The sequence below is a fragment of the Bacillus sp. CCNWLW194 genome (genome assembly GCF_037120585.1).
Lineage (GTDB): Bacteria > Bacillota > Bacilli > Bacillales > Bacillaceae_G > Bacillus_A > Bacillus_A basilensis.
The window spans coordinates 115,344-230,686 of the sequence record NZ_JBBBBL010000006.1; the positions used below are offsets into that span (position 1 = coordinate 115,344).

Genomic DNA, 115,343 nt, shown 5'->3' on the forward strand with positions numbered 1-115,343 from the left:
CCCTATGCATTGGCAACAAAAGCTACCGTACTTAATTGGACGCCCTATAGGCATTTCCTTTATCAATGGGCAAGGAACTTCTGGTGTATTATGTTCAGCACATGATGGTCAATTATATGTTTATGAATACCTTTACCAAGCTCAGTTCGCAATGAAGCATTATGATTTTAGACAAATTCAAGATATACATGCATTCCCGAATTGTCCACATCAAAATCCTCTGTACTAAAAAAGGAACAGCTTATAGCCGTTCCTTTTTCTCTTAACTTATTTCTCATTATAAAAGTTTTGCACTGCTTCATCAAAGTAAATCCAGCCTTTCCAACCTAAATGAATTGTATCCTTTAAGAAATACTTATCATATTCATGGCCAGAGAAATCGACTACTGGATATCCTGCTTTCTCAACTTGTTCCCGAACTTTTTTATAATACACTTCTCGGCGTTCTTTAGGGAAACCAGCGTAATCATACCATGGTCCATTTACAGGTACAGAAATAAAGAGCGGCTTAACATTTTTCTCTTTAAAAATATTTAAAACAATTTGCAAGTCATCATATTCTGGTGATTCTTCATATGATTCATTCGCTCTAAAGTTTTTTAATCCTTTTAATTTTTTCTTTAAATTATGTTTATAGTAGTATGGATTTTCAATTCCAAATGTATTTGTAGTAGACTCCGCTTCCCCTTCTTGTTCCGCATGTTTACGTGCATCTACCCAAGAAATTGAACGTAGTCCCACATTTGTCTTTTCTTTCATCGGCTCAATCTTAAATAAAGAGTTAAATAAATCTCTATGATCTAAAATATTTCGATGCATATAAGCAAGTGGTTTTACTAAACCTGCTTTTATGTTATGTTTTGTATCATTATACACAATACCTTCTAATGAATTTTTTAATATATCATCTTCTTGAACAACTTTATAATCTAATAGTCGTTTCGCAATTTGCTTCTGCATTTCTACCTTTATTTTATCATTAAAAATAAAATGATATGCCTGTTGCTTTGAGAAATTGTTAGTAAAATCCCCTTGTGATACCCCTGTCTTTGTAAACCACTGTGGTGATAGAACAAAGACTACCTTTTTACCTTCTAATTCATCCATTGTAGACGTCATATTTAATATGTGAGCTAAACTTTGTGTACCGCCAATCCCGATTAAATATGGTGTAAAACCCGCGGGATTTACTTTAAAGTAATTAGACGGATGGTATGCATCCATTCGTAAAAATTCAGATGAACCGTACATCGGTAAATACTGCGAATTCTCTAACATTTTCCGCTGCAAGAAAACACCTTGTAACTTTTCTTTTTGTAAGGAAGTTGCCGCATCTTCTACTTTCTTATCACTAATAATTGATACTAAACTTTTTGATGGGATTAGTACGATAATGAAAAAAAGCACAAATGCTAAAATTATGGGACCAAAAGCATGCTTCATTTTCATTTTTTGTTCCTCTTTCTATCGCGATTAAATTGTAACCCTTGTTTTTGACACGTCATTTTTTTCTCCTTTTTCTCTATACATGTTCCATTCTATTTATCTATTATATACATGTATGTATTTCTTTCCTTGTTCTATAAAGCTCTATATAAATAGCGCAAGAAAATGTTTCCATAGAAACACGTTAATTATACAAGATTCTACATATATTTCACACTGGAATTTTACTAATAATTTTATTTTTAAGACATGAAAAAAATATATAATGTCTACAATCCATCAGGTGATATATTAAATTTAAAATGAGATAATATACGTCCACTATACTCAACATCATGCTTATATGCAAAACCTCGCTTTCTGTTCTAACTCCCCATATTCACCAAATCTTGTTACTCCTTCGACCATCGGAGCTTGCTTATGTATAGATTTAGCTGCTTTATCTACTGATTTAGCAAATTTATTTACACTTTACAGTTTTTTATAACAAATAAACCACTTAGACAAGTGTCCAAGTAGTTGGGTATATTAATTATTATTATATTCAGCTTTCTTATGATACTCTCTTTGATATTCGTTATCTACTAAATACTAAGAAATTTAAACAGGCGTGTATTAGCAAAGATCTCAATCATTTTGACCACAGTAGAAAGGAGACGCTATAGTATCTCCTCTGTATTTCTACTCTTTTCAATTCAGTATCATATAGTAGTAGATAAGTCGAATTTAGAAAAAACTATCTGATATACATAGAACCAGGTACAGACATTAAATAATAGAAAAAGACTCCGATTATTCCACTAGTAAAAATAATAAACCCCATATTGCGTATGCCTTTAATTTTTGACTGTAAACCTATAAACCCTGATAGTAGCCCAGTTAAAGAAAATAGGATCCAGTATAGCTCGGTTGGGATATCAAGATATTGACTACCCTCAACGCCCAGCCCCCAAAAAATATAAGGCAGTACGACAAAGGAAACACTGAGTAATCCCATAATACTCACGAGTAGTTTATGATATTTGACCCCTGTTATTATTAAATAAATCCCACCCGCAAATCCGCATAATACGAGATAGGGTGTGTATAGTATCCAAAGAAGACTTAAGATGAGCATATGTAAGTTCCTCCTATTTATTTTGGGTCATTGTAGTCTATTGATTTTCTGAATCTGCTGCTAATTTTTCAAGGTGACCGAGTGCGTCTTCTAAATCAAACGAGTTAAACCAACGATAATCTTGTTTATCTAAAATACGGTAATGCTGACTAATTAGATTTTGTTGTAAACGATAGTTACCTTTTTCTTGAATTTGTTTCCACCAGACTTTTCCTCCCAGTGTTTTCTGTTTGGCGTTGTTCATGCTTTTATGTGCTAAAGTTGTAATGACTACTAATGGATCATCTCCTAAACTAGACTGTAAAACCTCGCTATCCCTAAACAATGCACAAATTGCTACGGTATTCGTCCATCCTGCATTTGTTCGTCCCTTCTCAATTTGAACAAGCGTTTTTTTTGAAATACCAAGAACTTCAGCCATTTTATCCTGTGTGTATCCTTTTTCCGTACGAATTAACTTTATTTTTGTTGATATGAGTTCGATTGTAAGCTCTTTATTCAATTCCTCTACCTCCGAAAGTAACCTATGTGTTATTTAGTGTAATTTTACACTATTTCTAATTTGTTATCAACCCATTCTCTTTACGTTCCCTTTTGTCATTTCAATGTAATGAAATCAATTCCCATTTACTATCTTCACCCTAGAAATTATTCTTTTTACACTCATAGCCTCTATTGCATATTGAATGGAAGCCCTTGCTGCTTCTGATGCGTATCAATTCCCCCGATATTCTGGATTAAATAAATACATAATTTCTATTTCACACGCTTCATTTACCTTTCTTAAACAAAAACACCCTAAAATTTTTCCAATTTTACTATTAAATAACAACCATACCCCGAGGTTATAGTTGTCCGATATAATCATTTTCTTCTTCTTTTGACATTCCTCTTGATTAAGCAAGTCATTTGCCAACAGCTTCTTTCTTTAATATGTTATAAAATTGATCAACATTTTCTATAATTGATTTCCTCATGAACAATCTTTTTGTACCTATTACTTTCTTTTCTACCAACATAAACATCATGTCCCTCCAATCTCTGTTTACAGACTAGTAATTTATAACACGAGCTATTTATTTAACTTTAAATAAGAAAAACAGACTACCACACACGTGGAGTCTGTTTACTCATCCTTTATTTTTGTACATCTGCCCACTTTAAACTTGTTGCTGGACCGAATTGATGTACATATAAATCTTTCACATACGGCTTTTGTAAGTATGATAATCCACGCTGGAATACAGGTGCAATTACTGCATCATCCAGTAGCATTTTTTCAGCATCTTGCAGTGCTTTCCAGCGAGCTTTTTCATCATTACCTAATTCTGTTTTAATCTTCTTAATTAACGCATCATATTCCGGGTTTGCATATTCTGTATTATTCACACTACTTCCAGAAAGGAATACTTCTAAGTAAGTCATTGGATCTGGATAATCCGGTAACCAGCGTGATAACGACATTTCATATTCTTTCTTCTTCTCAAGTGCTAATTTTTGCGTATGTGGTTGTAATTTCACATTCACTTTTAATCCTGGTAAGTTTTTCTCAAGCTGCTCTTTAATGTACTCTCCAACTTTTTTAAAGTTTTCTAAGTCATAATTTAATAGTTCTAACGTCACTTCATTTGTACCTGTCTCTTGTTTTGCTTTCTCCCAATATTCCTTCGCCTGTTTTACATTTGTCTTATTAAACTCACCAGCCGTACTTCTAAAATCTTTCTTATCTGGGCCTTTTAAAAATCCTTTTGGTACGTAATAGTTCGCTGCAACCGATCCATCATTTAAAAATGAATCTGCGAGTCCCTTCTTATCAAAAACTGTACTTAGCGCAAGACGTGCATTTTTATTTTTAAGAATCGGTACATTTTCATTAAATCGAAAGAAGTACATAACTGGATCTGTATATTGTTTTAACTCTGTATTATTTTTATATTTATCTACAAATTCTGTAGAAATAACAGCTCTATCAACTTTATCTGTTTCATATAAATTTACCGCCGTTGAAATTTCTTTTACAATTTGATAGTTTACTTCATCTAACTTTACTTCTTTTTTATCCCAATACTTATCGTTTTTCTTCATTGTAAAGCTAGCTTCATGCTTCCAATCAGATAATGTAAATGGTCCATTGTATACTGCTTTATTTGCTTCTAAACCGTATTTATCGCCTTGCTCTTTCGCATATTTTTCGTTAATTGGATAGAAGGACGGTAAAATAAGTAGTTTCGTAAAATACGGTACAGGATGTTCTAACTCTACAACGAACGTTTTATCATCCGTCGCTTTCACTCCTAATTCCTCTAACCCTAGTTGTTTCTTATTTATTTTCTCCGCATTTTTCACATCGTATGCAATGTATGCATATTGAGAAGCCGTATCTGGATTAATAAGTTGTTTCCAAGCATATACGTAATCTTGCGCTGTTACTGGATCTCCGTTAGACCATTTCGCATCACGTAAGTGGAATGTATATGTTTTTCCATCTTTACTAACTTCATATTTTTGTGCTCCAGCCTCAATCACTTCATCATTCTTCGATAAGCGAAATAATCCTTCCATTACGTTATTTAAAACGTTAAATGATACTGCATCTGTTACTTTCCCTGAATTTAACGACGGAATTTCACCCGTTTCTAGTAACTGTAATACTTTCTTCTCATCTTTCGGCTTTGTCGTTGTTTTTTCTTTTGCGCAGCCAACTAAAATTGAAGAAACTAATAGAGTACTAACTAATGAGTAACGCACAACTTTTTTCATTTGAAAACCCCCTCTATTTTTTAAGGTAAGTAACGACGAGCACCAGCGTATTCTTCTATATATCCAGGTGTATTTAGCGGTATAATCTCTACTGATCTTTCAGCTCTTGGTGAGTGAATCATATTTCCATCACCAATATACATCCCCACATGATGAACACTTCCTTTTCCTTGATCATGTGCAAAAAAGATTAAATCTCCTTTTTGTAAATGTTCTTTATCAACTGCAACTCCATTTCTCGATTGCGGACCAGAATCTCGTGGAATTGTAATACCATGCGATTTATAAATTGTATGTGTAAATCCAGAGCAATCAAATCCAAAACCACTTGTACCAGCCCATATATACGGTAATCCTAAAAACATTTTCCCTGTGTTTATTAAATCATCAGCCGCCGGAGTTGGAATATCATTTTGAGAACGGTAAACCGCTCCGTCATTTTTTCGTAACCATGCCTTTTGACCATTTGGCAACAACACGCGGTATGAAATTGAATCTTCACTTAATAGTGGTAAACGCGTATTGTAGCTGACTTCAAGCGATTTATGTTTTTCAGAAGGATTAATGTATAAAATCGCTGTCGGTTTCGTTACTAATACGAAAGGTTCATTTGTTTTATCTGCAAATTCTTGATTATATGTTAATTGTTTTTCAGGCATCCATCCTGGGTAACCTTCTTCATTTCGCGGTGTTGGTTGACCATGTACTAACACTTTCACCCAATCACCTTTTTTATCAACAACCGTTACTTCTTGACCGAGTAGCGCTTGCGTTTCTAATTTATTTGCATTTGTTAACCAAAGTTTCTCGTCAAGTGTCATCGATTTCGTCCACTTCCACAAATCAACTGGATTTGTAGCGCTCGGCACATCAATTGGCCGTAATGAATCAGGTGCAGTCCAAAGTGTTGCGGCAGATACATCGATAAACGCTTTACTATCTTTCTTCTCTTCAGCATTTGCTGATGTAAACGATGAAAATATAAATAAAGTTGTTAAAAATGCAGTTCCTACTTTTTTCATAAATATCCCCCTTAAAAGGTAGTTTACTAGTCTCTTCTCCTAAGATTTACTATTCACTGTCGATTGAAGGTTTACCTTTGAGCCCGAATAAGTCATTCCTTCCGGCTCTTCCATTAACCAAAGTGGCGCATCAAGATCGAAATAATGAATATTAGGATGAGCTGCTGCCAAATGTGCAACAGCGCTAACAGAAAGAGAAGATTCCATCATGCTCCCCACCATACATTTCACACCAGCTGCTTCTGCTATATCTGCAATACGCCACGCTTCCCGAATGCCACCACATTTCATTAATTTAATATTGATTAAGTCTGCATATCTTCCTTGCACGATTTTCAATGCATCACTGGCTGAAAATATGCTTTCATCTGCCATAATAGGCGTTTGCACATTGTCTTTGACGTACTTTAACCCATCCCAATCTTTCGCATGAACAGGTTGTTCAATAAATTCGATATTTAAATTACGATTCTCCATTTCTTTAATGATAGAAACCGCTTCTTTTGGATTCCATCCTTGATTTGCATCTAATCGTAACGTCGTATTTTTTGGTACACTATTTCGAATCGCTTCAATACGTTCTAAATCTAAATGAACAGATTTCCCCACTTTAATTTTCAAAGTTTGAAACCCTTTTTCTACATGTTTCTTTGCCTCTTTTGCCATAACGAAAGGCTCATCTACACTCACCGTAATATCTGTATGAATTTCTTTCTTCCCGCCTAATAGTGCGTAAAGTGGAACGTTTTGAAATTGACAATACACATCATATAAAGCGATATCTACCGCCGCTTTCGCACTTGGATTTCCAATACAACTCATTTGTATGTGCTGTAGTAACTGCTGAAACTGAATGATATCTTGACCAATTAAACTTGAACGCATCGGCCCTAAAATTGCTTCTTCAATCCCGTTAGCAAAATCTCCCGTAATAACTGGTGTTGCGGCTGCAGCACCCTTGCCAACAATCCCTTCATCTGTATGAATATATACATCTATACTTTCTATTTCGGTTACAGTACGAAGCGCTGTTTTAAACGGTGTATGGAGATTTACACGTCTACGATTTACTTTTACATCGGTAATTTTCATTTTGTTCATCCTTTCGTTGTCTGGTAAAATGGAACCTTAATTCTCAATTATTTTGGAGCAATCCATCTCCTCTTTCACTTACTTTTCATGTAGAAGGTTAATGGAAAATAAAAAAATCCAGCCATAAGAAGATTCTTACGGCTGGATTTTGTCTATGAATGGGTAGACAAAGCAGCGATTTGATTATATTTTTTCTGTGCATCTTTTAATGCTACAAGTAATGCCTTTTGAGATGAACCGAAATAACGATCTTTTATTTCCATTACTAACGCTGGGTCATTAATATTTTTATGTAGAAATAAATATTTAACGAATTGAGATGTTAATGCAATTGTCGCTGAGCAATCTGCATCTACAATTTCCCCAGTCTCCTTAACAAGTACAAACGCTACAAAATAGCTTTTAAACTTTTCGGTAATGGGATTATTTTGAGGTGCTTTCGCATCCCCTACGACATAAATTGTATTTGAAGCGTACACAGCTCTCTTCCTTTCTAATACGGGATAACGGTTTTCTTAATAGTCGTATGAGTGATAAACTCAACATTGATTAAAAAATGTATCCGCTTACCTTATATTATAATATAATTGACAGAATTTTAACAACATTTATTTCGGTATATATTCCATAATTATAAAAACAGCTCAAACTCTTCATTTTTACAATATGTGATTGTTTCTTGTACCATGCCATTCATACATGAAAAAACAGCTAGCTATCACTAACTGTTTTATTACACTACTTCGGCAATACAAATATAGTTTCATTGGACTTAGAAAATTGATATTCTTTTCTCGCAAACTTCAAAATTTCTTCCTCATCGTCTGTTAAATTTTCTATGTTAGTCTTTAAAGAAGCCTGATCTTTTTCTAAAGAAACCAATTGTTTTTTTTGATTCGTTATTGTATCTTGTTTTTCAACAATTATTTCTTGTTGTTTCGTTAAAATAAATTGAACGTACAAAGTAGCCGCCGCAATAAATATAAACATGAGTATAAATCGCCTTAGTTTTTTCTTATTAATTGCTCGATTCTCATTAGACTGTGATAGTTGTTCTTGCATATTAGGAACATTTATTCGCTTGAGTTTCCTCATTATGAAATCCCCCTAACACATATATTTTCACTACCATCGGCATGATCTCTTACTATCTATAATTCTATTCTTATAAAATAAGCTCCTTCACAAAAATATCTCACAAATTAACCAATTAAAGATAGCATTCGACGACATTTCCATATTTATATTGCATTTTTTTATGTATGCTGACATAAAATAGTAGTTTCTGTTAATCTTTTTCTATTATTGTAGAAGAGTTTTTTTACATACAAAATTTCTCCTTGTAACATGCTTACAAGGAGAAATTTTGTAATATCAACTGGTGGTAAATCTTCAATATGTATTATTGATTACTTTATATTCCTGTTAAAATATCAGTTTACATAATAATATTATCAATCTACTTTCTATCTTTTGTTTTAGATATTTAAATTTTCTTTTAAAATAACAATAATCACGTTTAATATGGAGGAGAAATTATGTTACAAGTAATGCCTTTAAATAGTGAAGACTATGATTTAATTAAAGCTGCTGAAAAAGTAATCGAAAAAAACTATAAATATGGCCGTCATCATATCGGTTCAGCTGTAAGAACTAAAACAGGTAATATTTATGCAGCAGTACATGTTGAAGCCAATGTTGGAAGAATAACAGTATGTGGCGAAGCTATGGCAATCGGAAAATCTATTCCAGAAGGTGATCATGAATTTGATACCATTGTAGCAGTCGCTCGCCCACATCCTCATGAAGATATTGAAAAATGTTGGGTTGTTGCTCCATGTGGTATGTGTCGAGAATTAATAAGTGATTACGGAAAAAATACGAACGTTATACTTTCTTATAATGATGAACTTGTAAAATGTAACGTAATGGAATTATTACCTGAAAAGTATACAAGTGAAGTAGAATAATCATTCCAGTTTTCCATTCATCAAATAATATTATTCCAATAAAAAAACAATCCGTTTTAAAAACGGATTGTTTTTTTATTTCTGTTTTATGCAGTTTATTTTATTTTTCTATTTTTAAAAATGACTAAATTATAATTAACAAAAACAAAATTAAAATATTTAAGTTTACCTCGTTTCGCATTTTTCATTTGAAAACAAAAATATAATTTATCCTTACATTCGATAAATGTTAATATAAACCCTCTAAAATCAGTAGTCTTATCATACCAATCTATAACAATTCTGTCTTCTGCCCTTACCTGTTTCCTTTAACACATATGATTTTAATACAAGCGCCGTTAATGAATCCGTTAATGTTTTATATGATAAATTAGATAATGCCAATAGATCGTTCGTATATAACATTCTATGCTTCTCTAATAATAATAGTACTAATCGTTCAGACGGTTTTAATGCCTCATCACTTTCTAGTATAAAGTCTATATTTTTCATTTCTCTAATTATTACTCCTTATATAAAAAAATACTTACACAACTAATTTAATATAAAAATAATACACAACAAAATTTGAAATATATTAAAATATCATTGTTTTAAAACACTATTATACTATAACATAGAAAAAGCATTTCCCGAAATAGGAAATGCTTTTTTATATTGCTTATAGGATTCTTCAAACCCTACATTATATTTCAAATACTGATCCGTACAATCCCCTTCATACTTCTCTGATTATCCAAAAGTATTTGTAATAAATCAAATTCTACTAAAATGATTTAAACAAATAAAAGCGGTTAGTCATTCATGTTTAGAGCATGAATAACTAACCGCTTTCCAGCTTCTTCCCCAATAGCATATTCTACCTTAAATATTTCTCGCAATATGCGGCTTACTGTAATGACTTGTTCCACCGCCACCTACTACTACTTTACCGCCTTTTTCGAAAATTAATAATTTACTTGAACCATCTGCAAGAAGTACTATTACTTCAGCATTATTACTTGTTGCTACATAAATTACATAGCCACTTTTTGAAATACACGTTTCCCAATTCGCATCAAATTCTGATCTTACTACACGATTTGAATACACTTGATTTTCAATTCTATCTTGTTCTACGTTTTCCAAATTGATTCCTCCCACTTCACTAAAATAACATTTTCAAGAAACTATCAGCCCTATATAAAATAGTAGCTGACTTTAACATAAATAGTATATGTAGTTAGTAGCAGAATGCTTGGACAATAAAAACGTAACAACATGTAAGGATTTCACAATTAAAACAAGACAGTCGATAGTGTACCGACTGCCTTGTTTTAATAGATCGTTCTTTATTTTTCGTTACGCACAGCTTCAAAAGTAAACATTTGATCTGCATTTGACGGTTCTTTTTCATAAACATAGTCAGCAAAGCACGTAATGTTTGAGAAACCTATACTTTCTAAAAGAAGTCTAAACTCTTCTACTCCATACCAACGTATCGCAAAGCGTTGCAATTCTGTTTGTACTAATTGTCCTCTACTCCATTTTTCATATTTTAAATATGATAAAGTAACTTGGTTCAGCCAATCTATTTCAATTGATTTATTTTCTAAAGTAATTCCATCTCCGTTCGGCAAAGAAAAAGTCGATGTATGAATTCCCCCCGTCTTCCAGTCATGCGGAAGCATAATATCTACGATTAATCGTCCGCCTGGCTTAAGGTGTTCATAAAAACATTTCAATGCGTTTATAGCATCCTCACGATTTTCAATTAAACAAAAAGATCCAGTAGGAATGATAATTGCCTCATATTTATGCGGTAGTGAAAATTGTTGTAAGCTTCCTTCATATAAATTAGGTTGCAAGCCTCTCTCTTTACATCGTATACGGCACGATTCTAGCATTTCAGGTGAATAGTCAATCCCATCAACTGTAAAACCAGCTTCAAGAAGTGGGATGATGACTCGCCCTGATCCTACTGCTGCTTCGAGAATTCTTCCTCTACAATTTTTTAAACGTTCTTGGTAATACTCAATATCACCATTTAAAGAATAACCGACAGGCTTTGTGTAATCATAAAGTTCCGTGCAAAGTGTACTATAAAAACTAAACATTTATTTTCTCCTCCGTTTTTTACGTACGGAAGATTTTAATTCAATTAATCTTCCTGTACCTTTATTTTTAATGAAAATTCAAAAGAGCTGACTGTCATAATATATCACTCGCTTTCCATAGAATATAATCATATTGTATAATATTTCCTTTAAAATAAAAATGTAAATAATGAAAATTCATACTTTTTTCTAAAAGGGGGATACGATGAATTCATTAATTATATTTTTTTACTTCTTATTACTTTTAATACTCTAATTTTCTTTATAGCAAAGAAGTATAAGCGAATATGGAAAATAGCCAGTTGCATTTTCATTCTTTCTTCCCCCATTGTTTTCTTCACCACTTTGCACGTAATTGGTGAAAAAGTAGGAGATGGATTCGCTGGAGGTTTTGCTGGGCTTACTTTTAGTGGCCTATTGATCATGAATGCAATTTTTTTATTTGTTGTAAGCATTTTTGTATCTACCAATAAAAATTCCTAATAAACTCCCCTTTCAAAATGTAAAGAGCTTACTATGCGGTAAGCTCTTTATTCATAACTATTTATTTTACAATGGGCAATGTCACTTCACTTAATTTCACTGTCAGCTTCGTGCCCGCTTTCGGTCTAATTGTATAATCATAATCACTAGCAATTAAAACGACCCCAATTTGATGCCCCGCTTTAAATACATAATCATCTGGCTGCATGTCCCATGTAAATGTATAATCTTTGCCTGGTTGAATCGCTGTTGAATTTTCTATACTCTTTAAGTTTTGTGGATCTATCCACCCTCTCGTTACAACCTCTGGCTTCGCTCCTCCATAATCAACAAGTAGAGCAGTTAAATTTGATACAGACCGATCAATATTTCCTGTAATTGAAATCTTTGGTGTTCCGCTTATACGCGTATCTTTTTGCAGTACAGGCATTGTATACACTAATCGATTTGCTACATCTAATTCTGGGTTTGCTACTAATTGGTTTGATTTCATTTTTGCATCATCTATGAATGAAAACACCTTATTAACAGAACCTATACTTAATGGTAAATTAACTGCTTTATTACTTAAATACATACGAACTTTTGACGGCACAGCTGATGGATCCGGCCAATTTTTTATTTTATCCCAAGTTTTATTTTCACGTTGTACATCGATCATCGGTTCATTCATAATGCCATTTTCAATTCCATACAACCAATAATCGAACCATTTATTTTGTGTTCTTTGCCAGTCATTCGTTGATGTTCCACCATGTCCCCCTTGATGTAACCACATTTTACGAGGGACATCATTCTCTCCAAGCGCATCCCACCATTGCGCAAACTGCTTCGTCTTTACATTCCAATCATTTAAACCATGAACAACAAATACACTCGCTTTTACGTTTTTAGCATCTTTTACATAATTACGTTTATCCCAAAAAGCATTATAATTACCAGTTTTTCGGTCCTGTCCAGTTGTTAGCTCTTTTATTACTTGTCCACAAACTTCAGGATTTTCCCTTGTTAATACTGCTTCTGCCATATTATCTGTATCTTCTCCTTGGTATCCACCTGGCGCAATGACTGCACCGTTTGCACGATAATAATCATACCAACTACTAATCGCTGCAATTGGAATAATCGTTTTTAACCCTTCAACGCCTGTCGTCGCAACTGCATTTGGTAACGTACCATTATAAGAAACTCCTGTCATACCTACATTTCCAGTAGACCAGTTAGCATTTACTTCTTTCCCATCTTCTGTATATGCCTTCGCACGCCCGTTCACCCAATCAACAACAGATTTCGTCCCTAGTATTTCTTGCTCATCCCCAGTCGTCGGACATCCATCCGATTTCCCAGTTCCAATACTTTCACCTAAAATGACTGCATAGCCTCTTGGCACATAATAATTTCCGTATGAACCAAGATTAACAGCTCCATACGGTTTCCCTTCATACGCATACAATTCTTCATCTACATTATATACAGGAACATCTTTTAAGCCTGATCGATATGGACTCATTTCATAAATAACGGGAACTTTCACATTCGAATCTGTTTTTGGACGCATAACTTTTACCGATACTCGATCCTTTTTTCCATCTCGATCACTATCAACTTCTGTTTCTACAAATAAATTTTCAATAATTGCTTCATCAAGCGAATAAATCGGTTTTGTCATCCCATTTTCTAATTCAATTTTTGTGTTTGATTGTAACACTTCTGAAACTTTTCCATTTAACTTCACGTCATTCTCATTTATGTAGTTTGTTTCTTTATTGTCTGCATACGCAGTCATGCTAGAAACTCCTGACGTAATTGATAAAGATAATATTGCTGATAATGTTGCTATTTTCTTTTTCCCCATACTCTTTCCTCCCCATATATTTCTCCTTTTACTATACAATAAAATTACAGAAAATTCAGTTTATATTTTATGCAACAACTTGAGAAATTTGTAGAACACTCTTTCAAGGTTATATATTCTGACTTACTACTATCATATAATCAATAAAAAAACATCGCCTATTAATAGACGATGTTTCTAATAGTATTGAATTAGTCATTTTTCATATGAATATAAAACCGTATTTCGCCCTCTATAGTAGATATGCCATAGTCAAAACCATGTCTTTCTAAAATACTTTTCACAATTGCTAAGCCTAATCCTGTGCCTGAATGGTCTTTACTACGAGAAGATTCTAAGACGTAAAAAGGTTCCCAAATTTTATCGATATCTTTCATATGTTCAGCATTCATACCATTTTGAATTTGAAAATATACACTTTCATTTTGATCTTCTAAAGTAATTTTTATATTTTGATTTGCTGTATATTTTATCGCATTAGAAATTAAATTTTGAAACACCATTCTCATTTTATTTACATCAGCATAAACAACTACATCGTCAACATTATAGTTCACTTGCAAATCGATTTCCTTCGACTCCAGTTCAATTTTATGCTTATCTAATATACTTTGAACTAGTGATTTAATAGAGAATTCTTCTTTTTGTAACACATCTCTTTCTAGTTTAGAAAATCGTAATAACTCTTCAATTAAGTTTGATATGTGATCAGTCTGTTTAATGATTGTATTTAAGTACGTACCATCATCTAAACCATCTTTTATTCCCATAGAATATGCTTTCACTAACGCGATTGGAGTTTTTAATTCATGTGTCACATCACCTATAAATCGTTTTAAATGTTCGTTTCGATCTGTTAAATCTTCATGCGCTTCATGTAGTTTCTCACTCATGATATTAATACTAGTGGCCAGGTCCCCTATTTCATCATTTGTCTTCACTTTCGCTCGTTCAAATTTCAAACGTGAAATATCTTCTGCAACATTACTTAATTCTTTCAATGGTCTGGTGATTGTTGTTGATAGTATCCATACAAGTAAGATAATGAGAAAAATCGTAATGCCAAAAATGTAAAAATAAAATGAGTTTAGCGTTTTTATCACTTCATTAGAATGTGCGATTGAAACTCCTACTAAAATTAACATATCGTCTTTCGCAATGTATTTCACAAAAAAACTAGATTTAATCTTTTCTTGATCATATATTTTATTCGCTTGTCCGAAGTTCTTTACTTTCATTACTTCTTCTTTTGTAATCCAAAGTTTATTAAGGGCAACTCTTTTCCTTGTAAGTTGCATGCGTAACTCATCATTAATATGATCTTCCGAATTGTTAATTGATGTATACGCAATCGTAACATTCCCTTTATTTTCAATGCTCGTAATTGCTTCATCCAATTGGTCTCTCGGTATGGACTGTATTTGTGCTGTAATACCTTCTAAGCTTTCTCGTGTTTTGTAAATATTATATTTCGGTAAAAGATAGTTAATTAATAATAAAGAAATTGTAAAAATAAGAATAACAGTTAACGAAATACTAAGAAATAGCTTTTTTCCAAGTTTATTCACTCTGCTCCTCCAAACTATATCCTAGCCCGCGGTGCGTCTTTATAATATTTTCTCCTACTTTTTTACGTAATCTTCTTACATGTGTATCAACAGTTCGCTCTTCTCCAAAATAGTCAAATCCCCATACGATATCTAACAATTTTTTACGAGTTAAAATCATCCCTTTATGATTTAAAAAACACTTTATTAATTCTAGCTCTGTTTTTGTAATATCTAATTCTTTGTCATTTTTATAAACTTTATTTTTAGTAAAATCTATTTTCAAATCTTGAACTTGAATGACATCATCGTGCTGTATAAGCTTTTTCGCTCGAGCAATGAGTACACCTGGATGAAATGGTTTTTTTACGTACTCATCTGCCCCGCCTTGAAGCGCTGCTAATTCATCTTCGCTTTCACTTTTCGCCGTAAGCATTAATACTTTTACACTTGAGTTCTTCTTTATTTCCTGACAGACAGTAATACCACTATGATTCGGCATCATCCAATCTAAAATAGCTAAATCAATTTTTTCATCATAAAATATTTGAAGTGCTTCCTCTCCATCTTTCGCTAAGAAAACTTCGAAGCCTTCTTTCTCAAAATAAGCTTTTAAAATCCTTAACATATCCTGTTCATCATCTGCGATTAATACTCTCATGCATTATCCTCCATTGCTTTTAAACAAAAATCAATTGTATTATACAACTTCTTTGTTACATAAATGTGACAGAAAAATATTTGAACTTTTTAAGGGTATAGTAAAAACGAGGTGTTGTATTATGATTAAAAAAATCGGGGTCATTACTCTTCTTTGTTTCTTATTATCAACAAATGTGTTCGCAAATACAAATCAACAAATTGAAGTTTTTGATTGTCAAAAAGAAATGGTCGTTCAAAAACAATCTTTAGATCCAGCTATTCAAAAAGAAGCTGTTCAATACGCTGAATCCATTACTGGCCCATTTAAAAACTTAAACGTCGTCCCAAAAGATGGTCACATGATAAAAATCCCTTTATCTAAACCAGTTTCTATTACAAATCAATGGCTACAAACTACAATTGATGAAGTACTTATTCTTCTACCACTTAACGAAAAACCTTATATTATGCTTTACGACGATGAAAATAATCCACATTTCTATTATGTAAAAGGTGATCCTAAGGGACTATTGAAAGAAATGAATGTTAAATTATAATGTAAGAAAGATCCCATAAATATCATTTGTGGGATCTTTCTTTATCAGTTAGCAACTGCATTTTCATTTAAAAAATGAATAACCTGTCTTTTATGATGGTTATCATGATCTACAAATTCTTTAATAATATATATAAGAGAATACGGCGTTCCAGTATGAGGACAATGTGATACTCCATTGGCAGTTAAAGGTTTCTTTAGATTTTCAGCAGACAGTAATCTAAGTTCTTTTACGAGTAACTCTCTTTTAGCTTTTGCTTCTTCAAGAAGTTTCATCTTAGATATACCGGATTTGGCATAACTAGATGCTAGTTTATTATATGTATCAAAATCAGGGAACTCCATTCCCTTTCCATCTCTCACTGATGATAATGTCTCACGTAATAGATAGTCATCCCAGTTCATAATATGAGATATGATTTCGCCAATAGTCCATTTCCCCTCTGATATTGGTGCCACCCACAATTCCTCTTTCATACCTTTCAATGTATTTATCCAAATTGAATATTCATTGAAATCATTAATAATTTTATTTTCTCCCATCATCCAATTCCCCATTCTAATATCATATTCATATAAATTATAACATCAATCTACACAAAATAGAACAAAAGTTCTGTCGGAGAGATAAATAATAATTCACTACATCCTTTTATATAAGTTCAAATAATGGCTCGCTCCCATATATTTTGTCCCTTTCACAAATCCAATCGAAGTATAAAATTTGTCCCCCTGTACTGTATCTGTATTTAAAACAACAATATTAAAATATTTTTTCGCATCGCTTATAACTCTCACTAATAATAACCTCCCTAATCCTTTCCGGCGGTATTCTTTTGCAATATAAAACCTCCTTAATCAGCTAATCTTATTGTTTTCTGTATATGGACCCTCATTCAGCCCTCCTATTCCAATCAACTTTTTCCCTTGAAAAATGCCATATAAACATTCACCAGTTTTGTTAAATGTGTTTATTTTATTTTCATACTCACTTATTAGTCTTATTAAGAAATTAAATCCTTCTTCTTTACTTTCTTCAACAAGATAATCGTGTTCGTATATCATTAAATCTTCAATTTGTTGAATATGTATGTCTTTCAAGTAAATTCCCCCCTTAATATGAAAATACATAAAAATGCTCAAGAATTATTTATTCTGAGCATTTTTATGATTGTTATCTTATTCAATTCGTAGTATGTGTATTCTTCACTTCAGATGTAAATCGATAATATAGTTGTTTAAGTCTTATTGAACTAAAGCAGCTGTTTGTTTAAATGAATACATTTATAGTGCCTCTCAAATATAATATCAGTTTTTAAATTCACCATTCTTCTCTAACAGGTTCAGGTTCAAGTTAAGTTATAATTTGTTAATCTAAATGTTTATGTAACCACTGTTCAAATATCTTTAACTGTTCTGCAGTATGAAAGTAATGTTCCCCCGTCTCCATGACTTCTAATTCACAACGATGTTTTTTTGTAAAATCGTTAATAGTTTCAAATTCGCACAGTTCATCCTTGGCTCCGTACATAATATATGTATCTATATTCCATGTATTAATAGGATGTTCTTTTACATAGCATAAATAATCCCAATATAACTTTTGACCAATAGGTGTCTCTATAGTCATTTCTTTTTGCAAAAGTTCTGGTGTTACATTAAACCATTTCATCATATTTTCGATAATTCGTTCCATATTAACTACTGGTGATAAAAATACTGCCTTTTCAATCACATCATTTTGATAGGCTAAAAGGCTAAAATAAGCTCCGATACTACATGCAAACACACTTACTTGTTTCCTATGTTCTTTTGCGTAATTCATAATTATAGATAATTCACTAACACAAACCTGTACTTTGCAAGGTGTATTATCATTTGTTCTTTCTCCATGCTCAGGTAAATCAAAACTTAATACTTGATAACCTTTTTGATTAGCTTCTTCAGCTAATTTTTGAATAACTGCATCTTCCTTATTTGACATATTTCCATGTACTGCAATAAAAACTTTTTCACTTTTATCTCCCCATAAAACCGTAGGAATATTACTAATTTTAACATTATCTTTAAGCATATTTTACTCCGTGAAATAAGACATATAGGAATTGGCAAAACTGCACACTTTATAATCCTCTACTCAGTTTTTAAACAAATCAAACTATTACTAATTCATCACAAATGAATTATAATCTCTATACCTCTATATAACAGAGGCTATTTTGAATTTATAATCTTTCTTTTATCACAATTCTTCAGAAGCTACAAGTTCTTTTTTTGATACTGTATTGAACTAATCTGCTCCATTAATAGGAGAAAGATTTTTAAACAATTATATTATTTTTTCAAATGATTTTATTATAAATTAAATACCTTTATTATTTCTGCAAAACAGGTAATATCCCCTTCAACTCCAGTAAATCATCTATCACTATATCTGCCTGGACAAGCTCATCTTCTTGTGCAAAATCAAAATTGCAACCAACTGCAATCAAGCCATTATCTTTAGCTGCGTTTATATCAGATAAACGATCCCCGACTACCGCTGCTTCGTTTATATCATATTTGTTCAAAATACTTTTAACTAAGTCGCTTTTATTAAGTGAGTTTATTTGTTCAATACTGAACGTTTCAGTAATCCATTGATCTAAAGCATAATAAGATACGATTGCTCGTAAATATTCAGTTAAACCATTACTAGCAATATATATTGAACAATTCTTTTCTTTTATATATGTAAAAACATCTTTTACGTTCGGATATAAAGCACCTTTTCCGCTCTTTATGTTTTCAATAAGTCTATCTAAAAAATATGCATCTGTTTGTTCTCTTACTTCAAGAGAATGATTCGGTAATAAAGCTTCCCAAACTTTCGGTAAAGGCACACCCATGATTTCACGATACTTATCAATAGGTGTTACCATATCCCATAATTGTAATGATCTTAAATAATCAAATGTATCATCTAACGATAATTCTAAAATTTTATCTGTTTGAAATAGCGTTCCGTCCATATCAAAAATTAATGCTTGCAACATTTCATTCTCCCCTTTTGTATTACAATACAGTTTTACTTGATATATTTTTAAGCATCTCAACGATAATTTCTGAACAATAATTTGCGGCAGTTTTGGCGAAGTCATCATAGGAAACTTGAGCTTCATCGTCTGCACTGTCAGAAATACATCTTATAACGAGAAATGGTACTTTATTTATATAAGCAACATGTCCAATTGCTGCACCTTCCATCTCTGTACAATGCGGTGCATATTCGTCTATTAATTTCGATTTTTGTTTGGAATCTTCAACAAAACATTCACCGCTGACAATTCTTCCTTCATGAATCTCCATATGTAAACTACTACTATTACATGCAATATGTGCTAACCCTATTAATTCCTTACTTGCGATAAACTCCTCTTGGAACGGGAATAAGTTTTTCATTTGAGTTTTACTTACATCATGATGGGTAACATTCGTTGAAATAACTACATCACCAACTTTTACTTCCGGGTGTAACCCGCCAGCAACACCCGTATTGATGATAGCATCTACACCAAATTTATGAATTAACGTTTGCGTACATGCGGCTGCATTCACTTTGCCTACACCAGAACGTGTAATAATTACTTCTGTTCCCATGAATTCTCCAGCGTAAAAAGGCATTCCCGCGATTGTTTGTTCTTCTTGTACAACTAATTTTTCTAAAAGTAAGTCTATTTCAATTTGCATTGCTCCGATAATACCGATTCTGTTCATGAATGTACTCTCCTTTATTAATTAACTCCTTTAATTCTTTCAGACATAACCGACAATAAAAATTTCGGAAGTACAAGTTGCCTCTTAAATCTTTTCGGCTGTGAAAGTAATCTATACAGCCATTCAGTTCCAGTATCCCTCATTATTTTCGGTGCTCTTTTTACAGTACCAGATATTATATCAATCATGCCTCCGATACCTATAGATAGCGGAATGTTTAATGTTTGTATGTTTTCATAGATAAATTCTTCTTGTTTTGGTGAACCTAGTCCTACTAACAATAAATGCGGTTTGAATTGCTTAATTTTCATTATTACTTCCTCTATTTCTTCACCATTTACAAATCCATGCTGTCCTTTAAACTTTGCTCCTGGGAACTGCTCATTTAATTTTTCTAATGCTTTTTTATTACTTTCTGGCGCAGCTCCAAAAAGAAAGACACGATATTCATTGTCGTTACAATAATTTATTAAATCGTGAGTGATATCTGCCCCAGTAACACGTTCTTTCAAATTTCCTTTTAATATTTTCGAGCCAATTATAACGCCAATCCCATCTGCTGTTATTAAATCCGCAGATAGTAACATCTTTTTAAACTGTTTTGATTTATCCGTATTTTCCTTTGCAGACATAACAATTTCAGGATTTGCAGTTACTACAAACCTTGGTTTCTCTTGTTGTTCATGTAGCCAACCTTTTAATAAGCTTATAGCTTTTGCATATTCTAAAGTTGAAAAAGGTATTCCCTTTATAAGTTGGTGATTCACTATACTCTCCCCTTACATAAGTTGCAAATATACATCAATATCTTTAGAAATTTGTCTAAAAGCTTTATCCCAAAATTCATAGCTCAATATATCTATTTCAAAATGTTTTTTCATAAGTTCTTCCACTGGAAATTTTCCTGTTTCTCGTAAAAACTCTTTATATTTCAAGTGAAAAGTACTTTTACTTTCTTGAGCTATTTTTAATAAACTAAAACTAACTAAATAGCCAAATGTGTATGGATAATTATAAAAAGGAACATCTGCTATATAAAACTGAACATATTTCATCCAAACAAACGGCTGATATTCTGATAATGCATTCCCGTATGCTTTTTCTTGCGCTGCTATAGATAATTTCTCGATTTCATCAGCACTTAAAGGACTTTCTTTACATTTTTCATAAAAGTTCTTCTCAAATTCAAACGATGCTCGAATTGCCATTACATAATTAAAACAGTTTCTTATTTTCCAACTTAACAATGACTTTTTCATATCTATACTATCTGTAGTTTGAATTAGATAATTTATAAGCGTAGTTTCAAAGAAAATAGACGCTGATTCTGCTGTACTCATTGGCAAATAATCATCTAAAAAAGAAGAGGATTGTTCAAAACTCATATTATAAAAATGCCAAGCGTGTCCTAGTTCATGAGCAAGTACTCTTACACTATCGATACTGCCGTCATAACGCATAGAGATTCGTGATTCTTTCTCACTAAAAAAAGGAGCACAAAATCCACCTGGTGGTTTATCCTCTCGCGGTTCCGCATCTACCCAACCACTTTCTATCGCATTACGTGCAAATTCTGCTAATTCTTTATCTATATTTTTTAATGCATCGTATATGTTTTGTACTGCTACTGAAAAAGGAATAATAACCTCATTATTTTCCTGTACTGTCATAAGTTCATGCCATGTGATCGAAGCTCTGCCATTCTTATACACATTTAAAGCACTAACTAATTTATCTAGATTTTCTTCTGTCGCATTCCACATTTGTAATATTACAGTTACTGAAATACCATTCGCATGAAGCGACCCTGCTAAAATCTCTCTATCTTCTAATTCATTACTCTTTGTATTACGCAATCTTCCTATTTGATTTAATACAGTAGCAAAAATTTCTTTTTCCTTATGTAAAGCACATGTTAATGACTCGAATACTTCTAGTCTTTCCTTTTCATTATCACTATTCATTGCAATATGATTTGCTTGTCCAAATGATAATTGCTTATTATTGTGCTCTATTTCTATCCTATTCCTTAATTGTATGTACATGTTTTCCCACGCATGAAGTTCATCTTTTATTAACCTAGTATTATCGGTAATTTCCACTTCACTTTGTAGTATTACTTGCTGCACTTCACTTTTTAATTCCTTTACTTTCACAGTCAATCTAGTAATATCCGATACAACACTTTCTTTAGCCGATCGACAGTACAAATAGTATTCTGCTTTTTCAATAGCTTGTATAAGTTTTGAAAGAATCCCTATATCTTTTGTTACAAAAAATTGTTCTTTCAACTCCAATATTGGAGATAGGATATCCTCATTCGAATACAATGAATTTAACTCCCACCTAGCAATTTTATACATTTTTATAGCCACCTCCTATTTTTACAAATAGTTACAGATATCTCCCGTAAAACAATTATATATGAGATAACTAAATTTTAACATCTTGAAATATTTAGATTTTCACAAACAAAAGACTTCAACACACAAAAAAGATGATTCTGTTCAAGACAGAATCACCTTTTTAACATCTTATATTTAGCATTTTCATGCTAATTTATATATTTAGTAACTGCTTTTTCTTCGCATTAAATTCATCTTCTATAATAACGCCCATATCTAATAATTCCTTAAATTATTTTAGCTCATCTGCTACAGAAGTAGTAGCATTACCTTGAAGAAAAAAAGGATTGATCAAAAGATCAATCCTTTACTCTACTTCATTTAAGAAAAATAGCGTTATAACGCCAGGTCCTGTATGTGCTCCGATTGCTGCACCAATTGTATTTACGATAAATACTTCACAGCCAAATCTTTCCGTAATTAATGCTTTTAACGCTTCAGCTGTTTCTAAGTCGTCGCCATGAGTCAGTGCGATTGTTTGAGCTTTAAGGTCTTTACCACGCTCTTCCATAATATCTACAATTCGGCCAAGTAATTTCTTTCTCCCTCTTACCTTTTCAAGTGGTACAAGTTTTCCATCTTCTACGTTTAAGATTGGCTTAATGTTTAGTAAACCACCGATAAAACCTGCTACTTTACCTAAGCGCCCGCCCCTAACAAGGTACTGCAAGTCAGCTACAGTGAAGATATGTTCCATGTGATTCATTAGAAAATCAACACGCTTTAAAATATCTTCTTTCGATGCACCGTCTTTCGCCATTTTAGCAGCTTCTAAAACAACAAGCCCTTGACCAAGCGAAGCACATTTTGTATCGATAATTTCTAAATCTAAATCAGCATATGTTTCTTTTACTTCCTCTTTAATGACAACTGACGATTGATATGTACCAGACAGTTCAGATGAAAAAGCTAAATATATACAAGGATTACCTTCTTTTGCATAAGAAACAAATTTTTCTTGGAAAGTTTCAAGTGAAGGCAATGACGTTCTATAAACTGCGCCTTCTCTCATTTTTTGCAATAATGTAACTGACTCTAATGTAACTCCATCTAAATACTCTGTTTCTGCTTCATCATAAACACGGAGTGGAATTAAATCAATATCATATGCTTGCAGCAATTCTACCGGTAAATCCGCCGCACTATCCGTAATGATTTTAACACCCATTTTTAAACCTCTATTCTGTTATAAATATAAAATAATAAAATATAAAATAGTACTTTTAAATTATATACGCAAAACATAAATGAAGAAAGGAAAACACTTTATATTATATGCACTATTCTTCAAAACTTGAACTGTTAATAAAAATCACGCCATTTTAACCACTTTTTCCTGAAATTATATTATGTATAATGGAAATAGTAAAAGTTTTCTGAAGGAGGATGCATATGAGTATTCAACTGGCTACATATAATGATTTAGAATGGATTAATAATCAATATGAATCGATAGGGTTTGTACGAAGTGATTTAAAGCGGGATACAGTTGTGATCATTACATACAACAATGAGTACGCAGGTGTTGGACGACTAGTCCAAATAGATGAAGATACTATTGAAATGGGTGGGATTTTTGTTCTTCCTAAATTTAGAGGGCTACAATTAGCTGGGGAACTTGTTTCATTTTTAGTGCAAACTGCGAAAAAATTACAAGTTCAAAATGTATATTGTCTTCCTTTTGAGGAACTAGAAAACTTTTATAAGAAATATGGCTATACTGAGGTTGATACTACGAAAGAAGTTGTCCATCCGATTATTCTAAAAAAATATAATTGGTGTTTAAAACATTATGATAAACATGTATTACTGTTTAAAATGTAAGTTATTCTATAATGGGGGTGGATACACTTTGTGTTACACCTCATGTTTTAACAAAGATTTATCCATTTCATCTATTAAAGGAATTGGTTTTTTAAAGCGATCCATCAGTTGTATTTCATATCTTTCCCAAACGCTTATCAGCAAGCTCATTTACAAACTTGCTAGCATTATTTTTAAGTTTCTCTAATACATTTTCCTGAAGAAATTTTTAACTAATTGATGTAGAGATGATTAATTATCTAATCCGCACCCAAACTTCCTGTTCTTGTAATAATTGCACAGTTAATTCCAATACAAGGTTTTGTATTAACTGATACACGTTATCATGCGGTGTACTTCGTTCCGATATAAATTCAATACATTGAAAAATATAACCTTCTACGAGTAAGCTCCCTTTTTCAATTTTAGATGGATTATTTCCTTTCCTTATTATTTTTGGTAATAAAAATTCTTTTTTTGTTAAAATAATTTCCTGTGACACCTCTTTTATTTCTATAACTTTTTCTTTAAATACCACTTTTTCTCGTAAATTAATTTCACCTTTATATTTCCCTATTTCTATTGGTAATTTCGCAGGTATATAATTATTTACTCCTCCTTCATCTTCCTTATCTAAAATTATTCCGTGTATAGGGATCCACGAAGATGTTCCTACCCAATTCTCTTCCATATTACTTTTTATTTTTTCATTAGAAAGTTCTAAAAGCACTCTCTTTTCATAAAGGTTTGAAGAAACTAAATTACAATTAACATCTCCATGATAATGTTGCACTGTAGTTAATAACTTAGTATCCAATTCATGACCCCTTTCATCTTTTTGATTCCGAAATACAAATACTTCTTGATTTTTCACATTCATATTAGGGAATTTTATAAAACTAGTCACATCTGAAATAATAGAAAATGGGGTTTTTACTACTATTGAACGTACTAATGTCTCTATTTTTGACACTGAATCTTGACGTTTTTTCTTCGACTCTGTTTCTTTACTCTTTTTCTCGGATTTATCTGCTTCTTCTTTTTTTGACTTTGTTTCTTTGCTTTCTTTCTCTGATCCAATTGTTTCTTCTTTTTTTGATTCTGTTTCTTTACTTTTTTTCTCTAATTCAATTACTTCTTCTTTTTTTGATTCTGTTTCTTTATTTTCTTTCTCTAATTCAATTACTTCTTCTTTTTTTGATTCTGTTTCTTTACTTTCTTTCTTTAATTCAATTGCTTTATCTTCTTTCTCTGATTCTGTTTCTTTACTTTCTTTCTTTAATTCAATTGCTTTATCTTCTTTCTCTGATTCTGTTTCTTCAATTTTTCCCTTTTTTCTTATTTCGCGTGAATCATCTTGAACATTCAGCTTTTTCCCTTTATAAACTTTGTTCCATATTTCCTGACCAACCCATGGATTCTTCATCACCATCCCCCCGTCTAATGAAATTCATAAAAATATGTTTTTTGTACGCGACCATTTCATCATTATATATGTTTTATAATAATAAAAAAGACATTGTCTTTTTATCAAAGACAATGCTTTTTTAGTTTTATACTTGTACTTGTTGTACTTGTAAAACTTTTAAAGTAAGATCTAGTACAATTTTTTCACGAAGAGTATCAAATGGTTCGTTTAGGTCTGTTGGACAAGGTGAAAAGTCTAATTCAAAAAATTGAGCGCTAACTAATTCGCAATACGGTTGTTCATTATAAAAAACTGTATTTTCGAAGAAGTATTTGTCTAAACGTGGTAGATCACCATTTTTAGGATTAATAAAGTGAGAAGTAGTATCTGAGGAAGCAGCCACTATAGCTAGTGATAGAAAATCACCAGCTGTTAAATCAGCAAAACCAGAAAATGGAACATTAGCAATGCGGTCATATAGCACTCCATTACACTCGTCATTTGCATATTCAATATTTTTACGAATATATCCTTGTACAAATAACTTTGCTCTTGTAACTCGGCGGTAAGGTGTTCCTGGTACTGGTTCGAATGCTACAGGAACTAACTTACATTGTGTTAAAAATGCATTTTTTAAGATACGTTTAATTTCAACCGCTGGAGGATCTAATGAAATATCAGATTCTACAACAATTTGAATTGTTCTTTCTGCTAATACAACCGGTATTTTTACAATTGGTGCTCCCGGAGTAGTAATTGGCGTTGCAGGTGCATCACTTAATGGTGTTTGGGTTTGTCCTACTACCTGACATGGTACATTAATTGGACATTGTTCACTCATATTTTATAATCTCCTTTATAAAAAATTTAGAGTTTTTCAACTCTCTATACTGTATATGTACTTTTTCTATTAATGCGTGGGTTTGTATCATAGTCACTTTTATCATTTGCAAAATAAGAGATTCATTGCTTCTAGATAGTTAAAAACACATACATTAATATACGTAGCCTATACTGATATCTACCTATATAAAATAGAATTTCTCGACTTTTTTATGATAGAGCTAATTGGTGTTCCAATATTAATTTTTCAAGACTCTTTTATTCTATCTAACAAAGGATACATTTAATAAGAACCATTTACCAACTTAATACTATCCACAAAACAGAACATCACGACTATTGTCCCCTTTTATAAAAAAATAAAAACCGGCTAAAAAAGCCGGTTTTTGTACTCAATAGATTATAAAATCTCCTTATTATTGAACTAATCATTTTATTCTCTAATATTTCCATAGGAGTTTTTAACAATGGTATCGAAACATTCTAGTCATTTGTCTTTCCCTTTTTAAATTCTTTATTTTGTACAACTCTTACAATCTCTGCTCATTCATCTATTATCCACAAAATAAGTATCATACGCCTTATCAAAAACATACCCTAGCTTTTCTGCTAGTTTGGCAGATGTCGTATTCGCTGCATCCCAGTTTGGGTATTTCCCCTTTTCTAAACAATCCAATATTAACGCTGCACTCACTACGGTCGCCAAACCTTTTCTTCTATGGTTCAGATCCGTCGCAACTTCAATTTCTATCCCCTTATCGTAAATACTATACGAGGATGCACCACATATAACTTCTTCGTTATACAAAATGCTATAACCTATACCTCGATTTAAATAATCTTCTACCGATTGAAATTGACTTGTAAAGTCTTTAGAAAGCTTATGTAGTGTAGAATCATTTGCAATATGCTCATCTATTCTTCTTACCTCATATCCTTTCGGAAGTGTTGATATAAAAGATTGTAATTTTGAACGATCAAAAACTTCCGAATTACGTTTGAATTTATAACGTAAAAACTTATCTATTTTTCTTTCAAAAAATGTTTCTAAACGCTTTTTCCACTCTTCACTATTTACGATTACTAACATTCTATCAGAAATGTTATGTAGTAATTCTTCTGTTTCTTTCACATTTGGATCCCCAGCGTAAAATGTGAAAATCCCTACCGTAACTTGCGCTACCGTTGGATTTTCGAGATTATTTACCCAAGCGTTACCCATATGACCTTGTAAATAAGAAAGTAAAACAACGTTATTGAAATCTTCGAACATAGTAACTAATTTTTCTCTTGTCTGTATATTCGCTTCATATATCATTCACATTCCTGCTTTCATTAGAATCAATGTACCTCTACTTTTTTTCATAAGTCCTTTTATTCTACATATAAGCAATCGTCTACTAAATTCCATATAATTATATATTATTCATAAATATAAAATTATTATAACATCTAATCAAAAAAGTAAAATTCACTTTTGCAATTTCAAAATGCACATCTTTATATCTAAATAAAGCCAATTTATTGAAAAACTTTTACACGTATACCAAACCTATCTAAATAACTGTAAGATTAAATGGAGGAGTTCAATTAATGAATTGGTTTAGCGTTGCAGCTGAATTACAGCGTGACTAGCGAAATGATGTTGAAGGCTTTGGAGCTTTACTTGCTAAACATCTTCCAAGTTATCAAAATATCATCGGAAGCTACGTGGGAGCTCAAAAAGAATTTAGTAAATAACACAATCATTAATTAATCTTAATAAAAGTTACTAACAACTATTTACATAGTTAAAAAAGGGCTACTTCAATAGCCCTTTTCTTATTTGCTTTACTAACATTTATATTAACAAAGCAATTTTTTCGTTAATACCATCCAATTCGCATATTGATTAACCCTCATTATCTTGTAAGAGGGTTAATCAATATGAATACGTTATATCTCCTTCTTAGAAGTAAAGGATTCTGTAGCGCCATTTTTATATATTTTAGTCAGGTTAATAATTGACTTGTACGTATTATTGTCATTCTTTATCATCTTTTTCATTTCTTCTATTTCAGCATTACCAGTTCCACTCTCTATTCTCAAACAGTTCGAAATGTTGAGGTATCCACTCGATGCGAAAAGAATAATAAACGTAAGATCTGGGAAATTAATGAACAGTATTCCAAACTTTAAAGGATTCCCAGCCGTATCGGATAAAACTAATTGAAAGTTTAATAGTTCAGGCACTTGAACAAAGTCTTTAGAAACAATCGCTTCCCCAACTATTGTAACCTGCTTCACTGCATTGCCATTTTCATCTGTAAATTCAGTACAACTAGGTGCATCAATTGTTTTTGCTTGCAGTGATAAATTCAATTCTGGATTGTGAAAGTCAAAAAAGAGTGTACTTCCCTCGGTTAAACATTGCGGACAAACATTTCCAAGTAGACTAAAATCCTCTTCAATAAATTTAACTTTCGTTTTACAACTACAAACTTTTCCTATTCGAATTGCATCAATCTTAGAGCAATCTACAAAAATAACCTCATTGTCCTCTTGTACGAAGGATACGATACCATTCCTCTTATTAAATGAAAGAAAATAAGATACAACAATTCCATTTCCTGCTATTACAATACTCTCAACTTTAGTATACGGTTCAAGACTTTGTAAAAATTCACATATACTATTTTGGCAACATCCACAATCACGTTTCGGCTCACAATCCACTTACACTCCATCCCTTCCCTATATGTTTTTATCTAATACATATAATATGAGCGGAGTATAAAAAAGCTTGGACAATATAACTTTAACGTAAGAATTCACACTAAGAACAAGAAATAACACATAATTTTTACTATAAATACATATAACAATTTCATCTTTCATGAAAAAAACGTTATAATGAGGTGTAGCCTCTACGATTACGTTATAAAGGAGATTAAAACAATGGCTAAAATTAAAGTATACCAAGCAAAAGAAGAAAATATGGAAGCAGTAAAAAACATCATTGATGTTGAGGAACAAAATCCAACTGCTGAAAACTTACAAAATCTATATGCATGTGTATTAGAAACTGAAGATATGGCATTGCCTGAATCATACATTGAAGAAGATATCTTAATCGATTCTATGGAAGTTATGGTTAACGCTTCTCAAAGCAAAGTAAGAGACTTAGGTGCATACGATGTAATCGAAGTTCAAAACAAAGGTAAGAAAACACAAATTTTATTACTTGCAGACGAAGAATACGAAATTATCGAAGGCTAATCTAAATCTGTACATACGAAAAAACTCCTTTCCAATTGGAAAGGAGTTTTTTCATTACGCTTTTGATGTTTCGTTCTTATTATTCTTTTGTTGTTTCTTAATTACCATGCGCTCATTTCCCATAAAGAAAATAAATATGAATGCTAAACCAGCTGGCACCAATGCCCACATAAATGTTTGAACAATTGAATTAGAAAGAGCGCTAATAATTTTATCTAATATTTGCGGCGGAATTTGAGATCTCGCCGATTCTGATAAAATAGCTCTTGAATCTCCTAAAGCGTTTGTATTCATTCCTCCGCTCATACCTTTAAATGCTTCTTCTAATTGATCTTGGAAACCTGTTCTTTGGATCATTCCGAAGATTGTAATACCAAGCGTCATTCCTAATGAACGAATGAAATTACTCGTTGAAGTCGCAGATCCGCGCTGTTCCATACCAAAGTTGTGAATAGCTGCCATACTTAGTACAGAGAATGAGAATCCAACTCCAAATCCGATAATAATCATATACACTGTTAATAATGCACGACTTGTTTCTGGCGTTAATGTGCTTAATAAAAATAGTCCAATTAGCATAATAACCGCAGAAATAATCATAATATTTCGGTAGCTAAGTTTTGTCGTTAAAAATCCGCCTAATTGCGCTGTTACGACTGATCCTAACATCATCGGTAAAAGTAATAACCCTGAGTTTGTTGCGCTACCACCGTATACCCCTTGAATGAATAACGGAATATATACAGTTGCTGACATAAACGCAGCACCGTAACATAATGCAATAATGGTACTCATTCCGAATAAACGTTGTTTAAACATTTCAAACGAAATGATTGGTTCTTCTACTTTACGTTCAATAAAAGTAAATGCAATAATTAAAATAGCGAATCCGCCAAATAAACTTAAAATAAAGCTAGAATCCCAGTCATACTTTTGTCCACCAAGTTCAAGCGCAAACATTAACGAAACTACTGCACCAACTAAAGTAATTGCCCCAAACCAATCAATCTTTTGCTTTCTATGAACTCGTGACTCTTTATAAAAGAATGTAATAAAAATAAGTGCTAAAACGCCAAGCGGTAAGTTAATATAAAATACCCAGTGCCAGCTAATATAATCTGTAATATACGCGCCAAGCAACGGTCCAAAAATACTTGATAAACCAAATACTGCTCCGAATAAACCACCCATTTTCCCGCGCTTTTCAGGAGGGAAAATATCAAAAACGATAGTAAATGCTATTGGTACTAATGCCCCGCCGCCGATACCTTGAATCGCACGATAAATACCTAACTGTGTAATGTTTTCAGCTGTACCACAAAGTGCCGAACCAATCATAAAGACGATTAAACCGAAAATAAAGAACCTTTTTCTACCATACATATCTGATAGTTTACCGAATATCGGCATACCTGCCATTTCTGCGACCATATAGGCAGAAACGACCCATACAAAGTTTTCAAGGCCTCCTAAGTCACCAACAATCGTTCCCATCGCTGTTACGACAATGGTATTATCCATTGATGCCATTAAAATACCTAGCAATAAGCCCGCCACAACAAAGCCGAGCTTATTATTCTTCTCAACCATAACCTTGCTCTCCCTCGTACTACTTATATTTGTTTATGTTCTTTTACGACTGCATTACCCTTTTGATTAAAACTAGTATGATATTCTACAACACTAATTTCACAACCAGGGCCAATTGTAACATTGTTTCCTCTCACTACTTCAGCAATCGTATGTTCTAAATATATATCATCTCCTTCAACAATTGAAGTTTGGAGGTTTCCAACATGACTAGTAAAAGGAAGAAATCTCGCTTTTTTACGAATAGTAATTTTTTTACCACCAATTTCTCTTACCTTACTTCCTTCATAACGAAGTGAGATTTGAATATTTTCAGCATTTAGTAATCCATCACTTTCAAGACCACCAGTTAATGATAAATCTTCTACTTCAATATCTCCCTTCACATTTAAAGCACCTTTTACATCGACAAGATCACCTGAAAACTTTCCTGCAATATCTATCATACCTCTAACTTTTGTTTTTTTAATATGTGCATCACCATGAATTTGTGTATTACCATATACTTTTACATATTCCGCATCTACATTTCCTTGTACTTCGCTATCTCCATACACAACATAATTTTTCACTTTCATATCACCGCGTACATCACTCGTACCATACGTTTTAAATTCATTACAACTCATAGCATTCGTAATCGTTCCTTCACCGCGAATCTTCACTTCATTATAATCTCCACCTGCTGAATTACCGGAACCATTTACTGTGAGACTATGTGGATGTTCCATATTACTTACTCCCTCCCATTAAACCTGCTTAATTTCTTTTACATTTGCGCTTTTATCAACAGTAAGCTCACCGGTATATTCAATCAGTTCAATCTCACAGTTCGGTCCTACTGTAACATTACCTCCTCTTACCGTTCTTATGTGAGCATAATCAATATCAATATTGTCACCTTCAAGCAGCTCAGCTTCTAACTGCAAGCCAAATACTGTTTTAAATAGCCTACTAAATGTACCTGATCTATGTCTTACTTTAATCGTTTGACCACCAATTTCTTTCGCTCGACATGTACCGTGAATATTAATATTTATTTCATCGGCGCTTAATAATCCACCAATTGTAAATTGTCCTTCTGAAGAAAAAGTATCCACTTCACAATTACCATCAATTGTCGCTTGACCATTGACTTTAAATTCTTCACCAGTGACATTTCCACCTATCGTACCTTTTCCTGCAATTTTCAAACTGTTTGCTTTCACATCTTGCGTAATTGTTGCTTTCCCATCAATTCGCATCTTTTCTGCAAGTACTGTACCATCGACTTTACCTGATCCACTAATTCTTGCATTGCTGCTTTTCAAGTTTCCAGTAACGGCACCGTAACCATTACATTCAAATTGCTCACATTCAACATTTCCATTCACAGTTCCTTTTCCGTTTAATTGCACTTTATGAAACTCGCCGCCATTCGATGAACCGTAACCATTTATAATCAAATTATCTGTACGCATACTTTCTCCTCCACTACAACAATTTAGTTTTTAATGCTTCGGTATATTTCATAATCGCTTCGCGTAAAACGATTTTGGTTCCTTTTTCAAAAATTAAATCATCCACGTTTGAAACTAAGAAACATGTAGAAATCCCTAACTTTCGGACAATGATTAAGTCACAAGTTTTATGTTTAATTGCTTCATAATTTTCACGTAAAACTTGCAAGACCATTTTGCCTTCTTCTAAACTAATCTCTCCCGATTGTAGTAATTCTTCTAACATGTACACATAAAGAATATTTACAAATTGAAACTCTGTTGTTTTATTCGTTTGTTCTATGAAGAATTGTAAAACTGGCTCTGATGCAATCCCCTTACGTAAAATGTCTTCCTTTGTTAAAAGAATTTCTCTCACACTCGGTGAAAACATATTCGCTAGTTCATCAAGTGATAGGTCCTCTTTCATCGTTTGGATTTTATCAATTCGCTCTAAAATCTTTTCTTTCGGAAAAAATGTCTCCTGACCCGTGAAAGTAGACTTTCGTACAAACCAATCTTCCGGTATTAAATTTTTTCTTTTCCACCTATATAACTGTCCGTATGAAATACCAGTAAGTTCTAATAAATCTTTTTTTGAAATTAATTCTGTACTCAACTGTATAACACTCCTTCCTGATAACAATGTAACATAACACTGTTACGTTGTAAATGGACTTTTATCACAAGTAGCGTAACAACGTGTAAAACAACCCTATTTTACATACAAAAAAGGCCCTTACACATCTCATAAAAAATGCATAAGAACCTTTATCTATCAAGGTTTAAACCATATTTTATAAAAATCAATCCACCCTTGTGAATTAATCATTATATTTTGTACTTTTTCGTGAGAAGTTACTTGTTGTTTGTTACGGTATAAAGGGATAACTTGAATTTGACGTAACAAAGTCTCCTCAATATCGCGTAACAGTGTAACTCTTTTCTCTACTTGTTCTTGTTTAAAATAAGGGGACAACGTTTTATGAAAATCCATGTTGCTTTGCCCATGAATAAAACTGTTTTTTGTAAGAAACATATATAGCAAACTATCTTCTATTCGTTCGCTAATTGTTGCGCTATCATGCATCATATCAGCCTTTTGTATCGTACTTATTTCTAACAGATCTTCTATTTCAAGAAAATTATTTTCTACACGAATTCCGTACTTCGCACACTCTTTTTGTATCCATCGCGCATCTTCAACATGATCTTGTCCTGTAAATGTGTAAAGTTGTAGCACTTCATAATGATACATACTCTCTTTAATTAAACTTTCTACCTCCTCCTCAATCTCTACTATGCTGTCACTAGCTAATAGTAGTTCCTTTGCCACTTCTCCACGTTCCCCACCAAGTTCTTTAATGATTGCATGGCCATGAATGATTTTATATAACGCTTTTCGGAACAGCTCATCTTGCATTGGTCCTTCTTTTGCAAGATTACATGTTATATATGTCACATTCGACTCAAGTCGAGACAACTCTTTATTAAGATTTTCTTTATCTTTATACTGCGCCTTTACTAACACGTCATATGTATTTACATTTTGCTCCACATTCAATAGTTCAATTCGGTCAAGAAAAGATCTTTCTCGATAATATAAATCATGTACTTCTAATACAAATAAATGTTCATTCTTTTCGCGTAATTTAAAAGGGCCTGTTCCAATGAGGTTTTCCGCTTCATCTTCATTTACGATAGAACACTGTTCTGAACTTAGCATATGTAAAAATATGCCATTTTCTGTATGTAATTGAATTTCAATAATATATTCATCTACTGCGCGGACGCTTTCAATATGTTGTAACATCCACGCGTGTGGATTATTTTCAGCTTTTATAAATCGATTTAGTGAATGTATAACATCATGTGCAGTAAGTTGTTTTCTATTATGAAAGTGTACTCCTTTTCGTAAATAAAACGTCCATATCTTTTCAGCATCATTATATTCCCAGTGAAAAGCAAGTCTTGGTTCTATATAGTTTGATTGCTCATTTACATATACGAGCGTATCAAAAATATGTTTTACCATATGACATTCTGAACGCATTGTAGCGTAGACCGGATCTAATGCAATATCTAAATTCATTTGAACCTGCAAACGAAGGACATCTCTTCTCCCTTCGGATGTCCTTTCTATTTTATGACCAAATATTGAATCTACCCAAACTTCATACTCTTTCTTTACTGACGGAAATTGTGAGCTGTAGCGCTCCACAAATGAAATTCCGCTTTTCACATCCCCTTTTCTCGTTATCTCTTTTCCTTTAGCTAAAATCAATGGTATCGGTTGCTTTTGAAATATTAGTTTAGAACGATTCCCTCTCCCGCGACCTGGAAACCAAACGATCCAATTTAACTCATGTAATTTTTTTATAATTAATTTACTATTACGCTCTGTACAAAATAATGTTTCGGATATATTTTGCACTGTTATTTCTAATTGTTCTCCTTCTTTTTTCCCTTTCCCATAGGCAATCCATAGCTCAATGTATTGATCTAAAATAAACATCATATTCCCCCTAAAAGGTGAAAAATACTCCCTATTCTTTCTACCCTTTTTCCAATTCTCCTTTCATCTTATCATTTCAATATAGAAAGGAGGAAATAATATTGAATCATCTTTTATTACGTTACAATAAACCAATTATCATTAGACTGTGCGGTGAATTATTAACTCGAACAACAGAATCAATGTTAGCTATTATTATGATTATTTACGTTAATAAGATGCTAAACGGCAATATTATGATGACTATGCTTATTTTCGGGTTACAACCGCTTTCGGACATTATATTTACACTTATTGCTGGAAGAGTCACTGATAAATATGGACGAAAGAAAATTATGTTACTCGGCTTATTGCTACAAAGCGTTGCAATCGGTAGCTTCATCTTTGCTCAATCCGTTTTTATATTTGCTTTGTTATATGTCATAAATGGGATTGGCCGCTCCTTATATATTCCTGCTCAACGTGCACAAATAGCTGATTTAACAAAACATGGGCAGCAAGCAGAAATCTTCTCCCTTCTGCAAACGATGGGAGCAATAGGTACCCTAATCGGCCCTTTAATTGGTACTATTTTTTATAAGACTCATCCTGAATATGTATTTACGGTGCAAAGCATTGCACTTATAGTATATGCACTCGTTGTTTGGACGCAGCTTCCAGAGACCGCTCCGGCAATGACAACACCAACGCAAAAGCTTGAAGGATCATCTCAAAAACATTTTGTACGCAAACATTACGCCGTATTTGGACTTATGGTTTCTACACTTCCTATTAGCTTTTTTTATGCACAAACTGAGACGAATTATCTTATCTTCGTGAAACATACTTTTCCGGATTTCGAACTCATACTCGTTTTTATTTCAACATGCAAAGCTATTATGGAAATCTTTCTGCAAGTTTTCCTCGTGAAATGGTCTGAACGATTTTCCATGGCGAAAATCATTATTATTTCTTATGCCTGCTATACAGTAGCTGCACTTGGCTACGGGCTTTCAGCAACAATCACGTCACTATTTTTCACATTACTCTTTTTAGTCATCGGTGGAAGTATTGCTTTAAATCATTTACTTCAATTCGTTTCAGAAATCGCTCCTTCAGATAAACGTGGATTGTATTTTTCAATTTACGGCTTACATTGGGATGTATCTCGAACGTGCGGTCCTGTTATTGGTGCGGTTTTATTAAGCAAACTAAACGGCAGTATGCTATTTTATATTTGTGCTTGTTTCTTAATAATTGGGGGCATTATTCAAGCTCTTTTTGTTCACAATTTAGAGCGTAATAAAATAAAAAAAGACATTTCAGAGCATACTCCTCATGTTTTATAGGCTGCTTTCCTCATCCTTTTAACAGTAAAAAGAAGGCTATCACAAAAGTCTTGATGACCTTTGGTGATAGCCTTCTTTATTACCCTGCCATCTTATTTATACTATCCTCGGGCGAAAATACCGAAATATGATTTACCTTACCAGTCGATTTTGGAATGATAAATTTTAACTCAAACTGATTGTTTACTTTATATACATATATTTTATCTTCACCATTTACTTTAACTGATTTTGGTTTTCCTAATGCCTTTTCAATTTCTTGTAATGTAATTAACTTTAGCTCTGCATGATAGGAGCGTACATCAAAAACTTGTGATCCTTTATTAAAACCGAAGGAAACATTTTTACTTGTAAAGGTTGCGTACATTCCGTTTCCTGCTTGCTCCGTTTTATCAGCTTTCCCCCACGCTTTTTCTATTTCTTCGATATCTCCTGTATGAGCTGCGAACGGAACATTAGGCACTTTTCCTTCTTTCGCTAGTTCAAACAAATTTTTAACGTGGTTAATTGATTTTTGATTTATTATTGTATCTTTCGAATTTGAATCGTTATTTGATTTAACCTCAGGCTCTTTCTTTTGTTCAGAAGAATTATTCTGTTCGTTTTTACTATTTTCCGAAGTTGGGTTTTTTTCCTTTTTTTCATCTGTTCCTTTACATGCCGCTAAGGCAAATATGCATGTAAAAGTAAGAAATAATAAAGCTATCTTTACATACACTTTCATACATTTCAGCTCCCTATTAAATGCTATTCATTTCGATAACCAATCCAATACACTACTTTTTAAATTGTGTTTATTCCAAAAAGTAAATACTTCACTCTCTCCCCATGCTTGTACAACATATTCTACAAAAGCAGTTCCTAAAAAATAACCGAGTCGATTGTATCCAAAATACTGTCCGCCAGATAACCGAAACCACTCTTTCTCTTTTTCAAACGTCCATCCTTCTATATAATCTTCCAAAAAACGTTTCTTTATATGTTTTTCATTTTCTATATAGCATTGTAACCAACGTTCACCATCATTATCATATGAGTAATATACTGATTCATTTAAACCTTTCATAATTTGCTTTGATAAATATGTTGCAACACCTTCACGATACAAATTAACTGTCGCATCGGCCCACTCTGCTTTCCTCCAGTCCATTCCATCATTTTGTAACATAACATTATGATATATATGTCCTATTTCGTGAGCGACAATAACACGAAGGTGATTTAAATCAGGAGATAATTTTTCTGCCGCAAAAAACATGTCTCCAATAATTTCTCTTTCTACAAATGCATTAGAGCCAAATCCTCCAACAAATAAGTGGAATTTCATTTTTACATCACATTTAAATTTATTATGATATTCATTCGTTACCTCTTGAATAATGATTGGTAATGATTCTGCAATGATACGAATATCTTCTATTTTTGCGGGATATAGGTTAATAGCATTAGAAAGACGTTCTTTCGTTTTAGGACAATGATACTTAAAGTATTCTTCAAATATCTCTGGATGCGAAGTGAAGTATTGATTGAGGACAGCTAATTCTACGTCGTTACTTTCCCATAATTTTAAAAAACTTGGAATTGTATTGTTTATCATTTTTTCCATCTCCTTATATATCCCTTCTCGCCATTTACACTGCAATCCTTCCTTAAACAGAAAAAGCAACAAAGAAAGATGAGCCTTCTTTGTTGCTTTTTCTGTTTAATCAAACCATCTATCACCATCAGAAATCCATTTACCATTTTGCAAATCATAACATTCATCATCGTCATGAAAAATAACGTAAGAGGGTAATTTCACATTCATACCACCAGCTTTATTCCAGCATGTCGCAAACCATTCTATTATAGCTTTCGTTCCAATTTCAGATAACTTCTCATCATTTTTTTTGTAAAAATCCCAAAATTCATCAGATTCTTCATCACTAAACGTATAATATGTAACGTCATCCATTACATCATAGCTACCAGAAAAAATCTCTTCGTCAGTGCCCTCATAAAAGACTTCATTAGCATCTCCATCCATTGAAAACATAACGATAGACAATTCAAATGACTGAACAAAAACAGTAAAATCTAATAAATCTATTTCTTTATAATAATTAAGCTGTGTTGTTGTTTTTAACCTTTCAATCAAATCAGAGGATTTTGCTTCTAGTCCTTTTATTAAAGAATTTTTATAGTTCTCAATTGTAAACAAATACTTCACTTCCTATTCATATTATATATTTATCAAGATATATAAAAATTATAGCAAAGGTTTTGTATATTTTGCTTGAGAAAATGAAAAAAGCTGTCCAAATAGGACAGCTTTACATATGTATTTTTACACTTCGATTGACTTACCATCTTCAACAATATGATAAAGTAAGTGAGCTAAATGATGAATTGGACCATATTCTTCCTCTTCCTCATCCGTTTCGCCTTGGAATTCAAGATCGTTTAAGTATAGTGCTAAAAATTGATAGTATAGTTTTAAATCAAATCCGTAGCACGCAGTTGGCTCTTCATGATCTCCTTCGTATTGTAACATTAAGTATTGATCATTTCCTTCTGCATCTTCTGCGTCAAAGAATACGAAGAATCCAACGTTTGTATCTAAATCAAATAGATGACGAGTACCTTTTTCTGTTGCTTTATTGAAGTCCTCTTCACTTAATTTATGTACTGTTGTCGCTTTAGCATTATCTTCTTGATGGAAATTTACTGTAAATGTTTTCAATGCTGACACCTCCTGAATGTATAATACTAGCATAACATATAAAAAGGACTGCTTACAAATGTAAACAGTCCTTTCATTCATTTTCGCATTGCTCGTAATAAGAAACTTACAATGAAGATTAAAATAATCGCACCGATTAAAGCTGGAATAATTGCAAATCCGCCAATTACCGGGCCGAAACTACCAAGTAATTTCGTACCAATCCAAGACCCGATAATACCAGCAATAATATTACCAATTACACCACCTGGTACATCCCTGCCAGTAATTAAGCTAGCAAGCCATCCTAATATACCACCAACGATTAATGACCAAATCATACGATACCCTCCTTTATATTTCACCAATCAAAATATAATTAGAAACAATTGCTTACCATTAGTTATGTTACATTTTTCATAAGTTATTCACACAGCCCAACTATTAGATTATTTCAAAATAATGAACAAGCATTTTTTCAATTTATGGTGGAAATCCTTCATAATTCACAGATTATGGACAATCAGGCTTCAATATTGTCCGCATAAACTCTTCTTTAAATGCAGGATAGTTAAAACCAACCGCAATTCTTTGTATTGGTCGATCATCGAATCGTGTCGGCTTAGCTATTTTTCTAAAGTCTGCCACACTTTGTCCTCTTGTTACGTCATTTGTCGTACTGATCCAAACTGCTGATTTTTTATATTCAAAAATATCATCATTTATAAACGAAATAAACGGAAGTAAATCATGAATTGGACTTCCAGCAATACCAGGGTATTCTTTTTTATAAAAGTTCTCATAATAAAAATCAATCATTGGCTTAATAAGTTTCGCCTGCCCTGTTCCTTCTTTATTGATAATATCCACCATTTCAGGAGTAATTAGGGCTTCTTGCGTTACATTTAACGGATAAATAGTCGCATTCTTTGCGTACTTCATCACAATATTTGCGGCGATTGGATCTCCATAAAAATTTGCTTCTGATACAGGAGTAACATTACCAGGAAATAAAAAAGCACCGCCCATAATATAATACGAACATACTTTATCCATGACATTTGGATATAATAAAAATAAAGTTGCCAATGTTGTTAATCGCCCAGTCGCTACAATAATAATATCTTCTGGACAAGGTTCAATTAACTTAATTAATTCACAAAAATTTTCCCGTTTACAAATCCTCATATCAGGTGAAATAATTGGACCTAAACCGTGATCTCCATGAATTTCTGGAAAGAACAAAGGTTCTTCAGCCGTCATCGGTCTTGCTGCACCCTCAATGATTTTTACTTCTGTAGCATAGTATCTTTCTAAAAAATACACATTTTCTGTTACAATTTCTCGCGATACATTCCCATATTCAGCAACAATACCTATAATATCTAATTTACATGTTTTATTTGCATAAATTAATGCCACAGCATCATCAATACCAAAGTCTCCAAAAAAGATGATTTTCTTATTAACTATACTCACCCCTCTTCAGCATTATCTACTACTATTATTATGTAAAAAAGACAAGGCTGTGAAACGGTGCAAACTAAAAAAGCCGCCTATTTATTGGCGACTTCAATCTTTTTATAAGATAAATATGCTAGTACATTTTTACTTGAATCGTATTTTGGATTATTTCCTTTTCGCGGTTCTCTCATATGCGTTTTTTCAAATCCAGGAATATCCGGCATTTTCTCCATAAATTCAAGCATTTCTTCTTTAGTTCCTTCAATACGTACGCGAATCATTATTACATTTCCTCAATTCTCATTTTCTCTGTACTAAGTATAACGTACTTTGAAAAGACTGCAAGAAGTTTATCTTTTTAATGTCGCACTTTTTTTACATATAAACAATGCCATTTCAGTATAAAACGACTTGATTTTATTATTTTCATATTGAATGTTAAAGAATTCTTGCATTTCAACTGATGTTTTCATCATACATTCTGTTAACTTCACCCGCTTCTGCAAAGGTACATTCATCATATCGCACCACCAGTCAAATTCAAATTTCTTGTCAAAAGTAAGACATGACTGCATTTGCAAAGCATTTTTCTCTAATAAAGTAATCCACTCTGTTTTTTTCAGTGCTCGTTCATGACTCGGATCTCGCTTTTTTTCTATAAAATTATAAAATGTATCAAATTCATTATTTTCCGGTGAAACATTATCTATTAAAATAAACAATCCATTATCTTCTAACGTACGATTTACTTCATAAATAAACTGAGCTGGATTCGTAAAATGATGTGCTGCGATTCGGCACGTAATCGTATCAAAAGAACTATCGGCAAACGGTAAACTTTCAGCGTTTCCAGCGACAAAAGTTACATTTTCATGTCCATTATTTATAATAAAATTTTTCGCATTCTCTAACATTTTTTCTGTTAAGTCTAAAGCAATTACTTCTTTAAACAATGGAGCTAAAACATTTGCAACATGTCCACCGCCAGTAGCAATATCAAGAAGACGATTATTATGACGAGACTCAACTTGTTGAACTACATATTGTAAATCCGGTCCTTTTGCATGAATTTTACTTTTCACATACTTTTCCGCATTATTACCAAATTGTTGTTTTACAAGCTCTTCTTTATTCATTTTATCATCTTCTTTCTATTGTTATTTACACGATTCAGATAACTAATAAGTTCTATTTCATATTTTCAATTCCTCTTTTAGACAGATTACATATAGTGCTTTGAAAAAATAAAAAACTGTAAGAATGTATCTCACAGTTTTTTAAGTATGCTAAAATCTGTTTTTTAATCTTCTATATAGTTTCATCTTCCCTTTTTTCATTTCCTGAAGCTAGGCTACCAATAGCATCTGCCGTTACTTCAACTACAAATTCACAAATACCTGCTACAACTTCTCCAATTACTTCATCCATCTTTTTACCCCCTAATTTTATGTAACTTATTTGTAGTATAGAGGAGATTGGTTATTTTTAACTATCGGAAAACGTGACAACAACATTACAGTTTTGTAAGCTTTTTCAATGCGCTTAACTTCTTTCCTTCCATCCTTTGAAACTCCAAGTATGGTTCATGTACATCTAGGCCATCATATTATTAGGTAAGTTCCAATTCTGCTAGAGGAGGCGTGTAAAATATACTACGTAAAATTAATTAAAGGTCAATCATTCTATGCTTTTGATCATCGTTTCTTAATGTCTGAAGAAGAAGAGGTTTCTGAGAAAGTATATAATTACTTACGTCGTAATGAATTTTTCGAAGTGCGTAAAGAAGAATATTCTGCTTAATTACAAAAAGCATCAAGAGGAACATCACGTTATTGTGATATGTTACGGTGCAAGTGCCGATGTTGTTGATCCATTATCTTTTAGTGATTTAGCTATTGGAAAAGAGCTTAAATGCTGCAAAGTGAATGTTATTGAGAAAAGCGAGACGTAGCTATACGTTCTTGCTTTTTTATTTTTTCGATATTCACTCCTACTTTTAGTTAGTTTTCACCCCTCTAATATTTGCATTTTGATTTACTTATTTTATCAACTAACAAATCAAATTTTTGACAAATCAAAAATATTGAAATCCACTCATGAAACACGTAATATAGACTCTGACTCTAAAAAAGTTCGTTAAAAATAATACATAAAATAAGGAGGTTTTATATACGAGTTTTTCATTTTAAAAGACGGAGAGGTTTTACATTATGTGGCGTAATAAAAATGTTTGGATCGTTTTAATTGGGGAGTTTATTGCTGGTCTAGGGTTATGGCTTGGTATTCTTGGCAACCTTGAATTTATGCAAAAATATGTCCCTTCTGATTTCATGAAATCAGTTATATTATTTATCGGACTATTAGCAGGTGTTCTAGTTGGTCCTATGGCTGGTCGCATTATTGATCAGTATGAAAAGAAAAAAGTTCTTCTTTATGCCGGGTTTGGTCGTGTTATTAGTGTTATTTTTATGTTTTTCGCTATCCAATTTGAAAGTATCGCCTTTATGATTGCATTTATGGTTGCGCTTCAAATTTCAGCTGCATTTTATTTTCCTGCATTACAATCTGTAATTCCACTCATCGTACGTGAGCATGAGTTATTACAAATGAACGGTGTACATATGAATGTAGGTACAATCGCTCGTATTGCAGGTACTTCACTAGGTGGAATTCTTTTAGTTGTAATGAGTTTACAGTATATGTATGCCTTCTCAATGGCAGCATACGCTTTATTATTCCTCTCGACTTTCTTCCTACAATTTGAAGATAAGAAATCAACAACACCAAGTAAGCAAGCTGCAAAAGATAATAGCTTTATGGAAGTATTTCGTATTTTAAAAGGAATTCCGATTGCTTTCACAGCACTTATATTAAGTATTATCCCTCTATTATTTATAGCTGGATTTAATTTAATGGTAATTAATATTAGCGAAATGCAACATGATCCAACGATTAAAGGATTTATATATACAATTGAAGGTGTCGCATTTATGTTAGGGGCCTTCGTTATAAAACGTTTATCTGATCATTTCAAACCTGAAAAATTATTATATTTCTTCGCTATTTGTACCGCTTTTGCACACCTTTCATTGTTCTTTAGCGATATAAAATGGATGTCTCTTACATCATTTGGTTTGTTTGGTTTTAGTGTCGGTTGCTTCTTCCCTATCATGTCGACAATTTTCCAAACAAAAGTGGAAAAAAGCTATCACGGCCGTCTCTTCTCATTCCGTAATATGTTTGAGAGAGTTATGTTCCAAATCGTATTACTCGGTACAGGTTTCTTCTTAGATACGATTGGATTACAGTACATGGTCTTAATTTTCGGCGTCATTTCATTATTAATTATTTTCATATCGCTTTCTAAACAGAAACAGTATGAAAAACAACCGTCACAATCTGCGAATTTATAACATACACAAAGACGCATGGATCATATTAGATTAATCCATGCGTCTTTGTTATATAAAAACGTATTTATTACGCTTATTGTAATTATTTAAAGGAGTACCCTCTTTCGCTTTCGAATACAGTATATTAACATGATATATATAGGAGGTACGCAATTGTCTGATGGTATGCAGTTATTTATTATCTTTATTTTTGTATTAGCTCTGTTTAGCATCATAAACTTTTTAGCTATTTCCTTATCTGGACATAACTTTAAAAGAAGAATTATCGCCGGTTTCATATTTTTACTGATAACTCCTATTGTTTTTTTTGCTACCGTAGCATTCGCTTCTATATTCGATAAAGCTGGATTTGGCGCAGGGGGGCTAGCCCTTATTGTTGCAATTATATACATTTTAAATGGAATTGTGATCCTACTTTCCTCTTTATTTTTCCTCAAAAGAGACATAACATAGGCCTCAGTACTCGGCATAAATCTAACTTTACACTAGATTTATGCTTTTTCAATTCCCCCTAAATTTTTATATGAAATTAAATAATTCTTTATAAAAATTTAAACTTTATTTATTACAATATACCTATTGGATTTGCACGTTGATTGAAAATAAAAAGAAAGGAGCACAAAATGAAAAAGTTTGTATTAATTATTCCAATATTCATCATGCTACTTAGTGGATGTAGCAATAATGATATATACGGTTCTTGGGAAGTTGTTGACAACAAAAATGGTCTTTGTCCCGCATCTTATAAATTTGAAACAGTTGTAAAAGAAGAAAAAAAAGAAAAAATCATTCAAAACTTAGTGGAAATGCAAACAACAAAGAAAAAAGAAGATTTATATAAAGGAGCATTTGTAAAAGATTCCAGTGTATATCACATTGATTATGGTAACTCATTCACATCGGATCAAACTTTAAAAGTTGTCGATGGCAAATTAAATGTATACTTTTATGCAGTAGAAAAATTATGTATATATACAAAGAAATGATTACACTTCATATAAAACGCAGAAAATATTTTCTGCGTTATTTTACTTTACAACGATTTCTTAAAAATATTATCCTCTTTTAAAACTCTTAATTTGAATGTAATATTATATAATGACAATATTCTTACTGCGAGGTGCTTTTTTTGAGAAGTTTAAATTCATTAATTGTATCAACAATCTGTTCCATTATCCTAATCCTATGGAATGCACTTTCATTTTATGAAAAATTCACGACAGGAAATTCATACTATTGGCTTAGTGGTATAATAGGCCTCGTTTTCGTGTTCTTTTTTATCCAAAATATGCGGGATATACTCAACAAAAACTATAAAATATCCTAAACAATATAGAAAGATATAATAAACAGTTCAGTTAACCGATTCTTATTTACTACGCCCCTTTCAAAAAAGACGAATCCTCCCTCTAAATTTGTCAATCGTTTTAATTTTCATAAAAAAATGATAAAATGTAACCATGTGTTTTCAGAATAATTAAAAACGCAGAAAGAAAACACTGTTTTTAGGAGGGGTTTTGATGACTTACACGTTAGCAACTAGAATGAAAGCATTCCAATCTTCTATATTTAGTGAATTAGGGGCCTATAAAAAAGAAAAAATTGCAGCAGGTCATAAAATGATTGATTTAAGTATCGGGAATCCTGATATGCCGCCTGCCGATTTTGTAAGAGAAGAAATGGTACATACAGCAAATCAAAAAGAAAGCTATGGATACACATTAAGTGGTATTCAAGAATTTCACGAAGCTGTAACTGAATATTACAACAACACTCATAATGTTATATTAAATGCCGATAAAGAAGTTTTATTACTAATGGGGTCACAAGATGGACTCGTTCATTTACCTATGGTTTATGCGAATCCGGGAGATATTATATTAGTTCCTGATCCAGGATATACAGCTTATGAAACAGGAATTCAAATGGCTGGTGCAACATCCTACTACATGCCTTTAAAGAAAGAAAATGATTTCTTACCTAACTTAGAAGCTATCCCTGTAGAAATCGCCGATAAGGCGAAGATGATGATTTTAAACTTCCCAGGGAATCCTGTTCCAGCAATGGCTCATGAAGATTTCTTTAAAGAGGTAATTGCATTCGCGAAAAAGCATAACATTATTGTTGTCCACGATTTTGCTTATGCTGAATTTTATTTTGATGGTAATAAACCAATTAGCTTCCTCTCTGTACCTGGCGCTAAAGAAGTTGGCGTAGAAATCAACTCTTTATCAAAAAGTTATAGTTTAGCAGGTAGTCGTATCGGATATATGATTGGAAATGAAGAAATTGTTCGTGCGCTTACTCAGTTTAAATCAAATACAGATTACGGAGTGTTTTTACCAATTCAAAAAGCAGCATGTGCTGCACTAAGAAATGGCGCTGCTTTTTGTGAGAAAAACCGCGGTATTTATCAAGAACGTAGAGATACTTTAGTCGATGGGTTCCAAACATTTGGCTGGAATGTCGATAAACCAGCTGGTAGTATGTTCGTCTGGGCTGAAATTCCAAAAGGCTGGACTTCTATAGACTTCGCTTATGCATTAATGGATCGTGCAAATGTCGTTGTCACACCAGGTCATGCATTCGGACCTCATGGTGAAGGCTTTGTACGCATTGCACTCGTTCAAGATAAAGCAGTTTTACAACAAGTTGTTGAAAACATTAGAAATAGTGGTATTTTTTCTCTTGAAAAGGCAGAAGAATTGGTTAAAAATTAATTGCAACTCCCCTGCTTAACTATAGCAGGGGTATTATTCATTGGAGGTACTTTCATATGCATATTAAAGACACTCTTCCTCATCGCTATCCATTTTTAATGATTGATAAAGTAACAAATGTAAAACAAGGTGAATCCGTTACAGGATATAAACTCATTACAAATAACGAATGGTTTATAAATGATAGTCAAAAACATATGCCTCATATGTTAATTGTAGAAGCACTTGCTCAGCTTAGTGCATTTGTACATACAAGCGAATCTGAAGGACTAGGCTTCCTCTCCTCGCTAGATGGGGTTATGTTCCATGAAAAAGCATATCCCGGTGATGAACTTGATTTGCATTATGAGTTAACTCGCAATCGCCGAGGTTTTATTCTCGGTAAAGGTACCGCAACCGTTAATAATCAGCCGATTGTAACGATAGAAAAGCTATTAATATATCAAGCAGAATAGAGACGTTTTCATTCACCAGGGTATCTATCTCCTACAAATTCGTCTCATCAACATGAACAGAGTAAACAAATTACTTAGTTAGGAGCAGGAAAATGGAAAGTACTATCGGTATCGATGCTGGTGGAACATTAACAAAAATTGCTTATTTGAACAGAAAAAAGCAATTAGCTTTTGAAAAATTTTATTCAAATGAACAAGATAAAATAATAGATTGGCTTAAGAAAAACGCTGGTAAAAAACAAATATGTATTACAGGTGGTAAAGCAAAACAATTACAGCAACTACTTTCAGACTCATATAAAATAGTAGAACTAAACGAATTTGAAGCTACTCTTGTAGGTGTCCAATACATATTAAAAAAAGAAAAATATGATATAAACAACTTCATTTTAACGAATATCGGCACAGGTACTTCTATTCATTACGTTTATAATGACAAATATATTCGAGCTGGTGGAACTGGTGTTGGTGGCGGTACTATTATGGGGCTTTCAAAATTATTAACAAATATAGATGATTTTGAAGATGTGATTCCTTTAACAAAAATAGGTTCTAGAAAAGAACTAGATATTACGGTTGGAGATATTTATGGTGGTATTCTCTCCCCTATTGATAATAGTTTAACTGCAAGCAATTTTGGTAAAGCGGCTACTATAGAATCAAATTATAATAGCTCAGATATACTTGCTACTGTACAAGGACTTGTCGGTGAAGTCGTTACTGCATTAAGCCTTCAATTCGCCGAAACAAAAAACATTGACCATATTATTTATATTGGTTCGACTCTATGTAATAATGTACACCTTCAAAATATTATTAGTAGCTACACAAAATATCAAAATAAAACACCAATCTTTTTACGAGATGGTGGTAATAGCGGTGCGATTGGTGCTTTACTTCATGCTACGAATAAAAAAAGCTGACTTTTGTCAGCTTTTTTGCAACGGTACTTCAAATTCAATAATTGATTCTCCACCCTCTCCAATTCGCTCTACACTAATTCTATCAATTACACATTGTAACTTTTCAGGTAAACTACGAATATCCTTGGCTACTTTAGCAGCTAACTCCTCACTACTTTTTCTTCCCACTGTTACATGCGGTATGTATAGAATATCTGCTCTCAAAAATTGTAGCAAAGGACCTGTATATAATTTAGCGTGTAATTCTTCTATCTGTTCTTTCCCTCTCTCCACTTCCAAATACAAATAGTTTCCTACATTATTGATACAATTTGCAAACTCAATTTCAATTTTGCCTATCCCTTTTGCTAAATTCAAAATATGAGATTTTAATTCATCATTTGAAATATTACTCTTAAACGGAAATACAACTGTTATATGCGTTGGAATTAATTCAAATAAAGGATCATGTATTTGTCTAATGTTCTCTATTTTATCGATGGACATATTATTTAGAAAAACTAAAATTGTACGCATTTTTATCCTCTCTACTTTCCCTTATTTTAATATGTATCATATTCTATAACTGTCTTGCACTTCAACAAATTATTTTACTTACATGTAAAAATAAAAAACTTCTCAAATGAGAAGTTTTCATATAACATGATTACTATTTTCTCGCCAAACTTTTCTAAACTTTATATAACAAGTAATTCTCCATGGAATAATATACGATACTGCAACTACGTAAAATAATAAACCAATCGTTTGTTGATCTAAATCAACGATAAATTGTCTTGAACCATATCTTAAAACAACAAGTGCAATAAAAGTAATTAAAAAGGCTACACTTTTTTTCGTATAAATATTCCCATCATCTCTTCGCTCATAATTTGTTAGTGCTATAAGTGGTACAGAGAAAAGAATCCCAATAAATGCTGCTATAGCCACTTGTAATATAGCTGGATGTACGGGACCAAAAAACCACACAATACCTGGCGTTAAAAATAGTAATGGCCATAAAATACGTTTTCCTGCTCCTTTTATTGGCTTATGCATAGAACGATAACGACGCCAAAATATTAGTAGTGCAATGTATAAAAAGACTGTAATTAGTGAAGAAGTGTCTCCCATTTGTCTTTCCTACTCTCCTCAAATATATACTTAATTATATTTTAAATTGTTTGCTCAAATGATACCTTTCGAATAAATATACCGCTAGTCACGACATAGACGATAGTTAATATAATTGAAATGACAATAAAGTATGGGATATCTATTAAAGATAGATTAGATGTAGAATTTAAATCCTGTATTCCTACTTCTGCATAAAGCACACTATTCAATGATATAAAAAATGTTCCACCAATCATAAGACCAATCCACTTAAAACGTTTCTTAATCACTACTACTACTTGAAAGAAAGTTGCTATTGTAACATACAATAATAGTTGTACAATAAACTGTTTAACTGATTGTTCTCCTAAACTAATATTTACTGTACTATACAATGTATTTTTAAAAAAAATCACTTGAAGGAATGAGAAAACCACAGCTTGTAATAAGATATAGAAAACTGATCCAATGAAAAACTGTAATCTCGTTACTCCAAATGAAACCACTAAACGAAACACATCATCCTGTATGATAAAAGTACTTACTACTATAAACAGTGTAATTGCAATCGAAGGATTATTTAATATATGTTGTAAAAATCCTTCTCTTATTTCTCTCAAATCCATTACACTTGTAATTCCTTTTATAAGTAATGCTGTAATCCAAAATATTAAAATTGCTTTATAATGAAAATTTATATGTAACTTCAACTGCTTCATTAAAATCGTCATTTTATTTCACCGCCAGTTATGTGAATAAATAGTTTTTGTAATGTAATTCTATCAATCAGTAGCCCTTCTTTTTCAAGAGAATAATAATCTTCATTAGAAAGCTCTTCCCATAAAACAACAATCCCCTTATTTCCATAAACTTCTCGATTTATAACTTTTTTATTGATTGAAAACTCATCCACTTTATCTTTTTTCCCTGAAATAATATGACCTTGTTGTAATAAATCATCCACTGATGATTGAACAACCAGCCTTCCTTCTTTTATGATAATTACCTCTTCGATAACATGAGTTACTTCTTCTACTAAATGTGTTGATAATATAATTGTTCTTGGATACTTGCCGTAATCTTCTAATAGTAAACTATAAAATAACTCACGATGTGCTGCGTCTAAACCTGTAGTTGGTTCATCAAAAATTGTAATTGGCGCTCTACTTGCCAGTCCTTGAATAATTCCGACGACCGTTTGCATGCCATGTGATAGTTTGTGATATTTCTCTGTCATATTAAGCTGAAATTTGCCCGCTAGTTCTTCAGCAAACTGCTGATTCCAATTTTTATAAAACATGTTACATAACTTAAAAATTTCTTTTACTTTATAACTTAAATGAGCTTCTTCTTTCACTCTAACGAAACAAATATTCTGCATCGCTTTACTATTTTCAAAAACATTTTCACCAAATATTGATATACTTCCACTGCTTGAAGTAATTTGGCCTGCAAGTAAATTTAATAGTGTCGTTTTTCCTGCTCCATTTCTTCCAAGCAAACCATATATTTTATGCTCTTCCAATGAAATCGTAACTTCATTTACAGCTACTTTCTTTTTATATTTTTTCGTTATATCCTTCGTTTCAAGTGCAATCATCCCTCTTTCCCCTCCTTCGTAATTTTTCGAATCATATCCATCAATTCATCATTGGATATTTCTAATACTTTTGCTTCTTCCCACACTTTAGGTAAATATTCGGTCATAAAAGTGTTTTGTCTTTTTTTAAGTACGACTTCTTTCGCTCCCTTTGTAACAAACATCCCGATCCCTCTCTTTTTATATAAAATCCCTTCATCCACTAATACATTTACCCCTTTAGCTGCAGTAGCTGGATTTATTTGTAACATCTTCGCAAATTGATTTGTTGATGGAACTTGTTCTTCTTCTAGTAATATGTCTTTTAAAATATCAGACTCAATCGTTTCTGCAATTTGTAAGTATATTAATTTATTTTGCTCTAGAGTAGGTTTCACAATTTCACCACCTTAGGTTCATAGGTTCATTACTTATGTAATTAACCATATCACATTAAATTACTTATTTCCATAAATTTCTTTTACAAAAAAAGAGCCATTCTTAAACGAATGACTCTCTTTCTAAAATTTCGAAGTTTCAACTCTTGTTCTCAAATTCTTTTCATTTATACCATTTTGACAAAAGTTAAATTGTTGTCCTTTTATTGACTTTGTACGATCTACTATTTGCCCTAAATGATAACTTGTGTGCTCCACTAAATGTAATAAACTATGAAGATCAATATGTCTTTTTTCTTCCCATGCTTGTATATATGCTTTTCTCCATTCACCAAATACTTCTTCAACGTACTGTAGCAAAACTTCAGTATGTTGTCGTTTTACTGGAAAATACTCCTCAATTTCCTTTTCAAAAACTATATTTTGATTTTTATAACGATTAGTATTTCTTTGTATATGTTCACAAATATGCAATACGATTCTACCAATTGAATTAATAGAGTTCCCTTCCTTCCACAAATCTTCTTCACTAACGAGGCTAATTGTCTGTATGAACTTAGGTAAATAATGATCCTGCATTCTATGATAAGAAATTTTGTATACTAACTCCATCTTTGTCACTCCAATTATTTCGACTACTTTACTGGATATTTAACAAATAAAGATTTTCGGAAATCTTTATCATTCACAAGCCTATTAATTTTTTCGTTATTATCATTAAGGAACTTTACTACTTTCTTTTTATCCCATATATCATCTTCGTTTGGAAAATCATTAAAATTTTCATACAAGATTGGTCGTATTTCTTCTCTTTTCACCGTAAACTTTTTATTTTCCACTTGAAACTCATAACCTTTTGCATTTGGTACTAAAATGACAAGATAAGTGATATTAAAGACAAAATTCTTCTTCACCGTATCCTTACCATCAAACCAATACGTCTCAACCATGTCTTCTGTAAGGGTTCCATTCCCTTTTGCACCATAGTTCACCTTTATACCTTCATTCTCTAAACTTATACTTTGAATTGTTTCACCACCCGGTAAATGATTAACAATTGCAACTACATCTGAATTATTACCAACGTATGTCCCAGCATATTTTTTTAAATCACTTGGTTCCATATCTGATATTTCTTTTATTCTTTCTCCGCTTGAACAAGTCGTAATAAATAAAAAAATTGTTAGCATAACAATGACATTACGATGCATATATTTCATTTAGCATCCCCCATTTTTATCACTATTTCTTTAATTACAATAGTACTTATCAAATCCCTTTAAAACATACGCATTTTAATCAAAATTAAAAATTTTCAATTTTCATGTTTACAATTATCCATTAATTGTATATACTTACTAACGTAAGAAAAATATTCTAAAAGGAGGTCGAAGGAAATGATGAAATTACAATTACATGCTTTAACTTTAGCGTTAACTGCACCTGTGTTTTCTGGACAATTAAATATGAATTCGACCACCCTAATGGAGAATTGAAAATCGTACTTTATTTCTATTAATTCATAAATTCGCCACAGGAGGTCGTATACTTTCCTGTGGCTTTTTCACGCCAAGCCATAGGAGAACTATATCTTCCTGTGGCTTTTTTGTGCGATTTTTTAGTCTCTTACATTATTTTTTAATGAAAGGAGCAACATTCGATGACTATTAGCGTATTGTTTTTAAGTATTACGATTCAAAGAAATACAATTTCCAAGGATGAAATTTTTCATAATAAGCAAATTGAAAAAGCAATGAATGATGTTAAGGAGCGCCAAGCACTTTATTGTGATCACCTGTAATTCCTTTTCGAAAGGAGGAATTCATTTATGACTTTTCATATTTTCTTTTTTACGACTGTACTTCAGAAAAACACTTTATCTGAAGCTGAAATCATTCGTAAACAACAATTAAAACAACTGACTGATAAAATGACTGACATTAAAAGTTCATACTATACGCACATGTATTAAAAATATATTTTTAAGGAGAAATACCTTCATGAAATTTAAAGCATTCTTTTTAACCATCACCATCCAAAAACGTAAGCTTTCACAGAATGAGATTTCACATGAACAACACGTTCAAAACATTATGGATGATGTAAAAGAGCGTCAAGCTTCTTATTACACACGTCTTTTCTAAATCACTTATAAAGGAGCAATGCCTTCATGAAATTTAAAGCATTCTTTTTAACCATCACCATTCAAAAACGTAAGCTTTCACAAAAGGAAATTTTGCGTGAGCAACACATTCAATCTATTATGGACCACGTAAAAGAGCGTCAAGCTTCTTATTACACACGTCTTTTCTAATTAACTTATAAAGGGGAATTATCAAATGAAATTTAAAGTATTCTTTTTAACGATTACCATTCAAAAAACTAAGTTCTCAGACAGTGAGATATTGCATGACCATCAAATTAATAAAGCTATGGAAGATGTAAAAGAACGTCAAAGTCACTACTGTAGCCATCTATAAATTCCTTTCGAAAGGAGGAATGTATCATGAAGTTTCACCTTTTCTTTTTAACAATTACAATCCAGAAAAAAAGCCTTTCTGAAGCTGAATTAAAACAAGAGCAACAATACAAAAAGATTATGGACGAAATTCGAGATCGTAGAAGCAACTACTACACTCACCTATAATTCTTTAAAAATATAAATATTGAAAGGAGTCGATTATGATGTTGATAGTACGTTGTAAGGAAATGATTTGGATAGTTCAGAGGGATTCCACATAGTTTTATAGACGTTATATCACACAAGTTTACCGTTACATTTAATGTATAATAAATATACAATAAAATGTTATTCATACACTTTTAACATTGATTAATAAACAAAAAGATACACCACTTAAAAAGCGGTGTATCTTTCTTAACATATACTATTTTCTATTACTTCGCTTCGTCTTAAACAATCTCACCAAGTTTGATACAACTGTTTTCGTTACTGCATAAACTGGCACTGCTAAAATCATTCCGATAATTCCCGCGAAGTTACCTACCCCTAAAATTAAAATAATAATTGTTAACGGATGGATATTTAATTTTGAGCTCATAATACGCGGTGAAATGATGTTACTTTCAAACTGCTGTACAATTGTTACGATAATAATTACGTACAACGCTTGCATCGGAGATACGAACAGACCTACAATAACAGCTGGTGCTGCACCAATAAATGGACCTAAGTTTGGAATTATATTTGTAAATGCTGCTATAATTCCTAAAACAAAAGCGTACGGTAAATCGATAATTAAATAACCGATAAAAGTAAAAGCACCTACAAATATACAAACGAGCGCTTGACCTTGAATATATGCAGATAATGTTTCGTTCGTTTCCTTAATGATACGAAGCCCCTCTTCACGGTATGATTCCGGTAACAAGCTAACTGCTTTTCCTGGAAACGCATGTCCATCTTTAAACATATAAAATAAAATGAACGGTACTGTAAAGATAACTAATGCCACGTTCGTGATTATACCAAATAAAGCCGTTGCACTCGACGTTATTGTGTTTGGTATATCCTTTAAGTATTCAATTGCATTTTTTTCAATTGTTTCAATGGAAACATAGTTTTGGGTAGATAACCATTCAAACAATCTATGATGGGATAAATCCTGTATGTATACTTTTCCCTCTTTTATATATCCTGGCATATTTTTTACTAAATCCATTAGCTGTTGTGAGATCGTTGGAACAACTACTCCAACTCCAACCGCAGTTAATGTTATGATAAAAAGATATAACAGTAAAATCGCTAAATTTCTAGGTACTTTTTTATCCTCCAAAAAGACTAATACCGGATTAAATATGAAGTATAAAAAAAGCGCGATTAAAATTGGGAAAAACAACGTTGATATGAAGATACCAATCGGTTGAAATAGAAACGATATTTTTGTGCAAATAAATATGATCGCTACAACCATTAGCACTTCTAATGTCCAAAAGTGCACTTTCGATTTCAAAAAAACGTCCTCCTTTAAACTAGCACTTCTCTTCATTGTACCAAAATAAGCAAGAATTTCACATAATATTTTCCTTTACAATATTCCAAAATACCAATAAATACACTACAATGAGATTACATACAAATTTGCAGGTAAAGGTGATAAAAATGACACAATGCATCATTTGCAGAAAAGATACGAAAGAACTTAGTGAACAATATGTCATCCCAGAAATATTATGTGGATATTATTTCACAAACTCAATTTGTGATACTTGTCATGAACAAATGACAACAAATATTGATCGCCCCTTAATTCGGCATAAATTAAGTCAATTTAAGATTGAACAAATGAAAAAACAGATTGACTCCCCACTCTATACGAATGAGCATGGTGAGGAACTTGCAGCGGCTGAGACAGATGTTGTTGAAGTAAGTGATGAAATACTTTATTCCAATGCATTAATTATGAAACTATGTAAAAAGCACGATATTTCACTACATAATGAAATTTGGAAAGAAGAACGTGTAACGAAAGTAGCTAGCTCTATTCAACGTGAATTACTTTTAGATAACCGTAAATATAAAATGAGTATTTTAAAAATGGCTTATGCTTTCGCTGTACAAGCTGTTGATGGCTATTTTGAAGATCCAGATGCAATTGATATTTCTAATATTCTAGTAAATGCCGACTTCATGGAATTAAAAGAAAAGAGCATCGTTCGCGATTTAAGTAAAAGTTCTTTATGGAATACATTAAATACAAATAGTGAAAACCATTATTTTATTTTATTAAGTGATAAAGATGGCCTGTTCTGTTTCATTCGTCTATTTGATATCTTTGACGTTGTCGTTCATTTATCAGAAAAGAGATATGAACTTTCATCACCCATTGTCGGCGTAAATAATGTAGATAGGCAGGAATTTTATATCCAAACTTTAAAACAGTATATGGATGGGCTATTTAAAGAAAAAACCTCTTCTATTTAATCGAAATCAGAACATACGGTCTCCTTTCTTGATGAAAAGACACTGTGTTATAATAAGTATGAAAAGAACAATACAATCACATAAACCAATTATTAATTGTATATAAATAAAAAAGACTAGTGTGCGGCTACACACTAGTCTACGTAACTTAGCAGATTGGATTGTTCATTTATCCTATTTGTTTCTTACAAACAAAACAACCCACATTCTATTGGCATAGGTGGGTTGTTATTTTTTGAGCTTGTCTATTAAAACGACGACGAACGTTAACAATGCAACGAGAAACAGTCCACCTTGCAATAACAACGCTATTTCACTCACTTATTATCACCCCCCTCCTACTTGGAGAAGTGATAATTGAACAACCAACCGTACCTTAAGTTACTATTTAATTTTACCATATTTTCTAATAGTTTACGATGAAAACCCGCAAGCGAATTACTTGCGAGTTTTTTTATCCCGTATTAACAGGCAGTAAACAATACGAAGTAAAGCATAGGTGAAACTGCCTGTTAATGCCCGATTGGTTCAACTAATAATCCTTTGGGACAATTCACCCAAAGGATTAAAGTTTCACTTTATTTCTCATTATTTTTTTAGTGTAAATGCATCAGCTATCATTTCGCCAACAATTTTCTTTTCTTGTTCCTTTTCTTCTTTCAATAAAGGAAATAACAGTTCCGCCACTTCATAGGCCTCTTCTAAATGAGGATATCCAGATAATACAAAAGTATCAATTCCTAACGCTTCATATTCTTTTATCCTTTCTGCTACTGTATACGGATCCCCAACAAGCGCAGTACCTGCACCACCTCTTACAAGCCCGATGCCAGCCCATAAGTTAGGACTTATCTCTAACGACTCCCGTGTACCTTCATTTAAATGAGTCATTCGTTTTTGACCAACTGAATCATATCTTGCAAATGTCTTTTGAGCAAGCTCAATTGTTTCGTTATCTACATATTGAATTAAACGTTCTGCCTCTTCCCATGCTTCTTCTTCTGTCTCTCTTACAATTACATGTAACCTGATGCCAAATCGCACCTTACGCCCCTTGTCTTCTGCCAGTTTTCTTACTTCATCTATTTTCTCTTTCACTTGCTCTGGCGGCTCTCCCCACGTTAAATATACATCACTATGTTCAGCAGCCACTTCTTTACCCGCAGCAGACGATCCGCCAAAATAAATTGGTGGATACGGTGTTTGAACCGTAGGAAATACAACTTTACTATCCGTAACTTTAATATGTTTTCCTTCTAAAGAGATCGTTTCCCCTTGCAGCGTCGATTTCCAAACTTTTAAAAACTCATCTGCTGCTTCATATCTTTCATCATGTTCAAGATACAATCCATCTCCTTGTAATTCAACTGGATCTCCTCCAGCGACTACATTAATAAGTAGTCTTCCGTCTGAGATTCTATCAAATGTCGATGCCATCCTCGCTGCAACTGTCGGTGACATTAGCCCTGGTCTAACTGCTACTAAAAACTTTAATTTCTCTGTCTCAGCTGCAAGTGCCGATGCTAATACCCATGGATCTTCACAACCTTGACCAGTTGGAAGTAACACACCTGTATACCCTAAATAATCTGCTGCTTGTGCAACCTGCTTATAGTAACCGTATTCAGCGGCCCTTCCTCTTTTTGTCGTCCCCAAATATCGACCATCTCCATACGCTGGAATAAACCATAATAATTCCATGTCTTTACACACCCCTTAGTTATATTAAAACGTATACTAAAACACTCTATATAAATTACCCCTAATAATTTATATGTTAATTTCCTATCTCTCCTTTAAAATTATCTCGCCATCTTAAAAACTTCACTTCTAGTAAACGTACGATTGAATCAGAAAACTTCCCAACGAATGCAAAGATAATAATACCGACAAATACGATATCTGTATTGGAAAATTGCCTTGCATCCATTATCATATAGCCAATACCTTCTGTAGATCCCATAAGTTCCGCTACTACTAAACTCACCCATGCAACTCCTAATGATAATCTTGCTCCTAGTAATAGGTTCGGTAATGCGGCAGGTAAAATTAATTTTGTAATTAATTTTCTTTTACTAAACTCTAATACTCTCGCAACATCAAATAACTTTGAATCTACACCTCGTATTCCTAGAAACGCGTTTACGTATAAAGGAAAAAAAGCACCATCTGCAATTAATAACACTTTCGATGTTTCCCCAAAACCGAACCATAATACGAAAAGCGGTGCAACAGCTAAGTGAGGCACAGTTCTTAACATTTGTACTGACGGATCTAAATATTGCTCACTTCTCGTTGAAAACCCAACAATTGTCCCTAAAATAATTCCTAAACTCCCGCCAATAAAGAACCCAGCCGCAGCCCTGAATACACTAATACTTAAATGACCGAATAACTCTCCTGTTTTTATAATTTCTTGACAAGCTAAAAATATATCTAGCGGCGTTGGTAAAACTGTTTTAGAAACTAGACCGAATACGCCGGCTAACTGCCAAATTATTAATACGATAATTGGTATAGTAATCGCTCTTACTAACACTTTTACTTTTGTCTTTCGCACTTTCTTTACATCGTTATTACCAATTGTTATACTCGTTGGTTTCATAACAGCTTTCGTATTATCCAATTTACAAAACCTCTCTTCATTTTGCCTTTAACGCTTTTTCTACGAAAGAATTATCTACCACTTTATCGGTCTTGATTTCTTTCTTTATAGAACCGAGCTTATATTGAAAATCCGCTGTTTTTTGCTGTTCTGCTATTATTTCTTTCGTTACTGGAACTAAAATGGGTTTGTCGTGATTAAACACTTCTTTTACAATCTCTGCATCTATTTTCTTTGCAGAAGTGTATATTTTTATTGCTTCATCCAAGTTTTCATCTTGCCATACACGTGCTTTTTCATATACTTTAAGGAATTTCTCAACTAATTCTGGATGCTCTTTCGCAAATTTTGTTCTCGTAATTAAAAACTCTGGAGAAGATACATTTAATAGTTCACCATCTGTAATCACCTTCGCTCCTTTATTTACCGTATGTAACGATATGAAAGGATCCCAAATTGCCCATGCATCTACTGATCCTGATTCAAATGCTGGCTGCGCTTCATCTGGTTGTAACTGAATGACATTTACATCTTTCGCATTGATACCTTCTTTATCTAGCGCTCGATACAATAAATTAAAAGCGCTACTTCCTTTTGCAACAGCAATTTTTTTACCTTTTAATTGTTTGAAACTCGTAATCTTGCTATCCTTTTGTACAAGAATCCCTGTTCCTTTTCTCGCATAACTTGTATTAGCGATTTCGGAAAATTCAATACCAGCTGCTTGAGCTGAAATAACTGGGGAGTTCCCAACTTCACCAAAGTCTAATCGATTTGATGCAATTGCTTCAAAATAAGGAGGCCCGCTTTGGAACTCTGTCCACTTCACTTTAACGCCTTCTTTTTTAAACTCTTCTTCAAACCAGCCTTTTTTCTGTGCGAGTAATAGTGGACTTAATCCTTGCTGAATACCAATTTGTACTGTTACATCTTCCTTCTTACTACTTGCTGTGCTTTTTTCACATCCAAATAAAAATAAAGAAATAGCTAAAGCAAAAGAAAGAACTTTGATTTTTTTATACATATACTCACTCTTTCCCTATATACTTGTTTGAATTAGTCCTCCGTGTTCAAACTGCTGTAATACTTTCCTTCGAATTTCTTGGAATGACTCCGAAGTTTTACTACGCGGATAAGGTAAATTATTTTCAATCACTTTATGTATTTTTCCAGGCTTTGCACTCATGATAACAATTCTGTTCGAAAGATATATTGCTTCGTCTATATCATGTGTAACGAATATCATTGTCGTCTTTTTTTGTTCCCAAATGTTGAGCAGTACTTCTTGCAAATGACTTCGGGTAAATGCATCCAATGCTCCAAATGGTTCATCAAGCAATAATACATTGGGATCTCTTAGCAACGCTCTTGCAATCGCAACACGTTGTGACATCCCGCCTGATATTTCTTTCGGATATGATTTTTCAAAACCGTCTAACCGAACAATTTCAACCCATTCCTTTACCTTATCCTTCACATACTTATCTTTTAATGACAAATCAGCTGCAATATTTTCTTCCACTGTTAGCCATGGAAACAATCGATGCTCTTGAAATATAAATCCTTGCTTCTTACTCGGTTTTGTTATACGCTCTCCGTCAATAATGATTTCTCCTTCAAAATCGCTGTCTAAACCTGCAATAATTTTTAATAGTGTACTTTTTCCGCAACCACTTGGACCAATTACTGTAACAAAATCCCCTTTCTCTAATTGAAAATTAATATTCTCTAATACTTGAACAGTACGAGTTTGTTTCGAAAAATATTTTGATACTCCATCAATTAATACAGTCACTTTTCCCCCTCCTTGAAATGATTCATCTAAATGAACAGATTCAGTATTTATGCAATAAAAAAACCAAAGGCATTTTATCAATAGATAAAATGCCTTTGGTTTCTCCAATCAGCAATACGTAATGGAATTAAGTACATATTATACAAATTTTTCCGATAAGTCAACTCGGTTTTATTAAAACATACGTATGATTTGTTTAAACATCTTGACTGTTGTTTATTTGAAAATTATTTTTTATGGTCCTTAATCCACTGTAACCAATAAGAAAACTCACATGCCAAATGCATTTGATGCGATTTAATAAGACTATTAGGACAAAGTGCTGGGAACTCTACAACTAGACTTACTTCTATACCAGTGTCTGTATCTTTGAATTGATGTCGAACTCCACCAATAGTAGTACCGTCTTTCATACGTGCAACACCTGTTGATTGGTATTGATAAGACTTATCTCTAGGTGTCTTCAATCCCGTTTCGTCACCAAAAACAATAAAAAATCGAACTGGAAACGGAGAATTACCAGTAGTTTCGATAACCTCTAATTCATTTTGCCCAAAGGGTCTTAATACATAGTGATCAGGACAAGCTGATAAATTCACTTGATCATTTTCACTCGATTGTTCAAGCATAAAACTATCAATTCCATTTATCGCTTCTTCTGCTGTAATCCCATCTAAATAGATACTTGTTTTTGAAAATTTTCGTCTATCGCCAGATAAAACAGTACAAATACGCATACCCATTTCACTTAATTTAAGTTTAGATTTTAACTTATCATACATTTCATTGGATGAATAATTTAACTTTAGTTCCGTTAGTTTTTTTATCATAACGTCTGTATCATTTAATTCCAGTTCTTTATGTCCTAATGTATTTAAAACTTTTTTAATACGTTCTCTTTTCCACTTTGTAAGTTGTTCATTCGAAATATTGTTTCCATCAATTATAATCTTCATATACATTCTCCTTCTCTTTGATCGTATCGTAGTGTATTTAATACTAAATTAACCATTTCTTGCTTCGTATCTAAATTCAAATTCGCGTCTGAATGGGCAATACTACTAAGACCGTATAAAATAAATCCTGAAGCTAATAATGAGTTAACAGTATTAAAAACCCCTGTTTTTACCCCTTCTTCAATCACTTGTCGAATTAATGGCTGCATTCGCGTAAATAATTTCTGTTCCAGTTGAAAATGTTGTTCCGTCTGAAACGAACTCACATTTTTATAAGGTGCTAATTTTTCGATAAATGTCCAAAATATATTTAGAGAATCTTTCATCTTTTGCATGACAGATCGTTCATTAGAAATAAGTATTTCTTCAATTAACTTCATATTTTTCACAATAAAATCATTTAATACTTCATCAACAAAATTCTCTTTAGACTTGAAGTAATAATAAAATAAGCCCGTTGCTACACCAGCATGATTCACAACATCTTTTATGCCAAATCCTTTCATACCATTTTTCATATATAGTTCAAATCCAATATCCATTAACTCTTGCCTTCTTATATCTGGTTCTTTTGATATTCTTTTCATACGTCATCTCCTAGTATGTTTTCTCTGCGACTGAATCTGATTCAACCATAAACGACTGAACTATATTCAGTCAATATTCGTTTCCACAAAAAAGAGTAATCCCAAGAAATATACATCTAACCTTAGACTTATCAAAAAAGTTAGATCATATAACTTAAGACTACTCAATTTCATTAAACACATATTTTCTTTTCAAATCAATTTCACTTTAGTTTAACCTCACCATTTCTGTCTCTACAATCATTTGAGGAAGCGTCTTTTGAATTATTTCCTCTAATACATAAAGAGCTTCATTCACATAGCCACCCTCAAAACCCTCTAAAGGCTCAGGTAACTCATCTTCATCTAAAATAAAATATTCTCCGCTTGGAAGTACCAAAATATCAATAATTAAGTCTTCAAATGAAACTAGTTCGTCTGTTATTTGCGTATTTTTTACAACATTAAAATAAGAGCCTAAATACATTCCATTTTGATCTCTCCATATGTATAAATTGTACGGACGATCTTCCCAGTAGTATGCAATGGTGTAACTTCCTTTTGGGATTGTTAAACTCGTACTATGTGTAGTCATTGTAAATGAATACTGAACCTCATGAAATAACACGATACTTTGCAACTGCTTTTCAAGTAATAAGCAAGTGTGATCTACTACGGTCGAGTCATACCTGATTTTTCTTTCTACAATTTTACTTTTAAGTGTTAGTAATTTATTCATTCTTTTTTTTCCCCTTATGCTATTTCTAATCTTAATTATATCCATTTATATAGCGATAAAGAAGTGTTTGGTCTCCAATTACACAATAAAAACTCCCTCTTATTTAGAAGGAGTTTTTCACTGTCCATGTTTCAATTTCTCTGTTACCACATCATAAAAGTTCCGTTCCTCATCAACATTTAAGTGAACACGACTTACTGTTTTAGAAAATCCATATAACAATTGTGCTTTCACTGGCTCTTTTAGCGTTATTTCAAATGTTGGAGGTTCCTTTATAAATTCCATCACCGTTGCGTCAAGAACTTCTTTCTCTTTTTTTAAAGGTTCGCCTTTATAAAACGCAATTTTATCTATTTGTGAAAATGGTAAAACAATTTTCTTTCCTAATCCAATTTGAATAATTATTTTTTCTTTCGCAACAATAATTGGATTTTTACGCATTGCTTGTATTTCAGCTAAAAAATAAAACATTGCATATACGTTTAAAATAAGTAACACCCATGCTACTACTGGATTCCATTGATGAAACAAATAATGAAAACCGATACTTTCTATTAAGGTCGCATGGATGATCATGATATATACACCTATTGCACCAGTCTTTTTGTGATATGAGTATACGGATTCACCTTCTGATACTTTTTCACGCCACGATAAAAATGCATAATAGATTAACTTACACTCCGTTACAATAATATCTATTAATTTATTTCTTTTCATAGTAGCGTCAAACGCAGCATCAATTGCATAAGAAAATGAAGAATACTCACTTTTATATTCTTTATATTTTTTTATTATGGTAGGAAGCTTTCTAACAATTTTATATAGAAGGAATAACTCTAAACATACAAAAGCAATTTCTCCTGCTACTATAATATAAGAAACGTATGAAAAAGCTTGTAAATAATCCCTTGGAATAATAAATCTTGCAAATATATAACCAGCTATTACAACAGGAAATATATACGTTAACGAGTATCTTTTTCGAATAATAAAGAAATACGTAATGACCGGAATTACAAACATGCAATCTAATAATGATCCAAGAACAACTTCTTTCGGAGTAGTTGGTACAATCGGAAGAGCATATAATAAATAGTTTGATAACAAGATTAAAGATACGAGTCCAATCCAGATACCTTTTCGCCTTAGCGAAAGTGTGACATTCATACGTCCACTCCTCTATTTAAAAACCTCGTTTAAATGGTCTTTATAAAATGAAATAGCACGTTCAAATTCTTTAACTTCTTCTACTTTTACGACTGTTTCAAGTAGTAATTTCATCGCGGATTCATGATCGTTTACATTATATTTTGCTAATGACAAAAATACTTTCATCACATCGTTATCTGGAAACTGCTGTAAACCTGTTTCTAAAACAGTAATTGCTTTGTCATACTCCCCTATACAACGATATGTACTACCAAGGCCGATATATGCGCCGCAAAGTGACTCACCTTCAAGACCGTTTGCAATTGCCTGTTCATAGTATGGCATAGCTTCTGTTTCAAGACCCATTACATCATGTATCCAGGCACATTGATAAAGTACTTCTGCATCTCTCGTAAAGTTTGTTAATCCAATGAGTATCTCTTTAGACTGCGCATATTTCTTTTCTTTCCGGAGTTTAATAGCTTGCTTTAATAAATGTTCCATAGAATTCACTCCTCACCAATTATTCTATGTATCCATTTTGAATGTTTAACGTTTGTGTAAAAGTAAAATTCCCATAAATTAAAGTTTCGCTTACCTATATATACTATGCGGATTTACTCTTATCCAAATACTTAAAATTAAAAAGCAGTAATGTGATTACATAGTACTTCTAACCTTTTGACAATTTCTTTCGCTGTTTCATCTTTCCCATTACATAGCTTCCCTTTCCCGTCTTGTCCAATTACGTAGTGTACTGCTCCGCGCGAATATAAAGAATGTGGTGAATTCGCAATTATTATACTCGCCTTTGCTTCTTCCATTCTATTTTTTGCTCTTTCAAACAGTTCTTCTTCATTTACATCACTTTCAAGCTTAAAGCCTACGAGCACTGTTTCTGGATCCCACTTTTTTATTTGTTTTAATACTTTCGGCGCCTTTTGAAAATGAATAATTGGCGCTATATCACTTGAAATTTTTCCATTCATATCAAGAACATTCCCATCTTGATCACAAATCTTGTCCACAATCCAATCTGATCCAGCCGCTGCCATAATGACTGCATCAACCTTTTCATGCGTAATGATACTTTTCATTTTATCTTGTAAATCAACAATTCCTTCAAATGGGTGTAATTCTAATTGATTATTTATATCGTTTGGTTTCTCGGCAAAATAACCGTGTAAATATATAACATGCGCTCCTTTACTTATAAGCTCTTCAGCAATTATTCTTCCAATTGTTCCTTTTGCCATATTCGTATGACCACGCACTTGGTCCCATTTTTCTAAACAACCACCACTTGTAATTAATACCTTTTTCCCCTTCATTGTAACCATCCCTTACTGATTTTTCTTACGAAACCATTCTGTCCCAAAGTCAACGATATCTCGTTGTTTCATAAGACGACACTTTGCGTTTCCTATTTTCCCCATTGTTACAGTACCTTTTTGCTCAAACGCCACTCCGATTTCTACAAACTTATCAGAATCGTAATCCATATCCACAAACTCTTTCCATACTCTTTCACTATTTTCTATAATAGGTGCCCCCACTTTAATTAACTCACATGCACCAGAACGTACTTCAGATAAATGTACAGACGTGTTGGAATCATAGCCAACACCAATTAATAATATGTACCCGTCTAAATCATATATTTTTCTTAGTGGAGATTCCTCTCCTAAACTCATCGATAGTGACTGATTTATCGTTATTTCTTCTGCGTGTTTTCCCCATGCAGCAAAACTCCCTAATGGATGATTGCTACGAACTACATTCGGATATGTACGAAAACATTCAACTATTTCCCCCATGCCTCTTGTTGGTGTTATTCGTGGGTCATACGCTGGGACATTATCACGGATAATCTGCCACCAGTCTTCAGGTACAGGCGGTCTTGACCAATGTTTCGGATCGGATAAATCTGAAGATTGCGTTGGCATAATGATTGTTCCTTCTTTTGTAACAACTTTCATTAATGCTTCAACTACCGCAACCGCTCCACCAGATATCCAGCCGATAGAACTTAGCGAAGAATGCACAATAACCGTCATCCCTTTTTCTAACCCTAATTTTCTTAAATCATTTGTAATTGTTTTGATTGTATTTGGCAATTGTGTACTTGCCACTATGTCATTCATTTTCACGATTGTTCCCCCATTTTATTTTAAACTACTACATACATATATTATCATATTTTTCTTAATTTTTAACTTAATCATTTTTATCTACGTAAAAAATGGTAATATATTGATTTTATATAACAAAAGAAGAAACATAAAGGCGTTACATCCAAACAATAATAACACTATATAGAAACAAAGAGCTCATCAAAAATGATAAGCTCTTTGTTTCATTTACCCTTCAATTGTAACCCCTGTAAACATCGATAAGTTTCCTGTTATTTTCTCACCTACACGTAAAAATAACCCTGCGGCTCTTCCGCTTATGCAGTGTGACCCAATTAATAGTTTACCGGTATATGGACCATCCCATGTGTCAATTGTATAGTCAGGCATTTCTATATATTGCTGATATATTTTCCGTTGTTCAAAGTAATACTCTGTTTTATCTTCAGCTAATAGTTCATCATTTTTGTATATAGATACCCCTCCGCCTTCACGGCCGTATAAAGGTTTAGAAACATATGATTCATTTTTTTCTATAAATGGTTTATTTGTAAAATATGTTGGTAGGAAGTATTTCTGAATGATTCCTCGATCTTCTTCCTCAAAGAAAACTTCTTCTTCGTAAAGTTGCCAAATTAATGCGAGTATACTTTTATTTTGCATAAGAAAAGCAGCCGGTGGATTAATGATTTTCACTCTTCCTTGCGCTATATGATCTAAAAACTGGAGTCCAATTCTTTTCCCGTTTTTATCAGTATCTGAAACTAAATATTCAATTGGATATAGTCTATATAAATAATGGATTCGTTCACCATTTGGCGTATATATACCATCATCTGCAACGACGATATCTTGTATTCCTATATAATCTGTTGATTGATCTAAACAATAGTTTCTTAAAAACTGTACTGTTTGATGGTCTTCCTCGTGCCAATCATAACTAGTAAAATATATTGTTTCTCTAGGATTTATACTATAGTCATGTTTAATTTGTTGCCATGCCTGCACTATATGCTCTTCTATATGGTTTGGATGACTTACATCATGATAACGACACAACACTTCATTAGCGACAGACGGTTCTAAATAACCTGTTGGTGTATCACAATTTACTTCTATTAACTTTATATCTTCACCGTTTACGATAAAGTCAAATCTTGTAAAATATGAAAACAAACCAGTATGTTTCATTCTCGCAATTTCCCACGTTTCAGCTGGGAATCCTAGTTTTTGAAAATCTTCTGTCGTATTTACAATATATTGATACGTTCTATATAACACGTACATGATTTCTTCTGTCGCTTTTGAAATAGCAGTATATGTGTTTACTGCCATACGATACATACCTGTTGCCATATATTGGTTCCATTCATCATTCTCTAATAGACTCGGCCAAGTAAATCCATTCCGACCAGCCTCTTCTGCAAGAGAAAACCATACTTTCATATACTCTTTCTGTTCTTGTTCTGTATACATGGTTCTATTATCCTTTCATATTATGATCCAGCTGGCGCTTTTGCGTTCCCAATTCCACTGGAACCAGAATTCACTTTTGGTGTTTGTGTCGTAGATGATTTCGGCGTATTTGTATCTGGCGTCACTTTATTTGTTGGATTTGACTGTTGTTTATTTAAATCCACTTTATTGGAAGAGTTGTTGTTACTGTTAGTTCCACCGTAATACCCTCCACCACCGCTGCCACCAGTTCTACGTTCGTCTTTTTCACGATATGGAATAACATTATTTGCATACGGTTTCTTCATTACATTTGGTTTTGCTGTAAAATTCATATTTGAAGTTCTGCTTGCTAATAAATATCCTGCTACGAATGGAAGTATCGGTAAATGTGAGTTTTCATGATACGATGAAAATGACGGATTAAATTCCTTACATAACTCATCATTTTCTACATTTTCATTAGTAGGAGTTTTATCATCACAATTTAAATTTTCTTGTTCATTCCCTTGCTTTGCACCATCTGTTTTAACAGCAGTACTTTCTTTCTGTGCAGTTTCTTCTTCATAATCACCACAGCCAGTTAATAAAAAAGATGACACCCCTATTGAAGTAGCAATTTTTATAAATTTACTTTTATCCATTCTCATGTGTTATACACCTAATTTCTTTTATCTATATTTTTCCAGATAACTTTATTATATAATGTAAATATTAATGTTTTCAAACTAAACATTTTATGCACATTTGCATCTTTTGCTTTTTATTCCCTAAATAAAAACGAACTATTATTATATTATACATACTATAATAAACGTCTCAATAAAATCTCTAATGGTCCATTGAGATTATTTTTTTCCATTATTGTAGCTAATATGACAGAAGATATCCAAATACTTATAGCTATCAATGCAGCGAGAGTGATACTTACATACCCTCCTAAATCAAATGCTACAGGTGATAAAAGTATAACAAGCAGTGCCTCATTCAAAACAAAAAATGTTAATGAACGCTTTCCTAAAGCGATCAATGCAAGGCTAAAGTACCCTAGATTTTTTAATTTACTCCCTATTATTCCGAAACCTGTTGCATATGCTAATCCTCCAACAATTCCAGTTACAATATGGATTCCATTTATCATTCCAGCTGCAAATACACTTGGATACCATATAGTCCCTACAAAAGATAGTGGCAAAGCACCTACTAAGGAAATTGATAATCCTATAATTGTTATAAAATATAATTTTTTCAAATGTTGCTCTGGTTTTATTAGTAACCGATATTTAGCAATCCACAAACCAAGAATTACAGAAGGAATTATCGGGAACATAACATGGATGAGAACAGGTATAACAGGAAAGAAAAGTAATCGTAACATGGTAGTACTAAGATACGTGTCTTTTGCTGAAACATCTGGTGAAAAACCGTAATCGCCTATTGCTTGCATATTAAATCCCCATATTATTGGAATAAAAATGATATACAATATAGTGATAATCGTAAATGTTCGAATTAATGTTTTCATTTTACACTTTAATAGTGGACTAACAAGAATCCCCGCTACACCATAGGCCATAAGAATATCTTGCCCACCAATTAAGACCGCTAACACAATCCCGAACAGTATTAAATACAAAGAGCGTCTTCTTACTATTTTTACAGCCTGATTTTCATCTATCCCTTTTGATATTTGCCCTTCAAGCGCTAGAACCAAACCGTAGCCTAATAATACGGCAAACATTGCCCGTGCACGGTTATCAATTATGAATATACCAAAAAGGTTTACAATTTGATCAAAGAAATTACCGCTTTCCACCATATGCATAATTCCAGGATCTGCAGCATATAAGTAAAGCGGTGCATGAGCAAGTACGATTAATAGTAACATTGTACCCCTTGCTAAATCTAATGAGACTGCACGCTTCTTCTCAATTGTTCCATTACTTATAGATTTACTCATATTTTGCTTCCTTCCTTAGCATCAACTAAACATTTCGACCTTTCTTACATTTTTGCCAAAAACGAATAACTAGCTACTATTAAAATTAGAACAGATAAAGTGAAACTTGAATCAGTGGAGGTTTTGTGCATCCTCCACTGATTATAAGCCCGTACCAATCGGGCATTTATGGGCTGCAAGGCTTCCAACTAACTAACTTCCTTACTCCAGCCGAATTTTAATGTGGGAGCTTTACTACCCACCAATAGCGAGATAAATAAAAAACGAACTATTTCTTCAAATCGTCTTCCGGATATTATATTCTAAGATTATTTCATTATGTTTTATTTTTAAAATACAAATGAAATCTTTCTATCCCCGGGTATTTTTCTCCTAAACTTTTAACCTTAAAACCAATTTTCTTATAAAATTCTACTGCCTCTTTATCTGTCTCTGCTTCTACATAAGTCAATTGATGTATTCTTACTACTTCCCTTATCATTTGCAACGCAATTCCTTTTTTACGATATTGTGGAGCGACTGCTATGTGGCAAATTTCCGCTTTATTTGCGCCGAATATTTCAATACCTATACAAGCCTTTTCTTCATATTTATACAATGTGCCTGTATTCCTTTCATAAAATACAACTGCTTTCTTTAAGCTAGTTTCACTTGGCCCAACTGCATACTGTAGTACATTTAAAATGGGATCTTTCTCAATTTGTTCAACGTGTCGCAAATTCATATCTTCATTCCTTTCTATGAAAAAAGATTAGCTCTTTATATAAAGAGCTAATCTCATTACGCAGTTATTTTTTCTTCTTTCTTCACAACGACCGCTACATAACTATGTAGTATCATTCCAACAATAACGAGGCTCATGCCGATCCAAGATAAAGATGACGGAATTGGCGCAGATAGCAAGATAAGTTCTCCTACTAGCGCAAATAAAACTTCACCAGACTGAGTTGCTTCTACTGTTGCTAGTTTTTGTGGATCATCTTTTACAAGATCTGTCGCAAAGAAGAATAGTACGGTCGCGATTAAACCTGAACTAACAGCTACAATAAAACATTGAAAAACTTGGCTACTTGACGGTAGTCCGCCTGTTGATACTTCATAACCAGATAGTAAAAACCAAAATGGTAAGCTTGCTAATGTCATACCGAGAACTCGCTGAAATACATCTAATTCCCCTTTACAAACTTGCATCATTTTTCGATTTCCAAGAGGATACGCAAACGCTGCAATAAGTACAGGAACGACACATAAAACGGTTTCACGAATACCTAATGAAGAAGCATGTTCTACTTGCATAAGTACAACACCGCATAAAATAATACCCGACATAACTAATTCCTTCATTGGAAGTTTTTTATGTAATGGATCTACTGCAAAAAATGGTGTTAACAAAATCCCTGCGACGATCGTAATTTGCCATGTTGAGGCAACAAGCCAACCAGGTCCAAAAGCTCCGGCAAAACTAAGTGGTGCATAGAAGAGACCAAATCCAACGATACTCCACACTAACCATTCTTTCGGATTATTTTTCATATATTGAAAGAGTTGCTTTAAGTTCCCTCTATACATGACAATAAGTAAAAGCATTGGAACCATAAAGTAATACCGTAATGATGCACTCCAAATCCAGCTTCCACCTTCTAAGTCCATCGCCCGGTTTAAAACGAAGGTAAAGGCAAAGAAAAATGATGCCAATATTCCTATGACAATTGCTTTCATTATAAAACCCCTTGTTTAGTTTCTTCTTATACTATACAACAAATTAAATATAATTAAAATTCGAAATGTTTATCTCGCATGTATTCTAGCTCTAAATCGTTTTCTTAACTGACTAATATGAGCCTGATGGTACCGATTATGATCAGCTATATGCCATATCCCCCACCTTATAGTCGCATTTTCTCCCTTTTCGTAAAAAACTTCTCGTGTTAAATCCTTTTCTGTTAGTTTCATACATTCCTCATATAACATATGTTGCACATCTTCATAATCTTGCATTACTTGTTGCAACGTCTGTTTTCTTAAACTTGGCAGTTCTCCTACTTCATTTAACATAGGTCCATATATATTATTCAGTGTCTGTGGAACTTCCACTCCTTTTAAACGATACACCCAGTGTAAATCAACCACCGCTAAATGCTGAAGTAGCTGTCCTATACTATTTTCATTATTTTCTGACCCTTTAAAGGACAGTTCTTTCTCATCAGTACCTTCTACTAACTTTTGCAATCGTTTAAATGTATCAGTAACCATCGCATATAGAATCGCTACTTGCCGGTTCATATTTTTTTCTAAACGGAGATCTTTCATACTAAACTCCCTCTCTTAAAAGAACAACACCATATGTTCATCATCACTATACACACCATTCATCTTTATAGCCCTCTTTTCAATCCCATACGTTTTAAAGCCCATTGATTCATACAACTTCTTTGCTGGCACGTTTGTGGACACAACACCTAAAGTCAATTGTTCCAAGTCCATTTCTCTTGCTCTTTCAATTGCCTTGCGTATTAACTCACGTGCAAGGCCACTTCTTCGATTGCTTGCATCTACATACATCGCAACGATATAACCTTTATGTTTATACGCCTCTTTTTCCTCTGTTATTAAAGTGACAACGCCAACTAATTTCTGACCCTCATTAAAAGCACCGAATGTATAACTAGTAGTAGCTGTTAAATTACTTTCCACTCGCTTAATAGGATTTTCCTGACGAATCGCCTCTTCATAAGTTGTTACAAATGCCTCTGGGTTTACTTGTAATGCTTGTAAACGTAAATCCCAATATTTTTTCGCATCTTCTTTCGCAAGTAATCGAATCATATTACTCCAGCCCCTTTAAGTTAACATAATAATTTTATAATAAACCATTTAAAGATTTGTATTCTTCTCTTAACATACTATAACGATAACGATGAATGAACTTCCCTTGACGTAATCGATCATTTCTCATTAGTCCTTCACAAACAAAACCTGCCTTTTCATAACTCTTTCTAGCTTGAAAATTATCTTCATCTACACGTAGCCAAACTTTTTCTAATTTAAATGCAAAGAATGCTTGATATAACATACTATATAGGGCTGCTATTCCATACCCTTTACCCCAGTATTCTTTATTACCAATCGCGATTCCCAGTTCTGCATTTTTATTTGTTTTATCAAAGTTTTTAAGATCTACCCATCCAATATGTATGCCGTTCTCTGCAGTGATGGCTCTTTGTTCATAACCATTTTTTCGATTTATACATGCTTCAATCCATTTTTTCGTATCTTCACGAGTGAACGGTGGATATTGATCTGGTACAACTAAATACTTTGTTACTTTTGTATCTAATGACCATTGATATCGATCTTCTACATCATCTAGTGTCAGTTCTCTTAATTGAACGAATGGAACATTCATTGCGCTATCCCCTTTTTTATTTTCCTATAGAAAACCCTTCGAACATTCTTCCTCCATACTGTTCTAGCGTTTTTTCTACAAAAGTAATTAATTTTCTTTTTTCTCCCGTTGTATAAAAATGATCGAACGCCGCTACAAATTGGTCTGCGTATTGTTCATCATATCTTCTAAGTACCCTTATAAACCATTTTGAGTTTCCAAGCCATTTACCATTTACTCTTAATACATATTCATGTAATAAATCAGCTAATAAATTCGCGATAAACAATTCTTCTTCTCTTTTTGATGCACCAATAAAATCATCCAAATTATCCGTAATAAAATACCGCTTTTGTTTCATCATTTCTTCAGTCCATTTAGCTGGTCCTTTATTTAGTAAATCATTTGCTTCTCTTTTTAATTTCTCAATCATTTCATTGTCACCTTTTAATACAATCCCCTCTGAAACTAATTGTGGCAATGAAGGTCTCCCGCGATCACAATCCATTTTAAAAAAGGTTTTATACGTTTCAAAATTATGTACAAACACTTCAACAGGCCATCCATTACTATAGAAAGATTCTCGATAACAAGACGTTAAACTATGATCAACTATTACAATGTCCAGATCAGATGTTTTTGTCGCTTCTCCTCTTGCAACGCTTCCTCCAAGTAAAGCTACATCACAATTCGGAAATTGTGATGTAATTATGCTTTTTGCCGCTTCCATTGCTTTCATAACCGTTCCCCTTTTCTTATTTCACTTTCTTTTTTTCAGCTCTTTCTCTCGCTTTTTTTATATACGGTTCTGCGTCTGGTGTTTTGCATGATGTTGCCCCGTGATTAACCTGTACTTTTCCAATTTCACGTGCAATTTCAATCGCTTTTCGCTCTAAGTGTTCATTACGAATACCTATCGCAATTAAAGCACTATTCATCGCTTCTTTTTTTCTATTTTTTTCATTATGTATATTTGCTTTAATTTCTTCTAAATACGGTGAAAAGAAATCATCATATAACGTTTTATTTTTAATCGCTATATTTGCTAATAAAGACCAACCTGCTCTTCCAATCCATTCATCATCAGATTTTGCCCATTCTTCCATTCTTTCTATCGCAATTGGCGACGTACAAATAGCCGTCATCAAAACGTCCATTAAACAATAATAATCAACTTCCTGTACCCATTTATTTAGCAGTTCTGTCGTAACTTCCTTTGGATCTAATACCATTGTTGCTAAAGTCATTGCATCCATATTTTTTGTTTCCCATAATAAAATTGCTAAATCATGATCTTTTTTTATCTTCTTTTTTAACAATTTTAAATTGGCAAAACTAACTCCGAATAGTGGCTCTTTCGCTCCGTGATTTTTATACGTTTTACAATTTTGTTCTGTTCCATATTCCTCTAGTTGCTGCATTACTTCCTCAAGTAACATATATCCACCTCTTTAACTTTTATGTTGACTTCATATATGTATATACGATACATTCTACATTACTTTTTAGTTTTCCTATATTTATTTTTTAAATGCGGTATGTGAAATTTTATAGTTCTACAAATAACTAAAACACCCACGAAAAACCTGTACATTTTACATATACAGGTTTTCATTTTATCCATTTCCCATGGTGTAAGAAATAGACTATGAAAGCACTTTTATTTGTTTAATTCTCTCTTTATTTTTTGTAAGCTCTTTACATCTGACCACTCTTCTATAGAGCCTGCGTCCGGAAAAACTGTAACTACATTAAAATTCGTACCTTTTTCTTTTCCAATTTTTTTAGCGGCTAATAAATTCGCTGCCGCAGACGTTCCTATTTTCATACCAGTTTCATTATAAAAACGTGCCATTTCATACAAGGTTTCTTCATATGAATAAGTCCATTGTTTTTCTATCAAATTATCTTCCTGTTCTATGAAATGTTGTTTCCTCCCTAAGCCGAACCCACCTGAACCAGCATATTTCTTTAAATCATTTGGTGGTTGTTCGGAACCATAAGGCAATTCAGCAGGCATTACTAAATGTAGCTCAACATTTTTTGTATAATTCTTTACTGCTTTATAGACCCCCATTAGAGTTCCACCAGTACCAGCAGATGCTACCCATGCGTGTATTGGTTTTCCGTTCATTTGCGCAATAATTTCTTGGCCTGTACCTTCTATATGACTTGATAGATTTGCATTATTATAATGTTGGAATAAAAAGTATAACTCGGGTTTTTGTTTGCTAATCTCAATTGCCTTTTCAATTACTGCGTAAAAACCCATACATTTATCAACTAAAATCACGTTAGCTCTATAATGCTCAAGTTCATTTAATAGTGATTTACCAGTTCCGGAACTTAAAACTAACGTACATTGAATTCCTAAATAATAACAAATACGCCCGATTGATCTCGCTAAGCTTCCACCACTATATTCTAAAATAGATTGTTTTTTGTCCGCTTCTTGTAAATATTTTTGAATCATTCCAAGTGCTGCTCTATCCTTAATCGATCCTGTAGGGTTGTGCCATTCACATTTAGCATAGATAGAAAAATCCTTCGTTTCTTCGCATTCTAATTTCATGAGAGGTGTATTCCCAACATTTTTAGCAAACTCATCAAAATGCTTTAATGTCATACTTCTATATCTCCTTCATAAATCATATTTATTATATTTTTTTAGCCAAAATACTTTTTACATTTTCAATACTCTCTTAACTAAATCTTCTTATATAAAAATCCCTACAATGCTGTAGGGATTTATGTCTAAATCATTTTGTTACACTCCTTACATACGAAAAGAGCTTCTTTATTCAAATGCATTCATAAGCACAATTCTCCAACCATCTGGATCCTCTATTGTGGTACCTTTCTCTAGCCAATACGGATTTTCTGGTTCCACCTCATGGTAGCCCATATTACTTAATCGATTCACTATTTTTTCAATTTCATCTTTATTAGGCATATAAAAAACTAGTAAATTATCTTTTGTTGGTGCCGGACATGGACTTCCATTAACATGCGTTGTAAACTCCAAATGATACTCGGCATCCGGTAATCCAAACATAACTCCATCATATCCTTCATGATTGTGAAATTCTCCTATACGCTTTAACCCTAACCCCGTCTCATAAAAGCTTATAACTTCTTCAAACTTATCTGTTGGTCTTGCAATTCTAAATTGAACCCAATTCTTCATGCAAATCTCCTCCTTTTCATTTTCCAAAGCTTTATAGTAATCATTATAGGTTACATATATTTCCTTTAACATCCCTCATTAGTGTGAGAACTGCCTAAGTTGAAAGACCTATTAGTTTATAAATAGTAGGACTTTAGTATTAAATTCATATAGAATTAATTATAAAAATATAGAGATAAAATAACTATCCCTTCCTTAAAGAGAGTTATTTGTCATGTCAAAATCATAACAGTAGCTGTTGGCTCTGTCGGTATTGATATGACTCTTTCGTTTGTAGTTTGGGAATTCAGAGATGAAAAAACAAAGCAGTTCATCTCATGCTAGAATACGACTTACAGACTCGCTTTAATATAGGTTCAACCAATAAAGAGCCTGTATTATTAATAGAAGAATTTAATTTAATTAAATTTAATACTTGAAGAGTTTGTAAAGAAGGATTAATACGTGGCCAATCTTCATTTTAAGAGCAATAGCTATGTTAAAAGACATTAATTGGAAAGTTGCTTTAAAACAAAAATTATATACTTGAAATACTTAAATTCATACATAATTTTATACAAACCACTTTTCTTATATAGAAAAGTGGTTTGTATATTTCCAGAAAATTTTTGTTACAAAATCACGCTACATATTTCATTAAACTGCAACTACTCATTTTCTTTTTTCTTCTTTTGCTCCTCAGATGGCTCTTCTGTTGGATCTGGTTCTTGTTCATCCTTTTTGTTTAACTCATTATTTTTTTCTTTAGCAGGATCTTGTTTTTCATTCTTTTCCTCTTGTCTTTGCTCAGAAGGTTCCTCCGTTGGATCTGGCTCCTTTTCATCCGTTGGAGCTGGATTACACCCGATTAACAATCCTACTGTGAATATGCTCGTCATAAATATAGAAAGCATTTTTTTATAATTCAATTAAAGCACCTCCTAAAATTAATATCCCTTGTATTGTTTCCAATACATAATTCAATTTATCCAATTTTTTATGACGTTTCTTTAAAAATGACATTCCTTTAAAATCTTGCATACTTTTTGACAAACTTTCTTGCACTTGTAAAAAATTTTTTTTGCATTTCCATACCTATAATTGCTAATATAGTAGAGTAGAACTTTTATAGAGAGAAGGAAAATTATGCACAATGGAATTCGAATGACAACTTTAGTGAAAAGGGCTATGTTGATTTGCGCGGGGGTATTATTTACATACGAAGCGGCTTTAGGTTCAGCACATACTGCTCTAGCAAGTACAGAGGATGAAGCAAAATCTGTTCAACTTGTAAGTGAAATTCAATCATCTCTTGCACCGAAAGAAGCTCCAAAACAATATAATGGGCAAGTTAGAAAAGTAGCTTATTTAACATTTGATGATGGTCCTGGAAAATACACAGCTGAGCTTTTAGATATGTTAAAGAAAGAAAATGCAAAAGCAACATTCTTCCTTATTGGTTCAAATGTAAAAGCTTTCCCTGACCTTGTAAAACGCGAAGATGCTGAAGGCCACTACGTTGGGATGCACAGTATGACTCATAACTACAAAAAACTTTACACAGAAGGTCATTATGTAGATGAGATGAAGGAAGACCAAGGCTTAATCGCTGGCGTTCTAGGTAAATCGCCAGTATTAACTCGTCCATCTTACGGCTCAATGCCAGGATTAAACGAAGCGCTTCGTAACAAAGTTGTTGAGAATGGGCTAAAAGTTTGGGATTGGACAATTGATTCATTAGACTGGAGATATAACACAATACCTGTTGACGCTGCATCAGCTAAAATTGTACAAAACGTTATTAATGGTGCAAACAAGCCAACAGAAGTTATCCTTATGCACGACATTCATCCACAATCCGTAAAAGCAGTACCTGGTATTATTAAAGGGCTGAAAGAAAAAGGATATGAATTAGAAGCCTATAATGAGAATGAACACTTCCCATTAAACTTCTGGCATGATAATCGTATGTAATGAAAAAGACTTGATTTCCTCTAGTAGGTTATTGAGTCTTTTTTATCGTTTTGGAAATTCTCTCATATAGAAAACCGGATCAAAAAGATGAATCGAAAATTAAGAAAAAGAAACAAAAAGCAAAAAAGATTGCACAAGCGACTTATACGAAATTAAAACATATATATCAAAATACAGTAAGAAATTATGGATTGAATATACAAATTCAATCCTATTTTTTATATTATCAACACTTTAGCACATATTACTCTTAAGGAGTGATATGTGTATGGATTTTCTTTCAACTGAATATTTGTCAGCCTTGCTTGCCATTATTGTAATTGATTTAGTTTTAGCGGGGGATAATGCTATTGTAATTGGATTAGCAGCAAGGCGATTACCGAAAGATCAACAAAAGAAAGTGATTATATGGGGCACCATCGGGGCAATTGCGATTAGAGCCCTCGCTACCTTAATTGTCGTTTGGTTGTTAAAAATACCAGGGTTACTTCTAATTGGTGGTGTACTCCTTATATGGATTGCTTACAAATTAATTGCTGAAGGCAAAGATCATGATATTAAGGCAGAAGAAGGATTTTGGTCTGCTATTAAAACTATTATTATTGCTGATGCATTAATGGGTATAGACAATGTTCTTGCTGTTGCAGGAGCTGCGCATGGCAATTTCTCTTTAGTAATCATCGGGTTATTAGTTTCTATTCCTGTAGTAGTATGGGGCAGTACATTAATTTTAAAATGGGTAGATCGTTTTCCTGTCATCATTACGATTGGAGCAGCAGTTTTAGCTTATACCGCTGCGAAAATGATTGTAGACGAGAAATGGTTTGCTGCATTTTTTGAGAGTAATCCTTTAATTAAATGGGCATTCATCATTGTTATCATTTTCGGTGTAGTGTTCCTTGGAAAGATGAAGCAAAAAACTAAAGATAATACTATATAATGCCAATGTAATTTTAGTTACAAACAAAAGCGCTACTCATATGAGTAGCGCTTTTTAATATTTATTTAGCTTCCCCTTCCGGAGCCGTTTTTACCTTCGTTTTGTTTTTATCACGATTGTTATAGTTATACTTCGAACGATCTACTGGAGTGAAACCTTCTGGTGTGTAGAATCGTAATAAGTCACCATTTACGACTTGGTCAGAGTATTTTAACGAGTTTTGAACCATTTGTTCATTTTGTTTTATTTCATCTGTAAATTCTACTGGATTTCCAGTCGTTGTATCGTAGTATTTGCCGTTTAATGCAGTAACAGTTGGGCTTACGAAGTTGCCGTTACGGAACGCAACAACTTGTTTATGATCTGGTGATAATAAATCTGAACCAAATTGAACATAATTTTTTGTATCTGTTCCTAGTAAGTGTAAAAGAGTTGGAAGGACATCAATTTCACCACCGTATTGATGTTGTACGCCACCTTTCACACCTGGTACACGAACGATTAAAGGTACACGCTGTAACTGTGCATTTTCAAACGAGTTAATTTCTTTACCCATTACTTTTGACATTGCTGCGTTATGATTATCTGAAATACCGTAATGGTCTCCGTACATAACGATAATAGAATTATCGTATAAGCCAGATTGTTTTAAGTAATCGATGAAACCTTTTACAGATTCGTCTAAATAACGTGCTGTTTGGAAATACGTATCTACAGATGAGTCACCTGTGTTCGCTGGTTCAATTGTCGCTTCCTCTTTATCAATTGGATACGGGAAGTGATTCGATAACGTAATAAACTTCGTATAGAACGGTTGTTTCAATGTTTCTAATAACGGAATGGATTCATTAAAGAATGGTTTATCTTTTAATCCATAGTTTACTACATCTTTTTCATTCATATCATAGTATGAAGCATCAAAGAATTTATTAAAACCAAATGATTTATAAACATCGTCACGGTTCCAGAATGTTTTATAGTTACCGTGGAATACTGCTGATGTGTATCCTTGTTGTCCTAAAATTGCTGGTGCTGATTGATACGTATTATGAGATTTCGTTGTAAAGACAGATCCTTGTGGTAAACCAAACATTGAATTCTCTAACATAAACTCCGCATCAGATGTTTTTCCTTGTCCTGTTTGATGGAAGAAGTTATCAAAGTAAAGCGTATTCGCATCTTTTGTGAATGAGTTTAAGAATGGCGTAACTTCTTGACCATTTAATTTATAATCGATTAAGAAGTTTTGGAATGACTCTAAATGAATATAAATTACGTTCATTCCCTTTCCTTTACCGAAATACTCAGGATTTGGACTTGCGTAAGTTGATGTTAAATAATTTCTTACTTCTGTCATATTATCTCCATCAGCTAACGCTCGTTCGGTTGATGCTTTCGCACTTTGAATACCATCATAAATTGTATAGTTATATGCCCCTAAATATTTCACAATATAATTACGGTCAAATGTTCTTGTTAATAATTCAGGACGGTCAGATTCTGCAAGTCCTAAGTTAACACTGAATAATAAAATACCTGCTACAAATACTAGAGATACTTTATGTTTCGCAACACGAATTGGTTTTGGATTTGCAAATTTCGTTGCTACTAACACAATTAAAATAATTGTATCTAAGAAATATAGCGGATCATAAAGATGTAGCAACGCAATAATACTACCACCTAAATCTCCAAAGTTATTCGTTTGTGTTAATGTTGGGAACGTAATAAAATCGCTGAAAAAACGATAATATACTACGTTTGCGTATAAAAGAATCGACAATAACAAATTAATGATAATTAACCAAATATAAGATCGTTTCCCTTTTGCAAATAATGCAAGTCCTAAAAATAGAACTGCTGAACTAAGCGGATTGAAAAACAGCAAGAATTTTTGGATTGTGTTTGAAATTCCTAAATTAAATTCCGTTACATAAGCTGCATATGTTTTGAGCCAAAATAAAATAACGGCAAACAGAAAGAATCCAAAATGATTGCTTAGCACACTTTTGCTTTTTAATAAGAATTGTTTCATTTCTCCACCTCTTTTGATCATCCAAGGCTTATTTTTTTATAAGTCTGTCTCTCTATTCAATTTTTTATCTTCAAATAGATTTTATCTATTTAACTATATGAAGAATACTAGTAATTATAATTTGAAGCTAGTATTTATTCAACTATTTCTTTCCAGACATTTTGACCTTGGTTTCTATTTAACAAAATAAATTTGTAACATTCCCTGTTTTCTCCCAAAATTCATCCACTAATTATGACATCACATACTATATACCTTTATTCACTGCTTCGCAAATAAATATGTCTCCAGTTCTGGAACATTAATGTAATATAATTAAATTCATATTTGAAAGCATGTGTTTTTTTCTATGTATATTAAACCTCTTCACGTATTTCAAGTATATTCATACCTCAGCCATTCCTCTATATGCAATATCAAAATCTCTCCCCCCTTCACTAAAGCTATTGTTGAATAATTATTCATAATCCATAAAAATAATGATTATAAAAAACCCTCGCTCTCATAACGAGAGCGAGGGTTTTTTATATTTATTATTGACCTTTGTACATTGCATCTACTTGTTTTTGAAGTTCTTCATTTTCTAAGAACTCATCGTAAGTAGCCTCTTTATCGATTACACCGTTTGGCGTTACTTCGATAATGCGGTTTGCAATTGTTTGTACGAACTGATGGTCATGAGATGTGAATAACATTGTACCTTTGAATGCGATTAAGCCGTTGTTTAATGCAGTGATAGACTCAAGGTCTAAGTGGTTCGTTGGATCGTCAAGAGTGATTACGTTTGCACCACTTAACATCATTTTAGATAGCATACAACGAACTTTTTCTCCTCCAGATAGTACAGAAACGTTCTTCTTAACTTCTTCACCTGAGAATAACATACGGCCTAAGAAACCACGTAAGAAGCTTTCTGACTCATCTTGTGGAGAGAATTGGCGTAACCAATCAACTAAGTTGGAGTCACTGTTCTCAAAGTATTTAGAGTTATCTCTTGGGAAGTAAGATTGAGATGTTGTAACGCCCCATTTGAATGAACCACTATCTGGCTCCATCTCACCCATAAGGATTTTAAATAATGTTGTCATCGCAATATCGTTACGACCGATAAATGCAACTTTATCACCTTTATTTAAAGTGAAGTACACATTATCTAACACTTTTTCGCCATCAATTGTTTTAGAAAGACCTTCAACTGTTAATAAGTCATTTCCTACTTCGCGTTCTGGTGTGAAGCCAACGAATGGGTAACGACGTGATGATGGTCTAATATCATCTAATGTAATTTTATCTAAAAGTTTTTTACGAGAAGTTGCTTGTTTCGCTTTAGATGCGTTTGAGCTAAAGCGTGCAATGAAGTTTTGTAACTCTTTTACTTTCTCTTCTTTTTTCTTATTAGCATCTTGTGTTAATTTTAAAGCTAATTGGCTTGACTCATACCAGAAGTCATAGTTACCAACATAAAGTTGAATTTTACCGAAATCAAGATCAGCCATGTGCGTACAAACTTTATTTAAGAAGTGACGGTCATGGGATACAACGATTACTGTATTTTCAAAGTTCATTAAGAAGTTTTCTAACCATTGAATTGCTTTTAAGTCCAAGTGGTTGGTAGGCTCATCTAGTAATAGAATGTCCGGTTTACCGAATAATGCTTGAGCAAGTAATACTTTTACTTTCTCTGACCCAGTTAATTCTGACAATTTCTTATCATGAAGATCTTCACCAATACCAAGTCCTTTTAGTAAGATTGCAGCTTCTGACTCAGCTTCCCAACCGTTAAGCTCAGCGAACTCACCTTCAAGTTCAGCAGCCCGCATACCATCTTCATCACTAAAGTCTTCTTTCATGTAAATGGCATTTTTCTCTTGCATTACTTTGTAAAGTTGCGTGTGACCCATAATTACTGTTTCTAATACTGGAAACTCTTCATATTCGAAGTGGTTCTGTTTTAATACTGCTAGACGCTCACCCGGCGTAATATGTATATCACCTGTTGATGGTTCAATTTCTCCAGATAAAATCTTTAGAAATGTCGATTTACCAGCACCGTTCGCTCCGATTAAACCGTAGCAGTTACCTGGCGTGAATTTTATGTTAACATCTTCAAATAATTTGCGATCCGCGAAACGCAAACTAACGTTACTTACTGTAATCATTTGTGTCCTCCTACTAATACCGCTTATTTCAGCGTTTTCTCACCGATTGTCTTAAAAATCGCATATAACGACTCAATTATTGTAGACTATAGCTATTATATAGTAGAAGCTGGATGAATAGCAACGGTTGATTGCTATTCCTTTCTTTTCAAACTTGAATAAAACCTTTATTTTTAATTATATTAAAGTTACATACACACTTTAAGGTAGTTTTATTTTGAAGAAAATATTTATAATTGGAGCATTATGTTTGTCAATTACTTCCTTAACTGCATGTAGTAGTAACAATACAAAAACACCCACTGAATCAAAACAAGAGAAAAAAGAAACAAAAGTAACTGTCGATTCGATTATCACTGAGTTTAAAAATGCTGGTCTCCAAGTAGAAAATCCAACTGATCTTCCGCAAAAAGAATTTGGTAACCTTCAAAAAGAAGGAAAACGTATTGTCGTACCAGCTCTTGGTGAAGATAAAGGCGGTCGATTATTCGAAATTACAAAGAAAGAAGACCTAGAAAAAGTTAAGAAATATTACGATGAATTAGGAAACTCTGCTCCTATGTTATTCTCTCATACACACGGAAAAGGCAATTTTCTTTTACAAATGAATGGCGATATGAAAGATGAAGAGTTTGCAAAATATAAAGACGTGATGGACAAATTTATTAAATAAAAGAATCCCCTTTTAAAAGGGAATTCTTTTATTTTCTTTTGCTTAATTTCTTTGTATAACTTTTCATTTTACTCGTTAACCCTATTAAAGCAGGTAACAATATTGGCATAACAATTATAGCTAATAGTAACAACGCAACGCCAACTACGGATGCTACTTGTATAAGCGTCAATACACCTGAAGGGATTAATGCAGCAAATGTACCACCTAAAATAAGTGCCGCTGATAATACAACTCCCCCTATGTGACGAGATGCATTTACAATTTTCGTCGCTGGGTCCCCTTCTAACTCATTGTATCTCATCATTACAAAAATACTATAATCCACTCCTAAAGCGACAATCATTATGAAACTAAAGAATGGAACATTCCAGCTTAATGAATCTACATTTAAAATATGCGTACTAATTTGTTCACTTATACCTAGCGATGCAAAGTACGCTAATATTAGCGATCCAATAATAAAGATTGTGTTTAATAATGAACGTGTAATCACGATTAATACGATCGCAATTCCAATTAACATAATTGTAGCTGTACGTAAGAAATCTTGCCCATTTACTTCTTTTAAATCAACGTTTCTAGCTGTTGTTCCTCCGATTGCTGTTTTCGTATTATTTAATTCCGTCCCCTTCAAAGTACCATCTATCGTTTTATTGATTTCTTGAATAATCGGCATCGCTTCTTTTGAATATGGATTTACGTCTAAAATGATTGTCATTTTAGCAGTCTTTCTATCATGTGACATGTACGTATTCAAAGCTTTTTGGAAATCTTCTCCCTCTAAAACTTCTTTTGGAATATAAAACTTCTCAGAGCTTTTTGATTCATTTAGCTCGCCTAAATATTTCTGTGCATCATTCAGGCCGTTACTTACTTTTCCAAGTCCTTCTGTACTTTTAGATAAGCCTGATTGTAATTGCCCCATTTTTTCTTGCAAGTCTTTCAGTCCGGTTAATAGCTGGTCTTGCCCATCATTTATTTTTGTTAATCCGGTTTGTAACTCAAATGACTTGTTCGCAATTTGTTTTGAACCTGAAGCACCTTCATTTAATCCATTTTTAAGCTCAGTTGCTCCTTTTTGTAACTGATTAACTCCATTACTCATTTCTTTTAAGCCGTTATCAACTTTCAATAACGATTGATTCGCTTCTTTAAATGAACCCATAGCTGCTTTATGCTGCGTCGCTAATTCATTTAATTCTTTTGATAGTACACTTAATTGCTTTTGAGCCTCTTTAGCAATTCCTATCGTTTGCAGTATGTTCGGATCATTTACTAATTCCGGTTTCGTTTGAACGAAATTGGTCATTAACATTTCAATTTGTTCGTATCCTTTTTTCGCACCGTCAATCGCTTGAGAAATACTTCCGAAGTATTGATCGTAAGAACTTAAACCTTTTTCTAACTGTGCATAACCAGCATGCAGCTGCGACGTTGCATTAGATAATACACTTATATTTTCATTCACTGAAGTTAACCCGCTCTCAATTTGCTGTGCTCCTTGTGCACCGTCGTTTATACCATTTGATAATTGAGTTAAAGCTGTTCCTAATGCCGATACCCCATTTTTCGCCTCGTTCGTTCCATCAATTAACTTTTGAACATTTGAGAGACCGTCTGAGTCATTACCACCCATTTTATTTTTAGCATCCGTTAATCCATCATTGATTTCTTTTATGCCACCATTGGCATCTCCTAATCCTGTATTTAGTTCTCCTGCTTGTTTATTTATATATAGTTCTTTTATCTTATCTCCAGTTGGACGTGTCGGTGCATATACTTCTGAAACACCTTTAACTTTCGAAATTTTATCAGTTAACTCATCTAAAATTTGTAGAGACGTTCCTTCATCTAATTTTTGGTTTGATTGAATCACTAACGTACTTGGTGAAGAAAAGCCAGGCGGAAAATGATCTTCTATTACGTTAATCCCCATCTTTGATTCGTACTTATTGTCTACTTCAAATAAGTCATTGTAATTAAGTGTATTAGAATATTTTAATACGAAAGGAATCGATATCACGAATACAATAATTAAAACTACAAATGGTCTTGCTACTGAGTTTTTCGCAAAGAATCCCCATAGGCGACTGTCTTCATGACCTTTAAATGTTTTAACTGGATAAAACATTCCTTTTCCTAAAAGCACCATGAAAAATGGATTTAAAGTGGTTAAAACGAGTAGTAATACTAAAACACCAATTGCTACCGCTGAGGTAGATTGATATAATTTAAAACTCGCTAAAGCAAGTGATGCAAAACCAATAAGTACCGCTATCCCGCTATACAATACAGTTTTACCTGCCGATTTAAATGTTTCTTTCGTAGCTAAAAATGCGTTTTCTTGTTTACTTAATTCTTCTTTAAATCTCGTAAATAATAAAATGTTATAGTCTGTTCCCACTCCAAACAGAACGACTACTACGAAGACTTGCGTAAAGTTTGAAAACGGAAAATTAAATTGATCTACAAGATGAGCAATAATCCCCATTGAAACTAAGTACGATACCCCAACTGTAAGAAGAGAAACAATCGGAACAACAGGTGAACGGAATACAATGATTAATACTACAAGAATGAAAATGATTGAAATAACTTCAGTCTTTTTCACCCCTTCTTGAGAAGATTTAAGAAAATCACCCGCTATTAAGTCACTTCCTGTTAAGTACGCTCTTACCTCTTTCGTTTGCACTTTTTCATGAAGATTATTTGAAATTTTCGATATTTCACCATGTTTTTTATCTATCGATATTTGCGTTAAAATAGTCGTATTATCTTTAGAAACTAATTGTTTCTCCAAGTCTTTATTATCTAAATGTGAAACAACTTCCTTTATTCCTAATTGCTCTTTTTCATTTTGCAGGGCTTCGATTATTTTTGTTATTTCCTCTTTTTGCTTAGTTGTTAAAGCTGTTTTACTTCCACTATTAAAAACAGCTATAATGTCATACTTTTCAGTCCCGTCTTTATCCATTTCTTTTATCATTTTGTCAGCAATACTACTTTGTTCTGTATTAGGAATCGTAATGTGCCCTTTTTCTTTCACTAATTTATCCATATTAGGCATCGTTACGATCATTGTAATAGTAATAACTATCCATAATAGAAAAGATAAACTTCTCCAATTTTTTAGCTTGCTCATTTTAATCATCTCCCGTTATGAAAATTGTAAGGGAATGAATATTCATTCCTACTCTTTTAAAAACACTTTTTCGGAATGAACGTTCATTCCTATAATTCTATTAAATTATTTTTAGCTCCATTACTCTTGATAATACGGAATGAATATTCATTCCTTCTGTTGTAAAGATTTATCATCACCTGCTTTTCTTTTTCATACCCTTATCGGAATGAATGTTCATTCCTGTCCTTATAACGCTATAGAATCAAATGATTCTAATAGCATTCCAACAACTTTCTTCCAGTTCTTTTACCAACTCTTCTGTATATTCTAATTGCCCTGTTTCCATTACTTTAATTAATTTTTCAATCGGTTGATATACAATGATAATTAAAGCAATTGGTGGTAATGGACGAAGAAAACCTTTTTCGATTCCATCTTCTATCAAGTCCATAAAGAAGCCCATAAAGTCCTCGAATATTTCATTACTATGTTCATCGAGAAAATAACTATCACAGTGAGAATTTGTAAAAAGAAAAGCATCTGCATTTTGTCTCGCAAATTCAAATAAACGGTTGTACGTATGGCTAAACTGTTCACGAATATTTGCGTTGACTGGAAAATCGGTTTTTATTAACTCTGATAGTTGTAAAACACTTTTCGTAAATAAAGAATTAACAAGTGCTTCTTTATTTTCAAAATAGCGATAAATGGTACCTGCACCTACTTTTGCTTTTTCAGCAATCATCGGAATTGTTGTACCATCATAACCTCGTTCTGCAAAAAGTTGTATTGCCGCATCAAAAATATCTTCTTGTTTATTTTTAGCCATTTTTTCACCTCAATTTCAGGAATGAAAATTCATTCCGTTTTTAATTATAAATTAGATGCACTAAAAGTCAAGTGTGTGACAAAGTATAGTTGCTGTTTTTAAATGAAGTTATATCGACGTTTTTCATGATATATCGACTTACCGACAAAATTTCACAATATAAGAGGAAGCTATCCCGAAATTTCACTTGGGATAGCCCACCTTCATACATGCAAATTAAAAGAAATCATAAATAAACGGCTTACGCACTGGTACTACATTCTCTAACACTCGTATTTCCTCTTCGCTTCCACTAATTAATTCTAGTTCTTTAAGTTCTAACGGACGTTTGTAGCCAAACATTATTGTAGATAATGCATTTATATCTAGTTTGATTCCATTATTCATTACTTCTTCTACAATTGTTATTTCATGATTTGCAAGCCTCACTGTTACATTATTCCACGGAGCAAATGAATCTGTAAGATGTAAGATCACTTCTTGCTGTACTTTGTTCCAGTTCAACTCATATTGTTTTAAGAACTGCTCTACATCTACAATTCTTCCCATAAAATATGGTTTTATTTCCGTCTTCACACGTGGCTCTTGCAATGTATATAACAACGGTTCGTTTTCACTTACTGTCATTTCAAGTTCTTTAATCATAGAATCATGCTGGCAAATAAAGTTCCACAGACCATTTCGTGCTTCATTATACAGTGGTACAAATTCTTCTACTGTCATTTTAGAGTCTTCTATTTTATATAACATGTAACCAGCTGCCGTTTTATTTTCATCGTAATAAGTCGCTAATGTTAAGTCATCATAGACCGCTTGTAACCACCAGTTCTTCTCTCGAACTAACATCCCGGAAAAACGTTCTGCGAATGTTTCATAAATCTTCTCCACCTCTTCTGGATGATTTTTTTTATTGAAACGTTTCACAGTTCCATTCACTGGTTTTTTCATAACTAAATCATTCTTTGTCATATGACATACGAGAAGGTTCGCACAAAGTTCCCAGCCATATTTACGGTAAAATGAAACAGCAAATGGATGTAACATCGATACTGTATATCCGTCTTTTTTCATCGTTTGAAGTGAATGTTGAAGCAATTCTTTCACATAACCACTTCTTCTATATTCTGGATACGTCGCTACCCCAGCAACGCCTCCCATTTTAAATTTTTCTTTGCCTATGTATATATGAAACGGAATTAGGTGTAGTTTTGCTGCTAACTTTTCCCCTTCCATAATACCGTATATTTCATGACTTTCCTTCATTCTTGTAAGTTGTTGCTGTAAACGTTCCTCATCTACTTTATATTGAAAAGCGTATTCTGATAAGCTTAATGCTTCTCTAAATTTATCTTCTTTTAATCGTATAACGTTCATATATTTCTCCTCCATTCCTCATTTAAATTGTATCATAATTCTAAAAATTAAAGTTCGATGAATGAAATTATATCGACTTAACGACACGAATCCAATATAAAAAAGCAGATACATTCCGTATCTGCTACTCATTACTTTATTTAGCTAACTTTTGAAGTTCTTCGAAGAATGTAGGGTATGATACACCTACTGCTTCTGCGTCTTCAATTGTTGTTTTTCCTTCTGCGATACATCCAGCAATCGCAAGCATCATTCCGATGCGGTGATCACCATAACTATTAACTGTATTCCCTTTTAGAGCTGATTTCCCGTAAATAATCATCCCGTCGTCAGTTGCTTCTATGCGAGCACCTAGTTTCGTTAATTCTGCAACAACTGTATCAATACGGTTTGTTTCTTTAACTTTTAATTCGTGCGCATCTTTAATTACTGTAATTCCTTCTGCTTGCGTTGCCGCTAAAGCGATAACAGGAATTTCATCGATTAATCTTGGAATAATATCTCCACCAATTTCGATTCCCTTTAATGAAGATGTTTCAATTGTAATATTTGCAGCTGGTTCTGATGCACCTTCGTTAATTGCTTCTACAGTAAATGTGGCACCCATTTTTTCTAATACATCAATGATGCCTGTACGTGTTGGATTCATCCCTACATTTTCTAATACTAGTTTACTATTTGGAATGATCGCACCTGCCACTAAGAAAAATGCAGCTGATGATACGTCACCTGGTACTTGAACATCTGTCGCTGTTAACTTCTGGCCACCTGCTAGTTTCACTGTTTTTCCTTCGCGAGTTACTTTAACGCCAAATGCTTCAAGCATTCTTTCCGTATGGTCGCGGGAAATATGTGGTTCTGTAACAGTTGTTACACCTTCTGCACGAATTCCTGCAAGTAAAATAGCTGACTTAACTTGTGCGCTTGCGACAGGAGAAGTATATTCAATTGCTTTTAAATCTCCGCCACGTATTGTTAATGGAGTAAATGTTCCTTCTTCGCGGCCATCAATGTTTGCACCCATTTGTTTTAACGGATTTGTTACACGTTTCATCGGTCTTTTTGCGATAGATGCATCACCTTGTACGCAAGAGAAAAATGGTGTATTTGCCAAAATCCCTGACATTAAACGTATCGTTGTGCCAGAATTACCAACATCTAATACAGCTTTCGGTTCTTGTAAACCTTCTAATCCTTTACCAACTACAGTGACTTCATCACCGTTTTGCTTAATGTCTACTCCCATTTCTTTAAAACAAGAAATTGTACTTAAACAGTCTGCACCGGGCAAGAAACCTTTAATTGTCGTTTTTCCTTCTGCAATCGCGCCGAACATAACAGCGCGGTGTGAAATAGACTTATCACCCGGGATTGTAATATTGCCATTCAATCCGCTATTTACAGGTTGTATTATTCTTTCCTTCACATTTTCACCTTCTCATTTAAATTGTTTCATAAGTTTGGTATTTTTCTTCTCCAAGCGCTAGCTTTGCTTTCATACGATCTTCTTCTCTTTGGAAGCTAATACGTAATACCCCAAGTAATCCTTCACGTGCTTCTAATATTTGCAAGTTCGTAATACTAATTTCCTCGCGGGCTAAAATACTCGTAATATGAGCTAATGCCCCTACTTTATCTAAAACATCGACGTATAAGTCGTGATAGGCAGGAATTGCCCCTCTCTTTCGTACTGGTAAAGAATCACGGTATTCTTTCGCATCTGCAAAATAGTTTTGAATCTCGCCCGCATCTCCGGTAGAGACTGTATGATATAAACCTTCCATCTCAGAGATCCACTCTTTTAATAATACCATTAAATGCTCACGATTTTGCTTTACAATATCACTCCACATTTTCGGACTACTAGATGCAATGCGTGTAATGTCTTTAAAACCTCCCGCAGCAAGTTGATGAATGAGCGGATTATCTCCTGCATGTTTCTCTACTTGCTTTACTAATCCTGCCGCGATAAGGTGCGGAAAATGGCTAACAATCCCTGTTACATAATCATGTTCTTCTGTATTTAAAACAAGAAAATGCGATCCTGTTCCTTTTAACCAACACTTTAGTTCTTCCACTTGTTCACTTGGCACATGATTCATCGGTGTTAAAATGTAAAATGCATTTTCAAATAAATGCGCTTTTGCACTTTCAACTCCCGTTTTATGAGAACCTGCCATTGGATGTCCACCAATGAAAGAAACTTCCTTTGAAAACAATGCTTCCGCTTCATTCATAATCGTGCCTTTTGTACTACCAACATCGGTTACAATAACATCTTCTCGTAAACTAAATAACGCTAATTTGTGTAATAACTTCTTCGTTTCTTCAACAGGAGAAGCAAAAACAATTAAATGTGCCTCTTCACATGCATGCTGTAAATCTACTGCTATTTCATCTACTACATGTAATTCTTTTGCACGCTCTACTTGTTCTTGAAATATATCATAACCTGTTATCGTTACATCGTGCTCTTTTTTAATTGCTAATGCAAGAGAGCCTCCTATTAAACCTGTTCCAATTAATACTACATTTTTACGCATTTGCCTCATCTCGAGACTTTCTTTTTTTATTTTCAAAGTGTTGTTTTAACACTGAAATCACTCCTTCATTTTGCTCCCTTGTTCCGACTGTAATACGGACACCATTTGGGAACGGACGAATAATAAACCCTGCGTGTGCGCAAGCTTCATAAATCTCTCCACCATTTTCTACTGGCAAGAAAATGAAATTTGTTTGTGACTGATAAAATGGAATTTCATTTTCCTTACAGAAACTCTCGTATTGTCGTAAACCTTCTGTATTCACACGAACTATTTCTTCAATAAACTCGTCATCACCAAAAGCAATCGTCGCTGCTTTTTGCGCTAATGAAGATACGTTAAATGGCAAACGTACGACATTTAATTTCTCGATTAGCTCTTCCTGTCCAATCGCATATCCAACGCGGAAAGAAGCTAATCCGTACGCTTTAGAAAATGTTCTAAGTACAAGAATGTTTTTATGTTTTTCTAAAAGCGGTAATGTCTCTGGGAAATCTTTTGCTGTTACGTATTCACAGTACGCTTCATCAATGACAATTAACGTATTTTCACTAATCCCTTCAATGAATTGAGTCAATTTTCGGTCATTCACATATGTGCCTGTTGGATTGTTCGGGTTACAAATCCATACGATTTTTGTATTGTTATCTACTACTGAAGAAATTTCGTCTAAGTCGTATACACCGTTATTTAACGCAACTTCCTTCACTTCGCAACCTTCTATAATTGCATGATGGCGGTACTGCGGGAATGTTGCACCAGCCGTTATGATGTTATCTCCTGCTTTGAGTACTGCTCTGCTTATCATTTGAATGACTTCATCTAAACCACTACCACAAAGTACTTGTTCCATTTTCACATGTAACTTATTTGCAATTGTTTGACGGAGCGTTGTAGCACCTCCGTCAGGGTATAATGCATGTTCCAACCACGATTTTTGCAACTCATCTAAAACACGTGGTGAGCAGCCGAATGGATTTTCATTCGATGCTAATTTAACAAACGAATGATCTCCGTACACTTCTTTCATTTGTTCAGGTGATTTACCTGGTTTATATGGTTGTAATGATGATAGTTGATCTTTTACTTGCATGTTAAAACCACCTTTTTATTAAAATTCTTTTGCGTATTTGTTATGTTGCGTAATGTTCTGCTGAATTAAATCCATACGATCTTTTCCGAATTGTTCGACAAGGGCATGTGCAAGTTCCCATGCTACAACAGATTCAGCTACTACACCTGCTGCTGGTACTGCGCAACTATCAGATCTTTCAATACTCGCTTGGAATGCTTCTTTCGTATCAATGTCAACGCTTGCTAACGGTTTATATAATGTAGGTATTGGCTTCATTACACCTCTTACAACAATTGGCATACCTGTTGTCATACCGCCTTCTAAACCGCCGGCATTATTCGTTTTTCTCGTATATCCTTGTTCCTCATCCCATAAAATTTCATCATGCACTTTACTGCCTGGCTGTCTTGCCGCTTCAAAGCCAACGCCAATTTCAGCACCTTTAAATGCATTAATACTCATAATCGCACCAGCAAGTTTTGCATCTAGTTTACGGTCGTAATGAACGTAGCTACCAACGCCAATTGGCATACCTTCTGCAATGACTTCAACTATACCACCGATTGAATCTCCACTACTTTTTGCGTTATCAATCGCATCCATCATCTCTTGTTCTACTTCTTTATCTAAACATCGAACTGGTGAGTTTTCAGTAATTGTTTGAATTTCTTCAATTGCTAAGTTTGAAATATGTTTTGCTTGTACTCCACCAATTTCAAGTACATGCCCTGCAATTTCTACGCCTAATTCTTTTAAAATTTGTTTCGCAACCGCACCAGCAGCTACACGAACTGTCGTTTCTCTTGCCGATGAGCGCTCTAGTACGTTTCTTATATCACGATGTCCGTATTTAATTGCTCCGTTTAAATCCGCATGTCCTGGACGTGGTTTTGTAATTGTGCGTTTCATTTCTTTACTTTCTTTTTCCGAAATTGGCTCTGCACCCATTACTTTCGTCCAATGTTTGAAATCATCATTTTTTACGATTAACGTTATCGGCGAGCCAAGTGTCACCCCATGACGAACACCACTTACAATTTCAACAGTATCGGTTTCAATTTGCATGCGTCTTCCGCGTCCATGCCCTTTTTGTCTTCTTAATAATTCTTTATTAATATGTTCCGCTGTTAATGTTAAACCTGCTGGTACACCTTCTAAAATAACTGTTAACTGCGGCCCATGTGATTCTCCAGCTGTAATGTATCTCATTTCTCTTGCCCCTTTACTATTTTTTTGTACAAAAAAGTCCCTACTGAGCGCTCAGTAGGGACGATGTTTATCGCGGTACCACCCTAGTTGTAGACTTCTTTCGTCTACCTCTCTTCTTCTTTAACGATCGTTTGACCGTCTTTCCCTCCAAAAGTTGGCGGAAAAGATGCTCCAAGGCTGTAATTCATACTTACCTTTGTACTGATTCACACCGACCATCAGCTCTCTTTAACAGGGAGATAAGCACTACTGTTTCCTCTTCAGCGCATATAATAATATGGAATTAAGATAATTTATTTTTGAATCCTTTTAACTCATCCATGAATCTATGGAATTCGGGAATATCCATTTGCTGTGCAGAATCTGATAATGCAACTGCTGGATCTGGATGTACTTCAGCCATTACTGCATCTGCACCAATTGCAAGTGCTGCTTTCGCTGTTGGTAATAATAAATCTCTACGTCCAGTTGAATGCGTAACGTCAACTATAACTGGTAAATGTGTTTCTTTCTTTAAAATCGGTACTGCTGAAATATCTAATGTGTTACGTGTTGCTCTTTCGTATGTGCGAATACCGCGCTCACATAGAATAATTTGGTCGTTACCTTGTGCAATGATGTATTCCGCTGCGTTAATGAATTCATCAATTGTTGCTGCTAAACCACGTTTTAGTAATACTGGCTTGTTAACTTTACCTACAGCTCGTAGTAAATCGAAGTTTTGCATATTACGTGCACCAACTTGAATTACATCAACGTAGTCTAATGCCATTTCAACATCGTTCGGATTTAAAATTTCACTAATGATCGCTAAGTCGAACTCATCTGCTACTTGGCGTAAAATTTGTAATCCTTCTACTCCTAAACCTTGGAAATCGTATGGAGATGTTCTCGGTTTGAAAGCACCACCGCGCATTAATTTTAATCCTTGGTCTTTCATCGCTTGCCCTACTTGGCGAACTTGCTCTAAACTTTCAACTGCACAAGGTCCCATGATGAACGTTTGTGTTCCGTTACCAATCAATTCACCTTTTACATCAACGATTGTATTTTCTTGTTTCTTTTTACGTGAAACTAGTAATGCTTTACGGTTATCATCTTCTTGTAATTCTAAGCTAGCTTTGAAGATTGTTTTGAAAATATGTTGAACTGTTGACGTTTCGAATGGTCCTTCGTTATTCTCTGCGATCATATCAAGTACTTCACGCTCACGTACTGGATCAAAACGTTTCGTACCTTGTACTTGCTTTTGTTCCCCAATTTTTTGAACGATTTCACCACGTTTGTTTAAAAGGTGTAATAGTTGTAAGTTAATTTCATCTACCTGTTTACGTAATTGATCTAATTCATGATTTGCCATTTGGAAATCCTCCTCTAATGTTTTAAAAGTATAGTAAGAGAATGAAAAATTCTCTATTTTCTGAACTGGTTAATTATACAAATTTAAAGTGGAATCGATACCTCTTCTTATTTTAAACTAATAATTAGTACAAAGACACTATCTACTAGCTAAAAAACCACTTTTTTTGTACAAAAAAGCCCTACTGAATAAATCAGTAGGGACGATATTTATCGCGGTACCACCCTAGTTGTAGACTTCTTTCGTCTACCTCTCTTCATTGTTAACGATCATCTGACCGTCTTTCCCTTCATAAAGACAAATAGTATCTTTACTACGAAAAAGATGCTCTAGGACTGTAATTCGCTCTTGTTTTTGTACTGGTTCGCACCAACCACCAGCTCTCTGTTACAGGGAAACAACAACTACTGCTTTTCCTTTCAACGCATGAATATTTAATTTTCAAGTTGGACCACTAAAATACAAAAAGTCCCTACTGAATAAATCAGTAGGGACGATATTTATCGCGGTACCACCCTAGTTGTAGACTAACTTTCCGTCTACCTCTCTTCACTGTTAACGATCAATTGACCGCTTTTTCTTCATAAAGACGAAACTATCTTTACTACGAAAAAGATGCTCCAAGACTGTAATTCATGATTATCCCTGTACTGGTTCACACCAACCACCAGCTCTCTGTTACAGTAAGACTAACCACTACTGTGATCTCTTCATTGCACTTTGTTTATTCAAATGTTTTTGAAATTGAATAAGTATGATTCGTATTATAGAACGCTTTTCAAAACACTGTCAACAACTTTTTATATATTTTTTAAAATTCCACTTTTGTCCTACATTTCTTCTTGTAAATTCTCCATAACAATTCCGATGCGAATTATCTCATTATCTATTGCATTTAATACACATTTTTCTACTCCATACCGGATTAATACTTCTTTTATTTGAATGATTTCAGCTTCAAGTAAATCGGCTTCCTGAAGCGTTTGCAGTAAAGTGAAAAAGACATTTGCATACAATTCTTTATTCATTTTTATACTCTTTGTCTTTTGAAGTATTTCATTAAATAACTGTTTTAACTCTATTTGATTTCCTTTTCCATCCACGTCTGAAAACGTTTTACATATGATAGATAATCCTCTTTCTACTATTTCATCCATAAATAAAATAATACGTAAAAGCATTACATATTCTCTAGCTGTGATTTCACCCATTTTCGGTCGTTCTCGCAAAAATATACTAAGCCAAGCTGCCCAAAATTTTTGTTGTTCTTTTGCACTTAACGTTTTGACGTAATAGCATAAAAACTGCATAAATTTAATTTTATTTTCTTCATTTTCTCGTATCAGTAAAGGGTATAACCAATCTGTTTTTTGCTCCCAATACAGTACACATTTAATAAATACAAAACTAAGCCATTTCAAGAAAGCTTCCCTCGTATGCGGATGTAATACTTCCAAATGTTCTACCGCATACTTAATAAATCGCTTCATTTCTGTAAATAAAGGTAAATTTATTTGCGTGTAACATAAGCCTGCCCATGCATATTTCGTAATTTCATTTTCCTTCTTTAAATCTAAATACGGTAACAAATATTTTCGGCACCATTGCTTCTCAATATGATAAAGAAATGTAATATCTGCTACTAAACGAGCTAACATAAAATTTGTCCGTTCTGAACTAACTCTTACTTGTTCTTCAAATAAAAATAAATATTCATACACATTACGATCGTATAAATGATCATATGATAACAATTTTAATAATACAGCTGTCATTTTCCCAACAGGATGCTGGATTGATTCATTGTAAAAATCTTGTTTTCCCAGCTTCAAATCTGTATCACCTTTCATTACTTGAGGGAATACCGAAAACGCAAACCGTTTCACATTGCGTATACTATTTTCCTCTAACTCTTCTAATCGATTACTAATTTCATATAAAAAACTACTAATTAACCAATGAAAAGAAGTATTCCTAACAAATTTCTGCAATAGCGGAATAATTTTTTGGATTTGTTCATTTGTCAGTCCTCGGTTATTTCGCCACTCTCTAATACAAACAAACCATACTTCATTACTTATTTCGTGCATTCCAACTAATTGATAAGCAAATGAAATACTCCATTCTGTATTCAATTTACATGCTTTCGATAACATCTCTAAAAAATGACGTTGTTCAAAAACACCATCATGAGAAAATTGACGAACTTGTTTCATAATTTCTTCGTCTTTCAGCTGCAATAATCCATCAGCAGTTACATTACAAGTAATACTTTGTTCTGTAGTCTCTTTCTTTTGTACACTGTATCGCTCAGAATGAAAGTGAGGATGTTTTTGCTTCATTAACTCATAACCTTTCGCCGTAGATGGACTATTCGAATCGCAAGTGAATAATAAATCTAAGACTAAACAAACATCAAATGTCCTCTCCTCTGCAAGGTCCTTCAGTATAATTTGAACGACTTCTTCCTTTGTTTTTTCTAAAGAGAGTGCGAAATGATTTTTTATTAGTTGAAAAACTTCGTGTTTATACGTGACATCTAAAAGAATACCTTCCTGTAACAACCATTTCATTTTCTCATCGGCGCCAACAAATATATTTTTATTCATCGCATCAATTGCAATTCGTTTTTGAAGTATGCTGCTTGCTTCTATCATTTCTGTAATATAATAATTTGCTTTTTGCTCATTGTTTTCACATAAATAGGCTAAACATTCTTTTACAATTTGAATTAAAAATGCAAGATCATTTTGCTGGAATTCTTTTTCCACATTTTCCTTATCCCTTTTCTTCAGTGCCATTTGCCTTAGTGATAACATTCGCATCTTCTCTATTCCCATCATCATAATTGGAACGGCGTAATAGGAAATATGCGGTTTCATCTTCTCATTCCAAATTTGCTCCACATAAGAAAATGTAGACACTGGTAAACGACTCGATTCCTCAAGTTCTATTGATTCTTGCGTATCATTTCCCCATCTTCTTTCTCGCTTCAATTTAAGTTTTCCGTCCAAAATAAACGTTAGTAACAATAAAGCAATCTCTTTATGCTCAGGGAAAGAACATTTTTGCAGTAAGTTAGATATTTTTTCAATTGATTTACTATCTTTTTCAGCTGTTTCTAATAAAAGGAGTGTCCATCTTGCAAACAATAACGGATCCATTTTCATTTTCGTTTCGTTTAAGTAGCTACAAATTGTCCTCCATAATAAAGGAGATATTTTAGAATGATTTTTAAAAATTAATTGAAATAATTCTTTTTGATGACTAAAAAGAAATTGTTCCACTAACCATTCTGCAAGTAATTCATCTACCTCATTATAGTTTGATGTAACTAAGAATAAATTTTGTAATTTCCCTTCTGCTTCAAGCCATTCCACCCATTCATAATCGTGAGCAAATTCAACAAAGTAGCGGACCGTTTCAATTTTTTTAATTGACTGTTTTATGTATGATAATTGTTCCTGCTCTACTGAAGGTGGAACTGTTACAATGTCACGAATTCGCATTCGTTTTGTAATATAGTTATCCCCCATTAATTCCGCCCATCGCTTCACTGCTTTAACAAGAGATTGATGATTATTACCTTTATTCGGATATACAATCGGCCGTATTCCCAAATGCTCCCAGTGGTACGTATTTTCCCCTTGTGCGACAAATGCATAACGCCTTGTACTTGGTGGTAAACCAGTCGCTAAATATTTCATTACTGGATCATTATGACTATACCCAACGAATAAAACGGTATAATTCGAGAATAAATCAACTAAAAATCTTCTTGCCCACCCTTCCGTTAAGTAAGCCCTTCCAAAATCACCATCTGTTAAAATTAACGCTTCTTTCTCTTGTTCTATATTGCCATGTATGTAAGCGAGTCCTTTAAACGCTCTACCTGTAGGTAACGCAGGTGCGTAATATACGTTTAATTCTCTATTCATTTCTTTCATCGCAGTTGTAAAATGTCGATCAAAATTTGTCGTTACAATGCGGACTTCTGTATCTACAGGAAACAACCTCGGAATTGCATAATGAAGCGGATTCGGTTTTGACTTTTCTATATGAACTAGGTCTCTTGCAACTTGATGTACATCTTTTGTTTTCGCTATTTTACCAAGATAATAATCATGCGGTTCTGTTATTTCACGCGTTTCTACATATAACGTTTTCGCAATTTCATCAACAAGATCATCAAAATTCGGTAAGTTTGATTTCCCTTTCATAGAAACTCCCGCTCCAACAAATAATACTAACTTTCCTTGTTCAAGATGATCAATTAACTCATCTGGAATTTCTACTTCTGAAGTAATCCACACCCAGGATTCCCCCTTACCTAAAAATGTCATATACTCTCATTTTACTATAACATTTTTTCTTTGTTTTTTTAATATTTAGACAAAAAATCAAACGTGAAAAAATTTTATATAATTATATTCGTTACAATGTATGAACTCCTGATTTTATTGTAAAACTATGTATAAATCGGAGGTGTAAATATTGAATGGTTTTACTGTAGTACTAATCAAGTTTATATCGTGCATTATCGCATTTAGTATTGGACTCGCTTTATTTTTCCCAGCAACTTTCGTCCAAATTATTTCGTTCAGTCTCTTCGTTACAATCGTATCTTATATGTTCGTTGATAAAATTATTTTAAATCGAATTGGCAATACTGGTGCCATTATGTCGGATTTTTTACTAACATATTTAAGCGTATGGATTTTCGGTAATATTTTATTAGACAACTATATGCAAATTGCATGGGGAAGCATCCTTTCCGCGATTGTCTTCACATTATCAGAAGTAATCGTTCATCGCTTCTCTGGCTCCCACACAAGGCACCACAACGATAATATTCATATTAATCGACGATTTGCATATGGTACGGAGTTTGCGGAAGAACAGAATATATTGGATAAAGATAAGAAGAAGTAAAATTTTGATGCAGGAGCACCCTTTTTAATTATGTGGTGCTCCTGTTTTACGTTATCATTATGATATGTGAAATAATATCGACTTGCCGACATTATTTCACATTATTGCTTCTAATAAAAAACTGCCTCTTATTTAGAGACAGTCACATTCAAATCTTTTAACGCAACAACATCAGCAAACGCTCCAAACACTACGTTATGATGTTTCACAATGTCTTCAGCTCGTAGCACTTCTGTATTAAACGTACTATGTGCATCACTCACTAACGTTACTTTATACCCTTCACTAAACGCTCTTCGCGTTGTCGTATCCACACAGTACTCTGTTTGCATTCCTGAAATAATAACCTGTTCAATTCCTTTTTCTTGTAACACCTCGTTTAAGTTTGTATTATGGAATGAATCTGGTGTTGTCTTTTCAACAACGAGATCCCCTTCTTGCGGTGCAATTGCCGCATGAACCTTCCAGCCATCTGTACCTTTTTCTAACGGGTGATCTTTTGGTCCGTTATGTTGGACATAAATAACTGGAATATCCTTTGAACGACATTCCCCAATAAGTCCTTGCAATATTTCTAAAAACTTCTCCCCATTATGTACTGGCATTCCTGCTGTATACATACCTGCTTGCACATCGATTACGATTAATGCTTTTTTCATTTTACACAACTCCCTTTGTTTGTATAAGCCATTGCATAATCATTATAAGTGTTTAAATTCCACCATCCAACAATCTTCTAATATCCCCTCATACAGTTCATGTTCCTTTAAAATCTTTACTTTTTTAAATCCGCATTTTTCATAACACTTTATCGCACGTTCATTATTAACTTTCGGGTCCATTGCGATTACTTCTGCTCCCTCATTCTCCATAATATATGTAATTGCTGCCTGAACGAGTTTAGTTCCAATTCCTTTCCCCCAACAGGCCGGTTCTCCGATAAATTGGTCCCTTCCCCATACATTTTGTGATTCTTTATAGCCATATAACGCTTTCCACTCTGAATCAACTGGGTACATTTGTATGTAACCAATCGGAACGGTATCAAATTCTAGTAAACATCTTTTTTCATTACTGTTTGGACTATGTATAAAATGATCAAGCACTTTTTCTACAGATTGCAGGTTATCTCGCCCTTCGTAATACTGCAGTACTTCTGGGTCTGTTAACCATTTTGAAATGATTGGTGCATCCTCTTCTATTACGTACCTAACCGATACATTATCTTTTTGAAATAGCATATAGTACCTCTTTTTAATTATTTATATTTTTTCTTGTTGTGAAATCTTTAATTGCCCCTAGATAGCGCAAACCATGTCCGTTTCCATATAGATTGTGCATTTTTTATGTATCAGCCATCTAGCATGCTACTTTAAATATCCATCATATTGATTATACACTTTCTTCGTTTTATTTGTTAAAATTTTCTATATAATCAATATTGTTTGGGGAATACATTATGTCTAATCCTATACTTAAATCAACTTTAATCATTCTTAGAGGAAACTCGGCAAGTGGTAAAACAACAATCGCAAAGCAACTACAAGAACATTTCGGACAAGGCACACTTTTAGTATCTCAGGATGTTGTCCGTAGAGATATGCTTAGAGTACACGACACGATGGGTAATTTATCACATGATTTACTATTTGAAATTACGAAGTACGGAAAAGGAAAATGTGAGTTTGTTATTTTAGAAGGTATTTTAAACAGTCGTAGATACGGAGAAATGTTGAAAGAATTAATACATTATTTTGAAGGAAACGCTTATACATACTACTTCGATTTATCATTAGAGGAAACTATTCGACGACATAATACAAGAGAAAAACGGCATGAATTCAGTGAGGATTCATTACTAAAATGGTATAATCCGCACGATATAATTGAAGTTGCTAGAGAAACTATTTTTACAGATAACTTCACGCAAAAAGATATATTTGATGCGATTCTTAATGATGTTATGGTACGAAAATAAGACCGACAGAATATGTCAGTCTTATTTTCATTATGTTATATACTATATTTATTATAGAATTTTCACTTTAACAGTTTGTCTTCCCCAATTCATAGCTTTACTTTTTGACCCCATTAAAACATCAATACGATTACCTTTAATTGCACTTCCGGTATCTCCAGCGATTGCTTCTCCATAACCTTCTACCCATACTTTAGATCCTAATGGAATTACTTTCGGGTCAACTGCGATAATTCTCATATTCGGATTATCCGTTAAATCATGCCCCATCGCAGTTAAAACGCGTCCACCATATGTACCATTTTCACTTGGATCAGCAGTATAAGCTGTCGCTACTACCGTTAATTCACGTTTACCAGACTGCGTGTTATTTTTAGACTGTTCTTTTTCCTTTATCGCTTCTCGTTCTTTCTCTTCTTCCTTTGCTTTGGCTATCTCTTGTGCTTTTGCTTCTTCCTTAGCCTTGGCTATTTCTCGTGCCTTTGCTTCTTCCTTAGCCTTGGCTATTTCTTGCGCTTTCACTTCTTCCTTAGGCTTTGCTACTTCTTGTACTTTTACTTCTTCCTTAGGCTTTGCTACTTCTTGTACTTTTACTTCTTCCTTAGGCTTTGCTACTTCTTGTACTTTCACTTCTTCCTTAGGCTTTGCTATTTCTTGCGCTTTCACTTCTTCCTTAGGCTTTGCTACTTCTTGTACTTTCACTTCTTCCTTAGGCTTTGCTACTTCTTGTACTTTCACTTCTTCCTTAGGCTTTGTTACTTCTTGTACTTTCACTTCTTCCTTAGGCTTTGCTACTTCTTGTACTTTCACTTCTTCCTTAGGTTTTATTGTTTCTTTTGCCTTTGTTATCTTCTGTGTTTTAGCTTCTTCCTTAGCTTTAACCGTTTTTTGTACTTTCGTTACTTGCTTCGTTTTCTCGTCAGCCTTTTTTTCAATTGGTGCTTTACTTGATAAGAACGAAACATTTACATAAGCTGTTTTTCCCTTATACTCAAATTGTAGCCATCCATCTTTTACTTGGTTCGTTGATTCAATTACATCATCTTTTTTCAGTCTGCCAAGAATTTTTGATTCTGTGTTTGATTCAGAACGTACATTTAACAAATCTGCTGTTACATGGTAAATATCTTTTGTAAACTCCGAGCTTACAAATACTTCTTTACCATTCAACTCAATTTTTGACCAGCCATCTTCAGTATTTATGACTTTTAATTCTTCCCCGTTTTTTACTTTTTCGACAACTTTTGATTCCGTAGTCGGTTTTTCACGTACGTTGAGTACATCTGCTGTTACGATTGTTTCTGCAGTAGTAGTTGTAGTAAATGCTCCCAATCCGAAAACAGTTGCTGTTGCTGCGCCAATTACTTTTTTCATATTAGCCTCCATTATATTTTTTTGAATTCTATCAAATGCTTTCGTAAAAATAATAAAATTTAATATCATACCAAAACATTTGCAACAGATATATTAATACGACTTAATATACTGTTATTAAAACTCCTTACTCCAATACTATCAAATTCTTATTTTTAATTCTATATATTATAACTTTCCATATCTCCTATAAACGTTCTATCCCCCTCTTCACAATTAATAGTTGTCTTATAATTCCTAAAACGAATGTAACCTTAATAAAATCAGCAATGCACATATGACATATTTCAATTTATATTTTCAGCTTGTTTCAAATAAAAAAGTGATGGCACAAATTACTGAACGGGCTATTTCGTTAGAAGAAGCGCAAACTGACTTTAAAAAATTGATAAACCGTAGTGAAAAGCATCAACTATTCGGTTCTTATAAAGTGTATGATTCTATTACAAATATATATATTGGACTCGGCCACATTACATTAAGTGAGGAGAATGAAAAAGAAGCTGAAATTGAATATATGATTTTGCCAGAACATTGGGGAACGGGCAAATTATTTACGTAAATGGTTTACATGAAGATTATGAATGTTGGCAAGCTAGTGTTCAATGTGAGGATTGGCTTGTTGTTGCTACACCTCGTAATGAAATTTCCACTTGGATTCCCGATGGATTTAAAAAAATAGCTAATGGCGTATTCCCATTAGCTATTTTTATTTTGAAGAAACACTAGCAAAGCCTCTCATTTCCAATCTTCCAGCTAAACCATCTCCCATGCCCTTCTGTTTCTCCAACCGTTTCACGATATTCGTTTCCGTTAATATAATAATTAATATGCAGGTCCCGGTCCCACATGTTGTTATATAGGTGGAATACATCACGTTTTGCACCGATTTCTTGGATTTGTTTTTCTAACTTATGTTTTTCTAACTTATGTTTTACTTGTTCAGGTATTTGATTTGCGACGTGTGTATGGAAAATACAGATAATAGCATCGCTACTTATTCGTTCAATAATAGATGGTAATAGCTCTACACCGTCTCCTTCTATTAATTGAACAGATTTATTTTTTACTAAAGATGCAGCTTGGTCAAACAGTTCAAGCCTTTCTTTATGTTCTGGCCAAATAAGTGCACGTAGCCATAAATAATCTTCGTTACTATGTAAATCATTTACATGTAAATCTAGTCCGATTCTTTCTACAACAGGTGGACTTTCTTTTAATAAATGAGGCACATTCTTCCCTCTTATTTCAGAAGTTACATGTACATTCGAATTTATATTTCCGTATGTTTCATCTGTTCCGTACGAATAGCTATATTGATCCCAGAATAGTTGTAATCCAGAACTTGTCCCAATTTCAATTAACGCTAACGGTTTGTTCACTTTATTAAATATGTAACTGAAACTTGGATATAAATATGCACATCTTCTTACTTCATTCGTTTGAACAAGTTTCGTTTGTAATAACGTAATAATTTCTTCTCTGTACATTTTACAGAAATCTTTAAAATGATGAAAAGCTTGGTCTAAATCCGTATTAGCATGTTCAACTAAGCTACTATAATACGTTTTTAAATGATGTTCTTTTCCTGCTAGTAATAAATGGTGTACTGCACCTAATAATAAGTTTGGGACTGGTTGACCTGCTTGAGCGTAGGAAGATAGTGTAAGTACTTCCTCATCTTCAGCTATTTTTATCGCTAAGTATTCATATAAGTCACTTGATCCTTTACATTCCTTTATTGAAAAATTTCGAAATAAGTTTGCGATTTGTTCTTGTGTACGCATCTGTATCCCTCCTTTTAATTTTACAGAATAATCATACAATTAAAGGGGCAAAAATCCCATAAAAAGGTATCCTTTCTACCCATTTTTGGATATGTAAGCTTTTTCGAGATAATTTCAAACTGTAATTTTTTTCTATTTACCACCTTAAAAGAGCTTGTTAAATCAGATTTTTGGCGAATAAAACGTTAAATAGTTTAAAATTATCAGATAACACTAGATATTTTAGTCTATTAATTATTATAATAGAGTATGAGATGGTTATACAATTGAGACAAAAAAGGTAAATACCTAGGTGGGGCCTAGGCGGTGTTTTCTTTTTACGGCTTAGATACAGTAAACACCTACTCTTTTTTGCCAATATAGGGGATGGAGAGATTATCATGAGCAACATGCAGCAAAAAACAGACGTTATCTTAATTGGTGCAGGAATTATGAGTGCAACGTTAGGCTCATTACTAAAAGAATTAGCACCTGAATGGGAAATTAAAGTTTTTGAAAAACTCGCAAGTGCCGGGGAAGAAAGCTCTAATGAATGGAATAATGCAGGTACAGGGCATTCTGCGCTATGCGAACTGAACTATACTTCCGAAAAATCTGACGGATCTATAGATATTAGTAAGGCTGTAAAAGTGAATGAGCAATTCCAGCTTTCAAGACAATTTTGGGCATATCTTGTAAAAAGTAAATTAATTCGTAATCCACAAGATTTTATTATGCCTCTACCTCATATGAGTTTAGTACAAGGTGAAAAAAATGTTGAGTTTCTAAAAAACCGTTTTGAAGCGCTTTCAAAAAACCCACTGTTTCAAGGTATGGAATTTTCCGATGCTCCTGAAACATTAAAAAAATGGCTTCCACTCATTATGGAAGGACGTACATCTAATGAATTGATGGCTGCAACGAAGATTGACTCTGGAACAGATGTTAACTTCGGTGCATTAACACGTATGTTGTTTGAGTACTTACAAACGAAAAATGTCGAGCTAAACTACAAACATAGTGTCGAAAATATTAAACGCACGAAGAATGGTTTGTGGGAAGTAAAAGTACACGATATGAATAGTGGTAAAATCGAACATCATACTGCAAAATTTGTCTTTATCGGCGGCGGTGGCGGTAGCCTACCTCTACTACAAAAGACTGGCATTCCTGAATCAAAACATATCGGTGGATTCCCAGTAAGTGGACTATTTATGGTATGTAAAAACCAAAAAGTTGTAGAACAACATCATGCGAAAGTATATGGTAAAGCTAAAGTTGGTGCTCCACCAATGTCTGTACCTCACCTTGATACGAGATATATAGACAATAAAAAAGCTTTACTATTTGGACCGTTCGCAGGGTTCTCACCTAAATTCTTAAAAACTGGCTCAAACCTTGACTTAATTGGTTCTGTAAAACCGAATAACGTCTTAACGATGTTAGCTGCTGGTGTAAAAGAAATGGGACTAACAAAATACTTAATTCAACAAGTTATGTTATCACATGAAAAACGTATGGAAGAATTACGCGAATTCATTCCGAACGCAAAAAGTGAAGATTGGGACATTGTAGTTGCTGGGCAACGTGTGCAAGTAATTAAAGATACTGATGCCGGTGGTAAAGGTACACTTCAATTCGGTACAGAAGTTGTAAGTGCAGCTGACGGCTCAATCGCTGCATTACTAGGTGCTTCACCAGGTGCATCTACTGCCGTACACGTCATGCTTGAAGTATTAGAAAAATGTTTCCCAAGCCGTATGGTAGAATGGGAAGAAAAGATTAAAGAAATGATTCCTTCTTACGGCATTTCACTAACAGAAAATCCAAGATTGTTCCAAGACCTTCACACTTCGACTGGTCGTACGCTTGGATTAAACGAAAAAGAAACTGTTCATAATTAATGCAGAAATAAAAAACGTCCGATATATTCGGACGTTTTTATTTGTCTATTAAAAATTATACTTATCAATATTATCTTTCGTAAATACAACTCTTTCTGGTAACACGATAATTCCATTCCCTTCTGCCTCATAATCATATCCTTGAATGGAGTTCGGCTCTACTTTCACTTTTCCGATTCCTTTTACTTCAAAGCTATCTCCTACTTTTAACTTCTTCCCTTTTACTACAATTTCATTTGATACATACGTTGCGAGTGCCCCTTGTTGTTTTACATCCCATAATCCGAATTGTTGTACTGTTCCTCGTTTGACATAATCACGCATAACGTTTGGTGTAGAGAAACCAGTTACAACGACTTTTTTATCCATTTTCAAGTTTTCAGCTGCTTGTGCCATTGCCGGAAGTGCCGTTGCATCTGGGCAAATGACTGCATTAATATCTGGATACGTTTTTAAAATGTTCTCCCCTACTGACAAAGACTTTTGCGCATTATTTTCACCATACTGCGTCGTTACAATTTCCCAGTTCGGATATTTCTTTTTAATAATTTCTTTCGCTTTCGTTACCCATTGGTTTTGATCCGTTACTGTTGGACTTGAATAAAAGAAGGCTACTTTTCCTTTATCTCCAATTTGTTTGGAAGTCATTTCAATTAATAAGTTAGCAAGTTGGTCTGGTGTTCCTTGGCTTATATAAAAGGAACGGTCTTTCGGATTCACATCAGAATCCCATGTTAAAACAGTCATCCCTTTTTTCTTAGCACGTTGCAGTGATTGGGATAAACCATCTACTGAAGTAGAAGAGACCATAAGTGCATCATAGTTTTGGTTAATAAAATTGTTTATATATTTTACCTGCCCTGATACGCTTGCTTCAGACGGTCCATCATATTTCACTTGTACGCCTAGTTTATCTCCCATCTCTTTTGCCCCTTCACCACCCGATGTAAAGAAGCCAACTCCAGTTAGTTTCGGAATGAATGCAAATTTCACATCATCCGCTTTTTTCTTATCTGCCGTTTGACTAGAACAAACGATTAAACCGATTAAACAAATGCATACAATGAATACAATCCCTAGTTTTCTCTTCATGACATTTCCCCCTTATGCAAGTTCTTTCTTTTCCCCAGTGTGAATTGATGTAATTTGAAATGTCTCATAATAACTGAAAGAATAAGAATAATACCAATTACTACGTTGGATTGTTCATTTGTTAAACCCGTCATTTGCAAGCCATACTGCATGAGCCCAATAAAAATACTCGCCAGTACAGTACCGATAATGCTTCCTTTTCCCCCTGTAATAAGTGTCCCGCCTAATACGACTGCTGTAATGATTGGTAAAATTGTTTCACTTCCCATATCAGCACGTGCGGAACCGAAATAGGCAGTTAAGAAAGTTCCCCCTAATCCACCTCCAAACCCAGAAAGTATATAAGCGATAATCACTACTTTCTTCGTTTTAATCCCGGTATATTTCGCTGCATTTTCATTCGCCCCCGTTAATTTTACGTGGCGCCCATATATTGTTCGGTGAAACAATGTAGTAAATAGCATTGTTAATACGATAAGTAGCCATAATAAATTAGGTATTCCTATAAAACTACCATTTGCCAGTTGTACAAAATCCCCAGGTAAACCACTTATCCCTTCGTATCCGGAAGCGCCTGCCCCTCCTGAAATGACGAGTGCAATCCCGCCGTATAAAAACATTGTTCCGAGTGTAATGACGAGTGGTTCTACATCCGTCATTTTTATAATGAGTCCGTTTAAACCGCCTGCTAAACAACTGAATATAAGAGCAAGTATAACAGCAAACAAAATAGGTATCCCGTTCCTCCAAAGTACACCGATCAAAATCGAAGTTAGCCCCATTATTGAGCCAACCGATACGTCAATTCCTCCTGTTACAATAACGAAAGTCATTGAAATTGCTGCGATTGCTATAAACAGAAAATCATTTGTACTAAAAAGGAGATTACTAACGTTTAAGAAATCACTATTTATAAAACTAAAGAAAATGAATTCTATTAGAAGTAATACGATTAGAACACCTTCCCATCTGTAAAAATACTTCATAGATTCATTCTCCTTTCTGCTTTCCACTTTTTCATTACACTATCCAATATGATAATAAGTAGTAGTAACAAACCTGAAATAGCATTATTCCAAAATGCTGGTATTTTTAAAAAGACGAGTGAACTACTTATCGCCTCTAAAAATAACGCTCCTAATGCAGCTCCAAATATAGAACCCGTTCCTCCTTTTAAATGAATTCCCCCTAGTACAGCAGCTGCGATAACCTGTAGTTCTATTCCGGTGCCTGTTTGATTCGGAACGAACCCAATATTCATAACAAATATACAACCAGCGAGTGCAGCACTTATGCCCGATATAATAAACGCATATATCTTCACCTTATTTACTGGTATCCCAATAAGTCTCGCACCATCTTCATTATCACCTACTGCATAGAAATATCTTCCGTATGGTACTTTCATTAAAAAGAAATATAGTAGTAGTAAAATAATAAGAACAAACCATACAGTTATCGGCAAGCCAAGAATGACGATAGATGACAGCTGCTTAAAATCGTTTGGAATATCTTCAATCCACTTCCCGCCTGTGAAAATTAACATCGCACCTCTAATAATTCCTAACATGCCTAATGTCATAAGAATAGCTGGTACTCGAAACTTCGCAACTCCAATACCATTTACGAAACCGATAATGGCGCCAAGTGTAATAGCAGCAAATATCGACAAGGATGCACTATATTCATTCGTTAGCAACATTCCGCAAACTGCTGCACTTAACCCCATGCTTGAACCAACTGATACATCTATATTTTTTGTAAATAGGACGAACGATTGGCCGATTGCTAACACGACTAAAATAACGCTAGATTTCATCATTAAAGATAACGAGTTAAATTGAATAAAACTAGGATTTATCATTCCTACAATAGCTATATAAATTAGTAGTAACGTTATGATAGACGTTTCGTGCATTTTTAACATGCGTTTCATTCCGCTACACCTCCGTATGCAAGGCGTGTAACTTCATCTACACTCATTTGTCCTTTTTCCAAATGAGAAATAAATTTTCCGTTTCGCATTACATATACACGATTTGCCAATTGAACAATTTCCTCAACATCTGAAGAGATTAATATTATTGCGAGTCCTTCCCTCTTCATTTTTTCTATCGTCTCATACACTTCAAGCCTTGCTTTCGCATCAATTCCACGGGTCGGCTCATCAAGAATAATAACTTTAGGATTACATGCGAGATACTTTGCAAGCACGACCTTCTGCTGATTACCTCCTGATAAAGATGCCAGTTCTTTATTCATATTCTGTACAACAATTCGGAACTGTTCTATAAACGAATTAACTAAAGCGCTTTCTTTTTCTTGATTTATAAAAAAGCGATTATTTTGCTGTAAACTTGCTGCTGCGATATTTTCTTTAACAGAAGCAATTGAGAAAATTCCATTCCTCGCCCTATCCTCTGGCACATAAACTAGTCCTTCGTCTAGTCTTTTATGCAAAGAGCATGTATCAATTGATTTTCCATCTAATAAAATAGACCCTGATTTTATAGTTTTCAACCCAAAAATCGCTTCTGCTAATTCCGTTCTGCCCGATCCAATAATTCCAGCAACACCTACAATCTCACCAGCATGTACAGTGAATGATATATTTTCGAATGCGTGACCATTTATATCAATCACTTCTAATATTTTTTTCATCCTTGTGGTCTCTTGAACTACTTCTATTTTCTCTTTCTGTTTATACCCTTTTGGTAATAGTCCCTCCATCAGCATGTCATATGTATAGTCACATACATCTCCTTGACTTACAATCATTCCATCTCGTAATATTGCTACTTTGTTAGCAATTTCAAAGATTTCTGGAAAGCGATGCGTAATATAAATCATCCCAATTCCTTTTTCTTGTAAACTTTTCATCAACACAAAAAGACTCTTAATTTCGTGAGTTGTTAATGTCGATGTTGGCTCATCTAGAATAAGAATCTCGGCTTCTCGTATTAATCCTCTAACAATTTCTACTAACTGTTGTTGCGCAATCGATAATGATCCTCCTAGTTCATTAAGGTCAATACCCCATCCTAGGCTGCTAATCAATTGCTGAATCTGTACTCTTAATTTCTTTTTCTTTTCTTTTAACCCGATACATATATTTTCTTCAATAGTCATATGCGGAAAAATGAGCGGTTCTTGCGGTATTAAATAAATACCTTTTCGGTGTGCTTCTGACGGATTTGAAAACTGTTGCTTCGTTCCTTGTACATACATTTCTCCATCATCATACGAATATAACCCCGTTAATATTTTCATTAATGTTGATTTCCCGGCACCATTCCCTCCAACTAAAGCGTATATATCTCCGCGCTCTACTTGAATGTTCACTTCTTTTAATACAAGTTGATTTAAAAACGCCTTATTCATTTTTTTTACTTGTAATAAAGGTGCGTTCTCCACATGATGTCACCTGCCTTTATCCCGCATTAACTGGCAGTAAAGCTCCCACCTAAAAATTCAGCTGGAGCAAAGAAGTTTGGTGGGAGATAAACTGCCAGTAAATGCCCGATTGGTTCAACTAATAATCAGTGGGGGATGAACAAAATCCCCACTGATTAAAGTTTCACTTTATCCAGAACATTTTTTGAGAAAATGATTATTTGTTCTACTTGTTTTGTAGCATTGTATATTCCTTTTTTTATATCTAGAACACTTTTTTCTAGGCATTATTAATCGTTTCAACTGGAATAAACAAAATATACAGCACATATGTTTAAGCAGTGGTCAATTGTTGAAAGGGATGAAGAGTATGACACAGCTGAACTTTGAAGAGAATTTATTAACAAAAGTAGCTTGGTACTATTATAAAGACCAATTAACACAACAGGAGATCGCTTCACTTCTTCATATTTCAAGAAATAAAGTCGTCCGGTTATTAGATAAGGCGCGAAGTGAAGGCATCGTTACATTTCATGTAAAAGGGACTGGTTTACACTGTTTGAGCATTGAACGTGACTTAATAAAAAAATTCCACTTAAAAGATGCATTCATTATCCCTACTCCAATAGACAATTATGCTACTTCCCTCGGCAAAGCTGCTGCACAGTATTTAGAAACTCAGCTCCAACAAGGCGATCTACTCGGCATAGGCTGGGGCGAAACAATTAGCAAAATGCTAGAAAACATTCATTTTGAAAGCTCTATTAACCTTTCAATCGTAACGCTAACAGGTGGAGTAAATCACTATCTCCCTAGAAAACAAAACTATTTACACTACATGCAAGGCGATCTTCACATTATTCCTACGCCGTTTCTAGCGTCTACAACCGAAATGGCACAAAGTATTCTATCAGAACCGGGTGTAAAAGATATGCTTCATGTCGCTTCACTTGCTCAAACAGCAGTTGTTGGTATTGGCGGTTTATCTCAAGATGCCACTATTGTGAAAGAAGAAAAACTTACACTACGTGAAATGACATATATTCGTAACCAAAATGGTGCTGGAGATATTTTAGGTCAGTTTTATAATACGAATGGCGATTTATTAGAGCTCCCACATCACAATCGCCTAATTGGCACGCCTCTCTCTATTCTGCGCAATATGAATCATGTCATCGGTGTTGCTGGAGGTACAGAAAAGATAGATGCAATTTATGGTGCCTTAAAAGGAAAGTTCATTCATACCTTAATTACCGATGAGGAAACTGCCCTCTCCTTATTACGAAAGGATGGTGATTGTTAATGTTCAATTTATTAGCTTTCGATGCTGGTACAGGAAGCATTCGAGCAGTTCTTTTTGATTTACATGGTAATCAAATTGCAGTAAGTCAAAAAGAATGGATTCACAAATCTGACCCTCGTTACCCAGGCTCTATGAACTTTGATGTAATAGAAAATTGGAAGCTTGTACAAGTATGCACAAAAGAGGTTCTTCAAAAAAGTAACACTCCTGCCTCTTCTATTCTTGCTATTAGCGCGACAAGTATGCGAGAAGGTTTTGTTCTATACGATCAAGATGGGCAAGAAATATGGGCTTGTGCAAATGTTGATGGACGCGCATCTGCCGAGGTTAGTGAACTAAAAGAAATTCGGTCACATCTTGAAAAAGATTTATATACAAAGTCTGGTCAAACTTTTTCATTAGGTGCTTTACCCCGCCTACTTTGGATTAAAAAACATGAACCCGACGTCTATAATAATATTCATTCTTTTACAATGTTAAACGATTGGATTTTATATAAATTAAGCGGCGTACTGCAAATTGATCCCTCAAACGGATGTACGTCTGGTATTTTTGACTTACAAAATAGAGTGTGGGATAACGATGTCGCTAAGGAGTGCGGTCTATCTTTACCATTTTCACCAACAGTAAATGAAGCTGGTACAGTAATTGGCAACGTTACAAAAGAGTGTGCAGCATTAACTGGATTACGTGAAGGAATTCCTGTCGTAGCCGGGGGCGGAGATGCTCAAATGGCATCGCTCGGAACTGGAGTCGTGAAACCGCATCAAACGTTAATATGCGGAGGTAGTTTTTGGCAACAAGAAGTGAATGTTACTGAGCCAATAACGGATCCATGTGCTGCAATTCGTATAAATTGTCACGTCGTACCTAACCTATGGCAATATGAAACGATTGCCTTTTTCCCAGGACTTGTTATGCGCTGGTTTAGAGACGCTTTTTGCCAAGAGGAAAAGAAACTTGCTGACAAACTTGGTGTAGATGCTTATGAATTATTAGAAGAACAAGCGAATGATGTACCTGTCGGCTCATATGGCATTATCCCTACTTTTTCAAACGTAATGAACTACATTTCTTGGCGTCATGCCGCACCTTCCTTTTTAAATTTAAGTTTAGACGCTGACAAATGTGGAAAAAAAGAACTGTTCCGTGCTATTGAAGAAAATGCCGCCTTTGTTACACTTGGCAACTTAAAATTAATAGAAAATCTCACAGGGACATTCCCTTCTAAAGTCGTTTTTGCTGGGGGTGCCGCTAAAGGGAAACTATGGCCACAAATTCTATCAGACGTACTCGGTATCCCTGTAAAAGTACCAGTTGTGAAAGAAGCAGCTGCTTTAGGAACTGCGATTGCTGCTGGAGTTGGTGCTGGAATATATAATTCAATGGAAGAAACCGCTGAACAGTTTGTACAGTGGGAGCACACATTCGAACCAGTTACTGAAAATCACGAACTATATAAAGAATTCTATGAAACATGGAAAACTGTATATGACAGTCAGCTCGCTTTAGCTGATAAAAGGCTCACCTCACATATGTGGATTGCGCCTGGTGCACTGTAACACATTACATAAAGGAGTGAACTGTATGTTAAAAGCGAATGAAAACGACTTCTCCTATCGCTTCGGTGATAACGGGCCGAAATATTTAATACAAGGTCCGAATATCGATCTTGGTCTTGTTGTCATTCAACCTGGACAGGAGTTTCAAAACCATTATCATACTACTT

Annotated in this window: 118 protein-coding genes, 7 pseudogenes and 3 other annotated features (1 of these 128 only partly in view); of the genes and pseudogenes, 33 read left to right on the forward strand and 92 right to left on the reverse strand. The window is 33.6% G+C overall.

Annotation, left to right across the window (positions count from 1 at the left end):
- Positions 1 to 4 precede the first annotated feature (4 nt).
- The gene (locus tag V7S50_RS15420; protein WP_063221483.1) at positions 5 to 229 is read left to right on the forward strand and encodes a hypothetical protein; all 225 of its coding nucleotides are present in this window, start codon (positions 5 to 7) and stop codon (positions 227 to 229) included.
- A 38-nt stretch (positions 230 to 267) separates the two neighbouring features.
- Here the strand turns inward: V7S50_RS15420 and dltD are convergent, their stop codons facing one another.
- The 9 genes and pseudogenes from dltD to V7S50_RS15465 form a co-directional block, all read right to left on the reverse strand.
- A complete protein-coding gene (gene dltD / locus V7S50_RS15425; protein WP_242252977.1) occupies positions 268 to 1,449 on the reverse strand; it encodes a D-alanyl-lipoteichoic acid biosynthesis protein DltD in 1,182 nt (393 codons plus the stop codon).
- A gap of 733 nt (positions 1,450 to 2,182) precedes the next feature.
- Positions 2,183 to 2,563 carry a hypothetical protein gene (locus V7S50_RS15430; protein ID WP_063221485.1) on the reverse strand — a complete coding sequence of 127 codons (381 nt, stop codon included), beginning with the start codon at positions 2,561 to 2,563 and terminating at the stop codon, positions 2,183 to 2,185.
- Positions 2,564 to 2,600: 37 nt separating this feature from the next.
- Positions 2,601 to 3,065, reverse strand: coding sequence for a helix-turn-helix transcriptional regulator (locus tag V7S50_RS15435; protein ID WP_242252976.1), 465 nt, complete (start codon positions 3,063 to 3,065; stop codon positions 2,601 to 2,603).
- Between the two features lie 117 nt (positions 3,066 to 3,182).
- Positions 3,183 to 3,582 (reverse strand): annotated as a pseudogene (locus V7S50_RS15440) (GNAT family N-acetyltransferase); the annotation flags it as partial.
- 118 nt (positions 3,583 to 3,700) lie between these two features.
- Positions 3,701 to 5,323, reverse strand: coding sequence for a peptide ABC transporter substrate-binding protein (locus tag V7S50_RS15445; RefSeq protein ID WP_336376453.1), 1,623 nt, complete (start codon positions 5,321 to 5,323; stop codon positions 3,701 to 3,703).
- 20 nt (positions 5,324 to 5,343) lie between these two features.
- Entirely contained in the window at positions 5,344 to 6,345 is a 1,002-nt protein-coding gene (locus tag V7S50_RS15450; RefSeq protein WP_242252974.1) for a C40 family peptidase, read from the reverse strand.
- 39 nt (positions 6,346 to 6,384) lie between these two features.
- Entirely contained in the window at positions 6,385 to 7,446 is a 1,062-nt protein-coding gene (locus tag V7S50_RS15455) for a dipeptide epimerase (RefSeq protein WP_242252973.1), read from the reverse strand.
- A 143-nt stretch (positions 7,447 to 7,589) separates the two neighbouring features.
- Entirely contained in the window at positions 7,590 to 7,916 is a 327-nt protein-coding gene (locus V7S50_RS15460) for a DUF3870 domain-containing protein (RefSeq protein ID WP_000271324.1), read from the reverse strand.
- A gap of 259 nt (positions 7,917 to 8,175) precedes the next feature.
- Positions 8,176 to 8,532, reverse strand: a complete 357-nt coding sequence (locus tag V7S50_RS15465) for an FtsB family cell division protein (protein WP_242252972.1) — start codon at positions 8,530 to 8,532, stop codon at positions 8,176 to 8,178.
- A 443-nt stretch (positions 8,533 to 8,975) separates the two neighbouring features.
- Here V7S50_RS15465 and V7S50_RS15470 point away from each other — a divergent pair, with 443 nt between their 5' ends.
- The gene (locus V7S50_RS15470) at positions 8,976 to 9,407 is read left to right on the forward strand and encodes a cytidine deaminase (protein WP_242252971.1); all 432 of its coding nucleotides are present in this window, start codon (positions 8,976 to 8,978) and stop codon (positions 9,405 to 9,407) included.
- A gap of 261 nt (positions 9,408 to 9,668) precedes the next feature.
- Here V7S50_RS15470 and V7S50_RS15475 read toward each other — a convergent pair whose 3' ends face one another.
- From V7S50_RS15475 to V7S50_RS15485, 3 genes are all read right to left on the reverse strand, one after another.
- The gene (locus tag V7S50_RS15475; RefSeq protein WP_000789031.1) at positions 9,669 to 9,899 is read right to left on the reverse strand and encodes a hypothetical protein; all 231 of its coding nucleotides are present in this window, start codon (positions 9,897 to 9,899) and stop codon (positions 9,669 to 9,671) included.
- 372 nt (positions 9,900 to 10,271) lie between these two features.
- Positions 10,272 to 10,535, reverse strand: a complete 264-nt coding sequence (locus V7S50_RS15480) for a hypothetical protein (protein WP_000432423.1) — start codon at positions 10,533 to 10,535, stop codon at positions 10,272 to 10,274.
- A 203-nt stretch (positions 10,536 to 10,738) separates the two neighbouring features.
- Complete coding sequence (locus V7S50_RS15485) at positions 10,739 to 11,503, reverse strand: class I SAM-dependent methyltransferase (protein ID WP_242252969.1); 765 nt, start codon at positions 11,501 to 11,503, stop codon at positions 10,739 to 10,741.
- A 205-nt stretch (positions 11,504 to 11,708) separates the two neighbouring features.
- Between V7S50_RS15485 and V7S50_RS15490 the strand changes: the two are divergent.
- Positions 11,709 to 11,986: pseudogene (locus V7S50_RS15490) on the forward strand (hypothetical protein).
- 61 nt (positions 11,987 to 12,047) lie between these two features.
- On the opposite strand, the gene V7S50_RS15495 reads toward V7S50_RS15490, so the two are convergent.
- The 3 genes from V7S50_RS15495 to V7S50_RS15505 form a co-directional block, all read right to left on the reverse strand.
- Positions 12,048 to 13,841: a Xaa-Pro dipeptidyl-peptidase gene (locus V7S50_RS15495; RefSeq protein ID WP_242252968.1), complete on the reverse strand. Its 1,794-nt coding sequence runs from the start codon at positions 13,839 to 13,841 to the stop codon at positions 12,048 to 12,050.
- A 191-nt stretch (positions 13,842 to 14,032) separates the two neighbouring features.
- On the reverse strand, positions 14,033 to 15,409 hold the full coding sequence (locus V7S50_RS15500; RefSeq protein ID WP_242252967.1) for a sensor histidine kinase: 1,377 nt from the start codon (positions 15,407 to 15,409) through the stop codon (positions 14,033 to 14,035).
- A complete protein-coding gene (locus V7S50_RS15505) occupies positions 15,402 to 16,049 on the reverse strand; it encodes a response regulator transcription factor (RefSeq protein WP_242252966.1) in 648 nt (215 codons plus the stop codon). Before V7S50_RS15505 ends, V7S50_RS15500 begins: the two co-directional genes overlap by 8 nt.
- Before the next feature lie 121 nt (positions 16,050 to 16,170).
- Between V7S50_RS15505 and V7S50_RS15510 the strand changes: the two genes are divergently transcribed.
- On the forward strand, positions 16,171 to 16,587 hold the full coding sequence (locus tag V7S50_RS15510) for a hypothetical protein (protein ID WP_242252965.1): 417 nt from the start codon (positions 16,171 to 16,173) through the stop codon (positions 16,585 to 16,587).
- A 44-nt stretch (positions 16,588 to 16,631) separates the two neighbouring features.
- On the opposite strand, the gene V7S50_RS15515 is transcribed toward V7S50_RS15510, so the two are convergent.
- From V7S50_RS15515 to V7S50_RS15550, 8 genes and pseudogenes are all read right to left on the reverse strand, one after another.
- Entirely contained in the window at positions 16,632 to 17,129 is a 498-nt protein-coding gene (locus V7S50_RS15515; RefSeq protein WP_063221498.1) for a DinB family protein, read from the reverse strand.
- 99 nt (positions 17,130 to 17,228) lie between these two features.
- Positions 17,229 to 17,687 (reverse strand): annotated as a pseudogene (locus V7S50_RS15520) (GNAT family N-acetyltransferase).
- A gap of 268 nt (positions 17,688 to 17,955) precedes the next feature.
- A complete protein-coding gene (locus V7S50_RS15525) occupies positions 17,956 to 18,660 on the reverse strand; it encodes an alpha/beta hydrolase (protein WP_242252964.1) in 705 nt (234 codons plus the stop codon).
- 301 nt (positions 18,661 to 18,961) lie between these two features.
- Positions 18,962 to 20,342: pseudogene (locus V7S50_RS15530) on the reverse strand (5'-methylthioadenosine/adenosylhomocysteine nucleosidase).
- A gap of 17 nt (positions 20,343 to 20,359) precedes the next feature.
- Positions 20,360 to 21,109: a WecB/TagA/CpsF family glycosyltransferase gene (locus tag V7S50_RS15535; protein ID WP_242252961.1), complete on the reverse strand. Its 750-nt coding sequence runs from the start codon at positions 21,107 to 21,109 to the stop codon at positions 20,360 to 20,362.
- 12 nt (positions 21,110 to 21,121) lie between these two features.
- Positions 21,122 to 22,705, reverse strand: coding sequence for a M3 family metallopeptidase (locus tag V7S50_RS15540; protein WP_242252959.1), 1,584 nt, complete (start codon positions 22,703 to 22,705; stop codon positions 21,122 to 21,124).
- 196 nt (positions 22,706 to 22,901) lie between these two features.
- A pseudogene (locus V7S50_RS15545) lies at positions 22,902 to 23,015 on the reverse strand (SHOCT domain-containing protein); the annotation flags it as partial.
- A 39-nt stretch (positions 23,016 to 23,054) separates the two neighbouring features.
- Positions 23,055 to 23,915 (reverse strand): DegV family protein, encoded by an 861-nt coding sequence (locus V7S50_RS15550; protein WP_242252958.1) that lies wholly within the window; start codon positions 23,913 to 23,915, stop codon positions 23,055 to 23,057.
- A 224-nt stretch (positions 23,916 to 24,139) separates the two neighbouring features.
- Between V7S50_RS15550 and V7S50_RS15555 the strand changes: the two genes are divergently transcribed.
- Positions 24,140 to 24,571, forward strand: coding sequence for a GNAT family N-acetyltransferase (locus tag V7S50_RS15555; protein ID WP_242252957.1), 432 nt, complete (start codon positions 24,140 to 24,142; stop codon positions 24,569 to 24,571).
- Positions 24,572 to 24,806: 235 nt separating this feature from the next.
- Here the strand turns inward: V7S50_RS15555 and V7S50_RS15560 are convergent, their stop codons facing one another.
- From V7S50_RS15560 to V7S50_RS15570, 3 genes are all read right to left on the reverse strand, one after another.
- Positions 24,807 to 25,976 carry a BC_2427 family protein gene (locus V7S50_RS15560; protein WP_242252956.1) on the reverse strand — a complete coding sequence of 390 codons (1,170 nt, stop codon included), beginning with the start codon at positions 25,974 to 25,976 and terminating at the stop codon, positions 24,807 to 24,809.
- 127 nt (positions 25,977 to 26,103) lie between these two features.
- Positions 26,104 to 26,799 (reverse strand): CsxC family protein, encoded by a 696-nt coding sequence (locus tag V7S50_RS15565; RefSeq protein WP_001294998.1) that lies wholly within the window; start codon positions 26,797 to 26,799, stop codon positions 26,104 to 26,106.
- 549 nt (positions 26,800 to 27,348) lie between these two features.
- Positions 27,349 to 28,119 (reverse strand): GNAT family N-acetyltransferase, encoded by a 771-nt coding sequence (locus tag V7S50_RS15570; protein WP_242252955.1) that lies wholly within the window; start codon positions 28,117 to 28,119, stop codon positions 27,349 to 27,351.
- Positions 28,120 to 28,376: 257 nt separating this feature from the next.
- Between V7S50_RS15570 and V7S50_RS15575 the strand changes: the two are divergent.
- Positions 28,377 to 28,541: pseudogene (locus tag V7S50_RS15575) on the forward strand (isochorismate family cysteine hydrolase YcaC); the annotation flags it as partial.
- A gap of 195 nt (positions 28,542 to 28,736) precedes the next feature.
- Here V7S50_RS15575 and V7S50_RS15580 read toward each other — a convergent pair.
- A complete protein-coding gene (locus V7S50_RS15580) occupies positions 28,737 to 29,516 on the reverse strand; it encodes a BC_2878 family exosporium-associated protein (RefSeq protein ID WP_242252954.1) in 780 nt (259 codons plus the stop codon).
- A 222-nt stretch (positions 29,517 to 29,738) separates the two neighbouring features.
- On the opposite strand from V7S50_RS15580, the gene V7S50_RS15585 reads away from it, so the two are divergent.
- The gene (locus V7S50_RS15585; RefSeq protein WP_063221509.1) at positions 29,739 to 30,059 is read left to right on the forward strand and encodes a hypothetical protein; all 321 of its coding nucleotides are present in this window, start codon (positions 29,739 to 29,741) and stop codon (positions 30,057 to 30,059) included.
- Between the two features lie 54 nt (positions 30,060 to 30,113).
- On the opposite strand, the gene V7S50_RS15590 is transcribed toward V7S50_RS15585, so the two are convergent.
- From V7S50_RS15590 to V7S50_RS15610, 5 genes are all read right to left on the reverse strand, one after another.
- Complete coding sequence (locus tag V7S50_RS15590; protein WP_242252952.1) at positions 30,114 to 31,649, reverse strand: MDR family MFS transporter; 1,536 nt, start codon at positions 31,647 to 31,649, stop codon at positions 30,114 to 30,116.
- 23 nt (positions 31,650 to 31,672) lie between these two features.
- Entirely contained in the window at positions 31,673 to 32,380 is a 708-nt protein-coding gene (locus V7S50_RS15595; RefSeq protein WP_242252951.1) for a cytoplasmic protein, read from the reverse strand.
- Between the two features lie 18 nt (positions 32,381 to 32,398).
- Positions 32,399 to 33,109 (reverse strand): polymer-forming cytoskeletal protein, encoded by a 711-nt coding sequence (locus V7S50_RS15600; RefSeq protein ID WP_242252950.1) that lies wholly within the window; start codon positions 33,107 to 33,109, stop codon positions 32,399 to 32,401.
- A 13-nt stretch (positions 33,110 to 33,122) separates the two neighbouring features.
- Positions 33,123 to 33,746: a YhbD family protein gene (locus V7S50_RS15605; protein WP_242252948.1), complete on the reverse strand. Its 624-nt coding sequence runs from the start codon at positions 33,744 to 33,746 to the stop codon at positions 33,123 to 33,125.
- A gap of 159 nt (positions 33,747 to 33,905) precedes the next feature.
- The gene (locus V7S50_RS15610) at positions 33,906 to 35,642 is read right to left on the reverse strand and encodes an SgrR family transcriptional regulator (RefSeq protein WP_242252946.1); all 1,737 of its coding nucleotides are present in this window, start codon (positions 35,640 to 35,642) and stop codon (positions 33,906 to 33,908) included.
- 101 nt (positions 35,643 to 35,743) lie between these two features.
- On the opposite strand from V7S50_RS15610, the gene V7S50_RS15615 reads away from it, so the two are divergent.
- Positions 35,744 to 36,970 (forward strand): MDR family MFS transporter, encoded by a 1,227-nt coding sequence (locus V7S50_RS15615; protein ID WP_242252944.1) that lies wholly within the window; start codon positions 35,744 to 35,746, stop codon positions 36,968 to 36,970.
- 79 nt (positions 36,971 to 37,049) lie between these two features.
- On the opposite strand, the gene V7S50_RS15620 is transcribed toward V7S50_RS15615, so the two are convergent.
- From V7S50_RS15620 to V7S50_RS15655, 8 genes are all read right to left on the reverse strand, one after another.
- Positions 37,050 to 37,694 (reverse strand): YjgB family protein, encoded by a 645-nt coding sequence (locus tag V7S50_RS15620; protein WP_242252942.1) that lies wholly within the window; start codon positions 37,692 to 37,694, stop codon positions 37,050 to 37,052.
- Positions 37,695 to 37,721: 27 nt separating this feature from the next.
- On the reverse strand, positions 37,722 to 38,567 hold the full coding sequence (locus V7S50_RS15625; protein WP_242252940.1) for an aminopeptidase: 846 nt from the start codon (positions 38,565 to 38,567) through the stop codon (positions 37,722 to 37,724).
- Positions 38,568 to 38,672: 105 nt separating this feature from the next.
- A complete protein-coding gene (locus tag V7S50_RS15630; RefSeq protein WP_277930112.1) occupies positions 38,673 to 39,170 on the reverse strand; it encodes a hypothetical protein in 498 nt (165 codons plus the stop codon).
- Between the two features lie 126 nt (positions 39,171 to 39,296).
- Positions 39,297 to 39,692 (reverse strand): hypothetical protein, encoded by a 396-nt coding sequence (locus tag V7S50_RS15635; protein WP_000847587.1) that lies wholly within the window; start codon positions 39,690 to 39,692, stop codon positions 39,297 to 39,299.
- A 77-nt stretch (positions 39,693 to 39,769) separates the two neighbouring features.
- Positions 39,770 to 40,012, reverse strand: a complete 243-nt coding sequence (locus V7S50_RS15640; RefSeq protein ID WP_000638308.1) for a GlsB/YeaQ/YmgE family stress response membrane protein — start codon at positions 40,010 to 40,012, stop codon at positions 39,770 to 39,772.
- A 172-nt stretch (positions 40,013 to 40,184) separates the two neighbouring features.
- Positions 40,185 to 41,150, reverse strand: coding sequence for a nucleoside hydrolase (locus V7S50_RS15645; protein ID WP_242252936.1), 966 nt, complete (start codon positions 41,148 to 41,150; stop codon positions 40,185 to 40,187).
- 77 nt (positions 41,151 to 41,227) lie between these two features.
- Positions 41,228 to 41,416, reverse strand: a complete 189-nt coding sequence (locus V7S50_RS15650; protein ID WP_242252934.1) for a DUF3970 family protein — start codon at positions 41,414 to 41,416, stop codon at positions 41,228 to 41,230.
- A 69-nt stretch (positions 41,417 to 41,485) separates the two neighbouring features.
- Positions 41,486 to 42,271 carry a class I SAM-dependent methyltransferase gene (locus V7S50_RS15655; protein WP_242252930.1) on the reverse strand — a complete coding sequence of 262 codons (786 nt, stop codon included), beginning with the start codon at positions 42,269 to 42,271 and terminating at the stop codon, positions 41,486 to 41,488.
- A 511-nt stretch (positions 42,272 to 42,782) separates the two neighbouring features.
- Here V7S50_RS15655 and V7S50_RS15660 point away from each other — a divergent pair.
- From V7S50_RS15660 to coaW, 7 genes are all read left to right on the forward strand, one after another.
- Positions 42,783 to 42,935 carry a YqbF domain-containing protein gene (locus tag V7S50_RS15660; RefSeq protein ID WP_071680000.1) on the forward strand — a complete coding sequence of 51 codons (153 nt, stop codon included), beginning with the start codon at positions 42,783 to 42,785 and terminating at the stop codon, positions 42,933 to 42,935.
- 410 nt (positions 42,936 to 43,345) lie between these two features.
- Positions 43,346 to 44,548 carry an MFS transporter gene (locus V7S50_RS15665; protein ID WP_242252928.1) on the forward strand — a complete coding sequence of 401 codons (1,203 nt, stop codon included), beginning with the start codon at positions 43,346 to 43,348 and terminating at the stop codon, positions 44,546 to 44,548.
- 153 nt (positions 44,549 to 44,701) lie between these two features.
- On the forward strand, positions 44,702 to 45,001 hold the full coding sequence (locus tag V7S50_RS15670) for a hypothetical protein (protein ID WP_242252926.1): 300 nt from the start codon (positions 44,702 to 44,704) through the stop codon (positions 44,999 to 45,001).
- A 170-nt stretch (positions 45,002 to 45,171) separates the two neighbouring features.
- On the forward strand, positions 45,172 to 45,534 hold the full coding sequence (locus V7S50_RS15675) for a hypothetical protein (protein ID WP_242252924.1): 363 nt from the start codon (positions 45,172 to 45,174) through the stop codon (positions 45,532 to 45,534).
- A 534-nt stretch (positions 45,535 to 46,068) separates the two neighbouring features.
- Positions 46,069 to 47,268 (forward strand): LL-diaminopimelate aminotransferase, encoded by a 1,200-nt coding sequence (locus V7S50_RS15685; RefSeq protein WP_242252920.1) that lies wholly within the window; start codon positions 46,069 to 46,071, stop codon positions 47,266 to 47,268.
- A gap of 56 nt (positions 47,269 to 47,324) precedes the next feature.
- On the forward strand, positions 47,325 to 47,723 hold the full coding sequence (locus V7S50_RS15690; RefSeq protein WP_242252918.1) for a 3-hydroxyacyl-ACP dehydratase FabZ family protein: 399 nt from the start codon (positions 47,325 to 47,327) through the stop codon (positions 47,721 to 47,723).
- Between the two features lie 92 nt (positions 47,724 to 47,815).
- The gene (coaW, locus tag V7S50_RS15695; RefSeq protein WP_242252916.1) at positions 47,816 to 48,646 is read left to right on the forward strand and encodes a type II pantothenate kinase; all 831 of its coding nucleotides are present in this window, start codon (positions 47,816 to 47,818) and stop codon (positions 48,644 to 48,646) included.
- A gap of 6 nt (positions 48,647 to 48,652) precedes the next feature.
- Here the strand turns inward: coaW and V7S50_RS15700 are convergent, their stop codons facing one another.
- From V7S50_RS15700 to V7S50_RS15730, 7 genes are all read right to left on the reverse strand, one after another.
- Positions 48,653 to 49,162, reverse strand: coding sequence for a 2'-5' RNA ligase family protein (locus V7S50_RS15700; RefSeq protein ID WP_242252914.1), 510 nt, complete (start codon positions 49,160 to 49,162; stop codon positions 48,653 to 48,655).
- A gap of 117 nt (positions 49,163 to 49,279) precedes the next feature.
- Positions 49,280 to 49,759 carry a cytochrome c biogenesis protein CcdC gene (locus V7S50_RS15705; RefSeq protein ID WP_242252912.1) on the reverse strand — a complete coding sequence of 160 codons (480 nt, stop codon included), beginning with the start codon at positions 49,757 to 49,759 and terminating at the stop codon, positions 49,280 to 49,282.
- 41 nt (positions 49,760 to 49,800) lie between these two features.
- Complete coding sequence (locus tag V7S50_RS15710) at positions 49,801 to 50,472, reverse strand: DUF4052 family protein (protein ID WP_242252910.1); 672 nt, start codon at positions 50,470 to 50,472, stop codon at positions 49,801 to 49,803.
- Positions 50,469 to 51,341 carry an ATP-binding cassette domain-containing protein gene (locus tag V7S50_RS15715; protein WP_242252908.1) on the reverse strand — a complete coding sequence of 291 codons (873 nt, stop codon included), beginning with the start codon at positions 51,339 to 51,341 and terminating at the stop codon, positions 50,469 to 50,471. The genes V7S50_RS15710 and V7S50_RS15715 overlap by 4 nt, the downstream gene beginning before the upstream one ends.
- Entirely contained in the window at positions 51,338 to 51,718 is a 381-nt protein-coding gene (locus tag V7S50_RS15720; RefSeq protein WP_242252906.1) for a GntR family transcriptional regulator, read from the reverse strand. The genes V7S50_RS15715 and V7S50_RS15720 overlap by 4 nt, the downstream gene beginning before the upstream one ends.
- Before the next feature lie 123 nt (positions 51,719 to 51,841).
- Positions 51,842 to 52,330 carry a hypothetical protein gene (locus V7S50_RS15725; RefSeq protein WP_242252905.1) on the reverse strand — a complete coding sequence of 163 codons (489 nt, stop codon included), beginning with the start codon at positions 52,328 to 52,330 and terminating at the stop codon, positions 51,842 to 51,844.
- Between the two features lie 23 nt (positions 52,331 to 52,353).
- Entirely contained in the window at positions 52,354 to 52,938 is a 585-nt protein-coding gene (locus tag V7S50_RS15730) for a DUF4825 domain-containing protein (protein WP_309258931.1), read from the reverse strand.
- A gap of 440 nt (positions 52,939 to 53,378) precedes the next feature.
- On the opposite strand from V7S50_RS15730, the gene V7S50_RS15735 reads away from it, so the two are divergent.
- From V7S50_RS15735 to V7S50_RS15760, 6 genes are read left to right on the forward strand one after another with little or no spacing between them, the layout of a single operon-like run.
- The gene (locus V7S50_RS15735) at positions 53,379 to 53,519 is read left to right on the forward strand and encodes a YrzI family small protein (RefSeq protein WP_144612070.1); all 141 of its coding nucleotides are present in this window, start codon (positions 53,379 to 53,381) and stop codon (positions 53,517 to 53,519) included.
- Positions 53,520 to 53,546: 27 nt separating this feature from the next.
- The gene (locus tag V7S50_RS15740) at positions 53,547 to 53,690 is read left to right on the forward strand and encodes a YrzI family small protein (protein ID WP_000142717.1); all 144 of its coding nucleotides are present in this window, start codon (positions 53,547 to 53,549) and stop codon (positions 53,688 to 53,690) included.
- 28 nt (positions 53,691 to 53,718) lie between these two features.
- Positions 53,719 to 53,862: a YrzI family small protein gene (locus V7S50_RS15745; protein WP_242252903.1), complete on the forward strand. Its 144-nt coding sequence runs from the start codon at positions 53,719 to 53,721 to the stop codon at positions 53,860 to 53,862.
- 26 nt (positions 53,863 to 53,888) lie between these two features.
- Positions 53,889 to 54,032: a YrzI family small protein gene (locus V7S50_RS15750; protein ID WP_063221535.1), complete on the forward strand. Its 144-nt coding sequence runs from the start codon at positions 53,889 to 53,891 to the stop codon at positions 54,030 to 54,032.
- A 25-nt stretch (positions 54,033 to 54,057) separates the two neighbouring features.
- Positions 54,058 to 54,198: a YrzI family small protein gene (locus V7S50_RS15755; protein WP_000669812.1), complete on the forward strand. Its 141-nt coding sequence runs from the start codon at positions 54,058 to 54,060 to the stop codon at positions 54,196 to 54,198.
- 26 nt (positions 54,199 to 54,224) lie between these two features.
- A complete protein-coding gene (locus tag V7S50_RS15760) occupies positions 54,225 to 54,365 on the forward strand; it encodes a YrzI family small protein (protein ID WP_063221536.1) in 141 nt (46 codons plus the stop codon).
- Between the two features lie 241 nt (positions 54,366 to 54,606).
- Here the strand turns inward: V7S50_RS15760 and V7S50_RS15765 are convergent, their stop codons facing one another.
- Positions 54,607 to 55,692, reverse strand: a complete 1,086-nt coding sequence (locus V7S50_RS15765) for an AI-2E family transporter (protein WP_000837885.1) — start codon at positions 55,690 to 55,692, stop codon at positions 54,607 to 54,609.
- Positions 55,693 to 55,841: 149 nt separating this feature from the next.
- Here V7S50_RS15765 and V7S50_RS15770 point away from each other — a divergent pair, with 149 nt between their 5' ends.
- Positions 55,842 to 56,663, forward strand: coding sequence for an HNH endonuclease (locus V7S50_RS15770; protein ID WP_063221537.1), 822 nt, complete (start codon positions 55,842 to 55,844; stop codon positions 56,661 to 56,663).
- Positions 56,664 to 56,891: 228 nt separating this feature from the next.
- On the opposite strand, the gene V7S50_RS15775 is transcribed toward V7S50_RS15770, so the two are convergent.
- The 25 genes from V7S50_RS15775 to V7S50_RS15895 all read right to left on the reverse strand — a co-directional run bounded on the left by V7S50_RS15775 (position 56,892) and on the right by V7S50_RS15895 (position 77,503).
- Positions 56,892 to 56,984: a putative holin-like toxin gene (locus tag V7S50_RS15775; RefSeq protein WP_001289320.1), complete on the reverse strand. Its 93-nt coding sequence runs from the start codon at positions 56,982 to 56,984 to the stop codon at positions 56,892 to 56,894.
- 267 nt (positions 56,985 to 57,251) lie between these two features.
- Positions 57,252 to 58,364 (reverse strand): FMNH2-dependent alkanesulfonate monooxygenase, encoded by a 1,113-nt coding sequence (ssuD, locus tag V7S50_RS15780; protein WP_242252902.1) that lies wholly within the window; start codon positions 58,362 to 58,364, stop codon positions 57,252 to 57,254.
- A gap of 76 nt (positions 58,365 to 58,440) precedes the next feature.
- Positions 58,441 to 59,289 (reverse strand): ABC transporter permease, encoded by an 849-nt coding sequence (locus V7S50_RS15785; RefSeq protein WP_242252901.1) that lies wholly within the window; start codon positions 59,287 to 59,289, stop codon positions 58,441 to 58,443.
- Between the two features lie 16 nt (positions 59,290 to 59,305).
- Positions 59,306 to 60,292, reverse strand: coding sequence for an aliphatic sulfonate ABC transporter substrate-binding protein (locus tag V7S50_RS15790; RefSeq protein WP_242252900.1), 987 nt, complete (start codon positions 60,290 to 60,292; stop codon positions 59,306 to 59,308).
- A 15-nt stretch (positions 60,293 to 60,307) separates the two neighbouring features.
- A complete protein-coding gene (locus V7S50_RS15795; protein WP_242252899.1) occupies positions 60,308 to 61,063 on the reverse strand; it encodes an ABC transporter ATP-binding protein in 756 nt (251 codons plus the stop codon).
- Positions 61,064 to 61,290: 227 nt separating this feature from the next.
- Complete coding sequence (locus V7S50_RS15800) at positions 61,291 to 62,019, reverse strand: hypothetical protein (RefSeq protein ID WP_242252897.1); 729 nt, start codon at positions 62,017 to 62,019, stop codon at positions 61,291 to 61,293.
- Complete coding sequence (locus V7S50_RS15805; RefSeq protein WP_063221543.1) at positions 62,016 to 62,606, reverse strand: TetR/AcrR family transcriptional regulator; 591 nt, start codon at positions 62,604 to 62,606, stop codon at positions 62,016 to 62,018. Before V7S50_RS15805 ends, V7S50_RS15800 begins: the two co-directional genes overlap by 4 nt.
- Positions 62,607 to 62,814: 208 nt before the next feature.
- Complete coding sequence (locus tag V7S50_RS15810) at positions 62,815 to 63,324, reverse strand: DUF402 domain-containing protein (protein ID WP_242252896.1); 510 nt, start codon at positions 63,322 to 63,324, stop codon at positions 62,815 to 62,817.
- A gap of 117 nt (positions 63,325 to 63,441) precedes the next feature.
- A complete protein-coding gene (locus V7S50_RS15815) occupies positions 63,442 to 64,494 on the reverse strand; it encodes a hypothetical protein (protein WP_242252895.1) in 1,053 nt (350 codons plus the stop codon).
- Between the two features lie 12 nt (positions 64,495 to 64,506).
- On the reverse strand, positions 64,507 to 64,980 hold the full coding sequence (locus tag V7S50_RS15820; RefSeq protein WP_000400626.1) for a tetratricopeptide repeat protein: 474 nt from the start codon (positions 64,978 to 64,980) through the stop codon (positions 64,507 to 64,509).
- Between the two features lie 137 nt (positions 64,981 to 65,117).
- Positions 65,118 to 65,807 (reverse strand): phosphopantothenoylcysteine decarboxylase domain-containing protein, encoded by a 690-nt coding sequence (locus V7S50_RS15825; RefSeq protein ID WP_242252894.1) that lies wholly within the window; start codon positions 65,805 to 65,807, stop codon positions 65,118 to 65,120.
- A 12-nt stretch (positions 65,808 to 65,819) separates the two neighbouring features.
- Positions 65,820 to 66,620 (reverse strand): BA2930 family N-acetyltransferase, encoded by an 801-nt coding sequence (gene aacC / locus V7S50_RS15830; protein ID WP_142332774.1) that lies wholly within the window; start codon positions 66,618 to 66,620, stop codon positions 65,820 to 65,822.
- Between the two features lie 216 nt (positions 66,621 to 66,836).
- Entirely contained in the window at positions 66,837 to 68,084 is a 1,248-nt protein-coding gene (locus tag V7S50_RS15835; RefSeq protein WP_242252893.1) for a glutathionylspermidine synthase family protein, read from the reverse strand.
- Positions 68,085 to 68,104: 20 nt separating this feature from the next.
- On the reverse strand, positions 68,105 to 68,713 hold the full coding sequence (locus V7S50_RS15840; RefSeq protein WP_242252892.1) for a hypothetical protein: 609 nt from the start codon (positions 68,711 to 68,713) through the stop codon (positions 68,105 to 68,107).
- Between the two features lie 155 nt (positions 68,714 to 68,868).
- Positions 68,869 to 70,023 carry a DUF418 domain-containing protein gene (locus tag V7S50_RS15845; protein WP_242252891.1) on the reverse strand — a complete coding sequence of 385 codons (1,155 nt, stop codon included), beginning with the start codon at positions 70,021 to 70,023 and terminating at the stop codon, positions 68,869 to 68,871.
- Between the two features lie 316 nt (positions 70,024 to 70,339).
- On the reverse strand, positions 70,340 to 70,747 hold the full coding sequence (locus V7S50_RS15850) for a GNAT family N-acetyltransferase (protein ID WP_242252890.1): 408 nt from the start codon (positions 70,745 to 70,747) through the stop codon (positions 70,340 to 70,342).
- A 56-nt stretch (positions 70,748 to 70,803) separates the two neighbouring features.
- Entirely contained in the window at positions 70,804 to 71,742 is a 939-nt protein-coding gene (locus V7S50_RS15855) for a DMT family transporter (RefSeq protein ID WP_242252889.1), read from the reverse strand.
- Between the two features lie 69 nt (positions 71,743 to 71,811).
- Positions 71,812 to 72,333 carry a DinB family protein gene (locus V7S50_RS15860; protein WP_242252888.1) on the reverse strand — a complete coding sequence of 174 codons (522 nt, stop codon included), beginning with the start codon at positions 72,331 to 72,333 and terminating at the stop codon, positions 71,812 to 71,814.
- A 15-nt stretch (positions 72,334 to 72,348) separates the two neighbouring features.
- Positions 72,349 to 72,849 (reverse strand): GNAT family N-acetyltransferase, encoded by a 501-nt coding sequence (locus V7S50_RS15865; RefSeq protein ID WP_336376451.1) that lies wholly within the window; start codon positions 72,847 to 72,849, stop codon positions 72,349 to 72,351.
- Positions 72,850 to 72,883: 34 nt separating this feature from the next.
- Positions 72,884 to 73,429 (reverse strand): GNAT family N-acetyltransferase, encoded by a 546-nt coding sequence (locus tag V7S50_RS15870; RefSeq protein WP_242252884.1) that lies wholly within the window; start codon positions 73,427 to 73,429, stop codon positions 72,884 to 72,886.
- Positions 73,430 to 73,445: 16 nt separating this feature from the next.
- Positions 73,446 to 74,147: a nucleotidyltransferase domain-containing protein gene (locus V7S50_RS15875; protein WP_242252882.1), complete on the reverse strand. Its 702-nt coding sequence runs from the start codon at positions 74,145 to 74,147 to the stop codon at positions 73,446 to 73,448.
- A 16-nt stretch (positions 74,148 to 74,163) separates the two neighbouring features.
- The gene (locus V7S50_RS15880) at positions 74,164 to 74,847 is read right to left on the reverse strand and encodes a DNA alkylation repair protein (RefSeq protein WP_242252880.1); all 684 of its coding nucleotides are present in this window, start codon (positions 74,845 to 74,847) and stop codon (positions 74,164 to 74,166) included.
- A 221-nt stretch (positions 74,848 to 75,068) separates the two neighbouring features.
- Positions 75,069 to 76,034: a pyridoxal-phosphate dependent enzyme gene (locus V7S50_RS15885; RefSeq protein WP_242252878.1), complete on the reverse strand. Its 966-nt coding sequence runs from the start codon at positions 76,032 to 76,034 to the stop codon at positions 75,069 to 75,071.
- A 171-nt stretch (positions 76,035 to 76,205) separates the two neighbouring features.
- Positions 76,206 to 76,595, reverse strand: a complete 390-nt coding sequence (locus V7S50_RS15890; protein ID WP_242252876.1) for a VOC family protein — start codon at positions 76,593 to 76,595, stop codon at positions 76,206 to 76,208.
- Between the two features lie 647 nt (positions 76,596 to 77,242).
- Complete coding sequence (locus V7S50_RS15895) at positions 77,243 to 77,503, reverse strand: hypothetical protein (RefSeq protein WP_242252875.1); 261 nt, start codon at positions 77,501 to 77,503, stop codon at positions 77,243 to 77,245.
- 217 nt (positions 77,504 to 77,720) lie between these two features.
- On the opposite strand from V7S50_RS15895, the gene V7S50_RS15900 reads away from it, so the two are divergent.
- The gene (locus V7S50_RS15900) at positions 77,721 to 78,548 is read left to right on the forward strand and encodes a peptidoglycan-N-acetylglucosamine deacetylase (protein WP_242252874.1); all 828 of its coding nucleotides are present in this window, start codon (positions 77,721 to 77,723) and stop codon (positions 78,546 to 78,548) included.
- Positions 78,549 to 78,816: 268 nt separating this feature from the next.
- On the forward strand, positions 78,817 to 79,488 hold the full coding sequence (locus tag V7S50_RS15905; RefSeq protein WP_242252873.1) for a TerC family protein: 672 nt from the start codon (positions 78,817 to 78,819) through the stop codon (positions 79,486 to 79,488).
- Between the two features lie 61 nt (positions 79,489 to 79,549).
- Here the strand turns inward: V7S50_RS15905 and V7S50_RS15910 are convergent, their stop codons facing one another.
- Together V7S50_RS15910 and V7S50_RS15915 are read right to left on the reverse strand one after the other, a co-directional pair.
- A complete protein-coding gene (locus V7S50_RS15910; RefSeq protein WP_063225374.1) occupies positions 79,550 to 81,523 on the reverse strand; it encodes an LTA synthase family protein in 1,974 nt (657 codons plus the stop codon).
- A 533-nt stretch (positions 81,524 to 82,056) separates the two neighbouring features.
- Positions 82,057 to 83,682 carry an ABC-F family ATP-binding cassette domain-containing protein gene (locus tag V7S50_RS15915; protein WP_063225373.1) on the reverse strand — a complete coding sequence of 542 codons (1,626 nt, stop codon included), beginning with the start codon at positions 83,680 to 83,682 and terminating at the stop codon, positions 82,057 to 82,059.
- Positions 83,683 to 83,899: 217 nt separating this feature from the next.
- Here V7S50_RS15915 and V7S50_RS15920 point away from each other — a divergent pair, with 217 nt between their 5' ends.
- Positions 83,900 to 84,355, forward strand: a complete 456-nt coding sequence (locus V7S50_RS15920) for a stress protein (protein WP_396022991.1) — start codon at positions 83,900 to 83,902, stop codon at positions 84,353 to 84,355.
- Positions 84,356 to 84,383: 28 nt separating this feature from the next.
- Here the strand turns inward: V7S50_RS15920 and V7S50_RS15925 are convergent, their stop codons facing one another.
- From V7S50_RS15925 to V7S50_RS15965, 9 genes are all read right to left on the reverse strand, one after another.
- Positions 84,384 to 87,500, reverse strand: a complete 3,117-nt coding sequence (locus tag V7S50_RS15925; RefSeq protein WP_242252872.1) for an MMPL family transporter — start codon at positions 87,498 to 87,500, stop codon at positions 84,384 to 84,386.
- A gap of 244 nt (positions 87,501 to 87,744) precedes the next feature.
- Positions 87,745 to 88,311 carry a TetR family transcriptional regulator gene (locus V7S50_RS15930; protein ID WP_001107293.1) on the reverse strand — a complete coding sequence of 189 codons (567 nt, stop codon included), beginning with the start codon at positions 88,309 to 88,311 and terminating at the stop codon, positions 87,745 to 87,747.
- Between the two features lie 216 nt (positions 88,312 to 88,527).
- On the reverse strand, positions 88,528 to 89,685 hold the full coding sequence (locus tag V7S50_RS15935) for a GNAT family N-acetyltransferase (protein ID WP_242252871.1): 1,158 nt from the start codon (positions 89,683 to 89,685) through the stop codon (positions 88,528 to 88,530).
- A gap of 136 nt (positions 89,686 to 89,821) precedes the next feature.
- Positions 89,822 to 91,111 (reverse strand): 3-phosphoshikimate 1-carboxyvinyltransferase, encoded by a 1,290-nt coding sequence (gene aroA, locus V7S50_RS15940; RefSeq protein ID WP_242252870.1) that lies wholly within the window; start codon positions 91,109 to 91,111, stop codon positions 89,822 to 89,824.
- Positions 91,112 to 91,127: 16 nt separating this feature from the next.
- The gene (gene tyrA, locus V7S50_RS15945; protein ID WP_098557150.1) at positions 91,128 to 92,228 is read right to left on the reverse strand and encodes a prephenate dehydrogenase; all 1,101 of its coding nucleotides are present in this window, start codon (positions 92,226 to 92,228) and stop codon (positions 91,128 to 91,130) included.
- Positions 92,221 to 93,321, reverse strand: coding sequence for a histidinol-phosphate transaminase (hisC, locus tag V7S50_RS15950; RefSeq protein ID WP_242252869.1), 1,101 nt, complete (start codon positions 93,319 to 93,321; stop codon positions 92,221 to 92,223). Before hisC ends, tyrA begins: the two co-directional genes overlap by 8 nt.
- Before the next feature lie 18 nt (positions 93,322 to 93,339).
- On the reverse strand, positions 93,340 to 94,512 hold the full coding sequence (aroC, locus tag V7S50_RS15955; RefSeq protein WP_242252868.1) for a chorismate synthase: 1,173 nt from the start codon (positions 94,510 to 94,512) through the stop codon (positions 93,340 to 93,342).
- Positions 94,513 to 94,565: 53 nt separating this feature from the next.
- Positions 94,566 to 94,785 (reverse strand) — a binding site (T-box leader).
- 10 nt (positions 94,786 to 94,795) lie between these two features.
- On the reverse strand, positions 94,796 to 95,872 hold the full coding sequence (locus tag V7S50_RS15960) for a bifunctional 3-deoxy-7-phosphoheptulonate synthase/chorismate mutase (RefSeq protein WP_001273580.1): 1,077 nt from the start codon (positions 95,870 to 95,872) through the stop codon (positions 94,796 to 94,798).
- A gap of 195 nt (positions 95,873 to 96,067) precedes the next feature.
- Positions 96,068 to 96,304: a binding site (T-box leader), on the reverse strand.
- Between the two features lie 54 nt (positions 96,305 to 96,358).
- Positions 96,359 to 96,595, reverse strand: a binding site (T-box leader).
- A 107-nt stretch (positions 96,596 to 96,702) separates the two neighbouring features.
- A complete protein-coding gene (locus V7S50_RS15965; protein WP_336376450.1) occupies positions 96,703 to 100,215 on the reverse strand; it encodes a DUF4020 domain-containing protein in 3,513 nt (1,170 codons plus the stop codon).
- A gap of 151 nt (positions 100,216 to 100,366) precedes the next feature.
- On the opposite strand from V7S50_RS15965, the gene V7S50_RS15970 reads away from it, so the two are divergent.
- A complete protein-coding gene (locus tag V7S50_RS15970; RefSeq protein WP_016717788.1) occupies positions 100,367 to 100,804 on the forward strand; it encodes a YndM family protein in 438 nt (145 codons plus the stop codon).
- Positions 100,805 to 100,932: 128 nt separating this feature from the next.
- On the opposite strand, the gene V7S50_RS15975 is transcribed toward V7S50_RS15970, so the two are convergent.
- Together V7S50_RS15975 and V7S50_RS15980 are read right to left on the reverse strand one after the other, a co-directional pair.
- Positions 100,933 to 101,463, reverse strand: coding sequence for a cysteine hydrolase family protein (locus V7S50_RS15975; protein ID WP_242252866.1), 531 nt, complete (start codon positions 101,461 to 101,463; stop codon positions 100,933 to 100,935).
- A gap of 42 nt (positions 101,464 to 101,505) precedes the next feature.
- Complete coding sequence (locus tag V7S50_RS15980) at positions 101,506 to 102,045, reverse strand: GNAT family N-acetyltransferase (RefSeq protein WP_242252865.1); 540 nt, start codon at positions 102,043 to 102,045, stop codon at positions 101,506 to 101,508.
- A gap of 218 nt (positions 102,046 to 102,263) precedes the next feature.
- Here V7S50_RS15980 and V7S50_RS15985 point away from each other — a divergent pair, with 218 nt between their 5' ends.
- Entirely contained in the window at positions 102,264 to 102,782 is a 519-nt protein-coding gene (locus V7S50_RS15985) for a kinase (RefSeq protein WP_242252864.1), read from the forward strand.
- A gap of 51 nt (positions 102,783 to 102,833) precedes the next feature.
- Here the strand turns inward: V7S50_RS15985 and entB are convergent, their stop codons facing one another.
- Entirely contained in the window at positions 102,834 to 104,156 is a 1,323-nt protein-coding gene (entB, locus tag V7S50_RS15990; RefSeq protein WP_252209153.1) for a cell wall-binding protein EntB, read from the reverse strand.
- Between the two features lie 277 nt (positions 104,157 to 104,433).
- On the opposite strand from entB, the pseudogene V7S50_RS15995 reads away from it, so the two are divergent.
- Both V7S50_RS15995 and V7S50_RS16000 read left to right on the forward strand, forming a co-directional pair.
- Positions 104,434 to 104,697 (forward strand): annotated as a pseudogene (locus V7S50_RS15995) (GNAT family N-acetyltransferase); the annotation flags it as partial.
- Entirely contained in the window at positions 104,691 to 104,885 is a 195-nt protein-coding gene (locus V7S50_RS16000; RefSeq protein ID WP_242252862.1) for a hypothetical protein, read from the forward strand. The pseudogene V7S50_RS15995 and the gene V7S50_RS16000, both read left to right, overlap by 7 nt.
- Here the strand turns inward: V7S50_RS16000 and V7S50_RS16005 are convergent.
- Positions 104,882 to 105,943 carry a DUF2332 domain-containing protein gene (locus tag V7S50_RS16005; RefSeq protein ID WP_336376449.1) on the reverse strand — a complete coding sequence of 354 codons (1,062 nt, stop codon included), beginning with the start codon at positions 105,941 to 105,943 and terminating at the stop codon, positions 104,882 to 104,884. The two genes, V7S50_RS16000 and V7S50_RS16005, sit on opposite strands and share 4 nt — an antisense overlap.
- A 380-nt stretch (positions 105,944 to 106,323) precedes the next feature.
- On the opposite strand from V7S50_RS16005, the gene V7S50_RS16010 reads away from it, so the two are divergent.
- Complete coding sequence (locus tag V7S50_RS16010; RefSeq protein ID WP_242252859.1) at positions 106,324 to 107,826, forward strand: malate:quinone oxidoreductase; 1,503 nt, start codon at positions 106,324 to 106,326, stop codon at positions 107,824 to 107,826.
- Positions 107,827 to 107,874: 48 nt separating this feature from the next.
- On the opposite strand, the gene lsrB is transcribed toward V7S50_RS16010, so the two are convergent.
- The 4 genes from lsrB to V7S50_RS16030 are packed head-to-tail and all read right to left on the reverse strand — an operon-like array spanning position 107,875 to position 112,332.
- Entirely contained in the window at positions 107,875 to 108,918 is a 1,044-nt protein-coding gene (lsrB, locus tag V7S50_RS16015; RefSeq protein WP_242252857.1) for an autoinducer 2 ABC transporter substrate-binding protein LsrB, read from the reverse strand.
- Positions 108,915 to 109,904, reverse strand: coding sequence for an ABC transporter permease (locus tag V7S50_RS16020; protein WP_242252855.1), 990 nt, complete (start codon positions 109,902 to 109,904; stop codon positions 108,915 to 108,917). The genes lsrB and V7S50_RS16020 overlap by 4 nt, the downstream gene beginning before the upstream one ends.
- Positions 109,901 to 110,854 carry an ABC transporter permease subunit gene (locus tag V7S50_RS16025; protein WP_242252854.1) on the reverse strand — a complete coding sequence of 318 codons (954 nt, stop codon included), beginning with the start codon at positions 110,852 to 110,854 and terminating at the stop codon, positions 109,901 to 109,903. Before V7S50_RS16025 ends, V7S50_RS16020 begins: the two co-directional genes overlap by 4 nt.
- Positions 110,851 to 112,332, reverse strand: a complete 1,482-nt coding sequence (locus tag V7S50_RS16030; protein WP_242252852.1) for a sugar ABC transporter ATP-binding protein — start codon at positions 112,330 to 112,332, stop codon at positions 110,851 to 110,853. The genes V7S50_RS16025 and V7S50_RS16030 overlap by 4 nt, the downstream gene beginning before the upstream one ends.
- 349 nt (positions 112,333 to 112,681) lie before the next feature.
- Here V7S50_RS16030 and V7S50_RS16035 point away from each other — a divergent pair, with 349 nt between their 5' ends.
- The 3 genes in view from V7S50_RS16035 to V7S50_RS16045 are tightly spaced (at most 25 nt apart) and all read left to right on the forward strand, a layout consistent with a single transcriptional unit that may run on beyond the window.
- Positions 112,682 to 113,614 carry a sugar-binding transcriptional regulator gene (locus V7S50_RS16035; RefSeq protein WP_242252850.1) on the forward strand — a complete coding sequence of 311 codons (933 nt, stop codon included), beginning with the start codon at positions 112,682 to 112,684 and terminating at the stop codon, positions 113,612 to 113,614.
- Positions 113,614 to 115,176, forward strand: a complete 1,563-nt coding sequence (gene lsrK, locus V7S50_RS16040; protein ID WP_336376448.1) for an autoinducer-2 kinase — start codon at positions 113,614 to 113,616, stop codon at positions 115,174 to 115,176. The genes V7S50_RS16035 and lsrK overlap by 1 nt, the downstream gene beginning before the upstream one ends.
- Positions 115,177 to 115,201: 25 nt before the next feature.
- Positions 115,202 to 115,343, forward strand: the beginning of a protein-coding gene (locus V7S50_RS16045; RefSeq protein WP_000909986.1) for a cupin domain-containing protein. The gene runs 221 nt beyond the window's last position; only the first 142 of its 363 coding nucleotides appear in the window; it begins with the start codon at positions 115,202 to 115,204; the stop codon falls past the right edge of the window.

Bases quoted from the DNA above. Each gene is read 5' to 3' on its own strand.
- V7S50_RS15420 (WP_063221483.1), top strand. From the start codon at position 5: ATGCATTGGCAACAAAAGCTACCGTACTTAATTGGACGCCCTATAGGC.
- dltD (WP_242252977.1), bottom strand. From the start codon at position 1,449: ATGAAAATGAAGCATGCTTTTGGTCCCATAATTTTAGCATTTGTGCTT.
- V7S50_RS15430 (WP_063221485.1), bottom strand. From the start codon at position 2,563: ATGCTCATCTTAAGTCTTCTTTGGATACTATACACACCCTATCTCGTA.
- V7S50_RS15445 (WP_336376453.1), bottom strand. From the start codon at position 5,323: ATGAAAAAAGTTGTGCGTTACTCATTAGTTAGTACTCTATTAGTTTCT.
- V7S50_RS15450 (WP_242252974.1), bottom strand. From the start codon at position 6,345: ATGAAAAAAGTAGGAACTGCATTTTTAACAACTTTATTTATATTTTCA.
- V7S50_RS15455 (WP_242252973.1), bottom strand. From the start codon at position 7,446: ATGAACAAAATGAAAATTACCGATGTAAAAGTAAATCGTAGACGTGTA.
- V7S50_RS15465 (WP_242252972.1), bottom strand. From the start codon at position 8,532: ATGAGGAAACTCAAGCGAATAAATGTTCCTAATATGCAAGAACAACTA.
- V7S50_RS15470 (WP_242252971.1), top strand. From the start codon at position 8,976: ATGTTACAAGTAATGCCTTTAAATAGTGAAGACTATGATTTAATTAAA.
- V7S50_RS15475 (WP_000789031.1), bottom strand. From the start codon at position 9,899: ATGAAAAATATAGACTTTATACTAGAAAGTGATGAGGCATTAAAACCG.
- V7S50_RS15485 (WP_242252969.1), bottom strand. From the start codon at position 11,503: ATGTTTAGTTTTTATAGTACACTTTGCACGGAACTTTATGATTACACA.
- V7S50_RS15495 (WP_242252968.1), bottom strand. From the start codon at position 13,841: ATGGGGAAAAAGAAAATAGCAACATTATCAGCAATATTATCTTTATCA.
- V7S50_RS15505 (WP_242252966.1), bottom strand. From the start codon at position 16,049: ATGAGAGTATTAATCGCAGATGATGAACAGGATATGTTAAGGATTTTA.
- V7S50_RS15510 (WP_242252965.1), top strand. From the start codon at position 16,171: ATGATTAAAAAAATCGGGGTCATTACTCTTCTTTGTTTCTTATTATCA.
- V7S50_RS15515 (WP_063221498.1), bottom strand. From the start codon at position 17,129: ATGGGAGAAAATAAAATTATTAATGATTTCAATGAATATTCAATTTGG.
- V7S50_RS15525 (WP_242252964.1), bottom strand. From the start codon at position 18,660: ATGCTTAAAGATAATGTTAAAATTAGTAATATTCCTACGGTTTTATGG.
- V7S50_RS15540 (WP_242252959.1), bottom strand. From the start codon at position 22,705: ATGTATAAAATTGCTAGGTGGGAGTTAAATTCATTGTATTCGAATGAG.
- V7S50_RS15550 (WP_242252958.1), bottom strand. From the start codon at position 23,915: ATGGGTGTTAAAATCATTACGGATAGTGCGGCGGATTTACCGGTAGAA.
- V7S50_RS15555 (WP_242252957.1), top strand. From the start codon at position 24,140: ATGAGTATTCAACTGGCTACATATAATGATTTAGAATGGATTAATAAT.
- V7S50_RS15560 (WP_242252956.1), bottom strand. From the start codon at position 25,976: ATGAAGAATCCATGGGTTGGTCAGGAAATATGGAACAAAGTTTATAAA.
- V7S50_RS15565 (WP_001294998.1), bottom strand. From the start codon at position 26,799: ATGAGTGAACAATGTCCAATTAATGTACCATGTCAGGTAGTAGGACAA.
- V7S50_RS15570 (WP_242252955.1), bottom strand. From the start codon at position 28,119: ATGATATATGAAGCGAATATACAGACAAGAGAAAAATTAGTTACTATG.
- V7S50_RS15585 (WP_063221509.1), top strand. From the start codon at position 29,739: ATGGCTAAAATTAAAGTATACCAAGCAAAAGAAGAAAATATGGAAGCA.
- V7S50_RS15590 (WP_242252952.1), bottom strand. From the start codon at position 31,649: ATGGTTGAGAAGAATAATAAGCTCGGCTTTGTTGTGGCGGGCTTATTG.
- V7S50_RS15595 (WP_242252951.1), bottom strand. From the start codon at position 32,380: ATGGAACATCCACATAGTCTCACAGTAAATGGTTCCGGTAATTCAGCA.
- V7S50_RS15600 (WP_242252950.1), bottom strand. From the start codon at position 33,109: ATGCGTACAGATAATTTGATTATAAATGGTTACGGTTCATCGAATGGC.
- V7S50_RS15610 (WP_242252946.1), bottom strand. From the start codon at position 35,642: ATGTTTATTTTAGATCAATACATTGAGCTATGGATTGCCTATGGGAAA.
- V7S50_RS15620 (WP_242252942.1), bottom strand. From the start codon at position 37,694: ATGAAAGTGTATGTAAAGATAGCTTTATTATTTCTTACTTTTACATGC.
- V7S50_RS15625 (WP_242252940.1), bottom strand. From the start codon at position 38,567: ATGATAAACAATACAATTCCAAGTTTTTTAAAATTATGGGAAAGTAAC.
- V7S50_RS15640 (WP_000638308.1), bottom strand. From the start codon at position 40,012: ATGATTTGGTCATTAATCGTTGGTGGTATATTAGGATGGCTTGCTAGC.
- V7S50_RS15650 (WP_242252934.1), bottom strand. From the start codon at position 41,416: ATGATTCGCGTACGTATTGAAGGAACTAAAGAAGAAATGCTTGAATTT.
- V7S50_RS15655 (WP_242252930.1), bottom strand. From the start codon at position 42,271: ATGAATAAAGAAGAGCTTGTAAAACAACAATTTGGTAATAATGCGGAA.
- V7S50_RS15665 (WP_242252928.1), top strand. From the start codon at position 43,346: ATGTGGCGTAATAAAAATGTTTGGATCGTTTTAATTGGGGAGTTTATT.
- V7S50_RS15675 (WP_242252924.1), top strand. From the start codon at position 45,172: ATGAAAAAGTTTGTATTAATTATTCCAATATTCATCATGCTACTTAGT.
- V7S50_RS15685 (WP_242252920.1), top strand. From the start codon at position 46,069: ATGACTTACACGTTAGCAACTAGAATGAAAGCATTCCAATCTTCTATA.
- V7S50_RS15690 (WP_242252918.1), top strand. From the start codon at position 47,325: ATGCATATTAAAGACACTCTTCCTCATCGCTATCCATTTTTAATGATT.
- coaW (WP_242252916.1), top strand. From the start codon at position 47,816: ATGGAAAGTACTATCGGTATCGATGCTGGTGGAACATTAACAAAAATT.
- V7S50_RS15700 (WP_242252914.1), bottom strand. From the start codon at position 49,162: ATGCGTACAATTTTAGTTTTTCTAAATAATATGTCCATCGATAAAATA.
- V7S50_RS15705 (WP_242252912.1), bottom strand. From the start codon at position 49,759: ATGGGAGACACTTCTTCACTAATTACAGTCTTTTTATACATTGCACTA.
- V7S50_RS15710 (WP_242252910.1), bottom strand. From the start codon at position 50,472: ATGACGATTTTAATGAAGCAGTTGAAGTTACATATAAATTTTCATTAT.
- V7S50_RS15715 (WP_242252908.1), bottom strand. From the start codon at position 51,341: ATGATTGCACTTGAAACGAAGGATATAACGAAAAAATATAAAAAGAAA.
- V7S50_RS15725 (WP_242252905.1), bottom strand. From the start codon at position 52,330: ATGGAGTTAGTATACAAAATTTCTTATCATAGAATGCAGGATCATTAT.
- V7S50_RS15730 (WP_309258931.1), bottom strand. From the start codon at position 52,938: ATGAAATATATGCATCGTAATGTCATTGTTATGCTAACAATTTTTTTA.
- V7S50_RS15735 (WP_144612070.1), top strand. From the start codon at position 53,379: ATGACTATTAGCGTATTGTTTTTAAGTATTACGATTCAAAGAAATACA.
- V7S50_RS15740 (WP_000142717.1), top strand. From the start codon at position 53,547: ATGACTTTTCATATTTTCTTTTTTACGACTGTACTTCAGAAAAACACT.
- V7S50_RS15745 (WP_242252903.1), top strand. From the start codon at position 53,719: ATGAAATTTAAAGCATTCTTTTTAACCATCACCATCCAAAAACGTAAG.
- V7S50_RS15750 (WP_063221535.1), top strand. From the start codon at position 53,889: ATGAAATTTAAAGCATTCTTTTTAACCATCACCATTCAAAAACGTAAG.
- V7S50_RS15755 (WP_000669812.1), top strand. From the start codon at position 54,058: ATGAAATTTAAAGTATTCTTTTTAACGATTACCATTCAAAAAACTAAG.
- V7S50_RS15760 (WP_063221536.1), top strand. From the start codon at position 54,225: ATGAAGTTTCACCTTTTCTTTTTAACAATTACAATCCAGAAAAAAAGC.
- V7S50_RS15770 (WP_063221537.1), top strand. From the start codon at position 55,842: ATGACACAATGCATCATTTGCAGAAAAGATACGAAAGAACTTAGTGAA.
- ssuD (WP_242252902.1), bottom strand. From the start codon at position 58,364: ATGGAATTATTATGGTTTATTCCAGCGTATGGAGATGGTCGATATTTG.
- V7S50_RS15790 (WP_242252900.1), bottom strand. From the start codon at position 60,292: ATGTATAAAAAAATCAAAGTTCTTTCTTTTGCTTTAGCTATTTCTTTA.
- V7S50_RS15800 (WP_242252897.1), bottom strand. From the start codon at position 62,019: ATGAAGATTATAATTGATGGAAACAATATTTCGAATGAACAACTTACA.
- V7S50_RS15805 (WP_063221543.1), bottom strand. From the start codon at position 62,606: ATGAAAAGAATATCAAAAGAACCAGATATAAGAAGGCAAGAGTTAATG.
- V7S50_RS15810 (WP_242252896.1), bottom strand. From the start codon at position 63,324: ATGAATAAATTACTAACACTTAAAAGTAAAATTGTAGAAAGAAAAATC.
- V7S50_RS15815 (WP_242252895.1), bottom strand. From the start codon at position 64,494: ATGAATGTCACACTTTCGCTAAGGCGAAAAGGTATCTGGATTGGACTC.
- V7S50_RS15820 (WP_000400626.1), bottom strand. From the start codon at position 64,980: ATGGAACATTTATTAAAGCAAGCTATTAAACTCCGGAAAGAAAAGAAA.
- V7S50_RS15825 (WP_242252894.1), bottom strand. From the start codon at position 65,807: ATGAAGGGGAAAAAGGTATTAATTACAAGTGGTGGTTGTTTAGAAAAA.
- aacC (WP_142332774.1), bottom strand. From the start codon at position 66,620: ATGAATGACATAGTGGCAAGTACACAATTGCCAAATACAATCAAAACA.
- V7S50_RS15835 (WP_242252893.1), bottom strand. From the start codon at position 68,084: ATGTATACAGAACAAGAACAGAAAGAGTATATGAAAGTATGGTTTTCT.
- V7S50_RS15840 (WP_242252892.1), bottom strand. From the start codon at position 68,713: ATGAGAATGGATAAAAGTAAATTTATAAAAATTGCTACTTCAATAGGG.
- V7S50_RS15845 (WP_242252891.1), bottom strand. From the start codon at position 70,023: ATGAGTAAATCTATAAGTAATGGAACAATTGAGAAGAAGCGTGCAGTC.
- V7S50_RS15850 (WP_242252890.1), bottom strand. From the start codon at position 70,747: ATGAATTTGCGACACGTTGAACAAATTGAGAAAGATCCCATTTTAAAT.
- V7S50_RS15855 (WP_242252889.1), bottom strand. From the start codon at position 71,742: ATGAAAGCAATTGTCATAGGAATATTGGCATCATTTTTCTTTGCCTTT.
- V7S50_RS15860 (WP_242252888.1), bottom strand. From the start codon at position 72,333: ATGAAAGATCTCCGTTTAGAAAAAAATATGAACCGGCAAGTAGCGATT.
- V7S50_RS15865 (WP_336376451.1), bottom strand. From the start codon at position 72,849: ATGATTCGATTACTTGCGAAAGAAGATGCGAAAAAATATTGGGATTTA.
- V7S50_RS15870 (WP_242252884.1), bottom strand. From the start codon at position 73,429: ATGAATGTTCCATTCGTTCAATTAAGAGAACTGACACTAGATGATGTA.
- V7S50_RS15875 (WP_242252882.1), bottom strand. From the start codon at position 74,147: ATGAAAGCAATGGAAGCGGCAAAAAGCATAATTACATCACAATTTCCG.
- V7S50_RS15880 (WP_242252880.1), bottom strand. From the start codon at position 74,847: ATGTTACTTGAGGAAGTAATGCAGCAACTAGAGGAATATGGAACAGAA.
- V7S50_RS15885 (WP_242252878.1), bottom strand. From the start codon at position 76,034: ATGACATTAAAGCATTTTGATGAGTTTGCTAAAAATGTTGGGAATACA.
- V7S50_RS15890 (WP_242252876.1), bottom strand. From the start codon at position 76,595: ATGAAGAATTGGGTTCAATTTAGAATTGCAAGACCAACAGATAAGTTT.
- V7S50_RS15900 (WP_242252874.1), top strand. From the start codon at position 77,721: ATGCACAATGGAATTCGAATGACAACTTTAGTGAAAAGGGCTATGTTG.
- V7S50_RS15905 (WP_242252873.1), top strand. From the start codon at position 78,817: ATGGATTTTCTTTCAACTGAATATTTGTCAGCCTTGCTTGCCATTATT.
- V7S50_RS15910 (WP_063225374.1), bottom strand. From the start codon at position 81,523: ATGAAACAATTCTTATTAAAAAGCAAAAGTGTGCTAAGCAATCATTTT.
- V7S50_RS15915 (WP_063225373.1), bottom strand. From the start codon at position 83,682: ATGATTACAGTAAGTAACGTTAGTTTGCGTTTCGCGGATCGCAAATTA.
- V7S50_RS15925 (WP_242252872.1), bottom strand. From the start codon at position 87,500: ATGAGCAAGCTAAAAAATTGGAGAAGTTTATCTTTTCTATTATGGATA.
- V7S50_RS15930 (WP_001107293.1), bottom strand. From the start codon at position 88,311: ATGGCTAAAAATAAACAAGAAGATATTTTTGATGCGGCAATACAACTT.
- V7S50_RS15935 (WP_242252871.1), bottom strand. From the start codon at position 89,685: ATGAACGTTATACGATTAAAAGAAGATAAATTTAGAGAAGCATTAAGC.
- tyrA (WP_098557150.1), bottom strand. From the start codon at position 92,228: ATGCGTAAAAATGTAGTATTAATTGGAACAGGTTTAATAGGAGGCTCT.
- hisC (WP_242252869.1), bottom strand. From the start codon at position 93,321: ATGCAAGTAAAAGATCAACTATCATCATTACAACCATATAAACCAGGT.
- aroC (WP_242252868.1), bottom strand. From the start codon at position 94,512: ATGAGATACATTACAGCTGGAGAATCACATGGGCCGCAGTTAACAGTT.
- V7S50_RS15960 (WP_001273580.1), bottom strand. From the start codon at position 95,872: ATGGCAAATCATGAATTAGATCAATTACGTAAACAGGTAGATGAAATT.
- V7S50_RS15965 (WP_336376450.1), bottom strand. From the start codon at position 100,215: ATGACATTTTTAGGTAAGGGGGAATCCTGGGTGTGGATTACTTCAGAA.
- V7S50_RS15975 (WP_242252866.1), bottom strand. From the start codon at position 101,463: ATGAAAAAAGCATTAATCGTAATCGATGTGCAAGCAGGTATGTATACA.
- V7S50_RS15980 (WP_242252865.1), bottom strand. From the start codon at position 102,045: ATGCTATTTCAAAAAGATAATGTATCGGTTAGGTACGTAATAGAAGAG.
- V7S50_RS15985 (WP_242252864.1), top strand. From the start codon at position 102,264: ATGTCTAATCCTATACTTAAATCAACTTTAATCATTCTTAGAGGAAAC.
- entB (WP_252209153.1), bottom strand. From the start codon at position 104,156: ATGAAAAAAGTAATTGGCGCAGCAACAGCAACTGTTTTCGGATTGGGA.
- V7S50_RS16005 (WP_336376449.1), bottom strand. From the start codon at position 105,943: ATGCGTACACAAGAACAAATCGCAAACTTATTTCGAAATTTTTCAATA.
- V7S50_RS16010 (WP_242252859.1), top strand. From the start codon at position 106,324: ATGAGCAACATGCAGCAAAAAACAGACGTTATCTTAATTGGTGCAGGA.
- lsrB (WP_242252857.1), bottom strand. From the start codon at position 108,918: ATGAAGAGAAAACTAGGGATTGTATTCATTGTATGCATTTGTTTAATC.
- V7S50_RS16020 (WP_242252855.1), bottom strand. From the start codon at position 109,904: ATGAAGTATTTTTACAGATGGGAAGGTGTTCTAATCGTATTACTTCTA.
- V7S50_RS16025 (WP_242252854.1), bottom strand. From the start codon at position 110,854: ATGAAACGCATGTTAAAAATGCACGAAACGTCTATCATAACGTTACTA.
- V7S50_RS16035 (WP_242252850.1), top strand. From the start codon at position 112,682: ATGACACAGCTGAACTTTGAAGAGAATTTATTAACAAAAGTAGCTTGG.
- lsrK (WP_336376448.1), top strand. From the start codon at position 113,614: ATGTTCAATTTATTAGCTTTCGATGCTGGTACAGGAAGCATTCGAGCA.